We start from the raw sequence: 114,210 nt of genomic DNA, 5'->3' as shown, positions 1-114,210 counted from the left end.
GCGGCCGCGACGAGTTCGCGCGCCGTGCCGCGGCCGACCTGGGCACCGAACGTGAGCCACGCGCCGAACGACAGTGCGGACAGTTGCAGGCCGGACGAGCCGAGGCGGCGGTACTGCATGGACGGACTCCAGGTGGGAACGATCGCAGTGTAAGCCCGGGGTCGAGCCCGATTGCCGCAGGCGGCTCGCTCCAGCGTCCGGCCGCCCGTACAATGGGCGGGCTGTTTCCTCCGGGGAGTAGCCCACCCGCGCAACGCGCGGGGACATGCATCAACACGCTTGGCCGGCAGGCCGTGGTGCATGGGGGATCGCCAGTCGATCCGGGGCAAGACCGAAGGCGACCATCGTGCGAATGACCCAGGGTGCCCAGGCACCGGGGCCGGGCCGCGCGGCGGTCGCTTTCCGACTGCCCGCCCGGCTCCCCGATCGTCCAATGCCCCAGTTGCAGTCACTGCTGCCCGATACCCTTCCCCTTGCCGCCGCACTCGTGTCCACCGGCACGGTCGCGTTGGCCGAGATCGGCGACAAGACCCAGTTGCTCGCCCTGCTGCTGGCCGCGCGGTTCCGCCGGCCATGGCCGATCATCGCCGGCATCCTCGTCGCCACCCTCCTCAACCATGCATTGGCGGCCTGGGTGGGGGCGCTGGCCGCCGACTGGCTGCGTCCGGAAGTCCTGCGCTGGGTCGTGGCCGCGAGCTTCCTGGCTGTGGCGGTGTGGACGCTGAAGCCCGATTCGCTCGACGATGAACCAGGGCTGCCCGGGCGGGGCGCCTTCATCGCCACCACCATCGCGTTCTTCATCGCCGAGATCGGCGACAAGACCCAGGTCGCCACCGTCCTGCTCGCGGCGCGGTACGAGCCGTTGTGGGAGGTCATTGCCGGTACCACCGTGGGGATGCTGTTGGCCAACGTGCCGGTGGTGCTTCTCGGCAGCCGCTTCGCCGACCGGCTGCCGCTGAAGGCCGCCCGCTATGTCGCGGCGACGGTGTTCGCCGTGCTGGCCGGCTGGGTGGCCCTGCGCGGATTCGGCTGAGGGCCTTGGGCCTGACGCCCGTCGAGGGGCCACGCTATGCTGCGGCCGGACGCAGGGGAGGTCATGGAAAGCCGAAGCGCAAGGGAGATCCTGGCCGCCGTGCTGGCTCGACCCGACGAGGTCATGCTCGAGGTCGGTGCGGGCGGCGAGCTGCTGGTTGCACGCCTGCGCGTGGTCATCGCCGCGCTGTTGCTGGTGCTTCCGCTTGCCAACGCGGTCAGCGGCGGCACGGTTCGCGAGACCCTGATCGGGCTGGGCGGCGCGGTGTTCGTCAATGTCTTCGCACAGGTCTGGCTGCAGCTGGCCCGGCGCCGGCGTCGCTATCGCTGGCTGTCGTTTGCTACGGTCGCGTTCGATGTCACCGCGACCACCGCCGTGCTCATCGTGCTGGCGTTTGCCCACCTGCCGGCCGCGCTCAACAGCATGGTGGTGTGGGGGTGCTACCTCCTGGCGATCGTCCTGACCGCCCTGCGCGGCGACGGTCGCACGACCTTGTTCGCCGGTGCGCTGGCCGTACTCCAGTACGGCGCGATCATCGCCGCTGTGTTCGCCTTCGCCGACTCGCCCGAGCACTTGCTGTCCAGCGACTACGGGGCGGTGACCCCGGGCCCGCAGGTACAGCGGGTGATGCTGCTGGTGATCGCGACGATGATCACGGCAACCGTGGTCTACCGGATGCAGCGGTTGGTCGAGATGTCCGGCACGGATGGCCTGACGCGCCTGCCGAACCGGACCTGGCTGCTGCATCGCATGCCGCGGCTGTTGGAGGTAGCCAGCGAGGAGGACGGCAGCCTCAGCCTGGCGCTGATCGACCTGGACCACTTCAGCCGCATCAATGACGAGGCCGGCCACCATGCCGGCGACCGGGCGATCCGCCATGTGGTCGAAGTCCTCAAGGGCATGACCGAGCGCAACGAGCGACTGGTGCGCCTGGGGGGCGAGGAATTCGTACTGGTGATGCCGCAGCCGCTGGGCACCGCCTGGGAGCGCGTCGATGCGATCCGGCGCGTGCTGGGCCAGCGCCCGTTCGATCCCGAGCGCGGCAACCTCGAGCCCCTGCGGTTGACCTTCAGCGCCGGCGTGGCCGCGAGCCCGCACGACGGCCACGACCTCTCGACCCTGCTGCGCCGGGCCGACCGCCGCCTGAAGATGGCCAAGCGCGAGGGGCGCAACCGGGTGATCGCCCGCGACGGCTGAGCGCCACAGCGAGGTACCTGAACCGGCGGATTGTTGCCCGCCCCTGCCCGCCTGCCCTACGCTGCGCGGTCGAGCACGGCAATGGCCGCAGGGGAAGTGGATGGAAGGTCTGTCACGGGTCGCCTTCGGCCTGTTTGGTCTCGCGGTGCTGGTCGGCATCGCCTGGTTGTTCTCCAACCACAAGAAGGCGGTCGACTGGCGGCTGGTGCTGACCGGCATCGTCCTGCAGATCGGATTCGCCGCGCTGGTGCTGCTGGTGCCAGGCGGCCGCGACGTGTTCGACGCGCTCGGCAACGGCTTCGTGAAGCTGCTCGGGTTCGTCAATGCCGGCTCGGAGTTCATCTTCGGCAGCCTGATGAACGTCGAGACCTACGGCTTCATCTTCGCCTTCCAGGTGTTGCCGACCATCATCTTCTTCGCCTCGCTGATGAGCGTGCTGTACCACCTGGGGGTGATGCAGGCGGTGGTGCGCGCGATGGCGTGGGCGATCACCAAGGTCATGCGGGTCTCCGGTGCGGAGACCACCAGCGTCTGCGCCAGCGTCTTCATCGGCCAGACCGAAGCCCCGCTGACGGTGCGGCCGTACATCTCGAAGATGACCGAGTCCGAGCTGATCACGATGATGATCGGCGGCATGGCGCACATCGCCGGCGGCGTGCTTGCGGCCTACGTCGGCATGCTCGGCGGCGGCGACCCGGTGGCGCAGGCGTTCTACGCCAAGCACCTGCTGGCGGCGTCGATCATGGCGGCGCCGGCGACGATGGTCGTCGCCAAGCTGCTGATCCCCGAAACCGGCACGCCGCTGACGCGCGGCACGGTCAAGATGGAGGTCGAGAAGACCACCAGCAACGTCATCGACGCGGCCGCGGCCGGCGCGGGTGACGGCCTGCGGCTCGCCCTGAACATCGGCGCGATGCTGCTGGCGTTCATCGCCCTGATCGCCCTGATCAACTGGCCGCTGACCTGGATCGGCGAGGTGACCGGCTTGTCGGCCGCGCTCGGCAAGCCGACCGACATGGCCACCCTGCTGGGTTACGTGCTGTCGCCGGTCGCCTGGCTGATCGGCGTACCGTGGCAGGACGCCAATGTCGTCGGTGGCCTGATCGGCGAGAAGATCGTGCTCAACGAATTCGTGGCCTACCTGCACCTGGCCGAGATCGTGAACGGGCAGAACCCCGGCGTGGTGTTGACCGACCAGGGCCGCCTGATCGCCACCTACGCGCTGTGCGGCTTCGCCAACTTCAGTTCGATCGCGATCCAGATCGGCGGCATCGGCGGGCTCGCGCCCGACCGCCGCCAGGACCTCGCCCGCTTCGGCCTGCGGGCCGTGCTCGGCGGCACCATCGCGACCCTGATGACCGCGACGATCGCCGGCGTGCTGACCGGCCTCGGCGGCTGACCGGGACACGCCGATGAGCGCCGTGGTCGTGATCGGCTCGTTCAACGTCGACCACGTGTGGTCGTTGCCGGTGTTGCCACGCGCCGGCGAGACGCTCCAGGGCGAGTACCGCACCGGCCCCGGCGGCAAGGGCTTCAACCAGGCCACCGCCGCCGCACGCGCGGGGGCCGTGACCGCCTTCGTCTGCGCGCTCGGCGCCGATGCCGGCGGACAACTGGCCCGCGCACTGGCGAGCGTCGACGGCATCGTCCTGCGCGACGCCGCCAGCACGCATCCCACCGGCACCGCCGGCATCTATGTCGACCGGGAAGGACGCAACAGCATCGTCATCGGTGCCGGCGCCAACGCGGCCATGACACCCGCCCACGTTCGGGCGCAGGGTGACGTGTTCGCCGATGCGCGGGTGGTGTTGGCGCAGCTGGAATCGCCGGTCGACGCCGTGCTTGCCGGTTTCGACCTGGCCCGCGACGAAGGCGTGCCGACGTTGCTCAACCCCGCACCGGCCGATGCCGATCTGCCGGCCGGCCTCCTGGCCCAGTGCGATGTCCTGACGCCCAACGAATCCGAATTCTCCGCCCAGCTCGCCCGCCACTGCGGCGAGCCGGTAGAACCCGGGGCGGTGGCGGGAATGGCCGACGCCGAACTGCATCGGCTGTGCCGCCGGCTGCTGCCGCACGGCACGGTGGTGGTGACCCTCGGCGCGCGTGGTTGCCTGGTGTCGCATGCCGACGGGATGCTTCGCGGCGACGACGCGGCGTTCTATCGCGTGCCCGCGGTGCCAGCCGACGCCATCGATACCACCGGCGCCGGCGATGCCTTCAACGGGGCGCTGGCGGCTGCATGGGCGACACACCCGGCGGCGCCATTCCACGTCCACGTCGGCTTTGCCAGCCTCTATGCCGCGCGGGCCTGCGAAAGCGCCGGCGCGGCGACGGCCATGCCGCACCTCGCCGATCTGTAACTATCTCGCGGCGTCGGACTGTGAGCTCGGGTTCGTAAATGGGACTGATTCCCATTACCATGCCCCGCTCGCGTTTCCCCGGATCCCTTATGTCCCGCACCCTCCTCGTCTCGGCCCTCCTGCTCGCGGCCAGCCCGGCCGTCCTCGCCCAGGACGCAACCGACCTCGATCGCGTGGTCGTCTCGGCCAGCACCAGCCGAATCCCCAACTCCGAGGCGGCGCTGCCCAACACGATCACGGTGATCGACGAGGCGGAGCTGCAGCAACAGCTGGCCGTAACCCAGGACCTGTCGCAGGTGCTCGCGAACCTCATCCCGGCATTCGCGCCCTCGCGCCAGAAAATGACGAGTGCCGGCGAGTCGGTGCGCGGGCGGCAGCCGCTCTACATGGTCGACGGCGTGCCGCAGTCGACCCCACTGCGCGACGGCTCGCGCGACGCGCACACCATCGACCCGGCGATGATCGAGCGCATCGAGGTGATCCACGGGGCCAACGCCCTGCAAGGCATCGGCGCATCGGGCGGCATCATCAACATCATCACCAAGCGGGCGCCCCGCGAGGATGGCGCGCGCTTCCATGAGGTCACCATCGGCGCGAACACCGCGATGCCCCGCGAGGACGACGGCGCCGGCTATCGCGCTTCGTACCTCTTCGGCACCGCGCAGGGTGCACTCGACTTCGTGGGTGGCCTCTCCTACGCGCAGGAAGGCCTGTACTACGATGCCGACGGCAATCCGATCGCGCCCGAGCCGGTGCAGGGCGACCTGATGGACGCCAATAGCCGCAATCTGTTCGCGAAGGCGGGCTGGGCGATCGACGACCAGCGGCGGCTCCAGCTGACCGCCAGCCATTATCGGCTGGAAGGCGAAGGCCACTACGCCGTGGTCGACGGCGACTACCGGCTCGGCGTTCCGGCCACCGCCACGCGCGGTGACCAGCCCTTGGAGCCTCCGCGTAACGACTCCCGCTCGGCCAGCCTGGACTACCGCGACCACGACCTCGCGGGCGGCCAGTTCCAAGGCCAGCTGTTCTGGACCCGTTTCGAAGGCCGTTACGGCAGCAACGCCTATGTCGACTTCTTCAACACCGGGAGCGACGAGGTCTGGTACGACCAGTCGCAGATCAATGCCGAGAAGCTCGGTGGCAAGTTCACCTGGACGCGCGGATACATCGCCGACCTGCCGCTCCGGCTGACGCTGGGGCTGGACCTCATCCGCGACACCACCGAACAACGCCAGCTGGCCAGCGACCTGGGCTGGGTGCCGCCGACCACGTACCAGAGCCTCTCGCCGCTGCTGCAGGCCGAGTACCGCCTCGGCCCGCTGCTGTTCACCGGTGGCGTCCGCCACGAGCGGGCCAAACTCGAGGTCGACGACTTCGTGACCCTGCCGCAGTACGGCGCGCAGTCGGTGCAGGGCGGCAGCCCCGACTTCAGCGAAACCCTGCCCAACTTCGGCGTGGTCTGGGAAGCCACCGCCGCGCTGAGCTTCTACGCCTCGTACGCGGAGGGCTACAGCGTCGCCGACATCGGCCGGGTGCTGCGCGCGGTCGACGAACCCGGCCAGAGCGTCGACACCCTGGTGTCGCTGACGCCTGTGATCGCCGACAACCGCGAGGTTGGCCTCGACTACGACGATGGCCGCTGGCTGGTCCACCTGGCGGCCTATCGTTCGGATTCCGACTTCGGGTCGCGGCTTGCATTCAACACCGCCACCGGCAGTTACGAGGTCAAGCGCGAGGCGACGGAGATCGAGGGCTTCGAGGGCAGCGTCGGCTTCCGGGTCAACGATGCCGCGCGCGTCGGCCTGGCCTACGCGCAGGCCGACGGCCACTACGACAGCAACGCCGACGGCGTCCTCGACAGCGACCTGCCCGGCGCCAACATCTCGCCGGACCGGATGACCGCCTACTGGCAGCACCAGTGGCTGCCGGGCCTGTCCACTCGTGTGCAGGCCAGCCATTCGGAGGACCGCGCGTTCGAGACCCGCGGCGTCGTCGACAGCCGGTTCGAGGGCTACACCACCTTCGACCTGCAGGCCAACGTCGGCCTTCCGGTGGGCACGCTGGCAGTGGGCATCGAGAACGTGTTGGACCGCCAGTACATCCACTACAGCTCGCAGATCCGCCCAAGCGACGAGGACTACTTCGCCGGCCGCGGCCGGGTGTTCAGCGCGAGCTGGTCGCACCGCTTCTGAGCGTCCGATGCAGACCCGCGCCAGCCTTCCGGTGACCCCCGCCAGCCCCGCCCCCGCCCCTGCGGCGAAGGCGGTCGCGGTGCGGCACAGGCTGCGCGCGATGCTCTCGTGGCTGCATCTGTGGGTCGGCCTGCTGGCGGGCACCGTGTTCGCGCTGGTGGGGCTGTCGGGCAGCGTGCTGGTCCTCCATGACGACATGCTGCAATGGCAGCACCCGCAGCTTGCCGGGCACGAACCGCGGGCCGACGGCGCCGTGTTGGCGCGCATCTTCGATCAGTGGTCGCCCGAAGGCCTCGGCAGCGTCCACCTGCCCGAACCCGACGGCGTGCCGACGTGGCAGGGCTACTTCGGCGATGGCCGGCGCGGCTACTTCGATCCGGCCACCGGCGACCTGCTGCTGATGCGCAGCACCGACGACGACTGGCTCTTGTGGCTGCACGACTTCCATATCGAACTGCTAGGCGGCGCGCTGGGCAAGGAGTTGCTCGGCATCGTCGGCTGGATCGCGGTCGGGCTGCTGCTGACCGGGCTGTACCTGTGGTGGCCCAAGGCCGGGCGGCTGCTCGCGCAACTCAGGATGCACCGCGGCCCGCCGGTGCGCCGCTGGCTGACCTGGCACCGCAGCAGCGGGGTGCTGTTGTTGCCGCTACTGTTGCTGGCCACGCTGACCGGCGTCGGCATGATCTACCACGCCGGGTTCCGCGCGGTGCTGACCGGCGCGTTCGGTGGTGATGCCATGCCCACGCCGCCCGAACTCGCGCTGGACGCCGACCGCCCGATCGACTGGTCGCGCGTGCTCGCGCTGGCGGGAACCGCCCTGCCCGATGCGCGCCTGACCCGCACCGGCGCCCCCGAGCCCGGATCCGACGTGGTGTCGTTCCGTGCGCGCAACGCCGGCGAATGGCATCCCAACGGCCGAAGCCTGGTCCATGTGAACCGCGCCGGCACGCGCGTGCTGGCGGTGCACGACGCCACCGGCCAGCGCCCCGGCGCCCGCATGACCGAGGCGATCTACCCGCTGCACATCGGTTCCGTCGGCGGGCCCGCCTACCGATGGGCGACCGTAGCCGCCGGCCTGTTGCCGGCCTTCCTGCTGGTGACCGGTTTCCTGTTCTGGCGCCGGCGCCGGGGCAAGCGCTGATACATCCCGGGCCGGTAAACTGCGCGGATGCGGATCGGTCCCCACACCATTGAGCCCGCGGTGGTCCTCGCGCCGATGGCGGGCGTCACCGACAAGCCCTTCCGGGTGCTGTGCAAGCGCCTAGGCGCCGGTCTGTGCGTGTCGGAGATGACCACGTCCGACCCGCGCTTCTGGGGCACCGCCAAGTCGCGCCACCGGATGGACCACGCCGGCGAGCCGGCGCCGGTCAGCGTGCAGATCGCCGGGACCGTCCCGCAAGTCATGGCCGACGCCGCCCGCCACAACGTCGACAACGGCGCGCAGATCATCGACATCAACATGGGCTGCCCGGCCAAGAAGGTCTGCAACGCCTGGGCAGGCTCGGCGCTGATGCGCGAACCGGCGCTGGTCGCCGACATCCTCGATGCCGTGGTCAACGCGGTCGACGTGCCGGTGACGCTGAAGATCCGCACCGGCTGGGCCGCCGGCCACCGCAACGCGCTGGAGATCGCCCGGATTGCCGAGGCGGCCGGCATCGCCGCGCTCGCGGTGCATGGCCGCACGCGCGACCAGCAATACAAAGGCCTGGCCGAGTACGACACGATCGCCGAGGTCAAGGCGGCACTGTCGATCCCGGTGATGGCCAACGGCGATGTCGACTCCCCGCGCAAGGCCCGCGAGGTACTGGATTACACCGGCTGCGACGCGGTGCTGGTCGGCCGCGCCGCGCAGGGACGGCCGTGGATCTTCCGGGAGATCGCCCATTACCTCGACACCGGCACCGGACTACCGGAGCCGTCGCTGGCCGAGGTCCGCGACATCCTGCTCGGCCACCTGCGCCACCTGCACGATTTCTACGGCGAACCGTCCGGTGTGCGCATCGCCCGCAAGCATCTGGGCTGGTACGCCAGGGACCGCCCCGAGAACGCCGCGTTCCGCGCGGTGGTCAACCGCGCCGAGACCGCCGACGCACAATTGCGCCTGACCGCCGACTACTTCGATGCCCTCGTCGCGGGCGTCGCCCCCGACCTGCCCGTTGCCGCCTGAGCGGCGCCGTGGAACCGACATGACCGACTCCTGCACCGCTACCGACTTCCCCTACCTGCACGGCTTCTCGCCGACCGAGCAGGCGCGCCTGATGAAGCAGGCGCGGCTCGCCGAATCCACGATCTTCCGCAACATCGACTACGCCGGCGCGACCCGCCTGCTCGAGGTCGGCAGCGGCGTGGGTGCCCAGACCGAGATCCTGCTGCGCCGCTTCCCCGACCTGCACGTGACCTGCGTCGATCTCAACACCGCGCAGGTCGCCGCCGCCCGCCAGAACCTCGGCAGCCGGCCGTGGCTGGACGGCCGCTACGCACTGCACGAGGCCGATGCGACCGACCTGCCGTTCGAGCCACGCAGCTTCGACGCCGCCTTCCTGTGCTGGGTACTCGAGCATGTGCCGGCGCCGGCGCGTGCGCTCAGCGAAGTCCGCCGGGTGCTGCAGCCCGGTTCGGTCGTGTACGTCACCGAGGTCATGAATGCCTCGTTCCTGCTCGACCCGTACTCGCCCAACACCTGGCGCTACTGGATGGCGTTCAACGACTTCCAGATCGACAGTGGCGGTGACCCGTTCGTCGGCGCCAAGCTCGGCAACCTGCTGCTGGCCGGTGGCTTCCACGACGTCACCACCGAAGTGAAGACCTTCCACTTCGACAACCGCGAGCCGGCGCGCCGCAAGACCATGATCGCCTTCTGGGAGGAGCTGTTGCTCTCGGCGGCCGACCAGCTGGTCGCGGCTGGCAAGGTCACCCCCGAAGTGGTCGAGGGCGTGCGCGCGGAGATGCGCCAAGTGCAGAACGACCCGAACGCGGTGTTCTTCTTCTCGTTCGTGCAGGCACGCGCCGTCGTCTACTGATCGGCCCGGACGGTGGACTGCGGCTCGGTGTCGCCGGCCGGCCTGGCCGGTTCGAGCATCCCGTTCGGGGTCCAGATGCGCTGCCACATCGCCGACAGCCGCCGGCTCGCCTGCCACGGCCACTGCAACTGGCGCGGCGGCACCTCGCGCCAGCCCGCGCCGTCATCGCGGGCGACCACGAAGCGGAACGAATAGTCCGGTTCCGACCCCATCCGCAGGTCGCTCAGCACCAGCTCGCCATCGCGCCGCTCGGCCTTCATGAAGCCGCGGTTGAACCAGGTCAGCCGCTGCACCGCCGGATACTCGTACACGGCCGCGAGCGCCTTCACGTCGGTCCGGTACTCGCGGAAGTGCATCGCCCCCCGGTCGGCGACCAGTGAGCGCTCGCCCTCGACGAAGCCCTCCGGCGTCATCGCCACGACCCGCCAGAGCAGGATGTTGAACGGGGTCGGCACCGAGAAGCGCGGCGCGTCCGCCAGGTTCATCGCCGCCAGCGAATCCGCCGCCACCCGCTCGACCTGCCACTTGGCCACCTGCGAGGCGCCCAGGTACATCGTGCTGAGCACGAGCCCGCCGACCAGCACCTGCTGGCTGATCCGCCGCTCGCCGGCGATCGCCGCCACCCCAACGCCTACCAGCAGCCACACCGTGTACAGCGGGTCGATGATGAACACGCTGGACCACATCGCCGGCCGTGCCGCGAACGGCCACAGCAGTTGCGTGCCGTAGACAGTGAAGGCATCCAGCAGCGGGTGGGTCAGCAGCGCCAGCTGGATCGCCCAGAACCACCGGCGCGGCGCCTGCGCCACCCGCCCGCCACGGCTCCGGCACCAGGTCCATATCGCCCACGCGACGAACGGCAGCACCAACAGCGAGTGGCTGACGCCGCGGTGCCAGGTCATGCGCTCGACCGGGTTGTCGGTCAGCAGGCTGATCGGCAGCACGTCGAGGTCGGGCAGCGTGCCCAGCGCCGCGCCCGCCAGCAGCGCTGCGCGGCGGTGCCCGGCCGGCGCGATGGCGGCGGCGACCGCGCCACCGAGCAGGATCTGGGTGATGGAGTCCATCGGCGAATGCTACGTCGCCTGGACAGCCGCGGCACCTTAACCGCAGGCATACCCCCGAGCGGGCACAATGCGCGGTGCGGGCGGACTCTGTATGATTCGCGCCCATCCTTTTATCCGAATGCAAGGATATAGCGCCGATGTCGAGCTACCTCTTCACCTCCGAGTCCGTGTCCGAAGGGCACCCGGACAAGATCGCCGACCAGATCTCCGATGCCGTGCTCGACGCGATCCTGACCCAGGACAAGCGCGCCCGCGTAGCCTGCGAGACCATGGTCAAGACCGGCGTGGCGATCGTCGCCGGCGAGATCACCACCAGCGCCTGGATCGACCTGGAGGCGCTGACGCGCAAGGTGATCCTCGACATCGGGTATGACTCCAGCGACGTCGGCTTCGACGGCGCGACCTGCGGCGTGCTCAACCTCATCGGCAAGCAGAGCCCGCACATCGCGCAGGGCGTGGACCGCCGCAAGCCCGAGGAGATGGGCGCTGGCGACCAGGGCCTGATGTTCGGCTACGCCACCAACGAGACCGAAAGCTACATGCCGGCCGCGATCCACCTTTCGCACCGGCTGGTCGAGCAGCAGGCCAGGATCCGCAAGAAGCGCAACTCGCCGCTGCCGTGGCTGCGCCCGGACGCCAAGAGCCAGGTGACTCTGCGCTACGAGGGTGGCAAGGCAACCGCCATCGACGCGGTGGTGCTGTCGACCCAGCACGCCCCGGGCATCAAGCAGAAGGACCTGATCGAGGCGGTGCGCGAGGAGATCCTCAAGCCCGTGCTGCCGGCCAAGTGGCTGCACAAGGGCACCAAGTTCCACATCAACCCGACCGGCAAGTTCGAGATCGGCGGCCCGGTGGGCGACTGCGGCCTGACCGGCCGCAAGATCATCGTCGACACCTACGGTGGCTGGGCCCGCCACGGCGGTGGTGCGTTCTCCGGCAAGGATCCGTCCAAGGTTGACCGCTCGGCCGCCTACGCCGCGCGCTACGTCGCCAAGAACGTGGTTGCCGCCGGCCTGGCCGACCGTTGCGAAGTGCAGGTCAGCTACGCCATCGGCGTCGCCGAGCCGACCTCGATCTCCGTCACCACGTTCGGCACCGGTCGCATCCCCGACGAGCAGATCGAGAAGCTGATCCGCAAGCACTTCGACCTGCGCCCGTACGGCATCATCAAGATGCTCGACCTGGTGCACCCGGTGTACCAGTCGACCGCCGCGTACGGCCACTTCGGCCGCAAGCCGAAGGAGCTGAGCTACACCGACTCGGCCGGCGTCACCCACAACGCGACCGCATTCTCGTGGGAGAGGACGGACCGCGCCGAAGAGCTGCGCAAGGCCGCCAAGCTGAAGTAAGGCGCCACACGGCCCTCCTCGTCCGGGGAGGGCCGCGATAGAATCCCATCCCTGTCCCGCCGAGGGGCGCTGCGACCGCGACGCTGAAGAGCGCGGCCAGGCTCGGCGGGGTCCACCCAGAACGGCGCCCGGTTGCTTTCAACCGCCCCACCGCAACGGACCGGGGCCATGACCGGAGCTTCATCCATGAACGCTGTAACCAAGACCTTTTCGATGGATGGCGACTACAAGATCGCCGACATCTCGCTGGCCGACTACGGCCGCAAGGAAATCGACATCGCCGAGCACGAGATGCCTGGCCTGATGTCGATCCGCCGCAAGTACGCGTCCGAGGCCCCGCTCAAGGGCGTGCGCGTGACCGGCTCGCTGCACATGACCATCCAGACCGCGGTCCTGATCGAGACGCTCAAGGACATCGGCGGCGACGTGCGCTGGGCATCGTGCAATATCTTCTCGACCCAGGACCACGCCGCCGCGGCCATCGCCGCCACCGGCACCCCGGTGTTCGCCTGGAAGGGCGAGACGCTGGAGGAGTACTGGGACTGCACCCTGGAGGCGCTGAGCTTCCCCGATGGCAACGGCGGCTACCTCGGACCGCAGCTGGTGGTCGACGACGGTGGCGACGTGACCCTGTTGATCCACAAGGGCTATGAGCTCGAACAGGGCGACGAGTCCTGGGTCAACAGCGCCTCGGGCAGCCACGAGGAGCAGGTCATCAAGAACCTGCTCAAGCGCGTGCACACCGAGCGCCGCGGTTTCTGGACCACCGTCGTGCGTGACTGGAAGGGTGTCTCCGAGGAGACCACCACCGGCGTCCACCGCCTGTACCAGCTCGCCGAGCAGGGCAAGCTGCTGATCCCGGCGATCAACGTCAACGACTCGGTCACCAAGTCCAAGTTCGACAACCTGTACGGCTGCCGCGAGTCGCTGGCCGACGGCCTCAAGCGTGCGATGGATGTGATGCTCGCCGGCAAGGTCGTGGTGGTGTGTGGCTACGGCGACGTCGGCAAGGGCTGCGCGGCGTCGATGCGTGCCTACGGCGCGCGCGTAGTGGTCACCGAGATCGACCCGATCTGCGCGCTGCAGGCGGCGATGGAAGGCTTCGAGGTCAACACCATCGAAAGCACCCTGGGCCGCGGCGACATCTATGTCACCACCACCGGCAACAAGGACATCATCACCGTGCAGCACATGCAGGCGATGAAGGACCAGGCCATCGTCTGCAACATCGGCCACTTCGACAACGAGATCCAGGTCGATGCGCTGTACGCCCTGAAGGACGTGGCCCGGACCAACATCAAGCCGCAGGTCGACAAGTTCACCTTCGCCAACGGCAACTCGATCTTCCTGCTCGCCGAAGGCCGACTGGTCAACCTGGGTTGCGCGACCGGCCATCCCAGCTTCGTGATGTCGAACTCGTTCGCCAACCAGACGCTCGCCCAGATCGACCTGTGGGCCAACAAGGAGAGCTACGGCAAGCAGGTGTACCTGCTGCCGAAGCGGCTCGACGAGGAAGTTGCGCGCCTGCACCTGGAGAAGATCGGCGTGAAGCTCACCACGCTGACCGACGAGCAGGCGAAGTACCTCGGCGTCGCGGTCGAGGGGCCGTACAAGCCGGACCACTACCGCTACTGAGTCGGCGGAACAGGGATCCATGGAAACGGGCGCTTCGGCGCCCGTTTTTGTTTGCGCCAGTCATGTGGTCGCCGACCCATTTCCATTCATCCCGATGAAGCGATATATTGCGTCGATCCAATCGTCGGCGCCCGCCCATGGTCCCCATCAGCTTCGAGTTCTATCCGCCCAAGACCGAGGAGCAGCGTTCGCAGCTGGACCGCACCGCGGCGCGGCTGCGCGACCACGCGCCCGACTACGTCAGCGTGACCTTCGGCGCCGGCGGCTCCACCCTCAGCCACACGCCCGAGTCGATCCAGCGCCTGCGTGGCCAGCACGGCTACGACGCGGCGCCACACATCACGTGCATGGGCGGCTCGAGGGAGGAGATCCGCGGCCTGCTGAAGCTCTACCGCGCGCTCGGCGCCAAGCGCCTGGTGACGCTGCGGGGCGACCTGCCGTCGGGCATGGTCAGCCCGGGCGACCTGCGCTACGCGAGCGAGCTGGTCGAGTTCATCCGCGCCGAAACCGGTGACCACTTCCACATCGAAGTGGCCGCCTACCCCGAGATGCACCCGCAGGCGCGCGACTCGCGTGCCGACCTGGAGCACTTCGTCCGCAAGGTGCGCGCGGGCGCCAACGGGGCGATCACCCAGTACTTCTACAACGCCGATGCGTACTTCCGCTTTGTCGACGACATCCGCGCGGCCGGTGTCGAAATCCCGGTCGTGCCGGGGATCATGCCGATCTCGAACTTCAGCCAGATCCGGCGGTTTTCGGACATGTGCGGCGCCGAGATCCCGCGCTGGATCGCCCAACGCATGCAGTCCTATGGCGACGATTCCACCAGCGTCCGTGAGTTCGGCGCGGAAGTGGTCGCCCAGCTGTGCCGCCGGCTGGTGGATGGCGGCGCGCCGGCGCTGCACTTCTACACGTTGAACCTGGCGAAACCGACGCTGAACGTACTGTCCCGGTTGGGTTGAGTTCAGCGCGGGTTGGCAAGCGGTTCAGCCCGCAAGCCCTTCTGCCACAAGGCGTTGACGATACCCGGCGGAGCATGGCGGTCACCCCCGCAGTGCCCCGCCGCCATGAACAGACTCCCCTTCAGTGCCCTGGCCGCCGCCGTGCTGGCCGCCTCGGCGATGCCGTGCAACGCGCCGGCGCAGAGTGCCGGCATCCAGCGCTGCCTGGCGCCGGATGGAACAGCGATCTACACCGACAAGGCCTGCGCCGCGTTTGGCGCGGAAGCGGCGCCGATGTCGGGCGAGCTGGTCAACCGCCTGGTGTTCGATGGTGGTTCCGCGGACAGCGACAGCTCGTCCCTGATCGCACCCAATGGTCCACGCCCAGCGGTCACCGCACGCCGCTCGGCGGCCAGCGGCTGCGCCCGTTCGCCCACCCAGCTGGCAATGGACCTGCACGGCTCGTGGGGGCTGGGCGATGTCAACCGTATCGCCGAGAGCTACCACTGGGTGGGCCTCGGGAATGACCAGGCCCAGTCGGTCATGGAACGTCTCGGGCGTCTCTCCGACCAGATGCTCTGGGATACCAGGTTCTTCGACGCCCGCATCGGCGGCGGCCTCTACGCCGACGCCTCCGGCAGCGTGGCCGACGGCAGTGTCGGCATCATGCAACTGGTGTTCGAACAGGGCGGCAGCCAGCGGGTCCAGGACCTGAAAGTCCAGCGCTACCAGGGTTGCTATTTCGTCCGGTTCTGAGTGCGCCAAAACGCGACCTGTCCCCGCAAAACCGACAGAGTCCCTTTCACCCGGCCTTCACACCGGGGTAGGCTCCGGGGATGACCCGCATCTTCCTGTCCCTGCTGCTGGCGACATTGCTGGCACCTCCCGCCCTGCTGACGGCATCTCCGGCGTCGGCGCAGACCCGCGCGTGCGTCCAACCGGACGGCACTCCTGTCTACACCGACCGGGCCTGCGCCAGCGTCGGCGCGGTGGAGCGACCCGCCTCTTCCACCCTGCCCGGCAACCGGCGGGTCTACCGCGGCGGCTGCGCGCGGAACCTGCAGGACCTCATGTTCGAGATGTCGACGGCGATCGATGCGCGCGATGCCAACCGGTTGGCCAACGTCTACCACTGGGCGGGCATGTCGGGTCGCAACGGGTATTCGACGATGGACCGCCTCGACGAAGTGGTCCGGCGTCCACTGGTGGACATCGTGCCGGTGCTGCCGGCGCGCGCGGAGTCGTGGAGCGGCGTGCAGCTGGCCCATGCCGCGATCCCCTCGGCGGACGGCCGGACTTCGACTGCACCGCCGGCAATCGACACTGCCGCGGCCGAGGTAGCCACGCTGCCGCCTGATCCGCTGGACTACCACGCGCCGCCGGCGCGGCCGGTCGCCCTCCGGCTGGTGCAGACCCTCGAGGATGGCACCACGCCGGCCGAGACCGTGTTCCAGTTGCACGAGCATTTCGGCTGCCTCTGGATCCGGGGCTGAGCACTCCGCGGCGGGCTGCGGGCACAATGACCCGACCTCCCGCGGAAGACCGGCATGCAGTACCCCGAATGGATCTGGCACAACGGCGCGATCAAGCGCTGGGAAGAAGCAACGACCCACGTGATGGCGCACGCGCTCCATTACGGCTCGTCGGTGTTCGAAGGCATCCGTTGTTACGAGACTCCGTCCGGCCCGGCGATCTTCCGTCTGACCGACCACAACACCCGGCTCTACGCCTCGGCGCGGATCTATGAAATGCCGATGCCCTACGGGCTGGACGAGATCAACGCGGCCTGCCGCGAGGTGGTCCGCCGCAATGGCCTGACCCGCGCCTACCTGCGCCCGTTCGCGTTCCGCGGCCTCGGGGGTTTCGGGCTGTCGGCCGATACGCCGGTCGAAATGTCGGTGGGCGCGTGGTTCATGGGCCCCTACCTCGGGCCGGGGGCGCTGGAAACCGGCATCGACGCCTGCGTGTCCAGCTGGCAGCGGTTTGCCCCCAACACCATCCCGGCCGGTGCAAAGGCCGGCGGCAACTACCTGTCGGGCCAGCTCGTCGCCCGCGAGGCGCGCCGGCTGGGCTTTGGCGAAGGCATCGCGCTGGCCTCGACGGGACTGTTGTCGGAAGGCGCCGGCGAAAACCTGTTCCTCGTCTTCAACGGCACCCTGCACACGACGCCGGTGAGCGCCGCGCTCCTCAACGGCATCACCCGCGACTCGCTCATCCGGCTGGCGCGCGACGCCGGCATCGAGGTGGTCGAGCGGGACCTGCCGCGCGAATACCTGTACCTGTGCGACGAGCTGTTCATGTGCGGCACCGCGGCCGAGATCACCCCGATCCGTTCGGTCGATGGTCGACAGGTCGGCGCCGGCAAGCCCGGCCCGGTGACGCGCCGGCTGCAGGAATTGTTCTTCGGATTGTTCGACGGTTCCACGCCCGACCGCCATCGCTGGTTGGAACCGCTGGACGCCTGAGCGTGCGCGGGCCGGCTCAGCCACCGGCTCCCGCGCGGTCGAAGGTCAAGGTCGCAACCACCCCCCGTACCTCGCCAGGCCGGACCCGCACGTCCCAGCCGTAGAGGTCGCACAGCCGACGCACGATCGACAGTCCGATGCCGCCGCCCTGGGTATGCCCCGCGTGGGTGCCGCGATAACCACGCTGGAACAGCTGGGCGGCATCCTCCTCGCTCAGGCCGGGGCCCGAGTCGACCACCTCCACCGCGCGCGGCAGCAGTCGCACCACCACCTCGCCTTCGAGCGTGTACTTGACCGCGTTGCCGATCAGGTTGCCGAGCGCGACCGCCACCGCGGCTTCGGGCGCGTCCACGACCAGGCCGCGCTCGCCCTCCATCCGCAGCTCGAGCGACTTGCCGACGACCTGGGTGCGGTGCACGTCGAGCAGCTGCTCGGCGATCTTCGCCACGTCCGTGGCGCCGTGGCCACGCTCGTTGCGTGACAGTAGCAGCAACGCGCTGATCAGGTCGGTGCACTGCTGCTCGGCGCGCTGGATGCGATGCACGCGGGCACGGGTCTTGTCGTCGATGTCCGGGCGCGACAGCAGCAGCTCTGCCGCGCCCTTGATCACCGACAGCGGCGTGCGCAATTCGTGGCTGACGTCGGCATTGAACTCGCGGTCGCGCTGCACCACTTCGGTCAGCCGCGCGGCATAGTCGTCCAGCGCCTCGGCCAGCTGGCCGACCTCATCGTCGGGAAAATGCGCCGCCAGCGACTCCGGCTCGGAACTTCGCCCCGACTGCTTGAGCCGCAGCGCCAGTTCCGACACCGGACTCATCACGCGTGACGCGGCCCACCAGCCGACCAGCAGCGACAGCAGGGTGAACAGGAACACCGAGCCGTAGATGGCCCGGTTGAACTGCTGCTCGGCGCGCACCGTCTGCGTCATGTCGTAGGCCAGGTAGAACCAGGCCTCGGGGGTCTTGCGCACCGCGAGCTTGTAGGCGAACTCCTCGCCGGTCTCGGGATCCACGCCGGTCATGCCGACGATCCCATCAGACAACCCGTACCACTCGGGACGGTTCACCCTGACCGAGTCGAACTTGTCGGGCGTGTAGACGAACGCACGGATCTGATCGACTGGAAACTCGGGGTTGGCAGGGTCGAGTTCGAACTGGCGCGCCGCCTCGGAGATGTTGCGATTCATCATCTCCTCGACCAGCTGGTTCTCGACTCGGCTGCGGGTCCAGTTGGTCGCCCACGCGAACAACGCCGTCAGGCCGAAGCCCAGCAGCACGAACGCGAGAATGATGCGGCTGCGCAGCTGCCGCCGGTAGCGCTTCCCCCGACGGGCCGACGGCGTCGCGCCCTCGGCTGCCTCAGGTTCCGCCATCGAGCTCGGCGATCCGGTAACCGATGCCATGGCGGGTCTGGATCAGGTTGGTCTCGAACGGCTTGTCGACCACGGCGCGCAGGCCATGGATGTGCACGCGCAGCGAGTCGGAGTCGGGCAATTCCTCGCCCCAGACCCGGGTTTCCAGCTCCTGCCGGGTGACCACCGCCGGCGACGCTTCCATCAGCGCCTGCAGGATCTTCAGCGCGGTCGGGTTGAGCTGCAGCAGCTTGCCCTGCCGGCGCACCTCCAGTGTGTCGAGGTTGTATTCGAGGTCGGCGGCGTTGAGCACGCGGGTCTGCACCCCGCGGCCGCGGCGCGACAGCGCGTTGAGCCGGACCTCCACCTCCTGCAGCGCGAACGGCTTGATCAGGTAGTCGTCGGCGCCCGACTCGAAGCCCGCCAGCTTGTTGTCCAGGCTGTCACGTGCGGTCAGCATGAGCACCGGGGTCTGCTTGCGCGCCTCGTTGCGCAGCTTCCGGCAGACCTCCAGGCCGTCGAGCCCGGGCAGGTTGAGGTCGAGGACGATCGCATCGAAGTCATGGACGACCGCCAGGTGCAGGCCGGTGATGCCGTCGGCGGCGAAATCGACGGTGTGGCCGCGGTCTTCGAGGAAGTCGCCCAGATTGGCGGCAATGTCCTGGTTGTCTTCAATGACGAGAATGCGCATCGTGCCTTCCGGTTCGTTGCCCGGCCGGCCGGGAGCGGTCGATCGGGCATGGGTGTGAGGGGCGCAACGTCGACGATCCAACGGATTCTGCCAGAGCGCGCGCCGCAGCAGCATGCCCCGGCGCCGCGTGATGGAACCGTCGGCAATGCAACACGCGCGATAAAAAACCCAGGCGCGGAGCCACCGCGCCTGGGTCAAAGGGTGTTGCCCCGATACCGCGACCTGCGGGCTTCCCGGTTTGGGTGGCTGTGCCATCGACACCGGTGACGGGCAAAGCTGCGGTTTGGAGAAGGCTACCCCCGGGGCGATTAAAGGGCCGTTAAGCGGCGTCGACCCGCCCCCGGATGGTGGCACATTGCATGCAAAATCAATTACTTGTCTTTCGCAGCTGCACGCTTGGACATCCGTCGCCGGTGGCGTTCGGCCACGTACTCCACGATCGCGCCGGCCACGTCCACACCGGTCGCGTCCTCGATCCCCTCCAGTCCCGGCGACGCGTTGACCTCCAGCACCAGCGGCCCCCGGTTGGAGCGGATCAGGTCGACGCCCGCAACCCCCAGGCCCAGCACGCGCGCGGCACGGATGGCGGCATCCTGCTCCGCCAGGGTCGCCTTGGCGCCACGGGCGCTTCCGCCACGATGCAGGTTGGAGCGGAAGTCACCCTTGGGGGCTTGGCGTTTCATCGCTGCAACCACCTTGCCGCCCACGACGAAACAACGCAGGTCGGCGCCCTTGGCCTCGGGGATGAATTCCTGCACCAGGAACTGCGCATACAGCCCCCGCAGGGCCTCGATGACGCCCTTCGACGCCGACAGCTTCTCGGTCAGCATCACCCCGGCGCCCTGGGTGCCCTCGTTGAGCTTGATGACATGCGGTGGCGGGCCGAGCATCGACAGCAGGTCAGCGGTGTCGTCCGGGTTGTCGCCAAAGACCGTGGCCGGCATGCCGATCCCCTGCGCGGCCAGCAACTGGTGGCTGCGCAGCTTGTCGCGTGCGCGCAGGATCGCGTCGGAGGAGTTGGGAGTGAAGCTGCCCATCAGCTCGAACTGGCGCAGCACCGCGGTGCCGTAGCGCGTAACCGAGGCGCCGATGCGTGGGATGACCGCGTGGTAGCCGGAGATCGACTGCCCCTTGTAGTGCATCGCGAACCCGTCGCTGGCGATGCGCATGTAGCAGCGCAGCGGGTCCAGCGTACGGACCGTGTGGCCCTGCTCGCGGGCCGCCTCGACCAGGCGCCGGGTGGAGTACAGCTTGGTGTTGCGCGACAGGATCGCGAGCTTCATGGGTGCGGCCGGGCAGGGTCGGGGGAAACAACGTGGAGGCGCACCGGAGGTCCGGCGCGGCCGTGCAGGAACGAGCGTGCCGGATCGACCGTGAAGGCTTTCACCATCGCGGTGCGGCCCAGCAGCATCGGGAACGCCATGCCGTGGCGCCGGGTCAGGTTGATGTCGATCTCGCGCTCGACCCCGGCCACGCGCAACGTGGTACGGATGAAGACCCTCAGGGTGCCGTGCCCGCCCGAGTCGACCACGGTGCGCTCGTCGACCACCGGCGCCGTGCACTCGATCGCCTCCCCTGCATGCGCCGGGGTCAGCCGGAATCCCACCCACGGGGCGCCGCGCTCGCTGAAGCGCCACTGGTCATCCACGTGCAGCGCCGAGCTGCGCGCCCCGCTGTCGATCTTGGCGCGGATCGCCCCCACGCCCAGCGTGGGCAGCGCCACCCACTCGCGCCAGCCCAGCACGACTTTCGATGGCATCGACATCTGTCGCCTCCGCGGCGGGCTGGGACCGGCGGTGCCGGGGGCCGGAACGAAAACGGCGACCCCGTCCTGAGAGCGGGGCCGCCGTGGAATTTGGAGCGGGTGATGGGAATCGAACCCACGCTATCAGCTTGGGAAGCTGAAGTTCTACCATTGAACTACACCCGCATGGGCGGAAGTCTACAGCCAGCGGGGGCGCGACAGGAAGCACCCGCCGGCGATCGCGCGCCGGCGGGTAGCGGCCCTCAGAACCGGCTGCCGACGGTCGCGAACACCGTCGCGTGGTGTCCGCCGGTCTGGTTGACCGTGAGGCTGCTGCCAAGGTTGGCGTCCAGGCCGAACAGCTGCGTGCGCGCGCCGAACATCAGGCTGCCGTAGTTGTCGTCGAACGCCACGCCGGGCACCGCGTAATCGGTCGTGCCGGGCATCGACTGCAGCCGCGCGAACGCCTGCTCCGGATAGTCCTCGAGCTCCCGGTCGACGGTCAGGCGCGCGTAAGGCTGGAAGTGGCCGCCGTCGTAACGCACCTGCCAACCGGCGCTCGCGATCATCGAGTCGAAGGTCTGCTCCGGATAAGCCAGCGAGGTAGACAGTGCCGGTTCGCTCTCGGCAAACCCGTCGATGTCGATCTGCTGGGCCAGCACGCCGATCACCGGGCCGTGGCGGACGGCGCCGTCGCCGAACTCCCAGCCGGCGTTGAGGCCGACGCTCATGTTGTCGCCGTCGACGTCGGCGTGGTGCACGCGGGTCGCCTGGCCGAGGTTGGCGTTGCGCTCGATGTCGAAGCCCAGCTGGCTGAAGCTGGCCTGCGCGTTGATCCAGCCGCCCGCCTCGGACATCCATGCCAGGTACGCGCCGACGCTCGCCTCGCTCTGGTCGAAACTGCCGCCACGGTTGCCCCAGTCATGCTGCTGCTGGCCGTAGCCACCGAATGCACCGAAGGTCAGCGCGCCACGGCGCCAGTCGACGCCGACGGTCAGCGCCGGGCCGGCACCGTCGTACACGCGGCCGTGGTCGTAGCGCTGGAAGTCGCCGCGCACGTCGGCCCACCAGCGCGCGCCCTCGCCCCCGGCCGGCACCGCCAGCTGCGCGGCGACGCGGTCCGCCCGCGCGCGGCCGGTCATCGCCGCCGAGTTCGGCAGGACCGCCACCTGGCGTGGCGCTTCCAGCACCGACACCGCGTAGTCGGCAATCACCTCGTGCGCGCCACCGGAGGGGTGCACGCCGTCGGCGAACGCGTAGCTGGTGGTGGCGCCGGGGGTGACATAGGTGTTGGGGTTGCACGTCAGCGACTGCGAGGTGATCTGCGGCTGGCACGCGGTGCCGGTGATGTTGCTGAAACCGAACGCCGCCGGATCGGCCGCGACTTCCTGGAACAGATGGAAGGTGTCCAGCGGGATCACCCGCAGTCCGGCTTGGGCGAAAGCATCGAACAATGCGTCGTTATAGGCGGCCGACAGCTGGGTGCCGGCCGCCTGCGCCGCCGGGCCTTGCGCACGGAAGCCGGGGGTCAGGCCGATGTCGGGGATGGTCGGCACCAGCACGTACTGCGCGCCGGCCGCCTGCAGCGTGCCGACCGCGGTGACCTCGGCCGCCACCGCGGCGCCGATCACCGGCGCCGGGTTGCCACCGGCCGCGGCCGTCGCGACCGCCGCAAACACATCGTTGTTGCCGCCCCAGACCGTGTAAAGCGCGTTCGGGTCGGCGACACCGCCGGTCGCGGCCAGGTAGTTGGCCACCTGGGTCGTCATGGACGGCACCGGCAGCGTGAAGCCGGGCGCCAGCGTCGCCGAGCTGTCCTCGCCGGCGCGCGCGCCACCGACCGCGTAATTGCTACCGCCCTGGTTGTCGGAGGCGGCGCCGGTGCCGTAGAAGTCGGCCAGGTATTCAGACCAGACCAGCCACGGGTTGGTGGTGAACCGACCCAGGATCGCCGCCTGCGGACCGGCCACCTGCACCAGCGCCGGCCGGAAGTGCCCCGAATCGGTCAGGCTGTCGCCGAAGAACACCGTCTGCGAATACGGCGAATCGTTGGCTGCCGGGCTGACCTGGGCGAAAGCCGGTGCGGCCGCCAGTGCAAGGGCGACGGCGAGTAGGGTGCGGGCTGGTTTCATCGGGGTGCTCCTGCGGTGGCGGCAAGCCGGCGCGACATGCGCCGGCGAATGGCCTGCATCCAATCACGGCCCCGGGCGCCCGACAAGCGCCGTCGGTCCTGCCGGGCGTGGCCTATCCCGCACGGCGCAGGCTGGACCACCACCCCGCTGGCCCGCGCGCACCGGTCGCGGGACAATGCGCGGATGGACATCACCCTCAATGGCGAACCCCGCACCTTCCCGACCCCGCTGACCGTCACCGCCCTGCTCGTGGCCGAGCACTTGGCCGAGCGCCGGGTCGCGGTGGAGGTCAACGGCGCGATCGTCCCCCGCAGCCGCCACGGGGAGCACGCGCTGGCCGATGGCGACCGGGTCGAGATCGTGCACGCGCTCGGCGGTGGCTGAGCCGCGGTGCGATAATCCCCGGATGACCAACGCTCCCAACGATTCCCTCGTCATCGCGGGCAAGACCTACGCCTCGCGCCTGCTCACCGGCACCGGCAAGTTCAGGGACCTGGACGAAACCCGCCGCGCCACCGAGGCCGCCGGCGCGGAGATCGTCACCGTCGCGATCCGCCGCAGCAACATCGGCCAGAACCCCGGCGAGCCGAACCTGCTCGACGTGCTGCCGCCGGACCGGTTCACCATCCTGCCCAACACCGCCGGCTGCTACACCGCCGACGACGCCGTGCGCACGTGCCGGCTCGCGCGCGAACTGCTGGACGGCCACAACCTGGTCAAGCTCGAGGTACTCGGCGACCAGCGCACGCTGTACCCCGATGTGGTGCAGACCCTGGCAGCCGCCGAGACCCTGGTGGCCGACGGCTTCGACGTGATGGTCTACACCTCCGACGACCCGCTGCTGGCCAGGCGGCTGGAGGAGATCGGCTGCGTCGCGGTGATGCCGCTGGCCGCGCCGATCGGCTCCGGGCTGGGCATCCAGAACAAGTGGAACCTGATCGAGATCGTCGAGAACGCCAAGGTGCCGATCATCGTCGACGCCGGCGTCGGCACCGCCTCCGACGCGGCCATCGCGATGGAGCTGGGCTGCGACGGGGTGCTGATGAACACCGCGATCGCCGGCGCGAAGGACCCGGTCCTGATGGCGCACGCGATGAAGCTGGCGGTCGAGGCCGGCCGCGCCGCCTTCCGTGCAGGCCGCATCCCGCGCAAGCGCTTCGCCAGCGCGTCCAGCCCGGTGGACGGCCTGATCGGCTGATGGGCGACAGCGAACACCCGTCCGGCAGGACCGCTCCGCCCAAGCCGTTCACCGTCACCCAGGGCCACCGCCAGGTGCGCAGCTTCGTGCTGCGCCAGGGCCGGTTCACCCCGGCGCAGCAGCGCGCATTCGACCAGCAATGGGCGCGCTACGGCATCGACTACGAGGGCCAGCCGCGCGATTACGACGCGATCTTCGGCCGCAGTGTGCCGCGCGTGCTGGAGATCGGGTTCGGCAACGGCGAGGCGCTGCGCTTCGCCGCGCAGCACGACAAGGCGCGCGACCTGATCGGTATCGAGGTGCACGCCCCCGGCGTCGGCCGTCTGCTCAACGCACTGGCCGCCGACGACGCCGCCAACGTGCGGGTCTACCACCACGACGCGGTCGAGGTGCTCGACAACGAGGTCGCCGACGCCAGCCTCGACGAGGTCCGCATCTACTTCCCGGATCCATGGCACAAGAAGCGGCACAACAAGCGCCGGCTGGTCCAGCCCGCGTTCGCCGCGCTGCTGGTGCGCAAGCTCGCGCCCGGCGGGCGCTTGCACCTCGCCACCGATTGGCAGGACTATGCCGAGCAGATGTGGGATGTGCTCGACGCAACCGCAGGCATCGCAAACCGCGCCGGTCCGCGCGGTTCGGTACCGCGGCCGGAATGGCGCCCGCAGACGCATTTCGAGACGCGCGGCCAGAAACTGGGCCACGGTGTCTGGGACCTGCTGTACGACAAGCCGTCCGCGACCGCTCCCCAGGAGTCGCCGACCCAAGACGAGTAGCCGACCCCGGGCATGGAAACCGCGCTGACGCTCACCACCGACATGAAGCTCGTCCTCGGGCTGGTGGGCTTCACGATGGTGATGTTCCTGTTCGAGCGCATCCGCGCCGACGTGGTCGCGCTGGTCGTGCTGGTGCTGCTGGGCCTCTCGGGGCTGGTCGCACCGGAGGAGATCTTCAACGGCTTCTCCTCAAACGCGGTCATGAGCATCATCGCGACGATGATCCTGGGCGCCGGGCTGGACCGCACCGGCGCGCTCAACCGCCTGGCCGGCTGGCTGCTGCGGCGCGCCCACGGGGTCGAGCAGCGATTGCTGCTGCTGACCGGCGCGATCGCGGGCATCAACTCGTCGGTGATGCAGAACCCGTCGGTGATGGCGCTGTACCTGCCGGTGGCCTCGCGGTTGTCCTCGCGCACGGGGCTCACCCTGCCGCGGCTGCTGCTGCCGCTGGCCACCGCGATCGTGATGGGCAGTTCGCTGACCATGGTCGGCAACTCGCCGCTGATCATGCTCAACGACCTGTTGCTGCAGGCCAACAGCAACCTGCCCTCGGGCGCGGCCACCATCGAGCCGCTGAAGATGTTCGCGCCGCTGCCGATCGGCGCCGCGCTGCTGGCGACCTCGCTGCTGTACTTCCGTTTCTTCGGCAACCGCCGGCTGCACGAGGAGGAAGGCAAGGGTGTCACCCCGGCGCGAACCCAGAGTTACTTCGCCAACGCCTACGGCATCGACGGCGACGTCTACGAGCTGACCGTGACCGCCGACAGCCCGCTGGTAGGGATGTCGCTGGGCGAGGCCGAGGCGCTGCACAACGCGCCCCTGATCCTCGCGCTCAAGACCAAGGAGGAGGCGCGGCTGTCGCCACCGGCGGACGCCCGGATCTGGGTCGGCAGCGTGATCGGCGCCATGGGCTCGCGCCGCCAGGTCGGCGATTTCGCGCAGAACCAGATGCTCCGCCTGAGCACGCGGCTGCGGAACTTCGGCGACCTGTTCAACCCGAGCCGCGCCGGCATCTCCGAGGCGGTGATCCCGGCCACCTCGAAGTTCATCGGCAAGACCGGGCGCGACCTCCAGTTGCGCAAGCAACTCGGGTTGAGCCTGCTGGCGGTCAACCGCGACAAGACGGTCATGCGCGAGAACGTGCGCGACGTGCCCCTGCGCGCCGGCGACATGCTGGTACTGCACAGCATCTGGACCGACCTGGCCGACGCGGCCAAGGGCAAGGACCTGGTGGTGGTCACCGACTACCCCAAGGGCGAGCAGCGCCCGCACAAGCTCAAGCTGGCGCTGGGCATCTTCGGCGTGGCGATGCTGCTTGCGCTGTCGTCGCGGCTGCCGGTGTCGATCGCGCTGATGACCGGCGTTGCCGGCATGCTGATCGCCGGCGTCATCCACATCGACGAGGCGTACTCGGCGATCAACTGGAAGACCGTGTTCCTGATGGCCTGCCTGATCCCGCTGGGCTGGGCGATGGACTCCAGCGGCGCGGCGGCCTGGGTGGCCGGCCACACGATCGAACAGATGCCGGGTGCCACCCCGCGCTGGCTGCTGCAACTCGCACTGGGTTTGCTGACCACCGCGTTTTCGCTGGTGATCAGCCATGTCGGCGCGGCGATCGTCATGGTGCCGCTGGCGATCAACATCGCCCTCGCCGCAGGCGGCAACCCGACCGCCTTCGCATTGGTGGTCGCACTGTCAGCGTCCAACAACTTCATGACCGCGTCGAACCCGGTCATCTCGATGATCACCGGGCCGGCGGGCTACACCGGCAAGGAGCTGTGGAAGGTGGGTGCGCCGCTGTCGCTGGCCTACGCGCTGATCGCGGTGCTGATGGTGAACCTGTTGTTCTGAGGCTCAGGCCAGCCAGACCGCACCGTCGCGGATCTCCACCGCCACCGGCCGCAGCGACTCGCCCCGGCACGGACCGCCGACGCATTCGCCGCCCTGCAGTTCGAAACTGGCGCCGTGGGCCGCGCACACCAGCAGCCCCTCGCGACTCTTTAGGAACTGCCCCGGCGCCCAGTCGAGCCGTCGGCCCGCATGCGGGCACACGTTCATCCAGGCGCGCACGCGGTCGCCGTCGCGATAGATCACGATCGATTCGGTGTCGCCATCGACCGTGGCCTCGGTCTCGCCGAAGCCGCCATCGGCCAGTTGGTCGAGCGTGACCAGCGGGCCGCCACTCACGACGGGATGCCCGTCTTCACGACCCTGTCACACTTCCCATGCTGGGTTTTTAACGAAGTTCTCACAATCCCCGCCCTGCCACCGCCGATACTGGGTCGTCCGGCGTTGCGCCGCATTGTGTCACGACCGTATCGATGATCAGTTCCAGCTTCCGTTTCGACAGCCACCAGTTCCAGTCCCGCATGCGCTCGGCGTTCGAGCCGCGCAAACCGCGCCATCGCGCCCTGCGTTTCGTGCTGGGGGTGATCGGCTTGGGCCTGCTGGCCCTGCTGGTGATGTTCTCGGTGGCGCTGGGTGCGGCGATGCTGGTCGGGGGGCTGCTGTTCAAGGCCTGGCGCGGTCGCGGCAAGCTGGACAAGCGGCCGGGCGGTCGACGGGTGGTGGATGCCGAGTACCGCATCGTCGGCAAGCCGGTCCTGACGCGCTGAGGCGCTGTCCTACGTGGCCGCGCGTGGCGGCCAATCAACCGACATGAAACCCATGACCGACGTGATCGCGGCGACGCCGCCGACGCGCCTGCGGATCCGTTCCGCAGCGGGCGACACCTTCCCGGTCCGGCGCATCTACTGCGTCGGCCGCAACTTCGCCGACCACGCCCGTGAGATGGGCGCCGCGGCGCCTGCCTCCAGGGCGGAGCGCGGCCACCCGGTGTTCTTCTGCAAGCCGGCGGACGCGGTCGTGCTGGACGGCGTGGTGCCCTACCCGCGCGGCACCGGGGAGCTGCACCACGAGGTGGAACTGGTGGTTGCCCTGGGCGCCGATGCGCCGGCAGGCCTGGTCGACCGCGACGCGGCCGGTGCGATGGTGCACGGCTACGCGATCGGGCTCGACCTCACCCGGCGCGACCTGCAGTCGGCCGCCAAGGCCAAGGGCCTGCCCTGGGATATCGGCAAGGCGTTCGACCATTCCGCGCCGGTCAGCGAGCTGGTTCCCGTCGCCGAGGTCGGTGACCTCTCCAGCCGCACGCTGACCCTGCGGGTCAACGACGAGGTGCGCCAGCACGGCGCGCTGTCCGACCTGATCTGGGATGTCCCGGACATCCTCCACGAGCTCTCGCGCCTGTTCGCCCTGAAGGCGGGCGACCTGGTGTTCATGGGCACCCCAGCCGGGGTTGGGCCGCTGCAGCCCGGCGACGCCTACGTCGCCAGCCTGGACGGCGTGGTGGAACTGCACGGGCGGGTGGCGGCGGCCGACAGCGGGTTATAGTCGCGCCGTTATCCATCGAGGGGATCGGCATGAGCCTGGTCAGCGAGTTCAAAGCGTTCATCAACCGTGGCAACGTCCTCGACCTGGCGGTCGCGGTGGTCATCGGCGCCGCGTTCGGCAAGATCGTCACCGCACTGGTCGACGGCATCATCATGCCGGTCGTCGGCATGGCGATGGGCGGGGTGGATTTCTCCCAGCTGTTCGTCGCGCTGGACGGGAATGATTACGCCACCCTGGCCGCCGCGCAGGAAGCCGCTGCCCCGGTGATCACCTATGGCGCCTTCATCCAGACGATCATCGACTTCCTGTTGATCGCCTTCGTGATCTTCATGGTCATCAAGGCCTACAACCGGATGAACCCGCCGGCCGAAGCCGCGCCGGCCGCCCCCGCCGAGGAAGTCCTGCTGCTGCGCGAGATCCGCGATTCGCTCAAGCGTCCCGGGCTCTGACCGCCGAACTGCCAAGCGCGGCAAACGCCGCGTGACTTGAGGCACCCCAAGCCGAAGCCGCGAGTTGTTACGCTCGTGGCTTCGTTCTTTTTGGGCCTGGGCCCTGCAGGAGACCTGATGCGCGCGATATCGACCGTGCTTGGAACCAAGGTACTGGGAACCGGCCTGGCCGCCTCCCTGCTGCTGGCCCTGTCGGCGCCGGCCGGCGCGCAGACCCGGATCCCGGAGCAGGCCGTCGACACCGCGACGCAACTGCGCGAGACCGCCCTGGCCAGCGACCTGGGCTACCGCATCACCGAATCACTGACGACAGAGGTCGGCCCACGACTGGCCGGCAGCGAGGCCGACGCGCGCGCGGTCGAATGGGCCAAGGCGAAGTTCGAGGCGCTGGGCTACGACAAGGTGTGGCTGGAACCGGTCACCTTCCCCAAGTGGGTGCGCCGCAGCGAGAGTGGCCAGGTGGTCGGGCGCCATGCCCAGCCGCTGACCCTGACCGCGCTGGGCGGCAGCCCCGGCGGCACCGTCGAGGCAGAGGTCGTACGCTTCGCCGACCTGGCCGCGTTGCAGGCTGCACCCGCAGGGTCGCTTGCGGGCAAGATCGCCTTCATCGATTACCGGATGGAGCGCGCCCGCGACGGCAGTGGCTATGGCCCGGGCTCGCGCGTACGCAGTGGCGGCCCGTCGGCGGCAATCCGGGCGGGCGCCGCCGGCTACCTGATGCGTTCGGCAGGCACCGATTCGCACCGCAATCCGCACACCGGCATCACCCGCTTCGACGACGGCCTGGAACCGATTCCGGCGGCCGCGCTGTCGGTCCCCGACGCCGACCAGCTCACCCGCCTGCTGGCGCTTGGCAAGCCGGTGACGGTGCGCATGGCGCTGGACTGCGGCTGGGATGGCGAGGCGACCAGCCACAACGTCATCGGCGAGATCACCGGCAGCAGCAGGCCCCAGGAGGTCGTGCTGATCGGCGGCCACCTGGACTCGTGGGACCTGGGTACCGGCGCCGTGGACGATGGTGCCGGCGTCGGCCTGACCATGGCCGCGGGCAAGCTGATCGGCGACCTGCCGACCGCGCCCGCTCGCACGATCCGCGTGGTCGCCTTCGCCAATGAGGAACAGGGCCTGTGGGGCGGCAAGGCGTACGCGGAGAAGTACGCCGAAGAGGTTCGCCGGCACCAGATCGCCGCCGAGAGCGACTTCGGCGCCGGCCGCATCTACGCCATCAGCACCGGCGCACCGGAGTACGCCCAGGACGCCGTGAAGCAGATCGCCGAGGTGCTAGCACCGCTGGGCATCGAGTACGCCGGCGACGCGGGCGGCCCGGGACCGGACATCAGCCCGTTCGCCGCGCAGGGCCTGGCCTGGGCCCGACTGGCGCAGGACGGCAGCGACTACTTCGACCTGCACCACACCCCGGACGACACCTTCGACAAGATCGACCCGGCGGCGCTGGCGCAGAACGTCGCCGCCTATGCGGTGTTCGCCTACCTGGCCGCTTCAGCGGAAGGCGACTTCGGCAGCGGCGTGCAGGCCGACGGAGCGACCGACGGCAAGTAAGCTGTGGGCATGTCGCAGCGTTATGACGATTTCGGGAGCATCGCCACCGACCCCGTGACCGGGGTCTACCGGCTGGGCGCCAACGGGCCCAACCTGGCCACGGCGCTGGCCGCGGCCGGTGCCACCAAGCGGCGGGTGGCGCTGCTGCACATCGACATCGACATGTTCCGTTCGATCAACGCGAACATGGGCGAGGACATCGGCGACCAGGCCCTGGCGGCGGTCGCCCAGCGTTTGCGCAAGGCGATCCCCTCGGATGCATGGCTGTGGCGGCTCAACAGCGACGAGTTCATCGCCGGGCTGGGCTACCGAGACAACGAGCTCGACGGCGCCGGCCTGGCCGAGCGCCTGCGCGACGCGCTCGAGATCCCGTTGTCGATCCCGCCCTACACCCTGCCGATGACGATCTCGATCGGCATCGCGGTCTACCCCGACCACGCGCACGACGCCGCCAGCCTGCTGGCCAAGGCCGAGCAGGCGCTGCGTCGGGTCAAGGAGGAAGGCCTCGACGCAGTCGGCCACTATTCCAGCCGTCCTGCCCGCCCGCCCACCGGCGACGGCTTTGCCGGACGGCTGGTGGAGGCGCTGGACAAGGACGAGTTCCGGCTCGTTTACCAGCCGTTGGTGAGCGCCAGCGATGGCGGCCTGACCGGCTTCGGCGCGCTGCTGCGCTGGCAGACCGACACCGGACTGCTGCGGCCGAACCGCTTCATGGACATCGTCGAGCGCGTCGGCCTGTCGGCGCGGCTGGGCGAGTGGGTCACCGAGACAGCGGTCCGGCAACTGGCCGACTGGCGCGCGCAGGGTCTCGACTACCTCGGCATGTCGGTCCACCTGGCCGGCTCGATGCTGGCCCAGGGCGACTGCACCGACCGGATCGGCGAGCTGCTGCACCGCCACGGCGTACCGGGCAGCGCGATGGAGTTCGAGATCTCCGAGAACGTGCTGGCACTCGACGCGCGCCAGGTGTTCGACACGCTCAAGGGCCTGCAGGCCCTGGGCGCGACCCTGACCGTGCAGGATTTCGGCCTCGGCGGGCTGAGCTTCGCCGCATTGGCGCAGTACCCGCTGGACCGGCTGAAGATCGACCGCAGCTTCATCCGCAACGTCGCCAGCGATACGCGCAGCGCCGCCATCGTGCGCGGCATCATCGCGATGGGCCACCGGCTGGGCATGAAGGTCACCGCCAAGGGCGTCGAGAACGAGGGCGAGCTCGGGTTCCTGCGCCGCAACCACTGCGACTTCTTCCAAGGCTACATTTTCAGCGAGCCCTTGCCGGCCGACCAGCTCGACGAACTGGTGCGCAAGCGGTTCCTGCTGCCCAGCGCGTTCGCCGCGACCCGCCCGGAGCGCACCCTGCTGCTGCTCGACGACGAGGAGAACGTGCTGCGCTCGCTGGTCCGCCTGTTCCGCCGCGACGGCTACACCATCCTGACCGCCAACAGCGTGCGCCAGGCGTTCGACCTGCTGGCCAGCAACACGGTGCAGGTCATCGTCTCCGACCAGCGCATGCCGGACATGAGCGGCACCGAATTCCTCGGCCGCGTGCGCGACCTGCACCCGGACACCATCCGCATGGTGCTCTCCGGCTATACCGACGTGGCCACCATCACCGAGGCGATCAACCGAGGTGCGATCTACCGGTTCCTGACCAAGCCGTGGAACGACGAGGAACTGCGCGAGCACATCCACGCCGCGTTCCGCGCCTACGAGCGGCGCGCGGCCGGCGAGCCGGCGTACTAGCCTTCGGGCGTTGCGGCCGGCGCGTCGGATCCGCCGACGGACGCCGGCTGACGCACCGGCAGCACCATCCGGAACGTGGTGCCTGCGCCCACCCGGCTGGACACCTCGATGCGGCCATGGTGCTTGGCCACGATGCTGTAGCAGATCGCCAGCCCCAGGCCGGTGCCACGGCCGATCGGCTTGGTGGTGAAGAACGGATCGAAGATCTTCTGCAGCGCCTCCTCCGGGATGCCGCAGCCGCTGTCGGAAATCGTGATCCAGGCTTCGTCGTCCTCGCTGCCGGTCGCCAGGCTGATCGTGCCGCGCTCGCCGATGGCCTGGCCGGCGTTGATCAGCAGGTTCATCAGCACCTGGTTGATCTCGGAGGCGTGGCATTCGACCAGCGGCAGCGTGCCGTAGTGCTTCTCGATCCGGACCTTGTACTTGAGGTCGTTCCAGACGATGTTGAGGGTCGACTCCAGCCCGCGCTCCAGGTCGGACGGCCGCATCGGCTCGTCGCGCCCGACCCGCGAGAAGTCCTTCAGGTCCTGCACGATCTTGGTGACCCGCTCGATGCCCTCGCGCGACTCCGCCAGCAGTTGTGGCAGGTCGCCGGAGATGAAATCGAAATCGAGCCGCTCGCGCATGCCGCGGATCGTCTCGCGGGCGGATGCGGGGTCGTCGGCAGCCAGCGCATTGGCGTAGCCCTCGATCAATGCCATCAGCGCGGCGGTGTACTCCTGCAGCGTGCCGAGGTTGGAGTGGACGTAGCCGATGGGGTTGTTGATCTCGTGGGCGACGCCGGCGGCGAGCTGGCCGATCGAGGCCATCTTCTCGGACTGCAGCAACTGCTCCTGCGCACCGGCAAGGCGCCGGTAGGTGCGTTGCAACTCGTCGTGGCGCTGCTGCAGCTCGCCCTCGCGCACCGAACGGGCGGAGACGTCGCTGAAGGTCGCAAAGCGGCGGTCGGCCCGGCCTTCCGGGCCGCTGTAGAGCTTGACCTCGAGCACCATCGACGGGTCGTCGATCGCGACCTCGGCGGTCCACTGGCCGTCGCGCCGCGCGGCCTGCCAGGCGGCGTCGGTGGTGGTCAGCGCCAGCAGGCGTTCGGGGGTGGCGGACGGGTCCAGCCGCAAGGCGAGTGAGCGTGCGGCGTCGTTGGCGTGGATCACGCGGCCGTCGCCGTCGACCAGCGCCACCGCGGTGTCGAGGGCGGCCAGCGCCCAGGGCAGGTCGATCATCCAGTCGCCGTCAGGCGCGGTTGTTCCGGGTTGTTCGCTCATCCCACTCCGAGGCAGCGCACCTGCGGACGTGCGCCCGATTGCCCACCGGCATCGTACACGCCCGTCGATTCGACGCGGCCCAGGTGGCGGAGGGCCCAATTCACCTCACGGCGGCGGCGGGCCAGCAGGATCGAATTGGCACGGTTGAGCTCGCTCAGCGCGCTGACCCGGGCCGGGTCGTTACCGCGCAACGGCTGCGATTCGACCAGCCGCAGCGCGCGCAGCTTGGCCTGGGTGGAATCCAGCAGCGCATCGACGTCGTGCGAGAGCAGCGCCTGGCGTTCGGCCTGCAGGGCCTGCTCGAGCGTGTCGAGCGGGTCGGCCGCCGGGGCCGTCACCGGCTGTGCGACCGAGGGGTTCACTGGCCCAGCTCGCTCTCGAGCGCCAGCATGCGGGTGGCGATCTGCTGCGGGTCGATCCGGTAGCTGCCATCGGCCAAGGCGGCACGGACCTCGTTGACGCGGGCCAGGTCGATGCCGGGTGCGCCGAGTTCACGCTGCATGGCCTGCAGACCCTCAGCCTCGCCGGTCAGGCGGACGCTGTCGGCCGGCGGCCGCGCGGCCACCGGGGCGGAACGCTCCTCGCCCGCACGCACGGCGGTGGCGGCGGTCGATGCCAGCTCTGCGGGGCGCACGGGCGGGCCTGCGCCGTCGATCTTGGTCGTCATGGAAATGCTCCTGGTGGCTCGGTCAGACCCGGTAACGGCGCCCCGGGGACGAACTTTAGCCGCCTCAACGCATGACCTCGACCACGCCAGCCCCTACCACCCGGCCGCGGACGATGCGGCGCGATTGCAGGTTTTCAACCGATATGGCCCCGCCCCGGGCGGCCCGCCCCAGCGCGCGCCCCGCCACCCGGACCTCGATGCCGCCGGCCCGCGAGACCAGCACGACCGGGTCGCCGCGGCGCAGCATCGGGCCTTCGACCACGTCGTCGGCAGTCGGCGCGGCACCAGGGGCAAGGCTGCGGTTGGCGGTCTGGCCGACCAGCGCCGCCGCATCGGCGAAGCCGTCACCGGCGCCGGCCATGTCGCGCCGGCGCATGGCCAGCATGTCGGCGGTGATGGTCTCGCCGGCCTGCACCGGCCCGGTCACCACCAGCACCTGCTCCACATCACGCACCTGCACCGGCACGTAGAGCTGCCAGCCCGGCTGGTCCGGGCAGCGGACGTGCACCACCCGGGCGCTGGTCGGCACGGCCTGCAACGGCGACGAGCACGCGGCCATCCTGAGGTTGGGGTCGACCGACGCTTCCGCGTTTGCGGCGGTGCCGCCGACCGCGGCGATGGCCGCGGCCCGGATCGCCGCGGGCGGGGTGACCGGTCCCGCCGCCGACACGGGCCCGCTGTACAGGGCCAGGACGAGCAGGCTGACCGCGAGCACGGGCAGGACCAGCAATGGCAGGAACAACTGCCGCACGGTGGACTCCGGAGAGGGATACGCCGGGACACAGGCAAGCAGCGTGCCGCGCCCACGGTGCGACCGCCCCGCCCTCCGCCACCGGGATCCGCCGCTCAAGAACCACCAGGCACGGCCGACAACCTCGCCATGAGCCGTGACCTGCTGGACCGCATCGACCAACGTACCCGCCTGGCCGGCCACAACCGGCTGGCGCTGCTGCTGTTCCGACTGGGCACGCGTCAGCTTTTTGGCGTGAACGTGTTCAAGGTGCAGGAGGTCATCCCGCGGCCGCCGCTGTTCACCCTGCCGCAGCTTCCCTCCGCGTTTGCCGGTGCCGCCGACGTGCGCGGCCGGACCGTGGCGGTGCTCGACCTGGCTCGTGCGATCGGGCACGCCCATGACGGCGCCGAGCCCAGCTACCTGGTCGTCACCGAGTTCAACCGCACGGTGCAGGGCTTCCTGGTGTCCGGAGTGGAGCGCATCGTCAATATCGCGGTCGAGGACATCCAGCCGCCGCCGGACCTGGGCGGCGACGCCCATTACCTGACCGGCGTCACCCGCCACCAGGGCGAGCTGATCCAGCTGGTGGACGTTGAAAGCGTGTTGGCCGAGTCGGCCCCGCGTGCCAGCGATGCCACCGGCATCAGCGCGCTGCCGCACACCCCCGGGGTGCCGCATGAAGTACTGGTGGTCGACGACTCCCGCGTCGCCCGCAACCAGATCCGGCAGGTGCTGGAGCAGCTCGGCCTGGGTGCCACGCTGCTCTCGGACGGCCGCCAGGCGCTGGAGCACCTGCAGCAGATGGCCGAGGGCGGCCGTTCGCCGGGCGACCGCTACGCGATGGTCATCTCCGACATCGAAATGCCGGCGATGGACGGCTACACGCTGACGACGGAAATCCGGCGCAGCCCGGCCCTGCGCGGCCTTTACGTGCTGCTGCACACCTCCCTGTCGGGCGTGTTCAACCACGCCATGGTGGAGCGCGTCGGCGCCGACGACTTCGTGCCCAAGTACTCCGAGCACGAGCTGGCGCAACGCATTGGGGTGCGGATGACGGCGCTGCAGCGCGCGGCCTAGCGCCTCGCCCGGGGCCGCGCGGTCCGCTCGAAACCACGTCGTGGCACGGCGCTTGCCTGATCCCGGGTGAACCAGACCCGGAGGGCGCCCATGCCTTCGCTCGATTCATCGTTCCTTGGCATCCACGGCACTGCGCTGGCCCTGCGCGAGCAGCGGCTGCAATTGCTTGCCGGCAACATCGCCAATGCCGATACGCCCGGCTTCAAGGCGCAGGACCTGGACTTCCAGACCGCGCTGCGCGCCGCATTGCAGCCGGCCGGCCCCGGTGACGCCATCGACACCGCGGTGGCCGCGTCGCAGTACGCGCCCGCCTCCCTCCAGCCCAGCCTGGACGGCAACACCGTCGACGGCGAGCGCGCCAAGGCCGCGTTCGCGCAGGCGTCGCTGGAGTACCGCGCGTCACTGTCGTTCGTCGAGGCCAAGGTGCGCGGGATGTTGACCGCGATCACCGGGCAGTAGGAGGCGGACCGATGAGCACGCTCCCGATCTTCGACGTCGCCGGCTCGGCGATGAACGCCCAGTCGGTGCGCCTGAGCACCGTCGCCAGCAACCTGGCCAACGCCGACACCGTGTCGGGCAGCCCCGACGCCGTGTACCAACCCAAGCATCCGGTGTTCACCGCCCAGGCGGTTTCGGGCGACCCGGCGCTGTCGGGCGTGCGGGTCACCGAGGTGGTCGACAGCACCGCCGCGCCGATCAAGCGCTACGAGCCCGGCCACCCGTTGGCCGATGGCGACGGCTACGTCTACGCGCCCGACATCGACCCGGTCGCGCAGATGGTCGACCTGATCTCCGCCTCGCGCAGCTACCAGGCCAACGTGGAGGTGTTCAACACCGCCAAGGAACTGGCCACCGCGACCCTGAACATGGGCAAGTGAGCCCGACCGCGATGAAGGACACCACGCCATGAGCACCATCCCCGGCACCAGCCTGGAGAACCCGTGGGGCTCGCTGGGCCTCGCTTCGCAGGCACCCGCACGCGACACCTCGCTCGGCCAGGCCGACTTCCTTCGGCTCATGACCGAGCAGCTCAAGAACCAGGACCCGCTCAAGCCGCTGCAGAACGCCGAGTTCCTCGGCCAGCTCGCGCAGTTCTCGACCGTGCAGGGCATCGACAAGATGCAGGGCGCGCTGTCGTCGGTGGCCTCGGTGATGGAGTCCGACCAGACTTTGCGCGCCGCCGCGCTGGTTGGCCGCGAAGCGCTGATCGAAACCGACACGGTCGAGCTGGCCGCCGGTGCCGGGGTACGCGGCGAGATCGCCGCCACCCGCGCGGGCACCCTCCAGGTCGAGATCGTCGATGCCTCCGGCGCCACCGTGCGCCGCACGACCGTGCAGGCCGATGCCGCCGGCGGCGTGGCGTGGGAGTGGGACGGCCGCGATGACAACGGCGACCCCGCGGCTGCCGGCCGTTACAGCATCCGCGCGACCTCCGGCGGTGGCGAGGACACCGAGTCGCTCGCGGTCGGCGTCGCCGCCCGCATCGACAGCGTCTCGATCGAACCGCAGGGCCTGGTGCTCAACCTCGCCGGCCTCGGCAGCCATCCGCTCGGCGCGATCCGCCGGATCGGCTGACACCCATTCCCGCCATCCGGACGCGGCCAGGCCGCACCCACCACCACCCGATTCGCCCGACTGGAGCACCCGCATGAGTTTTCGCATCTCGCTCAGTGGCATGAACGCGGCTACCGCCGACCTCAACGTCACCTCCAACAACATCGCCAACGCCAACACCACCGGCTTCAAGCAGTCGCGTGCCGAGTTCGGCGACGTGTTCCCGGTGTCGGCCTACGGCTTGTCCAGGAACGCCATTGGCGCCGGCGTCCGGCTCAACCAGGTCGCCCAGCAGTTCAACCAGGGCAACGTCGAATTCAGCGGCAAGGCGCTCGACCTGGCGATCAGCGGCAAGGGTTTCTTCACCCTGTCGAACCAGGGCGCGACGGTGTACTCGCGCGCCGGCAACTTCGGCGCCGACCGCGACGGCTTCGTCGTCAATCCGTCCGGCCACCGCCTGCAGGTCTACATGCCCAACGCCTCGGGCGTGGGTTTCGACACCGGCCGCCTGAGCGACCTGCAGCTGGCCACCGGCGACGCGGCGCCGCGCGCGACCGGCGAGGTGCATGTCGGCAGCAACCTGCCCGCCGACGCCGCCCCGCCGGTCATCGCGCCGTTCGATCCGAACGACCCGACCAGCTACAACCACACCACCTCGCTGACCGTGTACGACTCGCTCGGTGCCTCGCACACGCAGCAGCTGCACTTCGTCAAGACCGCCAACCCGAACGAGTGGCAGGTGCATGCGTCCATCGACGGCACCGCGGTCGGTGCGCCGGCGACGCTGCAGTACTCCGACACCGGCGAGCTGCAGGTGCCGGCCAACGGCCTGGTCGCCCTGCCCGCCCATGACCCGGGCAACGGCGCCGCGCCGCTCGTGGTCGGCCTCGACCTCGGCGGCTCGACCCAGTACGGCGAATCGTTCAACGTCTCCGAGCTCGTCCAGGACGGCCACGCGACCGGCCGGCTGACCGGCATCGAGGTCTCGGCCACCGGCGTGGTCACCGCGCAGTACACCAACGGCGTGTCCACCGCGCTCGGCCAGGTGGCGATGACCAGCTTCAGCAACCCGCAGGGCCTGCAGCCGCTTGGCGACAACGGCTGGGCCGAGACCTTCGAATCCGGCCAGCCGCTGCGCGGCGCCGCCGGCACGTCCGACCTGGGAATGATCCAGGGCGGCGCGCTGGAAGCGTCCAACGTCGACCTGACCGAGCAGCTGGTGAACATGATCACCGCGCAGCGCAACTTCCAGGCCAACGCGCAGATGATCTCGACCCAGGACCAGATCACCCAGACGGTGATCAACATCCGCTGAGGCCGGTGACGTTGTAGGAGCGACGTAAGTCGCGACCCGGATATCGCCCAGGCCCGGCGGGTCGCGACTGACGTCGCTCCTACAACCGGGCACCGCCTCCACCCAGCCGGAGCGAACCCCATGATCGATCGAGCCCTCTACGTTGCGATGACCGGCGCCAGCGCCACACTGAAGGCGCAGGCGTCGGTGTCGCACAACCTCGCCAACGCCAACACGGTCGGCTTCCAGGCCACGCTCAGCGGCACCGTCGCCGCGCCGGTGCAGGGCGAGGGTTTCGACTCCCGCGTGGCCGCGAGCCATCGCACGCTCGGCGTCAGCGCGGCGCCGGGCGCGATCAACCAGACCGGCAACGCCACCGACATTGCATTGCACCAGGACCGATGGCTCGCGGTGCAGGCGCCGGATGGCGGCGTGGCATACACCCGCGCCGGCAACCTGCAACTGACCGCCAACGGCCTGCTGACCACTGCCAGCGGCCTGCCGGTGCTCGACCAGGGCGGCGCGCCGGTGGCGGTGCCACCCAACGAGTCGATGCTGATCGGCGGCGACGGCACGATCTCGGTCGTCCCGCTCGGCCAGCCGCCGTCCACCCTCGCCGAGGCCGGCCGCCTGCAGGTGGTCGAGGCCCGCACCGACCAGCTGGTCCGTGGCGACGACGGTCTGATGCGGATGCCCGCCGGCGCCGACCCCGCGCCGCCCGCCGCCGGCAACGTCCTGACCGCCGGCGCGCTGGAATCCAGCAACGTCGACGCGACGTCGATGCTGGTTTCGATGATCCAGCTCTCCCGCCAGTTCGAGATGCAGGTACGGGTCTTGCAGAGCGGTGACGAGAGCGCCCGTGCCAGCAATTCCCTGCTGTCTTCGCGCTGACTTTTTGACTGACACCGGAGGTACCCCGCCATGACCCAGGCTCTGTGGATCGCCAAGACCGGCCTCGATGCGCAGCAGACGCGCATGGCGGTCATCTCCAACAACCTCGCCAACACCAACACCACCGGCTTCAAGCGCGACCGCGCCAGCTTCGAGGACCTGCTGTACCAGACCGTCCGCCAGCCCGGCGGCGCGTCCAGCGAGCAGACCCAGCTGCCGTCCGGCCTGTCGACCGGTACCGGCGTGCGCGTCGCCGCGACCGCCAAGCAGTTCACCCAGGGCAACCTGTCGCAGACTGGCAACGCGCTGGACGTGGCGATCAACGGCCGCGGCTTCTTCGAGGTGCTGATGCCCGACGGCAGCCCCGCCTATACGCGTGACGGCAGCTTCCAGATCAACGCCAACGGCGAGCTCGTCACCAACTCCGGTTACCCGGTGCAGCCGGGCCTGCAGTTCCCCGAGGGTGCGCAGAGCGTGACCATCGCCGCCGACGGCACCGTCAGCGTGCAGGTGGCCGGCGAGCCCGAGGCGGTGCAGGTCGGCGCACTGACCCTGGCCGACTTCGTCAATCCCGCTGGCCTGCAGGCCAAGGGCGGCAACCTCTTCGTGGAAACCGGCGCCAGCGGCCCGGCCCAGGTCGGCGGTCCCGGCACCGGCGGCATCGGCCTGCTGGCGCAGGGCTCGCTGGAGTCGTCCAACGTCAACACGGTGGAAGAGCTCGTGTCGATGATCGAGACCCAGCGCGCCTACGAGACCAACGCCAAGGCGATCTCCACGGTCGACCAGATGCTCGGCTTCCTCAACCAGAACCTGTGACCATGACGCGCCTGATCCTCGCCGCCCTGCTGCTTCCCCTCGCCGGCTGCGCCAGCATCGTCGGCGACGTCCGGCCCTTCGAACCCATGACGCCAGCCGCGGGCGCGGCAGTCGGCGCGCCGGCGGCGGCGGTCACGACGGCCACTGGCGCCGTCGCCGCGATGCCGGCAAGCGGCTCGATCTACGCCGCCAGCGGCGCCGGCCAGAGCCGCGGCCTGAGCCTGTTCGAGGACAACAAGGCCCGCTATCCCGGCGACCTGCTGACCATCGTGCTGGTCGAGTCGACGTCGGCGCGCTCGGTCGCGCAGACCTCGGTCACGAAGGACTCGGGCATGAGCCTGGGCGCCCCGGTCATCGCCGGCGTGCCGGTCACCTACAAGGGCCAGTCGATCCTGCAGGCCGAGGTCGAAGCCGGCCGCGACTTCGCCGGCGCCGGCAACTCCACCCAGAGCAACCGGCTGGACGGCGAGATCACCGTCACCGTCGTGGAGCAGCTGGGCAACGGCAACCTGCTGGTGGCCGGCGAGAAACGCATGCGCCTGAACCAGGGCGACGAGCTGGTGCAGGTTCAAGGAATCGTGCGCAGCGCCGATATCGGTCCCGACAACCGCATCACCTCCGACCGCGTCGGCAATGCCCGGATCGTCTATGGCGGTCGCGGCACGCTGGCGCGCTCCAACGCGATGGGCTGGCTTGGCCGGTTCTTCAACTCCGCCGCCTTCCCTTACTGACAGCACGCCGAGACCCACTCCATGCGCCTGCTCATCGCCCTCCTCATCCCGCTCGGCCTGGCGCTCGCCAGCCCACCGGCCGCGGCCGAACGCATCAAGGACCTGGCCCAGGTGGCCGGCGTCCGCGGCAACCCGCTGGTCGGCTACGGCCTGGTGGTCGGCCTGGACGGTAGCGGCGACCGCACCAGCCAGACGCCGTTCACCGTGCAGAGCCTGAAGACCATGCTCGACCAGCTCGGCGTCAGCATCCCGCCGGGGGTCAACCCGCAGCTCAAGAACGTCGCGGCCGTTGCGATCCACGCCGAACTGCCGCCGCACGCCAAGCCCGGGCAGACCATCGACATCACCGTCAGCTCGATCGGCAACGCCGGTTCGCTGCGCGGTGGCAGCCTGCTGATGGCGCCGCTGAAGGGTGCCGACGGCCAGGTCTACGCGATCGCGCAGGGCAGCCTGATGGTCAGTGGCTTCGGCGCGTCCGGCCGGGACGGTTCGCGGATCTCGGTCAACGCGCCCAATTCCGGCACCATCCCCAACGGCGCGGTGGTCGAGCGTGCGGTGCCGGGGGCGGCGCCGGGCGGTTCGGTCACGCTGAACCTGCACGAGTTCGACTTCACCACCGCCGCGCGCATCGTCTCGGCGATCGACGCGGCGTTCGGCCCCGGCCGCGCGCACGCGGTGGACGGCGTCACCATCGAGGTCGCGCCGCCGGCCGGCGACCGCATCGCGTTCCTGTCGCGGCTGGAAAGCCTGGAGATCAACCCGGGCACGGCGCCGTCCAAGGTCATCGTCAATGCCCGCACCGGCACGGTGGTGATGGGCGGCGAGGTCAGCGTGCTGCCGGCCGCGGTCTCGCACGGCTCTCTGACCGTCTCGGTGGTCGAAGGCAGCCAGATCAGCCAGCCCGCGCCGTTCGGCAACGGTGCCACGGTGGTCGCGCCGCAGTCGTCGATCGAGGTCACCGAGTCCGGCAACCGGATGTTCGTGCTGCAGGGCGCATCGCTGCAGGCCATCGTGCAGGCGGTCAACGCCGTCGGCGCCGCGCCGGGCGACATCGTCGCGATCCTGGAAGCGCTCAAGCGCGCCGGTGCCCTGCGCGCCGAGCTCGAGGTGATCTGAGCCACGTCCATGCACCTGCAATCCGCCACCGCGATGCCACTCGACGCAGCCGGGCCCTCACGGGAGCGGCTGCGCGAGGCTGCGCGCGAGCTGGAGACGCAGTTCGCACAGATGATGCTCAAGTCGATGCGCAGCACGAGCTTCGGCGACCCGATGCTGGGCGACAACACGACCTATCGCGAGATGCATGACCAGCAGCTCGCCAAGGAGCTGGCGAAGGGCCAGGGGCTCGGACTGTCACCGATGATCGTGCGCCAGCTCGAGCGCGACCAGGGCGGCGGCACGGTCGAGGCGACGTTCAACAGCGTGCCCGGCGGCCTGCCGCTCACCCGCGAACTGCCGATGGCGATGCCGCTGTCCGCCTCGCCGCAAACCATGACCGGATTGCCGTCGGCGGGCGCTGGCGGGCTCACGCTGGCGCCGACCCGCAGCGGCGTCTCGCTCGGCGCATTCGCACCGCTACCGGCACCGGCCGTCGCACCGCCGGTAGACCATGGCGCGTACGACAGGCCCGCCGACCCGAGCGCCAGGCTCGATTCCAGCAGTCCCGAGGCGTTCGTAAGGTCGATCTGGCCGCATGCGCAGCGCACGGCCGCCGAGCTCGGTGTGCCGGCGAAGGCGCTGGTCGCGCAGGCCGCGCTCGAGACCGGCTGGGGCCGGCGCCTGGTCGGCGGCGACGGTTCGCACAACCTGTTCGGCATCAAGGCCACCGGCTGGAACGGAGCGAAGGTCGCGTCGGCCACGCACGAGTTCATCGGCGGCGTACGGCGGAACCAGCGTGACGATTTCCGCGCGTACGGGTCGATCCACGAAAGCTTCCAGGACTACGCCCGGCTGATGCGCAAGCAGCGCTACTCCGGTGCGCTGGCCGCCGGTGACGACACCCGCGGATTCGCCAGTGCGCTGCAACGCGCCGGCTACGCGACCGACCCGTCGTACGCGGCCAAGATCACCGCGATCGCCAATGGTCCGACGCTCGAACGTGCGCTGTCTGGCCTCGACACCGGCCGCGACCAGGCCGTCGCCCGCGCCGCGCCTGCACGCGATACCCCCACATCCGCCTACGCCGCCGCAACCGGCGCCAAACCGCGAGGCTGACCATGAGCGGCATGCTGTCCACCGGTAGTTCCGCCCTGCTCGCCTTCCAGCGCGCGCTCGCCACCGTCGGCAACAACGTCGCCAATGCCGCGACGCCCGGCTACAGCCGCCAGCGGGTCGAGATGGAGTCGCGCCCGGGCGAGACGCTCGGCGCCGGCACCGTCGGCGGCGGCGTCAACGTCGCCCGCCTGCAGCGGCTGGCGGACGGTCTCGTGTTCGCGCGCCAGGTCGACAGCAGCGGCGAACTCGGCCGCCTGCAGCAGCTCTCGTCGCTCTCCTCGCGCGTCGACAGCCTGATGTCGGACTCCGCCACCAGCCTGGGCGCGCCGTGGTCCGCGTTCTTCGCCGCCGCCGAGGGCGTGGTGGCAGAACCGACCTCCACGTCCGCGCGGAGCCAGCTGCTCGCCTCGGGCGAACAGCTCGCCGCGCGCTGGCGATCGATGGATGCGCAGATGGCGACCATCGGTGACGAGGTCGACGTGCGCATCGAGTCGCAGGTGGCCGCCGCCAACAAGTACGCCAGCGAGATCGCTTCGCTCAACCAGCAGATCGTGGCCGCCGGTGGCAATGCCACGCCCGGCCTGCTCGACCAGCGCGCGGCGCGGATCGAGAAGCTCGCCGCGCTGGTCGGCGCCGAAACGGTCGAGCAGGACAACGGCGCGGTCAATGTGTTCACCGGCGGTGGCCAGGCCATGGTGCTCGGCAACAAGGCGATGGCGCTGTCGACCGCGCCCGACCCGTTCCGCCCCGATCGCCTGCAGCTGGCGCTCGACAGCCCCAATGGCGCGGTGCCGCTGCCGGCGTCCGCGGTGAGCGGCGAGATCGGCGGCCTGCTCGAGTTCCGCGGCCGCGTGCTCGACCCGATGCGGGCCGAGCTTGGCCGGGTGGCGGTCGCCTTCGCCGACAGCTTCAACCAGGCCCAGCGCGCCGGCGTGGATTACAACGGCGCCCCGGGCAGCGACATGTTCGCGTTGCCGGCACCGCGGGTCGACCGGCACGCGGCCAACACCGGCAGCGCCACCCTGCAGGCGGGCATCGGCGATGTCGGCGCGCTCAAGGGCCACGACCTGGTGCTGCGCTTTGAAGGCGGCAGCTGGAGCGCGACCCGCGCCGGCAGCAGCGAGTCCGTGCCGATGACCGGCAGCGGCACCGCGGCCGACCCGCTGGTGGTCGACGGTGTCGAGCTGGTGGTCGGCGGCACGCCGGCCAACGGCGACCGCTTCTCGCTGCGCCCCACCTCAGGCGCAGCAGGCGGGTTGCAGGTGGTGCTCGACGATCCGCTCGGCGTCGCCGCGGCCCGTCCGCTGCAGGCCAGCGTCGACCCCGCCAACGTCGGCAACGCGACCGGCGGCGCGGCCCGCATCACCGACGCTGCGACGTTCGCCGGTTTCGCCGGCGCCACGGTCGAGTTCATCGATTCGACCCAGTACACCGTCGACGGCGCTGGCCCGTTCGCCTGGACCGCCGGTACGCCGGTGGCCGGCGATGGCTGGTCGCTCGCACTGGACGGCACGCCGGCCGCGGGCGACCGCTTCAGCCTCGCGCGCACGCCACCGCGCTCGTCCGACAACGGCAACGCGCGCGGCCTGGCGGCAATCGACACGCAGGGCGTGCTCGACGGCGGCAGCGTCGGTCTCACGGCCGGACTGTCGCAACTCACCGGCCGCGCCGGCAGCGAGGCACGCCACGCCGGTCTCAGCCTGGAAGCTCAGGACGCGATCCACGCCCAGGTGATCGCCGAGCGCGAGTCGGTGTCGGGCGTGAACCTCGACGAGGAAGCCGCCGACCTGCTGCGTTACCAGCAGGCTTACCAGGCCGCTGCGCAGATCATCAAGACCGCCGACGACATGTTCCAGACCCTGCTCGGCGCGGTGCGCTGAGGCCGAACCCGGAGCACCGCATGAGACTTTCCACCGCGCAGATCCACAACCAGGGCCTGCAGGGCATGTTGCAGAAGCAGCAGGCCATGGCGAAAACCCAGCAGCAGATGACCACCGGCAGCAAGCTGGTCACCGCCGCCGACGACCCTGCCGCGTTCTCCAACGCGCAACGGCTCGATCATGCCGTGTCCTCGCTAGAGCAGTTCGACAAGAGCAGCGCCCACCTGGAGCGCCGGCTGGGCCTGCAGGAGAACGCGCTGGCGGACGCCGGCGACCAGCTGGTCCGCGCGCGGGAGCTGGTGATCCGCGCCAACACACCCACGCTGTCGGGCCAGGACCGCCGGCTGATCGCGATCGAGATGCGCCAGTTGCGTGCCGAAATGATCGCGATCGGCAACCGCGGCGACGGCGCCGGCCGCGCCCTGTTCGCGGGCACGCGCGACGGCGTGGTGCCGTTTGCCGACAACGGCGGCACCGTGACCTATGCCGGCGACGCCGGCCGCAATGACGTCGACGTCGCACCCGACCTAGCGGTCGCCGACACCGATCCGGGCAGCGCGCTGTTCCTCCGCGTGCCCACTGGTGACGGCATCGTGCGCGGCAGCGCCGGCGCATCCAACACCGGCACGGTGCTGCTGGCCTCGGCCAGCGTGACCGACCACGCCAGCTGGAACGGCGCTGGCGTCACCGTCGAATTCACCGGAAGCGACCAGTACCGCGTGCTCGATGCAGGCGGTGCCGAGATCGGCACCGGCCAATGGCAGAGCGGCCAGACCATCACCGCCGGCGGCGTGCAGATGGAACTGCGCGGCGAGCCGGTGGCCGGCGACCGCTTCACGGTCGAGCGCGCCAGCGAACGCGACATCTTCGCCACCCTCGACGGCCTGGCCGACGCACTGGAAGCCCCCGACGGCAGCCCCGCGGACAACGCACGCCGCACCAACCTATTGACCGCGGGACTTGGCGACCTGGCCACCGCGCAGGAGCACCTGCTGGCGGCACGCGCGGACACCGGCGCACGTCTGTCCACGCTCGACCACGCCGCCGAGAGCCGCAGCGCCACCGCACTCGCACTGGAAAGCACGCTGTCGGACCTGCGTGACACCGACTACGCCGAGGCGGCCAGCCGCTTCGCGATGCAGCTCACCGCCCTGCAGGCCGCGCAGCAGGTGACGGTGCGCATCCAGGGCCTGTCGCTGTTCAACCGCCTGTAACAGAAAAAAGTGCGAAAGCGCTAAAGCTTGACAAGACACCGCCGATACCTTTCTCAGCAGCGGACAGGACCGGATCACGGCAAGCCCCTGCGACGCCACCCGGCGCGAAACGCCGGACTTCCGAATCCAGGAGACCTTCAAATGTCTGTCATCAATACCAACGTGATGTCGCTCAACGCGCAGCGCAACCTGAGCACCAACAGCGCCGACCTCGGCACCACCATCCAGCGCCTGTCCTCGGGCCTGCGCATCAACAGCGCGAAGGACGACGCCGCCGGCCTCGCGATCTCGCAGCGCTTCACCACGCAGATCCGCGGCATGGACCAGGCGGCCCGCAACGCCAACGACGGCATCTCGCTGGCACAGACCGCCGAAGGCGCGCTGGGCGAGATCGGCAACAACCTGCAGCGCATCCGTGAGCTGGCCGTGCAGTCGCGCAACGCGACCAACTCGGCCGATGACCGCCAGGCGCTGCAGAAGGAAGTCGACCAGCTGAAGTCCGAGATCGGCCGCGTCGCCGAGACCACCAACTTCAACGGCACCAAGCTGCTGGACGGCAGCTTCACCGCGCAGTCGTTCCAAGTGGGCGCCAACCAGGGCGAGACGATCGACATCGCCAACATCGCCAATGCCAGTGCCAACGCACTGGGCACGTGGGTAAAGGCTGATGCTACCTACACTCAGACCACTGATGCTCCGGCTGTTACCGACTCTGATGTAGTTGCATCGATCGACATCAACGGCGTGACAATTGCCACGGCGGCTGGTGCAGGCAATGCAACCGCGGCCAATCTCCAGACTGCTTTCAACGCTGCCAAGGCACTCCCGGAGAATGAGGCTGCGCTTGCCAACGTGTCCATGGCTGCTGACGGCACGATCACTTCGACCGACCAGACCCTGCGACTGGCCAACATCTCGAACATGACCGGCATCACGGCTGGCACCACCACTGGCACGCCCAACGCCACGCAGACCGGCTTCGCCGATCTCGACATCTCCACCGTCGAAGGTGCCGACAACGCCATGCTTGCGATGGACGGTGCACTGAAGGCCGTCAACGACGCCCGCGCTGACCTGGGTGCTATCCAGAACCGCTTCTCCTCGGTCGTGACCAACCTGCAGACCGGTTCGGAGAACCTGTCGGCCGCCCGCAGCCGGATCATGGACGCCGACTACGCCAAGGAGACCGCCAACCTGTCGCGCACGCAGATCCTGCAGCAGGCCGGTACCGCGATGCTGGCGCAGGCCAACCAGTCGTCGCAGAGCGTGCTCAGCCTGCTGCGCTGATCGACCGCAGTACCACGGGAGATCCTCGTCTCTCCGGAACCGGCCAGTGGCACTGCCCTGGCCGGTTTTTTGTTGCCTGGCCGCCGGTTTGCCGGCGCGGCGGCACTAAAGCCCCACCTCGCGCGGCCGTTACCAATAGCAAGGCAAGGCGCGGCGCCAACCGGCGTCAACAACCCGGCGGAACGGTTCTTGCCACGGCATTCCGGATCGTTCCTTCCAGCATCCGCGCCAACCCGTCCACCCGCTCCAGGAGGCAGCAGTGGCATCGTTCTCAAGCCCAGGCATCGGTTCCGGCCTCGACGTGCACAAGATGGTGACCCAGCTGGTCGCCGCCGAGCGCGCGCCGTCGGACAACCGCATCGACCGCTTCGAGTCGACCACCCAGTCGCAGATCTCCGCGTTCGGCAAGATCAACAGCGCGCTGTCGGGGCTGCGCGATGCGCTGGCCAAGTTCGAGGGCGAAAGCGCGTCGCCCGGTCGCAAGGTCAGCGTCGCCGAGGGGGCCGGCTTCACCGCCACTGCCGGCGCCAGGGCCTCGCTCGGCCAGTACGACGTCACCGTCGAGCGCCTGGCCAGCACCCACAAGCTGCAGTCCGCTCCGCTCGCGTCCGACGCACAGCTTGGCCACGGCACGCTGACCATCAGCGTCGGCGACGGCGACCCCGTCTCGGTTTCCATCGCCGAGGGTGAAGGCTCGCTCGCCGATGTCCGAGATGCCATCAACAAGCAGGCCGGTGCCCACGGCGTCAGCGCGACCCTCGTGCGCGGCGACGCGGGCGACGTGCTCGTGCTGTCCTCCACCACCACCGGCACCGAAGGGCGCCTGCAGGTCACCGCCGACGGCGGTGACGGGGGCCTGTCCGCGCTGGCCACCTCCGGCGGCACGATGACGGTGGTCGATCCCGGCAACGACGCGCTGGTGACGGTCGACGGCATCAGCCGCACCAGCAGCACCAACCGCATCGACGACCTCATCGACGGGGTCACCCTCGACCTGACCAAAGCCGCGCCCGGCGAGGCGTCCAGCCTCGAGCTGAAGTCCGACCCGAGCACGCTCAAGGCCGGCCTGCTGGGCTTGATCAGCGCGTACAACACCGCGCTGTCGCAGTTGCGTACCCAGAGCGCTGCCGGCAGCGAAGACGTACCCGGCGCCGCACTCAGCGGTGACGCCGCCCCGCGTGGCATCACCCAGTCGCTGCGCGGCTTCGTCAGCCAGAACTATGCCGAGCTGGCCGCGCTGGGCTTCGAGACAAAGGTCGACGGCTCGCTCAGCCTGGACGGCGCCACCTTCGACAAGGCGGTTGCGGAGGATCCGCAGGCGGTCCAGCGCCTGCTCGGCGACGAGGGCTCACTGCGCGGGCCGCTGGCCGGCGCGCTCAAGTCCTGGCTCGGCGACGACGGCATGATCAGCGACCGCACCGAAGCGCTGCAATCGCGCATGAAGCGTCTCGAAAGCGACCGCCTCGCGCTCGACCGCCGCATGGAAAAGGTCGAGGCCAACTACCTGCGGCAGTTCACCGCACTCGACGCGATGGTCGCGCAGATGAGCTCGGTCAGTTCCTTCCTATCCCAGCAGCTCGCCACGCTGCCGTCCTACTCGCAGAGCTCCTGACATGCATAGCGCCCGCGCCCTCGCCAACCAGTACCGTCAGACCGGCGCCAGCAGCGCCATCCTCGACGCAAGCCCGCACCAGCTGGTCACGCTGATGCTCGGTGGCGCGCGCGAGCGCGTGCAGCTGGCGATGGCCTGCCTGCAGCGCGGCGACCTCGCCCGCAAGGCACAGGCGATCAGCTCGGCCAGCGGCATCATCGGCGGGCTCAACAGCACCCTCGACATGAAGGCCGGCGGCGAGATCGCCGAGGGCCTGCACGCGTTGTACGACTACTTCCAGCGCCGCCTGCTGGAGGCCAACGGCAACAACGATGCCGCGCCGCTGGCCGAGGTCGACGAACTGCTCGGCGACATCGAGCAGGCCTGGCGCGCGATCGACCCGGCGGCGCCCGCGCCGGTGGACGGCACCCAATGATCCCGGCGCTGCCGATCGCACGCGTGCGCGCCGCGCTCGATGCCGGCGAGTTCGACCGCGCCTCGGCGCTGCTCAAGGAGCACGAGCGCGAGGTCCGCGCGGCAATCGCCACCGAGCCACCGGATTCGCGCAGCCGCGACACCTGGCTGGCCCTGCTGCACGCCCAGCGCGAGCTGGTCGAACACCTGCAGGCCGCACGCTCCAATGCGGGCTCCGCCCTGCAACGCCTGCGCGAGAGCCACCGCGGCGCGGCCGCCTACAAGGCCACCGGCCGGTGAACGCCGACAGCGCCCGGCACGAGGTCTTCGGCGACTCGCTCGCCTGCGAGGAGGTCCGCCCGGCCGCGTTCATTCCCGGAGCGCTGTCACCCGCCGCGGCACGCACCGCCTGCCTGCGTGGCGAAAGCCTGTTGCGCTCGCTGGCGGTGGTCGAGGACAGCCGCGGCGACGAGACCGACGAGCACGGCGTGTCCGACGTGGTCCTGCACCGCATCGAGGCCAAGCTCGACCTGCTGACCGCGCTGGTGGCCAGCCGCTTCGCCGAGCACTTCGACCCGCGGCGTCCGCTGCGTTGGTCATCGCTGGGCGCGTGCCTGGAAGTCGACGACGCGGTCGCGCCCGGCACCGGCGGCGCGCTGCGCGTTCAGCCGTCGGACTGGTTGCCCGAAACCCTGCTGCTGCCGGCGACGGTGGTCGCGAGCGTCGCCCATGGCCGCGGCCAGCAACTGTGGCTGCGCTTCGGCCCGCTGACCCCGGCGCTGGAGTCGGCGCTGGCACGGCACCTGTTCCGCGTGCACCGCCGCGCCATCGCCGAAAGCCGCCGGGTGCGGTAGGCGGGGTGTCGCCAGCAGGCATCCCGTAGGAGCGACGTAAGTCGCGACCCACTGACCACGCCATTGCATCGCGGACAACGCGAATCCCTACTCGCGCTGCCACCCCACCCCCCACTCCCGGGCATTCACCCGAGCCGATTGCCAGCGGGTCGCGACTTACGCCGCTCCTACGTCCGCTCCTACAAAAGCGCGGGGCGCTCGGCTAAGGTGACCGGGCGCATATTCCAAACAGGGACACCCTCCACGTGCGGGTACTGATCTGCGACGACCACACCCTGATCCGTGCGGGCCTGCGCCGGCTGATCGAGTCGTTCGACGGCATCGAGGTGGTGGCCGAGGCCGCAGGCGCGGACGAGGCGGTGATCCGCGCCGGCGAGGCGCTGCCCGACGTCGTCCTGCTCGACCTGTCGATGCCCGGCCGCAACGGCTTCGAGGCCATGGCCGAACTACACCGCACCTGCCCCGGCTGCGCGGTGGTGATCATGTCCATGCACGACGACGCCAGCCACGTGCGCGAGGCGCTCGCGCGCGGCGCCAAGGGCTTCGTGGTGAAGGAGGCGGCGCCGGCCGAGCTGGAAATCGCTTTACGCGCGGCCTTCGCCGGGCGCACCTTCCTGAGCCCGCAGGTCTCGGCGCCGCAACTGGCCACCACGCGTGCGCAGGCCAACGGCCAGGGCGGCGTGCATGCCCTGCCGCCGCGCCAGCGCGAGATCCTCGCGGCCATCGGGGCCGGCCACAGCACCAAGCAGATCGCCGCCGACCTGGGCATCAGCGTCAAGACGGTGGAAACCCATCGTGCCCGCCTGATGGACGCGCTGGGCTGCCGCAACGCGGTCGAACTGCTGCGTACCGCGATGCGGATCCGGGGCGATCTGTAGGCGGCGGGGCCAATCCGGACCTGCGTCGCATTCCTTGAACGCCGTTTTTGCCGGCGAACGTGACCGGCGTGCCGGAAAGACGGCGCCTGTGTAAGGAAATCCCCTACCCGGCTCGGGGAAACCCCGGGCGATGACGGGTTCACCCCGATGCGATCGCCGTCGCCCCTCCTGCACGATTCATGCCGCAGCCGGTTTCGAACCGGCGGGGGAACGGGATCGGAATGGAAGGGGATCTGAAGTGAAGACCAGCGTCAGGGCGCAGCTTGCGCAGGGGGTCAATCTCACGCCGCAGTTGCTGCAGTCGATCCGGCTGCTGCAGCTGACCGCGCCGCAGCTCGAACTGGAGCTGCGGCAGGCACTGGACCGCAACCCGATGCTCGAGACCGAGGACGATGACGAGGTCGGCGAGACCGATGCCGTCGACGGCACGGCCGAAGCCGAGCTCGAGGCCGCCGCGTGGGACGAGTTGCCCGACCCGGCCTACCTGTCCGGCGGGGGCGTGATGGGTGCCGACGACGACGCCTGCGCCCGCATCGCCGCCGGCGAGTCCAGCGATTGGCGCGTGCGGTTGCTGCAGGAACTGGCCTACGACTGGACCGCCGACGCGCTGCGCATCGCGCAGTGGTGGCTGGACCGTTGCGACGAGCTGGGCATGCTGGAGGGCGAGCCGGTGGCGCTGGCGCGCGAGGGGGCCGCCGCGCTGGGGAGCACCGCCGAAGCACTGGAAGCCGTCCGGCAGCGCCTGCTGCAGGGCACCTGGGCCGGGGTCGCCGCCGCAAGCGCGGCCGAATGCCTGCTCGCTCAGCTGGCCGCGCACCCGGCAAGCCCGGAACGCGCACTGGCCGAGCGCATGGTGGCCGAGCAGATCCACGCGCTGGCCGCGCACGACACCGCCACCCTCGCCCGCGTGTTGCAGGCCGACGTCGACGCCGTGGCCGCCGCCACCGCGCTGGTGCTGTCCCTGCGGCCGTCGGCGGTCGAACCGCCCGCGGCCGAGCACGAAGGCCATGTCATTCCCGACGTCACCGTCCGCTTCCTCGGTGGCCAGTGGCGCGTGGCGCTCAACGGCCGGGCCACCCCGCGCATCCGCATCGCCGCCCACTGCGAACAGGCACTGGCCCACGCGCCGGGCGACCAGAGCGTGTTGCGCGGGTTGCTCGACGAGGCGCGCTGGCTGGTCCGCGGCGTCGCCATGCGCAACGACACCCTGCTGCGCACCGTGCAGGTGCTGGTGGAGCGCCAGCGTGGCTTCCTGGAGCGCGGCGAGGAGGCGATCGCACCGCTGACCCTGCGCGAAGTCGCCGACGCGATCGGCATGCACGAGTCCACCGTGTCGCGCATCACCAGCGGCAAGTACATCCAGACCCCGCGCGGCACGTTCGAGCTCAAGCGGCTGTTCGCCGTGCGGCTGGAGGGCGCGGAGGTCTCCGGCGCGGCGGTCAGGGCGATGGTCAAGCGCCTGATCGACGCAGAGCCGCCCCACGCACCGCTGGCCGACGACGTGATCGCCGGCCTGCTCGCCCGCCGCGGCGTCCGCATCGCGCGGCGCACGGTGGCAAAGTACCGGGACCAGCTGTCGATCCCGTCCGCGCGCCAGCGCTGCAAGCCGGCCCTCGCGGCCTGATCCGGAGACACCCATGAGCACCGTGAGACTGTTGCTGGTCGACGACCACGAAGGCTTCATCAACGCGGCGATGCGCCACCTGCGCCGGATCGACTGGCTCGACATCGTCGGCTCGGCCGGCAACGGCATCGAGGCGATCGCCCAGTGCGAGGCGCTGCGTCCCGACGCGGTGCTGATGGACCTGGCGATGCCGGAAATGGGCGGGCTGCAGGCCACGCGCCTGATCAAGGCGCAGGACAACCCGCCCTACATCGTCATCGCCAGCCACTTCGACGACGCCGAACACCGCGAGCACGCCCTGCGTGCCGGCGCGGACGCATTCGTCAGCAAGCTGTCCTACATCCACGACGTGGTCCCGCTGCTGGAGGCGCTCGTCGCCAGCCGCACGGCGACCGACCAGGCGTAAGCGGCGATGAGCGAATCCCGCATCCTCGTCGTCGAGCGCGACATGGACCGCGCCGAGCACGTGGCGACGCTGCTGGAGTTCATGGACTTCACCCCGCGCATCGTCACCGAGGCCTCGGACGTCGACCTGAAGAAGGCGCGCGCCAGCGACTGGGTGGCCGTTGTGGTGGGCGACGTCGGCGATGGCACCGATTGGCAGGCCTTCGTCGACTGGCTCGGCGCGCAGCCGCTGCACCCGCCGTTGCTGGTGCTGCCGGGCCACGCGCCCGACGCTGCCTGGCGCGCGGGCCTGCATCCCGAGACCCAGTGGCCGCTGGACTACCCGCTGCGCCGGGTGCAGTTGCAGGAAGCCCTGCGCCGCGCCAGCCTGAAGCGCATCGACGAGGACGAGCGCCGCGAGCAGTCCGCCGGTGGCGGTCCTACCGGCCGCAGCCCAGCCGTGCTCGAGCTCTCGCGCATGATCGACCAGGTGGCGCCGTTCGATACCACCGTGCTGATCCTCGGCGAGTCCGGGACCGGCAAGGAGGTCGCCGCACGCGCGGTCCACCAGCGCTCCAGGCGTGCGAACAAGCCGTTCGTGGCGATCAACTGCGGCGCGATCCCGCCGGACCTGCTCGAGAGCGAACTGTTCGGCCACGAGAAGGGCGCCTTCACCGGCGCGCTGACCCAGCGCAAGGGCCGCTTCGAGATGGCCGAGGGCGGCACCCTGCTGCTCGACGAGATCGGCGACATGCCGATGCCGATGCAGGTCAAGCTGCTGCGCGTGCTGCAGGAACGCACGTTCGAGCGCGTCGGCGGCACCACCCTGATCCACTGCGACGTGCGCGTGGTCGCCGCGACGCACCGCAACCTCGAGGCGCACATCCACGAGGGCAAGTTCCGCGAGGACCTGTTCTACCGCCTCAACGTGTTCCCGATCGAGATGCCGCCGCTGCGCGAGCGCGTCACCGACCTGCCCGACCTGATCGCCGCCATCACCCGGCAGCTGGCCGACAGCGGCCGCGGGCGGGTCAGCCTGGCCGCCAGCGCGGTCGCCGCCCTGGCCCATTACGACTGGCCGGGCAACGTGCGCGAGCTGAGCAACCTGCTGGAGCGGCTGGCCGTGCTGCACCCGTCCGGCAACGTGCGTGCGGCCGACCTGCCGGCGCGCTACCGCGCCGCGATGCCGGAAGGCCTCGAAGACGAGCTGCCGGCCGCCGCCCCGATGACGGAGCCGCGCGTGGCCGACCCGGCCGCGTATTCGCCGACCGCCACCCTGCCCGCCGAAGGCCTGGACCTGCGCAGCCACATCGCCGAGATCGAGCTGGAGCTGATCCGCGCCGCGCTGCAGCAGGCCGACGGCGTCGTTGCGCACGCCGCGCCGCTGCTGGGCCTGCGCCGCACCACCCTGGTCGAGAAGCTGCGCAAGTACGGCATCGAGCGGGACTGAGACGCCGGCACCCGGGCGCGCCGGCGGCGCGACGGGTTCCCGGCGCATCCGTGGCACGCGGCTTGCTTATGAACAGGCAGACCCGCTGAACGCGCAAGCCACGCAATGACCGACGCGATTTCATCGATCCTTTCCCAGATCCGCGCCCACGAGATGCGCGCGCGCGGCCCGCTGGCCGACGCGCCCGCCGGCACCGCGATCAACCCGCAGGCCCTGCGCCCGGATGGCGTCGGCCGCGCGACCGGCGTCCAGGCGCCGGGCTTCAGCCAGACCCTCAACAACGCGCTCGACAACGTCAGCAGGGTGCAGCACGAGTCGGCCGAACTGCAGAAGGCCTTCGAAATGGGCGACCCGCGCGCCGACCTGGCGCGGGTGATGGTGGCGATGCAGCAGTCGTCGGTCGCGTTCAAGGCGACCGCCGAGGTGCGCAACCGGCTGGTGCAGTCCTACCAGGACGTCATGAACATGCCGATCTGACGGCCGCGCCCGCCAGACCTCCGTCGTTCCCACGGAATGACCTGCCGCACCCTTTGAGACCGTACCGATGAGCGTCATCGAACTGCCCAAGAACGCCGCCAGCAACCTGCGCAACCTCGGCCCGCTGCAGGACATCCCCGCGGTGCGCCAGCTCGGCCTGTTCGCGCTGGTCGCGGCGGTGATCGCGCTCGGGCTGTGGCTGTTCTTCTGGACCCAGAAGCCGGACTACGTGCCGGTGTTCGCCGGCCTGGACGCACGCTCCACCGCCGAGGCGTCCGACCTGCTGCGCACCGCCCAGATCCCCTACCGGATCGATTCGGGCAGCGGCGCGCTGTCGGTGGAGTCCGACCAGATCGGCAAGGCGCGGCTGGCGCTGGCGGCCGCGGGGTTGCCGGCCGCCGAGGGTGGCGGCTTCGAGATGCTGCAGGGCGACCAGGGCTTCGGCACCAGCCAGTTCGTCGAAAACGCGCGCTACCAGCACGCGCTGGAAACCGAACTGGCCCGCACCATCGCCAACCTGCGTCCGGTGCGCGAGGCGCGCGTGCACCTGGCGCTGCCCAAGCCGAGCGCGTTCACCCGCCAGAAGGAGCCCGCCAGTGCATCGGTGGTGCTGCACCTGCGCAGCGGCAGCGTGCTCGAGCCGGGCCAGGTCGCGGCAATCGAGCACCTGGTCGCCTCCAGCGTGCCGCAGATGCCGTCCGACAACGTCACCGTGGTCGACCAGTTCGGCCGCATGCTGTCCAACGACAACCCCGACAGCGAGTCGGCGCTGACCGCGCAGCGCTTCGAGCAGCAGCGCCGCGCCGAGGCGGTCTATGTACAGCGCATCCAGGAATTGCTGGAACCGCTGGCCGGCCCGGGTCGGGTGAGTGCGCAGGTCAGCATCGACATGAATTTCGCCGAGACCGAGCAGGCCAGCGAGACCTACGGTCCCGACCCTGCGATGATCCGCAGCGAGCAGGTCTCCGAGTCCGGCGACCTGGCGGCACTGGCCGGGCCGCAGGGTGTTCCGGGCAGTGCCAGCAACAACCCCGACACCGCCACGGCCGCCGCCGCTGCCGCCGCACCTGCCGCCGCGGGTAGCGGCGGCACCGGCGCGCGCACGGCAGTACGCAACTACGAAATCGACCGCACGCTGACCCATACCCGCCAGGGGCCGGGCCAGATCACCCGCGTCACCGCAGCGGTGCTGGTCGACAACGTCCCGCAGCCGGGCGCCGACGGCAAGACCACCCAGCGCGCGCTCACCGACACCGAGCTGGCGAGGATCGAGACGCTGGTGCAGCAGGCGATCGGCTACAACGCCACCCGCGGCGACATGGTGTCGGTGGTCAACGCGCCGTTCGCCCGTGGCGATGCGCTGGACGCGCCGGAAGCCCCGCCGTTCTGGCAGCACCCGCGTGCACGCGAATTGCTGCGCATCGGCCTGGGCGGGCTGGCGGTGCTGGTGCTGATCCTCACCGTGCTGCGCCCGGCCTTCCGCCAGTTGCTGGCGCCCAAGGTGCCGCATACGGCGACGGTCACCGTGCTGCCCGAGGACGAGGAGATCCCGGTGACGCTGTCGGCCCCGGCCGAGAAGCCGCGCCCGCAACCGCGCGTCACGGCCGAGGCGGCGCTGAACTTCGACGAGAAACTGCAGGTCGCCAAGACGGCGGTCAGCAACGACCCCAAGCGGGTCGCCAACGTGGTGCGCAACTGGGTGGAATCCGATGGCTGATCCGAACCAGCAGGCGACCAGCCGCAAGCTCGACGCCCTCAGCGGCACCCAGCGCGCGGCGGTGGTGCTGCTCTCGCTGGGCGAGAGCCAAGCCGCCGAGGTGCTCAAGCACATGAGCGCGAAGGAAGTGCAGAAGCTCGGCCTGGCGATGACCTCGGTGGGCGGCATCTCGCATGACTCCGTCGCCCAGGTGTTCGACGACTTCGTCGACGTGCTGGCCCAGCCCGGCGCGCTCGGCTCGGCCGACGACTACATCCGCGCGGTGCTGACCCAGGCGCTCGGCGAGGAGCGCGCCAGCAGCCTGATCGACCGCATCCTGGCCGGCCGCAACACCTCCGGGCTGGACACGCTGAAGTGGATGGAGCCGCGCGCGATCGCCGACCTGGTCCGCAACGAGCACCCGCAGATAATCGCCATCGTCCTGTCGCACCTGGACCCCGACCAGGCCGCCGACGTCATCAAGGTGCTGCCCGAGCGCGTCCGCCCGGACGTGCTGGTGCGCATCGCCACGCTCGACGGGATCCCGCCCAACGCGCTCAACGAACTCAACGACGTCATGGCGCGGCAGTTCTCCGGCAGCCAGAACATCAAGTCGTCGTCGGTCGGCGGCATCAAGGTCGCGGCCAACATCCTCAACTTCATGGACTCCGGCCAGGACGAGGTGATCCTGGGCAGCATCGGCGAGATCGACGACGCGCTCGGCACCCGCATCCGCGACCTGATGTTCGTGTTCGACAACCTTGCCGAGATCGACGACCGCGCGATCCAGACCGTGCTGCGCGACATTCCGTCCGACAAGCTGGCGGTCGCGCTGCGCGGCGCCGACCCGCGGGTGCGCGAGAAGATCACCACCAACATGTCGCAGCGCGCGGCCGAGATCCTGCTGGAGGACATGGAGGCGCGCGGCCCGGTGCGGCTGGCCGAGGTCGAGGCCGCCCAGAAGGAGATCCTCGCCACGGTCCGCAAGATGGCCGATGACGGCACCATCCAACTCGCCGCCAAGGCCGAGGCGTTCGTATGAGCGAGACGGCCCTGCACGCGCGCTTCGCCGACGCGGACGCATCGGGCGCGGTGCGCTGGACCGCTCCGGGACTGGCCTACGTCGAGCCGGAACCGCTGCCGCCACCACCGAGCGTGGAAGACCTGCAGGCGCTCGAACGCGCCGCGCATGACGAAGGCTACGCGGCCGGTCACGCCGAAGGCCTGGCCGCCGGCCAGGTCGAGGTGCGCCGGCAACTCGCCCGCATCGAAGGCATCCTCGACGGTTTCACGCGCCCGCTGGCCCGCCTCGACGGTGAAGTGGCGGACGCACTCGGCGACCTGGCGGTGCGCATCGCCGGCGCCCTGCTCGGCCGCAGCTACGTTGCCGACCCCACCCTGCTGGCCGACCTGGTGCGCGAGGCGCTCGACGCCGTCGGCACCAGCTCGCGCGAGGTCGAACTGCGCCTGCATCCCGACGACCTGGGCGTGCTCGCGCCGCACCTGGCCGGCCTCAGCGGCGTGCGCCTGACCGCCGACTCCGCGCTGGCCCGCGGCGAACTGCGACTGCACAGCGAGAGCATGCGCATCGACGGCACCCTCGCCGCGCGGTTGCAGGCCTGCCTGGATGCCTTCGTCAACACACCGGTGACGGAGCCGCGCACATGACCACCGTCGCCGCCGAACACTGGGAAGAAGCCCGCAACCTGCGACTGGCGGCACGGCTGGCCGCATCCGGTGCGCAGCCGCCGTCGCTCGGGCTGGCCCGCGAGGGCGTGCTCCGCCGCGCCGTCGGCCTGACGCTGGAGGCATCGGGCTGCTCGGCGCCGCTGGGCTCGCGCTGCCGGGTCGAGACCGCCGGTGGCCACTGGGTCGATGCCGAGGTGGTCGGCTTCTCCGGCGACCGCACCTTCCTGATGCCCACCGCCGACCTGGCAGGCCTGCTGCCCAACGCGCGCGTGGTGACCACCCGCCGCGAGGGTGAAGTGGCGGTCGGCGAAGGCCTGCTGGGCCGCGTGATCGACAGCGACGGCGTCCCGCTGGATGGCCGCGGGCCGATCCGGCCGGAAAGCTGGGTCGGGCTGGGCGGCGTGGCGATCAACCCGCTGACCCGCGAACCGATCACCCGTTCGCTCGATGTCGGCGTGCGCGCGATCAACGCCTTGCTGCCGATCGGCCGCGGCCAGCGCATCGGGCTGTTCGCCGGTTCCGGCGTCGGCAAGTCGACGCTGCTGGGCATGATGACCCGCTACACCGCCGCCGACGTCATCGTGGTCGGCCTGATCGGCGAACGCGGCCGCGAGGTGCGTGACTTCGTCGAAAGCACGCTGGGCGAGGAAGGCCTGCGGCGCTCGGTCGTCGTCGCCACCCCCGCCGACCGCCCGCCGCTGGCCCGCCTGCACGGCGCGTTGCGCGCGACCGCGATCGCCGAGTGGTACCGCGACCAGGGCCTGCACGTGCTCTTGCTGATGGACTCGCTGACCCGTTTCGCGCATGCGCAACGCGAGATCGGCCTGTCGGTCGGCGAGCCGCCGACTACCCGCGGCTACCCGCCGAGCGTGTTCGCCAAGCTGCCGCAGCTGGTGGAGCGTGCCGGCAACGGCGCCGACGGCCGCGGCTCGATCACCGCCTTCTACACCGTGCTGACCGAAGGCGACGACCAGCAGGAACCCATCGCCGACGCTGCCCGCGCGATCCTCGACGGCCACATCGTGCTGACCCGCCGTATCGCCGACGCCGGCCAGTACCCGGCCATCGACGTCGAGGTCTCGGTCAGCCGCGTGATGCAGGAGATCACCGACGCCCCGTGGCGCGAGCGAATCCGCAAGCTCAAGCGGCTGATGGCCGCCTACAACGCCCAGCGCGACCTGATCGCCATCGGCGCCTACCAGCGCGGTAGCGACCCGGTGGTCGACGAGGCACTGGCGCGCTGGCCGAAGATCCTCGAGTTCCTGGGCCAGGACGTAACCGAGGCCTCCGACGTGGAGGCCAGCCGCGCCGCGCTGGCACGCCTGCTCGACGACACCCGCGAGCCCGCGCCCGCCACCCACGCCACCACCCACGCCCAGGAGCCTGCACGATGACGCGATCGCAACGGCTCGACCCGCTGCTGCGGGTCAAGCAGCAACGCCAGGACGATGTTGCCCGCGAGGTCGCCGAGCGCGACCGCACCCTGGCCGAGCAGGAGCAGCGGCTGGATGCGCTGCGTCGCTACGCCGCCGAGTATTCCGCGCCCGCCGCCACCATCACCAACCCGGCGCTGCTGGCCAACCGCCTCGCCTTCCGCGAGCGGCTGGACGCGGCGGTCGCGCAGCAGAGCCGCGTGGTCGACGACACCCGCCAGCACTGCGACGTCGAGCGTGCACGCCTGATGCTGGCCAGCCGGGAGACCCACGTGCTGGAAAAGCTGTCGGCCAGTTATCGCGCCGAGGAGTCCCGCGTGGCCGAGCAGCGCGTGCAGCGTGAGCTGGACGACCTGGGCGCGCGCCGTGTGCGAAACGGGGCGGGCGGTGGCGACGGCGAGGTGCCGGCGTGATCGCGTCGGCCCTTTCCACACCGGCCTCCGGTTCCGCCACGGGTGCGGCGCGCAAGGGCGCGGCCGATGCCGGAGCATCCGGCGAGGACCGCTTCGAGCAACTGATGAATCCTGCGCGCAGCGACGGGTCGCGGGCCGACGTCGGACCGCGCGCCGCCGAACCCCGCGGCGCCTCGGCACGCGCCTCGTCACGGCCCGACGCGCCGGCTTCCGCTCGTGATGACGGCATCGATGCCGAAGCGACGGAGGCAACAGAGCGGACCGTCGACGGGACCGCGGAAGCCGCACTCCCCGACCAGCTGTTCGCCATGATCGGTGGCTGGCGCGACGCCGCAGTGCCCGCGCCCGGCTCCGCAGCGCCACCGACCGGGCCTGGCCACGGCGCAACCGGACTGCTGGCACCGGCAACGCCCTCGCTGTTGCTACCAGGCATGGTCGACGGCGCCGCGGCGGCGACACCACTGGATGACGCGGCCATTCCCGCGCCCCCCACCACCGCCACCGCATCCGGTGCGGCCACGGGCCCGGTACCGGGCCTCGCGATGCCGACGCTGCCCGCGGCAAACACAGCAGTGGCCGGGGCCGCTGCGGAAGCCGTCGACTTCGCGGCAATGCTCGAGCCTTCGCTGGACACCGCCACGCCCGACGCGCTTCCCGACTTCGAACCGGGTGAGCGCACGTTGCCGCCGGGCGCCGCCGCGCCGGGGACCACGACCACCCGTGCCGCCACCGCCATCAGCCAGCCCGCGCTCGCATTCCCCGCCGACCCCGACGCCGGCTTCGACGACGCCTTCGGCGCACGCATCGGCTGGCTCGCCGAGCAGCGCATCGGCCGCGCCGAGATCCGCCTGAACCCCGAAACCCTCGGCACCATCGACGTGCGCCTGCAGATCGACGGCAACCGCGTCACTGCCGAGTTCCACTCCGCCAGCGCCGACGTCCGCCAGGCACTGGAAAGCAGCGTCGGCCGCCTGCGCGACATGCTCGACCAGCACGGCCTGCAGCTGGCCCACAGCAACGTCGGCCACGGTGGCAACAAGGCGGCGCGCGACAGCCAGGGCAACGCGGACCGCGGCAGCGACACCGCACGCGGCCCGGGCGAAGGCAACGACCCGATCGAGCGCCCGGCCCGGTTCACCCACACCCGCGGACTGCTGGACGAGTACGCCTGAGCCTCCGGCCCGCTGTAGGAGCGGCTTCAGCCGCGATCGAATGCCCCGGTATCAGACACCGCCCGCCGATCGCGGCTGAAGCCGCTCCTACATGGGCCGGGGCATTGCGCACGCGGCCGCGTCGACAAGCGGTCACCGGTCCGTTCATCTCCGCGTCAATTCCCCGGCAGGGGTCCGGTCCGCGTCGCGGCACACCCCTTGCACGGAGCTGGGCACCCACCGATGGAGTGTCCGCGTGCCTGCCCAGAGTTCCACCGCCCCTGCCGCAAGCGGCAGCAAGCTGCCCTGGATCATCGTCGTCGTCCTGCTGCTGGCGATCGCCGGCGGGGGTGCCTGGTGGTTCATGCAGACCCGCGCGGCGCCTGCCGCGGCGGGCACCACGACGACACCAGCCAAGCCGGCGCGCCCCCCGGCCAGCTACTACGCGCTGGAGCCGGCGTTCGTGGTCAACCTGGCCGACACCGACGCGGTCCGGTACCTGCAGGCGGACGTGCAGATCATGACCCGCGACGCGGCCACCGCCGCCGCGCTCGAAGTGCACACCCCGGCAATCCGTAACCGCCTGCTGCTGCTGTTCGGCCAGCAGACCGCCGCCCAGCTGGTGCAGCGCAGCGGCAAGGAACGCCTGCAGGAAAAGGCCCGCGCCGAAGTGGTCGCGGTGCTGCGCGCCGAGTCCGCCGCCAGCAAGGTCGAGGCCGTGCTGTTCACCAGCCTGGTCACCCAGTAACGCATCCGGATACGACCCCATGAGCAGCGACCTGCTGTCACAAGACGAAATCGACGCCCTGCTGCATGGCGTCGACAGCGGCGCGGTCGACACCGAGGACGCCCCGCCGGCGCCCGGCGAGGCCCGCAGCTACGACTTCGCCAGCCAGGACCGGATCGTTCGCGGCCGGCTGCCGACGCTGGAGATGATCAACGAGCGCTTTGCGCGCACCTGGCGCATCGGCCTGTTCAACCTGCTGCGACGCTCTGCCGACCTGTCGGTGCGTGGGGTCGACCTGATGCGATTCGGCGAGTACATGCACTCGCTCCAGGTGCCCAACAACCTCAACATGGTGAAGATGAAGCCGCTGCGCGGCACCGCGCTGGTGGTGTACGAGCCGCGGCTGGTGTTCACCGTGGTCGACAACTTCTTCGGCGGCAACGGGAAGTACCACACCCGCATCGAGGGGCGCGAGTTCACCGCCACCGAGATGCGCGTCATCCAGTTGCTGCTCAAGCAGACCTTCGCCGACCTGGTCGAGGCGTGGGCGCCAGTGATGCCGGTGGAGTTCGAGTACCTCAACTCCGAGGTCAACCCGCACTTCGCCAACATCATCAGTCCGCGCGAGTACATCGTCGTCAGCCGCTTCCACGTGGAGCTCGAGGGCGGCGGTGGCGAGTTCCACGTCTCGCTGCCGTACTCGATGCTCGAGCCGATCCGCGAGCAGCTCGACGCCGGTGTGCAGAGCGACCGGGTCGAGCGCGACGAGGGCTGGACGCGTGCGATGCGCACCCAGCTGCAGGACGCCGAGGTCGAGCTGGCCTGCGCGCTGACGCAGCGCCAGATCAGCCTGCGCGAGTTGTGCCGGCTCAAGGTCGGCGACGTCATCCCGATCGACCTGCCGCAGACCGTGCAGCTGCAGGTCGAGCAGATGCCGCTGTTCTCCGGCGAGTTCGGCAGCCACAACGGCCGCAACGCGATCAAGGTCACCTCCGTCCACGCCGCCCGCTCCGTCCCCTCCCTTGCCAGCCTGACAACGCCATGAACGCACACGACTCCGCCCTTGCCGACCCGGCCCGCGCCTCGTTCGAGACGCTGACCGCCGATGCCTCCACCGGCGTCGACCTCAACCTCGACGTGATCCTCGACGTATCGGTATCGCTGTCACTGGAGGTCGGCCGCACGCGCATCCCGATCCGCAACCTGCTGCAGCTCAACCAGGGTTCCGTGGTCGAGCTGGAGCGCGGCGCCGGCGAACCGCTCGACGTGTTCGTCAACGGCACGCTGATCGCGCAGGGCGAGGTGGTCGTGGTCAACGACCGCTTCGGTGTGCGCCTGACCGACGTGGTCAGCCCGGCCGAGCGGATCAAGCGGCTGCGATGAACCCCTCGCCGATCTCCAGCGACGTGTCGGTCGCGGCGCAGACCTGGCCGCTGGCCGCGACCAGCGGCGTGGCGCGGGTCGAACCGTTGCCGCCCGCATCGGAGGCCGCTGCGTCCGCAACGTCGGCGCCTGGCACCGCCGATACGCCGGCGGCGAGCATCAATGACGCGACCGTCGCAACCACCGGCGCTGCCGCGGCGCCGGTGCCCTCGCCCGCCACTACGCGCACCGCCGCCACCGCGTTCGCCGAAGGGCAGCCGGTCGCCACGACCACCACCGCCTCCACCACCGTCGCGCCGTCGTTCGGCGAGCCGCAGAGCGGCGCCGGCATGGTCGGCACCACGGTGGTCACGCTGCTGCTGGTGATCGGTTTCATCCTGTTGTTGGCCTGGCTCGCCAAGCGGGTCCCCGGCCTGGGCGGCGCCAGCAACCCGGCACTGAAGGTCGTGGGCTCGCTGGCACTCGGGCCGCGCGAGCGGGTGGTGGTCGTGGCCGTCGGCGAGACCCAGCTGCTGCTGGCCACCGGCCCCGGCGGCACGCGCACCCTGCACACCCTCGAGCAGCCGCTGCCGATGCCCGCCAACGGCCCGTCGCCGTTCGCACAGGTGCTCGCGCAGCAGTTCGGAAAGAAGCCCGCATGAGCACGCCCCGACAGATCGTCGCCATCAAGGGCCGCCGCAGCGGCGCCGGCCTGGCGGCCCGCTTGATGCGCATCGGCGCCGTGCTGGCGATGGTGCTGGCGTTCGCCGGCTTCGTCGCACCGGCCGACGCGCAGACCGCCCCAGCGGCCGCGCAGGCCCAGGCGCAGATGCAGCCCGCTGCCGCCCCGGCCGCCAGCACGCCGTTGCCGTCGGTCAACGTCGGCAACATCGGCGGCGAGCCGGTCAGCATGCCGCTGCAGGTGCTGCTGCTGATGACGGCTATCACGCTGTTGCCGGCGGCGCTGCTGGGGCTGACCGCGTTCACCCGCATCATCATCGTGCTGGGCCTGCTGCGGCAGGCACTCGGCACCGGCCAGACCCCCAGCAACCAGGTGCTGCTTGCACTGGCGCTGTTCCTGACGGCGATGGTGATGATGCCGGTGTTCGACCAGGCCTGGGTGAGCGCGATCTCGCCCTACCTCAACGACCAGATGGAGTTCCGCCAGGCCTGGACCGCCGCGCTGGAGCCCTTCCGCGGCTTCATGCTCGGCCAGATCCGCGAGAACGACCTGATGACCTTCGCCGGCCTGTCGGGCACGGGGCCGTACGCCTCGCCGCAGGACGTGCCGTTCGGCGTGCTGGCCGCTTCGTTCCTTACCAGCGAGCTCAAGACCGCGTTCGAGATCGCGTTCCTGATCTACATCCCGTTCGTGATCATCGACCTGGTGGTCGCCAGCGTGCTGATGTCGATGGGCATGATGATGCTGTCGCCGATGATGATCTCGGCGCCGTTCAAGATCCTGCTGTTCGTGCTGGTCGACGGCTGGGTGCTGGTGGTCGGCTCGCTCGCCGCCAGCTTCAACCTCTGAGCGCGCGACGATGACGCCCGAAGTCGCCCTCACCGAAATCGGCCGCGGCCTGCAGATGGCGCTGCTGCTCGGCGCGCCGCCGCTGCTGGCGGTGCTGGTCATCGGCGTGATGGTCGGCGTGATCCAGGCCGCCACCCAGATCAACGAGCAGACGATCGCCTTCGTGGCCAAGGCCATCGCGCTGGTGGCGGTGCTGGCGCTGACCGGTCACTTCCTGCTCGGCCGGCTGGTGTCGTTCACCATCGACCTGTTCCAGCGCATCCCGCACCTGATCGGCTGATCCGCGCTCGATGGACCCGGTCACCGCCACCACCGTCGACGGGCTCAACCTGTTCGGCATGCTCGCCGCGGTGCTATGGCACCTGCTACGCATCGGCGCCGCGCTGCAGGTGCTGCCGATGGTGGGTGGACGCGGCATGCCGGTGCAGGCGCGCCTGATCCTGGCACTGGCGCTGTCCGCGGCGATGTCGACGGTACTGCCCGAACCGCCCCCGGCCGCGGTCAACGCCGCCACCGTGCTCAACGTGGTCCGCGAGTTCGCGGTCGGCATCGCGCTGGGGCTGGTGCTGCGGCTGGCTTTCGAGGCCGGGCAATTCGCCGGCGAGCTGATCAGCCAGGGCATGGGCCTGTCGTTCGCGACCATGGCCGACCCGCTCAGCGGCGCATCGTCGAACGTGCTGTCGCAGTGGTTCTTCCTGGTGTTCGGGCTGCTGTTCTTCACCCTCGACGGCCACCTGGCGCTGGTCAACCTGCTGGTCGACAGCTACCGGGCACTTCCGATCGGCACGCCACTGGCCGACCTGGGCGATTTCCTCGCCGCGCTGCCGGCGTTCTTCGGCACCTGCCTGCGCGTCGGCCTGCTGCTGGCGCTGCCGGTGATGATGGCACTGCTGGCGTCCAACCTGGCGTTCGGCGTGCTGTCGCGCGCGGCCGCCTCGCTCAATCCGATCCAGATCGGCCTGCCGGTCGCGTTGCTGGTCGGCCTGGTCCTGCTGAGCCTGCTGGCACGGGAACTGCAGGGGCCGGTGCAGCGGCTGTTCGAGGATGCCTTCCTCGCCGCCCGCGCACTGACCCCGTAGCAACCGCAGAGCAAGGCCGGCGAGCAGATGGCGAGCGAAGACAAGGACGACCGCACCGAACAACCTACCGAGAAACGCCTGCGCGAAGCCCGCGAAAAGGGCGACGTCCCGCGCTCGCGCGAACTCGGCAACGTGGCGGTGCTCGGCACCGCGACCATCGCCCTGATGATGACCGCCTCCTCGCTCGGTGCGTCCGGCCAGGGCTGGCTGCGCGATGCATTGATCCTCGACCCGGCCCTGCTTGGCCACCCCGACCGGCTGCTCGCCCACAGCGCGCGGCTGGCCGGTGGCCTGGTACTGCCGGTGCTGCCGATGCTGGCCGCCGCCCTGCTCGCCTGCCTGATCAGCCCGGCGCTGCTGGGCGGCCTGCGGTTCTCGGGCAAGGCACTGCAGCCCGACATCAAGCGGCTCAATCCGATGACCGGCCTCGGCCGCATCTACGGCAAGGAGAGCCTGGCCGAACTACTGCGTTCGCTCGCGCGCGTCGGGCTGGTACTCGGCGTCGGCGGCGCCATGGTCTACCGCGCCTTCCACAAGCTGCTGGCGATCCCCGGCATGTCGCTGGAGGAGGCCATCGCCACCGGCCTGGACACCGCGCTGTGGGCGCTGCTGGCGATGGTCGGCTCGCTCGCGTTGTTGGCCGCGATCGACGTGCCGTGGCAGCACTATCGGCACCGCAGCAAGCTGAAGATGACCAAGCAGGAGATCCGCGACGAGTTCAAGGAGATGGAGGGCAACCCGGAGGTCAAGGCCAAGGTCCGCCAGATCGCGCAGCAGATGTCGCAGCGCCGGATGATGGAGGCGGTGCCGACCGCCGACGTGGTCGTGACCAACCCGACCCACTACGCGGTCGCGCTCAAGTACGACGCCGGCAACATGCGCGCCCCGCGGGTGGTGGCCAAGGGCGTCGACGAGATGGCGCTGGCGATCCGCGACGTGGCCGGCAAGCACCGGGTCGCGGTACTGGAGGCGCCGCCGCTGGCACGCGCCTTGTATCGGCAGGCGCAGGTCGACCAGGAAATCCCGGTGAAACTCTACGCTGCCGTCGCACAGGTGCTGTCCTACGTGTACCAGCTCAGGCACTGGCACCCGTCCCACGGGCCGATGCCGGTGCTGGCCCAGGTCGACGTCGGCGCCGACGGTGCGCCGGACACGGCGGCCGGGCCTGCCAACGGTGACGGGGAGCCGACGCGATGAGCACCGGGAGCCGGCTTTCCGGCATCGCCGCCGCGATCCGCAACGGCGCCGCCGCGCCGATCATCGTGCTGGCGATGCTGGCGATGGTGGTGGTGCCGCTGTCGCCGCTGATGCTGGACGCGCTGTTCACCATCAACATCGCGCTGTCGCTGGTGGTGATGATGGCGGTGGTCTACGTCAAGCGGCCGCTCGAGTTCTCCGTGTTCCCCAGCGTGCTGCTGATGGTCACGCTGCTGAGGCTGGGCCTGAACGTCGCCTCCACCCGCGTGGTGCTGCTGCACGGCCACGAAGGCCCCGCCGCGGCCGGCCACGTGATCGAGTCGTTCGCGCAGTTCGTGATCGGGGGCAGCTACGCGGTCGGCCTGATCGTCTTCGCGATCCTGACCATCGTGAACTTCGTGGTGGTGACCAAGGGTTCGGGGCGCATCTCGGAAGTCTCGGCCCGCTTCATCCTCGACGCGTTGCCCGGCAAGCAGATGGCGATCGACGCCGACCTCAATGCCGGCCTGCTGTCGCGCGAGGACGCCCGCGCGCGCCGCGAGGAAGTGCGCGAGGAGGCCGACTTCTACGGCTCGATGGACGGTGCCAGCAAGTTCGTCCGTGGCGACGCCATCGCCGGCCTGCTGATCCTGGTGATCAACCTGGTCGGCGGCATCCTGATCGGCCTGCTGCAGCACGACATGGCCTTCGGCGACTCGGCCCAGACCTACACGCTGCTCGCGATCGGCGACGGCCTGGTGGCGCAGCTGCCGGCACTGCTGATCTCCACGGCCGCGGCAATGCTGGTCACCCGCGCGACCCGCGAGCAGGACATGGGCCCGGCGGTACGCAAGCAGGTGTTCGGGCAGAAGCGCGCACTGATCGTCGCCGCGTTGTTGATGGGGCTCGTCGGCATCGTGCCGGGCATGCCCAACCTGCCGTTCCTGGTGCTGGCCGCGGTGCTCGGCTATGCGGCGTGGCGGCTGCACAAGCGCGGCGCGACCGATGCGCGGGTCGAGGACGAGGCCGCCGAGCTGGCGTCCGCGCCGACCACCGCCGAACTGAGCTGGGACGAGGTGCGCCCGGTCGAGCCGCTCGGGCTGGAGGTCGGATACAAGCTGATCGCGCTGGTCGACAAGAGCCAGGGCGGCGAACTGCTGGCGCGCCTGAAAGGCGTGCGCCGCAAGCTGACCCAGGACCTGGGCTTCCTGATCCCGGCCGTGCACGTGCGCGACAACCTGGAGCTGGCGCCCGGCCAGTACCGCATCCTCGTCCACGGCGTGCCGGTGGCGACCGGCGAGCTGCATGCCGACCGTGAGCTCGCCCTCGATCCAGGCCGGGTGTTCGGCCCACTGGAAGGCATCCCCGGCAAGGACCCGGCGTTCGGGCTGGACGCGGTCTGGATCCAGAAGAGCCAGCACGCGCACGCCGAGTCGCTGGGCTACACCGTGGTCGACGCCGCCACCGTGGTGGCCACCCACCTGTCCCACGTGGTGCGCGAGCGCGCCGCCGAACTGCTCGGCCACGAGGAGGCGCAGCAGCTGCTCAACAGTGTCGGCAAGGCGGCGCCCAAGCTCGTCGAGGAATTGACGCCCAAGCTGCTGCCGCTGTCGGTGGTGGTGCGCGTGCTGCAGTCGCTCTTGGTGGAGAAGGTGCCGCTGCGGCAGATGCGGCAGATCGTCGAGGCGATGCTGGAGCACGGCGCCCACACCCAGGACCCGGCCACGCTGACCGCCGCGGTCCGCACCGCGCTGGGCCGCTTCATCGTGCAGGAGCTCAACGGGCTCAACCCGGAACTGCCCGTCTACACCCTGGCGCCAGCGCTGGAACGGGTATTGCAGGACTCGGTCAACGGCCAGGGGGCCGCGTTGGAACCCGGACTTGCCGAGCGGCTGCACCAGAACCTCAGCGAGTGCGTGACCCAGCAGGAAGGCCGCGGCGAACCCGCGGTGCTGCTGGTCCCGGCGGGCATCCGCGCAACCATCGCGCGGCTGGTCCGCCACAGCGTCCCCGCGCTGTCGGTGCTGGCCTACACGGAAGTGCCGGAAGACAAACGGTTGCGCCTGGTCGGCGCGATCGGCTGAACACAACGAGGCACCGCCACGGCGGTGCAGGACGCAACGAGAACGGCACACGCCGGAGTGGTCAGGGGTAGTTGATGAGAATCAAGCGATTCATTGCCAGCGACATGCGCACCGCGCTGCGGATGGTCCGCGACGAACAAGGCCCGGATGCGGTGATCCTCTCCAACCGTCCGTGTCCGGAAGGGGTGGAGGTGGTCTCGGCCACCGACTACGACGAGGCGCTTGTGCACCAGGCCCTTCGTGCGGCGACGCCGCGGATCTCGCCGACCACCGCCAATGCCGCGCCGGCAGCCGCCGCCGAACCCGCCGCGGTGCCTTCCGCCGCGGTGCCTTCCGCCGCGCGCGCCGCGGCCTCCACGGCCCCCGCCCCTTCGGTCCGCGAAACGCTCGCCACCCGTGCCCGCGCGGTGTTCAAGATCGGCGACACGGTCCGTCCGGCCTCCAACGAACCGACCCTGGCCGAGCTCACCTCCGGCGCCTCGCACGGCGACACCGCGCGCAACGATGCCACTGTGGCCGAGGCCGGCCAGAGCCGCTTCGACGCGATGATGGCCGCGCTCGGCGCGGTGCCGGCCAACGTCGCCGACGCCGAACCCGCCAACGACGTGGTCAGCCTGTCGCCCGCCGCGCTTGCGCCGGCCGCACAGATGCCGGCCACCCCGGTTTCCCCGCCTGCGCCGCCGCGGCAGCACCCGTCGCCGGAGGCTGCGGAGGCCGCCGCTGCGCCGCAGGTCCATGTCACGCCCGCCCCGAAGCTCGAGCTGAGCCTGGAGCCGTTGCCCGAGCCGGCGCCCGAAGCAGAACCCGCGCACCCGTCAGCCACCGCCGAGGCGATCGAACTGTCGCTCGCACCGGTCGCCGAACTGGACGACAGCACCGACGCAGTCGCGCGGCACGACGAGGCCGCCGAGGCCGCCGCGACCGACCGCCACCTCCACGCCGTCCCGCGCTGGGACGCCGATCCCGCCGTCGCCGCGATGCGCGAGGAACTGGCCACCATGCGCCACTTGATCGAGCGCGAGATGGGGCAGTTCGCGGTTGAGCGACTGCGCGGCTCGCCGGCGCGCGCCGCGGCATTCGACACCCTGCTGGGCTACGGCTGCGACGAAACGCTGGCGCAGACCCTGGCAGCGAAGATCGACCCGGCGCTGGACCCGGCGCGGGTGCATGCCCCGATGCTGGCCGAGCTGGCGCGGATGCTGACCATCAGCCGCGAGGAGCCTATCGACGACGGTGGCGTGATCGCCCTGGTCGGCCCGACCGGTGCCGGCAAGACCACCACCGCGGCCAAGCTCGCCGCCCGCTTTGCCGCCCGCCACAGGGCCCGCGACGTGGCGCTGGTGACCACCGACTTCGAGCGCGTCGGCGCCTGCGAGCAGCTGCACGCCCACGGCCGCCGCCTCGGCATCACCGTCTGCGAGGCCAACGGCCCCGAGGCGCTGCAGCAGACCCTGGACCAGTTGCAGGACTACCCGCTGGTGGTGGTCGATACCGCCGGCTATGGCGCCCGCGACCGCGCCCTGCTCGGCCAGATCACCTGGCTGCGCGCCACCCGCAACGTGCGCAGCCTGCTGGTGCTGCCGGCCAATGGCCACCCGCACGACATGAACGAGGTGGTCCGCCGGTACCGCATGGCCACGCCCGAGGGCGTGGTGCTGACCAAGCTCGACGAGACCGGCCGCCTCGGCGCCGCGCTGTCGACCGTGATCCGCAACGGCCTGAGCCTGGCCTACACCACCGCCGGACAGCAGGTCGCGACCGACCTCGCCCACGCCGACGCCTCCCGCCTCGTGCTGCAACTGGAGAAATTGCGCCGTGCTGCCGATAACCCCCTTGCCACCGAGGACCGTCATGCCGTCGCCTGACCACAATCCCGCTTTCCCGGCGACGCAGCCCGGCGCTGCGCCGGAGTCCGTGCGCCCCGCTCCCGTCAGAGTGATCGCGGTCGCCAGCGGCAAGGGCGGCGTCGGCAAGACCAACGTCTCGGTCAACCTCGCGCTGTCGCTGCAGAACGCCGGCCAGCGCACCCTGCTGCTGGACACCGACCTGGGCCTGGCCAACGTCGACGTGATGCTCGGGCTGTCGCCCCGCTTCACCCTGGCCGATGTGCTGGCCGGTCGCTGCGAGCTGCGCGACACATTGCTTGAAGGCCCCGGCGGGATGTGGATCGTCCCGGCCGCTTCCGGCAAGCGCCACATGACCGAGCTGCTGCCGCAGCAGCACGTCGGCCTGGTGCACGCCTTCAGCCAGCTGGACGTGCCGATCGACACCATGGTGGTCGACAACGCGGCCGGCATCGCAGACGGCGTGCTGACCTTCTGCCAGGCGGCGCAGGACGTGATCGTGGTGGTCTGCGACGAGCCGGCCTCGGTCACCGATGCCTACGCGCTGATCAAGGTGCTCAGCCGCGACCGCGGCGTCAGCCGGGTGCAGATCCTCGCCAACCAGGTGCAGCACGCGGCCGAGGGGCGCCAGCTGTTCGACAAGCTGCAGCGCGTCACCTCCAAGTTCCTCGACGTGACCCTCAACTACCTGGGCGCGATCCCGCGCGACGAATGGCTGCGCCGCGCAGTGCAGCGGCAGGAAGCGGTGGTCGACGCGTTCCCGTCGGCACCCGCCTCGGCCGCGTTCCGCGACATCGCCCGGCGTGCCGGCCAGTGGCAGAGCCCGCCGGGCCCGCGCGGCCACGTCGAGTTCTTCATGGAGCGCCTGATCGCGCAACCGTCCCGGAGTGCCGCCGCATGAGCACCGCCGCAGCCGCCTACCGCGCCCACCAGCCCAGCGACACCGCGCTCATCGTCGAGCGCCACGGCGAGCTGGTGCGCCGCATCGCCCACCACCTCGCCGCGCGCCTGCCGGCGAGCGTCGAGGTCGACGACCTGATCCAGGCCGGCATGCTTGGCCTGATCGACGCCGGTCGCAATTTCCAGGCCGACCAGGGCGCGGCGTTCGAGACCTACGCCAGCATCCGCATCCGCGGCGCGATGATCGACGAGATCCGCCGTGGCGACTGGGTGCCGCGCTCGGTCCATCGCAAGTACCGCGACGTGGTCGCCGCCACCCGCGGTGTCGAGCAGGACACCGGCCGTGCCGCCTCCGCGCAGGAGGTCGCCGCCCGGCTCGAGGTATCGCTCGACGAGTACCACCGCATGCTGGAGGACGCCGCGCGCGGCCAGCTGATCAGCCTGGATGCGCACCTGGAGGAGCACGACGGCGAGCCGCGGCTGGCGTCCACCGCCAACGCGACCCCGGCGCGCGAGTTCGAGCACTCCGCGTTCCGCGAAGCCCTCGGCGGCGCCATCGGCGACCTGCCCGAACGCGAGCAGCTGGTGCTGTCGCTGTACTACGAGCAGGAGCTCAACCTGCGCGAGATCGGCGCGGTGCTGTCGATCAGCGAGTCGCGGGTCTGCCAGATCCACGGCCAGGCGATGTTGCGCCTGCGCGCGCGCCTGGGCGACTGGCGCGAGGAAGCCCAGCTCGACCAGGACGTCTGACTGCGCCGCTGCCCCCCATTCCCGAACACCCGCACGAGCCTGACCCATGGAAAAGAACATCAAGATCCTCATCGTCGACGACTTCTCGACCATGCGCCGCATCGTCAAGAACCTGCTCAACGACCTGGGCTTCTTCAACACCACCGAGGCCGACGACGGCACCAGCGCGCTGGTCGAGCTGCGCAAAGGTCCGTTCGACCTGGTGATCACCGACTGGAACATGCCCGGCATGCCCGGCATCGACCTGCTCAAGGCGATCCGCGCCGACGCCACCCTGGCCAAGACCCCGGTGCTGATGGTGACGGCCGAGGCCAAGCGCGAGCAGATCATCGAGGCCGCCCAGGCTGGCGTGAACGGCTACGTGATCAAGCCGTTCACCGCGGCCACGCTGGGCGACAAGCTCGGCAAGATCTGGGAGCGGCTGGAGAGCGCGGCGTGAGCACCGATGCCGGTTCGCCGGCCACGGCCATCCCCGTGCAGGACCGCCAGCTGATCACGCGGCGCCTGCATGCGGCGCTGTGGGCGCTCGAGCACGACGACCATGCCGGCTGGCGGGCCAACGTGGACGAGCTGATCCAGTGGCGCACGCAGCCGTTCGTGCAGGGCCTGGCGCGGATCGCGCGCGAGCTGGAACTGGCGCTCGGCGGCCCCGCCGAACACACCGGCCACGGCTCGCTGCCGGACGCCTGCGCCCGCCTGGAGCACGTGGTGACCCTCACCGAGACCGCCAGCATGCGCACCCTGGACCTGATCCAGGAATGCTCGGGCCTGCTTGGCAAGCTGCAGGAAGGGCACGCCACCCAGGTCGACGCCATTGCCGGCATCCGCGAGCGGCTGTCGGAAATGACCGCCGCGCAGGGGTACCAGGACCTCACCGGGCAGATCATCCTGCGCGTGGTCGAGCTGGTGCGCGCCGTGCAGGAAGGCCTCGGCGACGTCACCGGCCCGAGCGAGCCGCTGCACCTGTCCAATCGCGGCAATGGCCCGTCGATCGCCGGACTGGACGCCGCCCCGGCGACCCAGGACGACGCCAACGAATTGCTGTCCTCGCTGGGACTCTGACGCCCATGCGCCGCCGCACCCATTCCTGTAGGAGCGACGTCAGTCGCGACCCGCGAACCATTGAGGTACGCCGCGACACCGCGACGATCGCGGGGGCGGCCATCGTGCGCGTCCTGGATTGGCGCCGTCCATCCGGTTGTCAGTGGTTCGCGACTGACGTCGCTCCTACGGCGGCAGGGGGCAGGCCATGAATGCTGCATTTGAAGACGACACCGGCAACGATATCTGCGCGGACTTCCTGATCGAGGCGCGCGAGATCCTCGACCAGCTGGGCGAGCAGATGGTCGCGCTGGAGCGCAGCCCGGCCGACCGCGAATGCCTCAATGCGGTGTTCCGCGGCTTCCACACCATCAAGGGCGGTGCCGGCTTCCTCGACTTCCCGCCGATGGTGGCGATCTGCCATGCGGTCGAGGACCGCCTCAATGCCGCCCGCAGCGGCGAGGTGCCGCTCGACGCCGAGGCCTTCGACGGTGCCCAGCAGTCGCTCGACCTGCTGGTGGACCTGCTCGATTGCGTCGCCGCCGGCGAAGTGCTGATGCCGGCGCCGCAGGGCCTGCTCGACGCCCTGCGTGCCGGTGCATCGGCGACCGCGACGGCACAGGCGGACGCCAGCGGCCCGGCTGCCGGCGGTGACGACATCGACGATCTCGACTTCGAAGCGCTGCTGGACAGCCTGCACGGCAACGGCGGCATTCCCGGCATCCAGGCTGATGGCGCGCCGGGGACGTCGGCCGTATCCGATTCCCCGACCGCGGGCAGCCCACCGGCGGTGCCACTACCGGCACCCGCTGCACCCGCCGCGCCGCGCAAGCCCGCCGCCGCCGCGCACCAGGAAGACCCGACGGTCCGCGTGGACGTGCGCCGGCTGGACGCGATGGTCAACCTGGTCGGCGAGCTCGTGCTCGCGCGCAACCGGCTCAAGACGATCCGCCCGCGCCTGCGCGACGACGAACTCGACCGCGCGGTGACCACGCTGGACGCGGCCACCTCGCGGCTGCAGTCGGCGGTGATGATGGCGCGCATGCAGCCGGTCGGCCGCGTGTTCTCGCGGTTCCCCAAGCTCGCACGCGACGTCGCCCGCCAGTTGCAGAAGAAGGTCGAGCTGGAGGTCATCGGCGCGGAGACCGAGCTGGACCGCAACCTCGTCGAGGCCTTGTCGGACCCGCTGGTGCACCTGGTCCGTAACGCGATAGACCACGGCATCGAAAGCCCCGACGACCGCCTGGCCGCCGGCAAGCCCGCGCAGGGCCAGGTGGTGCTGAGCGCGCAGCAGGAAGGCGACCACGTCGCCATCGAGGTGCGCGACGACGGTGCGGGCATCGACCCCGACCGGATCCGCGACAGCGCCGTGCGCAAGGGCCTGATAGAACCCGAGGCCGCGGCACGGCTCACTCCCGACGAGTGCCTGCAGCTGGTCTTCATGGCCGGCTTCTCCACCCGCGCGGAGGTCAGCGACCTGTCAGGGCGCGGCGTCGGCATGGACGTGGTGCAGTCGAAGATCCGCGAACTGTCGGGCGAGGTGCAGATCCAGTCCGAACCCGGTCGCGGCAGCCGCTTCCAGATCCGCGTCCCGCTGACGCTGGCGATCCTGCCGACCCTGCTGGTCGAACTGGCCGGCGACGTCTACGCGCTGCCGCTGGTGCGCGTGGTCGAAGTGCTGTCGCACGAGCGCGGCGCGGCGATGCAGGTCGACGGCCAGACCGTGCTGGACCTGCGCGAGCAGCCGGTGCCACTGCTGTCGCTGCGGCGGTGGCTCGGCGTACCCGAGACGACGTTGGCCGACTCCACCGCCGTGGTGCTGCAGTCCGGCGAGCAGCGATTCTGCCTGTCGGTCGACAGCGTGCGCGGGCGCGAGGAAGTGGTGATCAAGGCCTTGCCTCGGACGCTGCGCGGGCTGGCCGGCTACGCCGGCGCCAGCCTGATCGGCGACGGCCGCATGGCGCTGATCCTCGACGTCGACGCGCTGTACCGCACCGGCGTGCGCGGGGGTCGCTGAGCGATGGCGACCTCAAGAATCCGGCCCACGAACCGATAACGCGGACAATGGACAGGCTCAGCATCATCGGCACCGTACTGGCGATTGGCGCCCTGCTGGGCGGCAGCGTGCTCAAGGGCGCGGGGCTGTCCGGCCTCTGGTCGCCGGCGGCCTTCGTGATCGTGGTGCTCGGCACCATCGCGGCGATCCTGGTGCAGACGCCGATGGACACCTTCAAGCGTGCCCTGCGCATCGTGCGCTGGGTATTCCAGCCGCCGATGCAGGACCGCACCGCGATCATCTCGCGCATCGTCGAGTGGAGCGGCACCGCCCGCCGCCAGGGCCTGCTCGGGCTGGAGGCGGAGGTGCAGGCGCTGGAGGATCCGTTCCTGCGCAAGGGCCTGCAGATGGTGGTCGACGGCGTCGAGCCCGAGGCGATCCGGCAGATGCTGGAGATCGAGCTGCACGGCCAGTCCGACCGCGACGTCGCCGCCGCCAAGGTGTTCGAGGGGATGGGCATCTACGCGCCGACGCTGGGCATCATCGGCGCGGTGCTGGGCCTGATGGCGGTCATGAAGAACCTCGCCGACCCGAGCCAGCTCGGCCACGGCATCGCCGCCGCGTTCACCGCGACGATCTACGGCATCGGCCTGGCCAACCTGGCGCTGCTGCCGATCGCGAGCAAGCTCAAGGGCCTGATCGGCCACCAGGCGCAGGAGCGCGAGATGATCGTCGAGGGGCTGATCGCGATCGCCCAGGGCGAGAACCCGCGCAACATCGAGGCGCGGCTCAACGGCTTCGTCCACTGAGGCGCCGCGCATGGGTCGCCGCCATCGCCACGAGGAGCACCAGAACCACGAGGCCTGGGCGATCCCGTACGCCGACCTGATGACGCTCCTGTTGGCCTTCTTCGTGGTCATGTACGCGATCTCCTCGCTCAACGAGGGCAAGTACCGCGTGCTGGCCGATTCGCTGTCGTCGGCCTTTGGCGGCGCGCCGCGCACCATCTCGCCGATCCAGCTTGGCCAGACCCAGCTGCGCGGTTCCTCGTTCGACCGTCCGTCGATGCAGACGCCCGATTCCAAGGCCGGGCCATCGGCCGCGACCCCGATCAACTCGCCGCGCATGCTGCAGGTGCTCGACATGCCGACCTTCGGGCAGACGGCCCGCGCCACGGCCGCCGCGATGCAGGCGGCCGAGGGACCGCAGAGCCGGCGCGCCGAGCAGCTGCAGTCGATCGGAAAGCGCATCCAGGAAGCGCTGTCGGACCTGGTTCGCCGCAAGCTGGTGACGGTGCGTCGCAGCGAGACCTTCCTGGAGGTCGAGATCCAGAGCGACATCCTGTTCGCCAGCGGCGTCGCGGTACCCAGCGCGGTGGCAACCGAAACCGTGCGCCGGCTGGCCGGCGTGCTGCGCGACGAGCCCAACGCCGTGCGCGTGGAGGGCTATACCGACGACCAGCCGATCCGCACCGTGCAGTTCCCGTCCAACTGGGAGCTGTCGGCAGCGCGCGCCGGCAGCGTCGTGCACGAGCTGATCGGCGCCGGTGTCGGCCCCGAGCGGCTGGCCGTGGTCGGTTTCGGCGAGCACCAGCCGGTTGCCGACAACGCCACCGCCGAGGGTCGCAACGCCAACCGCCGCGTGCTGCTGGTGATCCTCGCCGCGCCGCAGGGCCCCGATGCCGTCACCGAGCGGATGCCGCCGGTGATGGCCGATGCCAGCGACGTGCAACCGCTTTTCCCGCTGCCCGACGCCGCGGCCGGCGGCAGCGCCCTGGGAGCCCCCTGACATGCAGACCTGGGCCATCGCCAACCAGAAAGGCGGCGTCGGCAAGACCACCACCTCGCTATGCCTGGCGCGCGGCCTCGCCGCCGATGGCGCCCGCGTGGTGCTGATCGACCTCGACCCGCATGCCTCGCTGACCCGCGCGTTCGCGGTGCCGACCGACCCGCCGCCGGCGGGTAGCCACGACCTGTTCAACACGGGTGGCGCCGCCGAGCTGCGCTCGCTCGCACGCGGCACCGCCATCGACAACCTGTTGCTGGTCGCCGCGCAGCCGGCGCTGGCGACGCTGGAGCGCCGGGGCGCGACCCAGGCCGGGCTCGGCCTGTCGATCGGCCGCGCGCTGCATGCCGCCCGCGCCAACTTCGACTACGCCGTGCTCGACTGCCCGCCCACGCTGGGCCTGTTGATGGTCAATGCCCTGGCGGCGGCGGACCGGCTGGTGGTGCCGACCCAGACCGATCCGCTCGCCCTGCACGGCCTGGCCGACATGCTGCGCACCGCCGACATGGTCGAGCGCTCGCGCCGGCGGCCGTTGCCGCGGCACGTGCTGCCGACGCTGTATGACCGCCGTACCCGTTCGGGCGTGCAGAGCCTGGACCGGCTGCACGAGCTGTACGAGGGCCGGGTCTGGCCGAAGGCGATCCCGATGGACACTCGGCTGCGCGACCCCGCCACGCTGACCGCGGCCGAGCTGCCCACCGGGCGCGGCGCCGACGCCTACCGCTCCGCACTCAACTGGCTGCTTGCCGCGATGCCGCGGCAGCAGGAGGCCGCATGACCACCCTGGCGGTCGATGCCTACCTGGACGAGTTGCTGTGCGACGTCGCCGATGTCGCGGCCCTGCCTGCGATGCCCGGCATCGCGATGACCGCGCCGGCTGCGGCACACCCCGCGCCCGGGCCCGCAGTGGTCGCCGCGCCCGTCGTTGCAGAGCAGCCCCCACCTGCGTCCGCCGCGCGACAGGCCCCGGCAGACATGCCGCGGCACACCTCGCCCGATGCGTCCGCCACGGTACCCCACCGGCTGGCGCGACCTTCGGGTTCCGGCCGCTGGCTGCGCCTGGGCATCGGCCGTGACCACTACGCATTCGAACTGCTCCGCGTGCAGGAGGTGGTCCGCGTGGCACCGATCGTCGCGATGCGCAACGCCCCGCCGGCCGTGCTCGGCGTGATGAACCTGCGCGGGCGCATCGTCCCGGTGTTCGACCTGGGCCGCTGGCTCGGCAGCGCCGACGTGGTCGAAAGCGAGCAGTCGCGCATCGTCGTTGTCGAACGCGACGACGAGCTGATCGGCGTACTGGTGACCGCGGTCGAGGACGTTGCCACGCTGGCGCGCGAGCACATCGAGCCGCCGCTGTCGGGCAGCGATGCCGGCGCGATCCTCGGGATCGCCCGGATCGGCCGCAGTCCGGTCGTGCTGCTGGATGCGAACGCGCTGTTCGCGTAAGCCGCCCGAACGGGGCGTTCCCCTCAAGTCCGCCACAACACCGCCGTTAATCCTCACGACATCCCGCCGCCCGACGCCCGCCACCATGACCCAACTGTCGCTGCAACCCGACCTCGGCATCGAGCACGTCGCCGAACTGCAGGCCACGCTGCTGCCGCACCTCGAGGACGACGCGCCGGTGCAGCTGGCCGGCGACCAGGTACGGCGCGTGCACGCGGCCGGGCTGCAGCTGCTGCACGCCTTCGTGCGCGACCGCGCCGCGGCGGGCCGCAGCACCATCGTCACCCTCGCCTCGCCGACCCTGGCCGACGCCGCGCGTTCGCTCGCGCTCGCCGCCAGCCTCGGCGTAGATACACCCTCCGGAGACCCCGCGTGAGCGCCAACCTACTGATCGTCGACGACTCCACCTCCATGCGGCAGATGGTCGCGTTCGCACTGTCATCGGGCGGCTTCAACGTGCGCGAGGCCGAAGACGGCCAGGCCGCGCTCGACATCGCCCGCACCGCGTCGTTCGACGCGGTCGTCACCGACGTCAACATGCCGCGGATGGACGGAATCGAGCTCATCCGCCAGCTGCGCCAGCTGCCCAACTACAAGTTCACGCCGCTGCTGATGCTCACCACCGAGTCCGGCGGCGACAAGAAGATGGAAGGCAAGGCCGCGGGCGCAACCGGCTGGCTGGTCAAGCCGTTCGACCCCGACCAGCTGCTCGCCACGGTCCGCAAGGTCCTGGGCTGAGGGAGCCCGGCGCCATGGACATCACCCAGTTCCACGCCGCGTTCTTCGAGGAGAGCCGCGAAGGCCTCGACGCGATGGAGTCCGGCCTGCTGGGACTGGAGGCCGGTGGCGCCAGCGCCGACGTCGTCAACGTCATCTTCCGCGCCGCGCACTCGATCAAGGGTGGCGCGGCGACGTTCGGCTTTGGCCGGGTCACCGACCTGACCCACCTGCTGGAAACCCTGCTCGACCAGGCCCGCAGCGGCCAGCGCGTGCTGGACGGCAGCGCCGTGGGCGTGCTTCTGGAAGCGGTCGACGTGCTGCGTGGCCTGCTCGCCGCCGCCGAACAGGGCGACGGCGACGGTGACGGCGCGATCGACCACGCGGCCCTCGCGCATGCGCGCGCCGGGCTGGACCGGATCCTCGCCGGCGCGTCGCCGGAAACGGTGGACGGCGCCGCGGGCGGTTCCGACGCATCAATGACGGCCGGCGGCCCGGACCACTGGCGCATCGGCTTCCGCCCGGAGCCGTCGCTGTTCATGAGCGGCAACGACCCGCTGCGGATCCTGCGCGAGCTCGAAAGCCTCGGAGAGCTCGGCGCGACCTGCCTGGACGACCGCCTGCCACCGTTTTCCGAACTCGACCCGTTCGAGGCCCACCTGGCGTGGGACCTCATGCTGCCCGGCAGCGTCGCCCGCGGTGCGATCGACGAGGCGTTCGCCTGGGTCGAGGACCAGTGCGAGCTGACCATCGACGCGGTCCAGCCGGAGGCGGCCGCTGCTGCACCGGATGCCGACGATGCGGCCGCGGCTACCGCGCCCGCCCTCGGCGCGGACGCCGCGGACGTGCCCGCGCGCCGCGCCAGCGACGCCGAGACCTCGATCCGCGTGGCCGTCGCCAAGGTCGACGCCCTGATCAACCTGGTCGGCGAACTCGTGATCACCCAGGCAATGCTGCGCCAGCAGTCCAGTGGGCTGGACCCGAACACACATGAAGCGCTGCTGGGCGGCCTGGAGCAGCTGGACCGCAACACCCGCGACCTGCAGGAAGCGATCATGGGCGTGCGCATGCTGCCGGTGGAGTTCGCCTTCAGCCGGTTCCCGCGTATGGTGCGCGACCTCGCAACCCGGCTCGACAAGAAGGTAAGGCTGAAGACGAGGGGCGAGGCGACCGAGCTGGACAAGGGCGTGATCGAGAAGATCGTCGACCCGCTGGTGCACCTGATGCGCAACGCGATCGACCACGGCCTGGAAATGCCGGCCGAACGCGTCGCCGCGGGCAAGGACGAGACCGGCACCATCAGCATGAGCGCGGCCCACCAGGGCGGGCACATCATCATCGAGGTCGGCGACGACGGTAAGGGCCTGGATCGCGAGCGCATCCTGCGCAAGGCGGCCGAGCGCAACCTGCCGGTGCCGGCCGACCCCACCGACGCCCAGGTCTGGGACCTGGTGTTCCACCCCGGCTTCTCCACCGCCGACGCGTTGACCGACCTGTCGGGCCGCGGCGTCGGCATGGACGTGGTCAAGAGCAACATCGTCGCGCTCGGTGGCCAGGTCGAGATCCGCAGCGAGAAGGGCGTCGGCACCACCGTGTCGATCCGCCTGCCGCTGACGCTGGCGATCCTCGACGGCATGTCGGTGGCGGTCGGCGACGAGGTCTTCATCCTGCCACTGAACATGGTGATCGAATCGCTGCAGCCCGGCCCGGGCGAGATCCGCACGATCGCCAATGACACCCGCGTGCTGAAGGTGCGCGAGGACTACCTGCCTCTCGTCAACCTGCGCGAGCAGTACCGCCTGCCCCACCCGGCTGGCGCTGGCGCCGCCGCCAACGCCGCGACCCCGGCGCCGATCGCGGTGGTGGTGGAAAGCGACGGCCGCAAGCTGGCGCTGGAGGTCGACGAGCTGCTCGGCCAGCAGCAAGTGGTGGTCAAGAACATCGAGGCCAACTACCGCCGCATCGCCGGTGTGTCGGGCGCGACCATCCTCGGCGACGGCCGGGTCGCGCTGATCGTCGACGCCGGCGGACTGGCGCAGTCCAATCCCCTCCCGTCGGCCGCCTGAGCGCCGCCGGACCGCAACCAAGGACCCACCATGAGCAGCTTCCGCCCCGACTCGATGACCCGCCAGCCCACACCGGGCCTGGACGGCGACGGTGCCAGCAACGAGTTCCTGACCTTCGCCCTGGGCGAGGAGGAATACGGCGTCGACATCCTCAAGGTGCAGGAGATCCGCGGCTACGACGCGGTGACCCGCTTGCCCGACGCACCGGAGTACATCAAGGGCGTGATCAACCTGCGCGGCGTGATCGTGCCGGTGATCGACATGCGGCTGAAGTTCCGCCTGGCCGCCGACTACAACCCGCTCACGGTGATGATCGTGCTGAACGTCGCCGACCGCGTGGTCGGCATCGTGGTCGACAGCGTGTCGGACGTGGTGCGCCTGTCCGCCGAGCAGATCCGCGAGGTGCCCGAGCTGGGCGCGACCATCGACCGCCAGTTCCTGACCGGAATCGGTACCCTCGACGAGCGGATGCTGATCCTGCTCGACATCGAGCGGTTGATGGGCAGCAGCGAGATGGGCCTGGTGGCCGAGGCGCTGGCGGCCTGACCGCACGATCCACGAAACGAAAAACGCGCCCCGGAAGGCGCGTTTTTTTTTGTCGCAACGCAAGGCCGCCGGTTGCCCGGCGGCATCGTGCCCTTACAGCGCGAAGTCGAGGCGCACCTTGCCGCGACCGCCGCCCGGAGCGAACGACCACTTCTTGACCGCGGCCACCGCCGAGCGCTCGAACACGCGGGCCGGCTGGGCGTTGACGACCGAGACGCTCTCGACCTTGCCGGCGGCGTCGACCGAGAACTCGACCTCGACGAAGCCCTGGGTACCGGCGCGGACGGCTTCGGCCGGGTACTCGGGCTCGACCCGCTTGATCGGCTTGAGGTCGGGGGAGGCGAAGGCGGGGGCGACGAATGCCACGGCCAGCGCGGCGACGAAGAACGAACGCAACATGGGGATGACTCCTTGAAGGGAACTGCCTGGGGGTTGCCCCTTCCATCGGCCGCGAATGCGGGAACTTGTGCGAGCCGCGGCAGAACTGTGACGAGCACCACGCTTGCCGAATGCCTCCCGTTCAGGCGCAACACGCCGCCGGGTGTTCCGCCCCGGTCCGCCGCCTCGCCGCAACCTAAAGTTTCGCCGGCGCAGGCCGATGGTCGGGTAGTCGACCCAGCCAGCGGTCACCATTGCCGAGGTTTCCATGTCACACCGCGCACCCCCTTCCCTGCTCGACCAGGCGCTTGCGCCAGCCACCCGCCTGATGGCGCGGTTGCGCTTCGGGCAGAAGGCCATGGTGATCGGCGCCGCCTTCACGGTGACGTGCGTCGTGCTGGGCGGCATGGTCATCGTCAACGCCGCGACCCAGTTGTCCGATGCGCGCCTGCAACGCGAGACGGTCGCCCCCATCGCGCGCCTGCACCGCTCGATGCAGTCGATGCACCTGTTCCGGCAGCTGATGGTGCGCAAGGGTGCCGGTGACGACGTGGCGGACGCCGAAATCGAGACGGCCCATTCCGCGGCGTCGTCGGACCTGGCCACTGCCAAGCAGTGGGCGCTGGCCAACCTGCCGCCGTCGGATGCCCTGGCCGCCTCGTTCGACGAGGCCGAGACTGCCTGGCAGGCCGCCAAGGGTGAGCATCCCGACGTGGCCAGTGCCGCCGCAGCGCGCGACCTGGCCGCGTCCGAACTGCGCGAGGTCATCGGGCTGATGGCCGACGTCTCGGGCCTGTCGCGCGCCAACGCATCCGGCACGCTCTACACCAGCAGCGTCGCCACCGAGTGGCTGCCGACGCTGGCCGAATACACCTCGCAACAGGCCGCCATCTCGATGGTCGTGCTCGGCGCCGGCAGCATCTGGGTGGATGACCGCACAACGCTGGCGATTACCCGCAACATGCAGGACTTCCTGCGAAAGCGCGCGACGCTGGACGTCGCCAACGCCGCGCTGGCAATGCCGGAGCTTGAGGCCAAGGTCGGCCAGCGCCTGCAGACCGCGTTGGCTGCGGTGGACAAGCAGACCGCCTATATCCAGGAGCACATCCTCGACGCGCCGATGCCGGAGAAACCCGTCAGTGCGATGGCCGCGCGCGAGGAAGCCACCCGCGTGGCACTGACCGCGGCCCTGATCGGCGCCAACAACGGTCTTTCGGACGCGATCACCGCCGAGATCAACGCGCTGCAGTTGCGGCTGTGGCTGATCACCCTGTTCACGCTCGCCACGCTGCTGATTGCCGCCTACCTGTTCCTGGGCTTCATCCGCGGCACCCGGTTGTCGCTGCAGCACATCCGTCGCGTGGCCGAGTCGGTCGGCGCCGGCGAGTTCCCCGAGCGCGTGCGGGTGGACGGCAAGGACGAACTGGCCGACATCGCCGCCAGCCTGGATAACGCGGTGTCCAACCTGCGTCGGTTCGCCGATGCCCAGCGGTCGCTGTTCAATGCACACCAGGCCGGCGACGTCGACGAGCGCCTCGACGGCGCCGCGTTCCCCGGCTCGTTCGGCACCATGGCCGAAGAGATCAACACCCTCGTCGGCTCGCACATCGAGCTGCAGAACCGGGTGGTGGCGATCGTCGATGCGTATGGCCGCGGCGACCTGTCCGAGGACATCGAGCGGCTGCCCGGGCAGAAGGCGCGCGTCACCGAGGCGGTGGACGAGGTCAAGGCCCGCATGCTTGCGGTCAACAGCGAGATCAAGACGCTGGTCGACGCCGCCGTGGCCGGCGACTTCAGCCGCCGTGGCGAGGCCGCGCGCTTCGAGTTCGTGTACCGCGAGATGATCGACGGCCTCAACGCCCTGATGGAAAGCGCAGACCACGGCATCGACGAGGTCGGCCAGCTGCTCGGCGCGGTCGCCGACGGCGACCTCAGCCGCAGCGCCGACGCCAACCTGCCCGGCCAGTTCGGGGAGCTCGCGCGCAACGCCAACGGCGCGATCCGCCAGCTGGCAGTGGTGGTCGGCCGCATCCGCGACGGCAGCGATGCGATCAGCGCCGCCGCCGGCGAGATCACCGCCGGCAACAACGACCTGTCGCAGCGCACCGAACAGCAGGCCGCGTCGCTGGAGGAAACCGCCTCGTCGATGGAAGAGCTGACGTCCACCGTCAAGCAGACCGCCGACAACGCGCGACAGGCCAACCAGCTGGCGATCGGGGCTGCCGACGTCGCCGAACAGGGTGGCAAGGTCGTCGGTCAGGTCGTGCATACCATGAGCGCGATCAACGATTCCTCGCGCAAGATCAACGACATCATCGGCGTGATCGACGGCATCGCGTTCCAGACCAACATCCTCGCGCTCAATGCTGCGGTCGAGGCCGCGCGCGCCGGCGAACAGGGCCGCGGCTTCGCGGTGGTCGCCTCGGAGGTGCGTAGCCTCGCCCAGCGCTCGGCCAACGCCGCCAAGGAGATCAAGCAGTTGATCACCGATTCGGTCGGCAAGGTCGAGGAAGGCACGGCGCTGGTCGACCGCGCCGGCAAGACCATGGACGAGATCGTCGGCAGCGTGAAGCGCGTGACCGACATCATCGCCGACATCTCGGCCGCCTCGCAGGAGCAGAGCAGCGGGATCGAGCAGGTCAACCAGGCGATCCTGCAGATGGACGAGGGCACCCAGCAGAACGCCGCACTGGTCGAGGAGGCCTCGGCCGCCGCGCGCAGCCTTGAGCAGCAGTCCGGCCAGCTGGTCCAGGCGGTCGCCGCGTTCCGCCTCGCCGCCGACGAGGAGCACCTGCAACCGGCGACGATCGTGCGGGTGGCCCAACCGGTCGCCGCTCCGGCCCCGGCACCCGTGCCGACCACCCCGGCCGCGCGTGCCGCCGCCCCGGTACGCCCGGTCCGCCGCGCAAGCGTCAGGCCGGCCACGGCTGACCAGGACTGGCAGGAGTTCTGACCGCCGCGCCAGGCCACAACTTGAAGCAACGGCGAGGCCGCGTCCCAGGACGCGGCCTTCGTCGTCATGCGGCGGCGCGGCGGCGCGGCGAGTGGATGCGAACGGGCATCACAGTGCCGCGAATCGCCGCGAGGAAGGACAACAGTTGACCCGGGTCGCGCCGATATCACGGTCGAGACGAAGCGCGACAACCGTGGCGTCGTCGGTTCCGCACGCACCGCCCGACCCTACTCCGGAGAGATCCCGTGATCCGCTTCATGCAGAACCATCCCGTCCGCACCCGCCTGCTTGCCGGCTTCGGCATCCTGCTCGCATTGCTGGCCGTCCTCGGCGGCGCCGCGCTGCTCAAGATGGCGGAGGTCCAGGACCAGCTGGACGACATCGCGCTCGACAACAACGCCAAGACCACACAGACCGAGATCATGTTCGACCGCACCGGCCAGGTCGCGGTGCTGATTCGCAACATCGCGCTGATGGACGACCCGGCCTATGCGACCGAGCAGATGCAGGTGCTCGCCGGTTATCGCGACGACTACAAGGCCGCCCGGGCGGCGCTGGACAAGCTGCCGGCCGGTGCCCGCGGGCTTGAGCAGCGCGCGCGCATCGACGCCGCACGCGACGCGGCGATGCCGCTGAACGACGAGGTCCTGCGGCTCGCTTCGCTGAAGCTCGACGACGAGGCCAAGACGGTGCTGCTGGAGCAGGCCGCCCCGGCCGTCGATGCCTGGCAGGACGCGCTGCGGGAGAACCTGATCGTCCAGGCCGAGGCGAACGAGGCCGCGTACGCGGCGGCACTGGCAAGCTACCGGCAAGGCCGGGTGCTGCTGATCGTCATCGCGCTTGTTGCACTGGGCGTCGGCATCCTGCTTGCCTTCACCATCACCTCCAGCCTGGTCAAACCGCTGGGTGAAGCGACCCGGCTGGCGCGCGAGATCGCCGCCGGCAATCTCAATGGCCGGGTGCAGGTGGACGGCCGCGACGAGGTCGCCGCGCTGCTGGGCTCGATGCGCGAGATGCAGCAGGGGCTGCAGCGCTTTGCCGACGCCCAGGGCGAAATGGCGCGCGAGCACGAGGCCGGGACGATTGACCATCGCATCGACGCCAGCCGGTTCAACGGTGCCTACGCGCAGATGGCCGAGCAGATCAACACGCTGGTCGGCGCCCACATCGCGGTGAAGATGCGGGTGATCGACATCGTCGCCGAGTACGCCCGCGGCGACCTGTCGCGGGACATGGACAAGCTGCCCGGCCAGAAGGCTCGCGTCACCGACGCGGTCGAGTCGGTCAAGGCATCGATGCAGGCGGTCAACGGCGAGATCAAGGCACTGGTCGACGCCGCCGTCGCCGGTGACTTCAGCCGCCGTGGCGACGCCGCGCGCTTTGAGTTTGTCTACCGCGAGATGGTCGAGGACCTCAACGCGCTGATGGAGAGCGCGGACCGCGGCCTGAGCGACGTCGGCCGCCTGCTGAATGCGGTGGCCGAGGGCGACCTCGGCCAGCGCGCCGACGATTCGCTGCCGGGCCAGTTCGGCCGCCTCGCCGGCGATGCGAACCGCACCGTCGCCACCCTGGCCGGCATCGTCGCCCAGATCCGCGCGGGCAGCGACGCGATCAGTTCGGCCGCAGGCGAGATCGCCGCCGGCAACAACGACCTGTCGCAGCGTACCGAGCAGCAGGCCGCATCGCTGGAGGAAACCGCCTCGTCGATGGAGGAGCTGACCTCCACCGTCAAGCAGACCGCAGACAACGCGCGGCAGGCCAGCGAGCTGGCCACCGGCGCGGCCGACAACGCGGTGCGCGGCGGCGGCGTGGCCGGCCAGATGGTGCAGACGATGGGAGCGATCAACGAATCCTCGCGCCGCATCGTCGACATCATCAGCGTGATCGACGGCATCGCATTCCAGACCAACATCCTCGCGCTTAACGCCGCGGTCGAGGCCGCCCGTGCCGGCGAGCAGGGTCGCGGCTTCGCGGTGGTCGCCTCGGAAGTGCGCAGCCTTGCCCAGCGCTCGGCCAACGCCGCCAAGGAGATCAAGCAGCTGATCGCCGACTCGGTCGAGAAGGTCGAGGACGGGACCGCGCTGGTCAACCGCGCCGGCGAGATGATGGGAGAAATTGTCGGCAGCGTGAAGCAGTTGAGCGACGTGATCGCCGACATCTCGGCCGCTTCGCAGGAGCAGAGCGCCGGCATCGAGCAGATCAACCAGGCGGTGCTGCAGATGGACGAGGGCACCCAGCAGAACGCCGCGCTGGTGGAGGAGGCCTCGGCCGCCGCGCGCAGCCTCGAGCAGCAGTCCGGGCACCTGGTGCAGACGGTGGCCGCGTTCCGCCTGACCGCCGAGGACGGCGTGCAGACGACCCCGATCGCCATCACCCGGGTTGCCGAGCCGGCGCCGCCCGTCGTGGCGTCCGCGTCGGCGTCAAGGCACGCGCCGGCCCGGCGCCCGGCGGCGCGGCCGGCCGCACCGGCCGCCACCCGCGCCTCGCGCAGCAAGACCGCGGCCAATGGGCAGGACCAGCACTGGCAGGAGTTCTGATCCGGGCCGATGCAAACCACGGGGCGCGCCTTCGACGGCGCGCCCTTTTTGTTGGCGGGCCCGCCGCGATCGCCGCCCTCAAGCCCGGCCCATCGCCGCCGATATACAGGTGACCGGCAAGGTCGCGCGCCAGGGCATCGGCGCGCGCCCCCGGGTAACCGCCCAAGGACCCCACATGGCGCAACCGCTGACGCCCGGAAAGAGATTTGCCGAACATGCGGGCGCGCCGTGGAGCCGGATCGGAGACGACCTGCCGCACGACCCCGGGCTCGGCGGCGAGGAGTTCGTCGACCTGCTGTCGCTGGCGGCCTCGCTGTTCGACGCCCCGATCGCGACACTGGCGATCGGGCTGGGGGCAGAGGCGCGGCTGGTCGCCCGACGTGGCATCGACGCCGCCGATGCCGACACCAGCCTGCTGTTGCGCGAAGCCGGACCGTCGGTGCGGGTGGTCAATGACACCCACGCGGACCCGCTACATCAGGAGGACCCCCTCGTAACCGGCCCCGCGGGGATCCGCTTCGTGCTGACGCTGCCGGTCAACGGCGCGGATGGGCATGGGCTGGGCGTGCTCGCGGTCGCCGATACCGTCGCACGCGACCGCCTGCCGCCGGCCAGTGAACCGCTGCTGGGCCAGCTCGCACGGCTGGCCGCGCGACTGCTGGAGCGCCACCAGCTGCAGCGCCGCAACCGCATTGCCGCGCAGATCATGCAGGCCGATTTCAGCGCGGTTGTGGTAATCGACGCCAGCGGCGGCGTGGTGTTCGTCAACCACGCGGCCGAAACGCTGTTCGGTGGCCGCGCGCGCGGCATGCGCGGCATGCCGGTGGAGATGCTGTTCCCGCCGCACCTGCAGGCCGACCCCGATCTCGCGCACGCCTGGCTGCACGGCCGCGCGCAGGACACGGTCGAGCGCATGAACCTGCACATCCAGACCAGTGGCCAGCTGCATACGGTGGAAGCGGCGCGTTGTGCGTGGCAGCTCACCCGTGGCGAGGGCGTGGCGCTGGTGCTGCGCGACATCACCGAGCACCTGCGCCAGCGCGACCAGCTGCTGCGGGTGGCGCTATACGATCCGTTGACCGGCCTGCCCAACCGCACGGCACTGCTCGACATGCTTGCCGCGGAACTATCGGCCGGCAGCGATGTCGGCCTGGCGCTGGTCGGGCTGGACAACTTCAAGGCGGTCAACGACACCCTCGGCCACGGCACCGGTGACGCGGTACTGCAGGCCACGGCCGAGCGCCTGCAGGCGGCGTTGCCCGAAGGCGCCATGCTCGCGCGCTTCGGTGGCGACGAGTTCGCCGTGCTCTGCCCCGGCGCCGACGCGGCGGAGCTGGACACCCGGCTGGCCGGCGTGCTGCTGCAGATCTCCGAACCCGGCGAGTTCGACGGCCATGCCGTGCACTTGGACGCGAGTATCGGCATCGCGATCGCGCAGGCGGACGAGGCCTGTGGCCCAAGCGAACTGATCGCCCGCGCAGACCTTGCGCTCTACAAAGCCAAGGCCGCTGGCGGCCGCCGCTGTTGCTGGTTCGATGCCGGCATGCGGCAGGAGATCAACAATCGCCGGATGCTCGACCTGGAGCTGCGCCGCGCGCACGCGCAGGGCGAGTTCGAGGTGCACTACCAGCCTCAGATCGACCTCGACACCGGCCGCACCTTCGGCGCCGAGGCGCTGTTGCGGTGGCGCCACCCCGAGCGTGGCCTGCTGCTGCCGGTCGACTTCATCGACGCGCTGGCGGCCAGCCCGGTTGCGGCGGACGTCGGCCGCTGGATCATCCGCCAGGCCTGCCACGACGCCACCCGCTGGCCCCGGATCGACGGCGAACAGCTCGCCATCAGCATCAACCTGTTCCCGGTGCAGGTGAACAACGGCCAGCTGCAGCGCGAGGTCGACCAAGCGCTGGAAGACAGTGGCCTGCCCGCCGAGCGGCTGGAACTGGAGATCACCGAGATCATCGCGCTCGACCCCGGCGACGCGGCGGCGCAGTCGCTGGCTGGCCTGCGCAAGCGCGGCGTACGGCTGTCGTTCGACGACTTCGGAACCGGCTATGCCTCGCTGTCGCTGCTGCAGCGGCTGCCGGTGGACCGGGTGAAGATCGACCGCTCGTTCGTGCGCGACATGCTGGCCAACCTCAGCGACGCGGCCATCATCAAGTCGATCCTGCTTATCTCCTCCAACCTGGAGTTGCAGGTGACCGCCGAGGGCGTTGAGAACCATGCCCAGGCCGACCTGCTGCGCGGCCTGGGTTGCCATGGCGCGCAGGGCTTCCTGTACGCGCCAGCGCTTGCGGCCGATGCCTTCGGCGACTGGCTCGAGGCCCGCGTCGCCGGCGATGCGGCAAAGCCGACGGGAGCGGGCCGTGAGTGACGCCGCCGTCTCCCGCGCACGTCAGGTCGACGACGTCGGCGTCCGCGACTTCGATTTCGATGAGCGCGACTTCCAGCGGGTGTCGCGGCTGATCCACGCCCGCGCCGGCATCCACCTGAGCGCGCACAAGCGCGACATGGTCTACAGCCGCCTGGCGCGGCGCGTGCGCGCGCTCGGGCTGGAACGCTTCTGCGATTACCTCGATGCGCTGGAGGGCGATGACGGCCCCGAGTGGGAGGCGTTCACCAACGCGCTGACGACCAACCTCACCTCGTTCTTCCGCGAGGCGCATCACTTCGACGAGCTGGTCCGCCACCTGCGCGCGGCGCCGGCCGGGCCGGTCACCCTATGGTGCGCAGCCGCGTCGACCGGCGAGGAGCCGTACTCGATTGCGATCGCCGCATGCGAGGCGTACGACACGCCCACGCCGCCGGTGCGGATCCTCGCCACCGACATCGACACCAACGTGGTGCGCACCGCCGCGGCCGGGGTGTACCCGCTGGAGCGCATCGCAGCGGTATCCGAGCAGCGCCAGCGCGCGTTCTTCCAGCGCGGCAGTGGGCCCAACGCCGGCATGTGCCGGGTCAAGCCGGCGCTGCGCTCGCTGGTGACCTTCCGCCCGCTCAACCTGCTGGACGCCGACTACCGCCTGCGCGGGGGTTTCCAGGCGGTGTTCTGCCGCAACGTCATGATCTACTTCGACAAGCCGACCCAGTACGCGGTGCTGGCGCGGATGGCGCCGCTGCTGGCGCCGGGCGGACTGCTGTTCGCCGGCCACTCCGAGAGCTTCGCCCACGCGCAGGACATCGTCGTACCCTGCGGCCGCACGGTGTACCGCGCCGCGCCGCGCAGCGGGACACGCGCGTGAACGCGGTCGCCCCTGTCGTCGAGGCCGCCGGCGCCCGCTACTACGACCGCACCCTGCAGACCGAGGCGATCAAGCTGCTTCCGGCCGACTACGTCGCGACTGGTGACGCGGTCGCGCTGGTCACCCTTCTCGGATCGTGCGTGGCCGCCTGCCTGTACGACCCGGTGGTGAAGGTCGGAGGAATGAACCACTTCATGTTGCCCGGCGAGGACGGCAAGAGCGTGTGCGCGCGTTACGGCGCGCACGCGATGGAGTTGCTGATCAACGACCTGCTCAAGCGCGGCGCGCGACGCCAGCACTTGCTGGCCAAGGTGTTCGGCGGCGGCAACGTGCTGAGCGGCTTCCACGTCGACCCGATCGGGACGCGCAACGCGCGCTTCGTGCTGGAGTACCTGGCGGCCGAACGCATCCCGGTGATGGCGCAGGACCTGGGTGACATCCACCCGCGCAAGGTCTGTTTCTTTGTCCAGACCGGCCGGACCCTGGTCAAGCGCCTGCCGGCGACGCGCGACGACGAGATCGCACGCGCCGAGCGCGCCTACCTGGGCAGCCTGCAGCGCGCGCCGGTCGCCGGCAGCGTCGAGCTGTTCTGACCGGTGGTGGTGGCCATGGAGGCACGGCATTCCCGGCCGGTGCGGGTGCTCGTCATCGACGACTCCGCGCTGGTGCGCAAGCTGATGACCGGGCTGCTGTCGTCCGACCCCCGGATCGAGGTGGTCGGCAGCGCCGCGGACCCCTTCATCGCACGCCAGAAGATCAAGCAGTTGGCGCCCGACGTGCTGACACTCGATGTCGAGATGCCGCGCATGGACGGGCTCACGTTCCTGCAGAACCTCATGCGCCTGCGGCCGATGCCTGTGGTCATGGTGTCGTCGCTGACCGAACGCGGCGCCCAGGTCACCCTGGATGCACTGGCGTTGGGCGCGGTCGACTTCGTGGCCAAGCCCCGCATCGACGTCGCCCGCGGCCTGACCGGGCACGCCGAACTGTTGTGCGCCAAGGTGCGCGACGCCGCCGGCGCACAGGTCAACCGGCTGGTCCCCGGCCATACGCCCGCGCCACGGCCGGGGCCGATCGGCTACCGCACCACCGAACGCCTGTTCGCGATCGGCGCTTCCACCGGCGGCACCGAAGCGATCCGCCTGGTGCTGGCGGGGATGCCGGCCGATGCACCGGCCACGGTCATTGCACAACACATCCCCGCTGCCTTCAGCGGTCCGTTCGCCCAGCGCCTGGACCGCCACAGCCGGATGACGGTGCGTGAAGCCAGCGATGGCGAACAACTGCTGGCCGGCCATGCCTACGTCGCCCCCGGCGGCCGCCACCTGCGGGTACGCCGCAGCGGTGCGCGCTGGTATTGCGAGCTGGGTGACGAGGACGCGGTGCGCGGCCACCGGCCCAGCGTCGACGTGTTGTTCGAATCGGTGGCCCGCCATGCCGGCGCCAATGCGGCGGCCGTGCTGCTGACCGGCATGGGCGACGACGGCGCGCGCGGACTGCTCGCGCTGCGCGAGGTCGGCGCAGCGACCCTGGCGCAGGACCGCGCCAGCAGCGTGATCTGGGGCATGCCCGGCGCCGCGGTGGCATTGGGCGCGGCGCAAAGGCAGGTGCCGCTCGAGCAGGTCGCCGAGGCATTGCTGGAAGTCCCGGCGCGCGAATCGGTAGTTCGCTAGACGCGACACCGGTCGCGAAATGGCCGCTTGGCGACTCAAGCAACCGCCGCCTCCGCCGATACCGGGAGAGACCACCCCGAGAGAGCTCTGATGGACTCCCGCGCAATGATCCGACTGGCAGCACCATTGGTGCTCACCGCCGTCCTGCTGTGTGCCGAACTGATCGGCTGGCCTGCCGCCGTGCGCCTCGGCGCGCTGGTGGCGATGACCGCCGCTTGGCTTGGCTTCGCCTGGTTCACTCTCCGTCCTGGCCAAGCCACGGCCGCGATGCGCGAACAGAGCCGGCTGCTCGAGGAGTTGCGCACCTTCGTCGGTTCCGAGGTCAACGGTTCGCGCACCGAGATCGAGCGCACCCGCGAGCTGATCCGCGAGGCGGTCGCCAAGCTCGGCAGCAGTTTCGACGCGGTCAACCGCAAGTCGCGCGAACAGGGCGAGGTGGTCGCCCGGATCATCGACCGCACTGGCAGCGACAACGGCGCCGGCGTGGACATCCAGCAGTTCGCGTTGCAGGCCAGCCAGAAGATGGAGCAACTGGTCGAGGCGCTCGAAGCCGTCGCCGGCCAGAGCGGCACCACCGTCACCCACATCGACGCGATGGCCGAGCACCTGGACGGCATCTTCGCGCTGCTGGAGGACGTCAAGTCGATCGCCGACCAGACCAACCTGCTGGCCCTCAACGCGGCGATCGAGGCCGCGCGCGCCGGCGAGGCCGGCCGCGGGTTCGCGGTCGTCGCCGACGAGGTACGCAACCTGTCGGAGCGTTCGACCGCCTTCAACGAGCAGATCCGCAAGCTCGCCCACAGCTCCAAGGACGCGATCGCCAAGGTGCGCGACACCGTCACCACCATGGCCTCGCGCGACCTCGACCGCTCGCGCGGTGCGCGCCAGGAGGCGGCGGCCATGCTGGAGCGCGTCGACGGCATCAACCGCGGGCTGGGCAATGGCATGCGCGAGATCGCCGAATGCGGCCGCGCGATCGACGGTTCGGTCGCCGAGGCCGTCCGCTCGCTGCAGTTCGAGGACATCGCCACCCAGGCACTTGGCGCGGCCAACCTGCACCTGGAGCGCCTGAGCGCGATCAACACCGAAGCGACGACCCTGCACGAGCTGCTGCACCGCGACCACCACGACGACGAGGTGCAGGCGGCGCTGAAGCGGCTCGTCCAGCGCATCGGCCAGATGCGTGGCGAGTGGGAACGCCCGCCGCACAAGCCGGTGATGCAGCAGTCGATGGATGCGGGCAGCGTCGAACTGTTCTGATCGCACCCGGCCGGAGATTCCAACCGCTCCCCGCCCCGTGGCGGGGAGCGGCGTTTCCGGGGGCCGATTCATGCGCTTTTGCTTTCCCGGTTTTCGCCGGGGCACACTGGCCCCATGCCAATCACCCAGTCGTTGATGTTGATGGTCCTGGTCGCCATGGGCTCGGCGCTGGTGGGCGCGGCGATCTGTTACGAGCTGCTGTGCCGACGGACCGTGCGGGGCAACGAAGGCACCGTACGGCGCCAGCGCGCCGAGCTGCAGGCGCTCACCCGCCGCATCATCACCCTGCAGGAAGACGAGCGAAGCGCGCTGTCGCGCGAGTTGCACGACGACATCGGCCAGGCCATCACCGCGATCAAGCTGTGCGCCCAGGCAGTGGATGACGAGGACGACGATCGTCGTGCCGCGACCGTCGCCGAGATCTCGCAGATCGCCGACCAGACGGTCATGAAGCTGCGCAACCTGTCGCTGCTGCTGCGGCCGCCGCAGCTCGACGCCCTCGGGCTGGAGGCCGCGTTGCGCTGGCAGTCCGGCGCGCTGTTCCGCGGCAAGGCGCCGGAGCTCGTGCTGTCGCTGCAGCCGCTGCCCCGGCGGCCGGCGCCCGAGGTCGAACTGGCGTGTTTCCGGATCGCCCAGGAAGCGCTGACCAACGTGCTGCGCCACGCCGGGGCGACCCGCGTCGAAGTCACCCTGGCGATGGATGGCACGCCGATCGACGGGCGACGCGCGGCCATCGACGGCGCGGCGGGCGAAGACGTGCTGGAGCTGCTGGTGGAGGACGACGGCACCGGTTTCGATCCGCGTCGCAGCCACGGGCTCGGCCTGGTGACCATGCGTGAGCGTGCCGAACAACTTGGCGGCAAGTTGGAGGTGCGACACGGTGCGCGGAGTGGCACCTGCGTGTGCGCCCGGTTGCCGATGGATCCGGCACCCGCAGCCGCCTGATTCCCGTTTTTTCCGCTATGGCCTAGCCGGCCGGTTCCACCAGGCTGCCAGCAACACCGCCGTCGCCGCAGCCACGTTGAGGCTTTCCACGGCGCCGGTCCCGGGAATCGACACCCGCCGGTCGCACCGCGCGGCCAGGCCGCGGTCCATGCCCTCGCCTTCGGCGCCGAGCACGTACACGAGACGATCAGTTGGCGGCATCGCGAACACGTTGTCGCCACCCTCGACCACCGTCGCCACGGTGGCGAAGCCGGCCTCACCCAACTGCGCCAGCGACGTTGCGTCATCGTCCAGCCGCACCATCGGCACCGCTTCCGCACCGCCCTCGGCAACCCGTGCCGCGGCACCTGACAGCGCAAGGTTCGACGCATGCGGGAGCAGGATTGCGGCCACCCCGAAGTGCGCGGCCGAGCGAAGGATGGCGCCGAGGTTGTGCGGATTGCCAACGCCATCCAGCCAGATCGCGCACTGCGGGCCGGCCGGCAGCGCGGCCAGCCAGGCATCAAGGGCCACCGGCGGTTCGCGCTGCAGGTCGGCCACGACCCCTTCGTGGTGCGCGCTGGCGGCCAGCTTGCGCAGATCGTCCTCGCCGACCACGCGGTAGCCGACCCGGTTGGCGACGCACCACTTCAGCAGCGGCTGCAATGCCGGGATACGCGCTTCGGCCAGGTACAGCTTGCGCAGCGCCTCGGGGCGTCGCGCAAAAGCCGCCCGCACCGCGTTCAGCCCGTACAGGCGCAGCTCGCGCGGCGCCTCCTCGTCCGCCGGCGGGCGTCGCGTACCGCGGAAGCGGCCGTAGGGGTCAGCCGCCATGGGGCTTCAGCCTCATCGGCTCAGCGACCATCGGTCGGGTCGGGGGCGCGAGTGGGGTCCGGCAGCACCGGCTCCAGGCCATCCTGCTTGCGCTCCCAGAACTTCGCATTGCGGATGCCGAGCGCCTCCGGATCGAAGGTGAATGCGGTGGTTCCCGCCTTCTTCTGCGCCTCGTAGTCCCGAAGCGCCTTCAGGGCCGGCTTCTGCAGGATCAGGATCGCGACCAGGTTGAGCCATGCCATCAGGCCGACACCGATGTCGCCCAGGGTCCAGGCCATCCCGGCACTGCGCACCGCACCGAACGTCACCGCCGCCAGCAACGCGATGCGCAGCACGAACACCAGCCACGGCCGGTGCACCTTGCGGTTGATGTAGGTGACGTTGGTCTCGGCCATGTAGTAGTAGGCGACGATGGTGGTGAAGGCGAAGAACAGCAGCGCTAGCGCCACGAAGCCGGCGCCGTACCCTGGAAGCACCGACTCGACTGCGCTCTGGGCGAACCCTGGCCCCGCGGCGATCCCGGGCAGCGCCTCCACCAGCATCCCGCCGCCGGCGCCGACCACGTTGTACATGCCGGTGGAGAGGATCATGAAGGCGGTCGCGCTGCATACCAGCAGCGTGTCGACATAGACCGAGAACGCCTGCACGTAGCCCTGCTGCGCAGGATGTTCGACTTCCGCCGCGGCCGCGGCGTGCGGGCCGGTGCCCTGCCCCGCCTCGTTGGAATAGATGCCGCGCTTGACGCCCCACTCCACCGCCAGGCCCAACATCGCGCCGAAGCCGGCGTGCATGCCGAACGCGCTCTCGAACACCAGCGTGAACATCGCCGGCACCCGCTCGATGTTGAGGAACATGATCACCAGCGCGACCAGCATGTAGGCCAGTGCCATGAAGGGCACCACCAGCTCGGCGAACTTCGCGATCCGCTTGACGCCGCCGAAGATGATGAAGCCCAGCGCGACCACCACCACCGCCGCGGTGACCGCCGGCGGCAGCCCGAACGCGTTGGTCATGCCCTCCGCGATGCCGTTGGCCTGCACGCCCGGCAGCAGGAAGCCGGTGGCGATGATGGTGACCGCAGCGAAGATCCACGCGTACCAGCGCTGGCCCATCGCCTTCTCGATGTAATAGGCCGGGCCGCCGCGGAAGCGCCCCTGGTCGTCCTTTTCCTTGTAGATCTGCGCCAGGGTCGATTCGACGTAGGCGGTCGATGCTCCGAGGAAGGCCATCACCCACATCCAGAACACCGCGCCGGGGCCGCCGAATGCGATCGCGGTGGCGACGCCGGCGATGTTGCCGATGCCCACCCGTCCCGACAGCGACATCGCCAATGCCTGGAACGAGGACACGCCCGCCGCGGAGGACTTGTTGGTGAGCATGAGCCGGATCATTTCCGGCACGCCGCGCACCTGCATGAAGCGCGTGCGGATCGAGAAGTACAGGCCGGCGCCGAGGCACAGCACGATCAGCGCGCGGCTCCAGATGATGCCGTTGAGGGAGTTGATCAGGTCTTCCACGTGGCGGTGATCCTTGGGGCGGACAAGCTCCGCACCTTAACCGGATTTGGCGGCGGACCGCAGCCCGCCGCCACCGCCTTACGCGTGGCCGCCCACTTCGGGGGTTTCGGCCTCGAGCCGGTCCAGCTCGTTGCCCACCGCATGCGGGGAGCGGGTGAACCGCGCCAGCAGCACGTAGAACGCCGGGACCACGAACAGCGACAGCAGGGTCGAGAACGCGACACCGGAGATCACCACCACACCGATGGTCCCGCGACTGGCCGAGCCCGGGCCACCGGCGAGCACCAGCGGCAGGGCGCCGAACGCGGTCGCGACCGAGGTCATCAGGATCGGCCGCAAGCGCACGCCGGCCGACTCGACGATCGCCTGGTGGATGTCGCGGCCCTCGTCGCGCAGCTGGTTGGCGAACTCGACGATCAGGATGCCGTTCTTGGCGGCCAGTCCGACCAGCATGACGATGCCGATCTGGCTGAACAGGTTGAGCGTGCCGCCCGTTGCCGCCAGCCCCACCAGTGCGCCGAACACTGCCAGCGGCACCGTCAGCATGATGATGAACGGGTGCACGAAGCTCTCGAACTGCGCCGCCAGCACCAGGAACACCACCAGCAGCGCCAGGGTGAAGGTGAGCAGCACCGCGCCACCGGCCTTCTGGAACTCGCGAGACTCGCCCTTCCAGTCCAGCTGGGCGTACTCGGGCAACTGCTCGCGGGCGGTGGTCTCGAGGAACTCCAATGCCTCGCCCATGCTGTAACCCGGCGTCAGGCCCGCGGTAATCGTGATCGCGCGCAGCCGGTTGAAGCGGTTGAGGCTGCCCGCCTCGGCCAGCTCGGTCAGGGTGACCAGGTTGGACAGCGGCACCAGTTCGCCGCTGCCGGCGCGGACGCGGATCGCGGCGAGATCGGCGGGGTCGGCGCGGTCGCCGCGCTCGGCCTGCACGATCACGTCGTACTCCTCGCCGTCCTGCACGAACGTGGTCACCCGGCGGCTGCCCATCATGGTCTCCAGCGCCTGGCCGATGCTCGACACGCTGACGCCGAGGTCGGCGGCGCGCTGGCGGTCGATCTCCACCCGCATCTGCGGGCGGGTCTCCTTGTAGTCGGAGTCGACCGAGAAAAAGCCGGGGTTGGCTTCCATGCGCTCCATCATGATGTCGCGCCAGCCGGCGATCTCGGCGTACTCCGGGCCGCCGAGCACGATCTGGATCGGCTGCCCGCGGCCGCCGACCAGGCCGCCACCCACGCGCGGCTGGGCACGGACGCCCGGCAGCGCGGACAGCTCGCGACGCAGCTCCTCGGCCACCTCGGCGGTACTGCGCTCGCGCTGGTCCCAGTCCTGCAGGAAGACGATCACGTTGCCGGTGTGCATTTCCTCGCTGGCGCCCCAGCCGCCGGGCACGCGGGTGTTGTAGCGGCGGATCGCGGTGCCCTCACCGGTGTTGTCGGCGAAGATCTGTTCGACCTGGCGCATCTGCCCGACCGTGTAATCGAAGCCCGCGCCCTCCGGCCCGGTCACCGAGACGAAGAAGGACCCGCGGTCTTCGGCCGGGGCCAGCTCGGACGGGACGAAGCGGATCAGGCCGTAGCTCAGCGCGAGCGCGCCCAGCATCACCGCCGCCAGCAGCCAGCGCTTGCCGACGTTGCGTTGCAGCCAACGCCGGTAGCCGCCGGACAGCGCCTCCAACCGGCGGTTGATCCACAGATTGAAGCGGTTCGACGTTTCCTCGTTGTGCGGCCGGACCAGCTTGGACGACATCATCGGCGTCAGGGTCAGCGCGACGAAGGCCGACAGCGCGACCGCCCCGGCCAGTGCGACCGACAGCTCGCGGAACAGTCGGCCGGTGTTGCCTTCCATGAAGCCCACGGGCAGGAACACCGCCACCAGCACGGTGGTAGTGGCGATGACCGCAAACGCGACCTGCTTGGTCCCGCGCGATGCCGCCACCAGCCGCGGCTCGCCGAGGTCGGCGCGGCGCTGGATGTTCTCCAGCACCACGATCGCGTCGTCCACCACCAGGCCGATCGCCAGCACCAGCGCGAGCAGGGTCAGCAGGTTGATCGAGTAGCCAAACAGGTACAGCGGGATGAACGCCGCGACCAGGCACACCGGCACCGTCACTGCCGGGATCAGCGCGGCGCGGAAGCTGCCCAGGAACGCCCAGATCACGATCAGCACCAGCGCCATCGCCTCGGCCAGCGTCCAGTACACGCGCTTGATCGAGGCGTCGATGAAGACGGTGTCGTCGTAGGCGACGAAGATGTTGGTGCCTTCCGGCAGGGTCTTCTGGATCTCCTCGGCCTGCGCGCGCGCGGCCTTCACCACGTCCAGCGCGTTGGCGGTGGACGTCTTGACGATGCCCAGGCCGACGTTGGTCTCGCCGTTGCTGCGGTAGTACGCGCGGCGCTCGGCCGAGGCCAGCTCGACCCGGGCGATGTCGCCGATGCGCACCACGTAGCCGTCGGCACCTTCGGTCACCGGGATCTGGGCGAACTGCGCCGGCTCCTGGTACTGGCGCGCCACGCGCAGGGTGAAGTCGCGGTCGGCCGACTCGATCCGACCGGCCGGCAGCTCCACGTTCTCCGCGCGCAGGGCGGATTCGATGTCGCCCGGAGTGATGCCGCGCGCGGCCATCGCCGCGCTGTCGAGCCAGATCCGCATCGCGTACCGCTGGCGGCCGCCGATGCGCACCTGCGCGACGCCGTCGAGGCTGGACAGGCGATCGACGATGTAGCGCTCGGCGTAGTCGGACAGCTGCAGCGTGTCCATCGTGGCCGAGCTCATGTTGAGCCACACCACGGTGTCGGAATCGCTGTCGGCCTTCTCCACCTCGGGCGCGTCGGCCTCGTCGGGCAGGCGGTCGGCGACACCGCTGATGGCGTCGCGTACGTCGTTGGCGGCGGCTTCGATGTCACGTTCGAGGGTGAACTCCAGGGTCACGGCCGAGCGCCCGTTGACGCTACGCGACTGAATGGTCTCGATGCCCTCGATGCCCGACAACGCGCTCTCCAGCACCTGGGTCACGCGGGTTTCCACCACGGCGGCGGACGCGCCGGGGTAGTTGACGTCGACCGACACGATCGGTGGGTCGATCGCGGGCAGCTCGCGCAGGGTCAGCCGCGAGAATGCCATCACGCCCAGCACCATCAGCAGCAGGCTCACCACGGTGGCGAACACCGGGCGGCGGATCGAGAGCTCGGAAATACCCATGCTCAGCCCGCCGGATCCGCGGCGGCTTCGGACGGTTCGCCCGGCGCTTTGGCGGGGGCTTCGGGTGCCGGGTCGTCGGCCGCACCGTCACTCGCCTCGGCATCGGGTGCGGCTCCCGCAGGCGCGCTTTCGATCTTCATGCCCGGACGCAGCTTGCCGGTGCCGTCGACCACGATCCGCTCACCGCTGGCGAGGCCGGACAGGACCTCGGCCAGGCCGTCGCGCCGGGCGCCAATTTCCACGTTGACGCGCTCGACGGTCTCGTCGGCGGTTACCCGGTAGACGAACGAGCTGTTGCCGACCTGCACCACCGCGATCTCCGGCACCAGCAGGGCCTCGCGCTCGGGCCGGATCAGGGTGACCTGCATCAGCATGCCCGGGCGCAACAGGCCGTCCGGGTTAGGGAAGTCGCCGCGTACGGTGACCGCGCGGGTGGCCGGGTCGATCCTGGAGGCGACCGTCGCGACGGTGCCGGTGAACTCGCGTCCCGGGTAGGCCGCACTGGTCGCGGTGAGCGGGCGGCCCGCGGCGACCTGCGCCAGGGCAGTCTCAGGCACCGGGAAGTCGACGTGCACGCGCGCGAGGTCGTCGAGGGTCGCTATCGCGGTGCCGGGCGTCACCAGCGTGCCGGGGCTGACCTGGCGCAGGCCGAGCACGCCGGCGAACGGTGCGCGGATCACGCGGTCGCCGAGCTGGGCACGGATCTGCGCGACCCGCGCGTTGGCGGCATCCCGGGTGGCGCGCTGGGTGTCCAGCGTCGCGCGGGCGATGAGTTGCTGCTCGGCGAGATCGGCCTGGCGGCGGTACAGCCGGTCGGCCTCGTTGGCGGTGGCCTGCGCCTCGGCCAGGGCGGCGTGCTGCTGTCGGCCGCTGAGGGTAACCAGCGGCGCCCCGGCCGCGACCACGTCGCCACTGGCGAAGTGCACCTTCTCCACCGTCTCGCTGACCTTGGCGGTGACCGTCACCGACTCGCGTGCCTGGACCGTCCCCAGCGCGCGCAGCGTGTCGTTCCACGCCTGCGTCCGGACCACATCGGTGGTGACCGTCTCGGCAGCGGCGGCGCCGCGTTCGGGCGCAGGGTCGCTGCAACCGGCCAGGGCGAGCGTCATCGCGAGGGCGCAGGCCGCGCCGAGTCGGGTTTTCAGTTGCATGCAGGTGGGATCACGTCGGGGACCGGTGAGTCTAGTCGTCGATGGATAACGGGGGCGTGGGCCGGAGGTTGACAGCAGAAGCGGCAAACCCGATCCGGCAAAGTTTCACCAATGGAATGCCGGCGTTGCGCCACCCGGCACGCCGACGGGCGGGCGCTGTGGCAGGCTGGGCCGACCTCCCCCAAGGACGCTCCCATGCTTCACGACAGCATCGTCGACACCATCGGCCGCACCCCCGTGGTGCGCCTGCACCGGCTCACTCCCGATCACGTCACGCTCTACGCGAAGGTCGAGTCGTTCAACCCGGGCGGCTCGGTCAAGGACCGGCTGGCGCTGGCGATCATCCTCGACGCCGAGGCCCGCGGCGCGCTCAAGCCCGGCGACACCGTCGTCGAGGCGACCAGCGGCAACACCGGCGTGGCGCTGGCCATGGTCTGCGCGGCCCGCGGCTACCGGTTCGTCGCGGTGATGACCGAGACCTTCTCGATCGAGCGCCGCAAGCTGATGCGGGCCTACGGCGCCAAGGTCATCCTGACCGCCGCCGCCGAGCGCGGCACCGGCATGGTCCGCAAGGCCGAGGAACTGGCCGCCCGGCACGGCTGGTTCCTGGCCCGGCAGTTCCAGAACCCGGCCAACCCGGCCTACCACCGCAACACCACCGGCGCCGAGATCCTGCAGGACTTCGCCGGCCGGCGGCTCGACCATTTCGTCAGCGGCTGGGGGACCGGCGGCACCCTCACCGGGGTCGGCGAAATGCTCAAGCTCGCGCGTCCGGACGTCAGGATCACCGCCTGCGAGCCTGCGGGTGCCTCACTGCTCGCCGGCAAGGAGTGGCAGCCCCACAAGATCCAGGGCTGGACCCCCGACTTCGTGCCCGAGGTGCTCAACCGCGACACCGCCGACGCGGTGCTGCCGGTCGACGACGTGCTGGCCCGCGATACGGCGCGGCGCCTGGCTACCGAGGAAGGCATCTTCGTCGGCATTTCCGCCGGCGCGACCGTTGCCGCCGCGCTCGAGGTGGCCAAGGACGCCGATGCCGGCGCGGTGATCCTGGCCATGTTGCCCGACACCGGTGAGCGCTACCTCAGCACCTTCCTGCTGGAAGGCGTGAACGAGGGTTCCGACGACGAGTGGCTGGCCGGGCTGCCCTAGGCGTCTGCCCGCCTGCGCAATCCACGACCACCCGCGGAACGGCCGTCGCCCGTAGGAGCGACGTCAGTCGCGACCCGGCGACGGCTTGGAACCGTGTACATGTCGCGACTCACGTCGCTCCTACGGGAACAGGGCACCGGGCGTGCGCCGCGCCACAAAAAAAAACGCCGGCGCGAAGCCGGCGTTTTCTCATTCTGAAGCGGGTCGGAGGAGGCTTACGCCTTCCACTGCCCCAGTGCCGCCAGGCCGTTGTCGCGCGCCCGCGCGAACACGGTCTCCTGCGCCTTTCCGACGTTGCCGACCAGGTCCTGCGACCACAGCTTCAGCGCCGCCGACTGCATCGCGCGACCGTAGGAGAAGCTCAGCGGCCACGGGTTCGGGCCCATGCGGTTCATCGCGTCAAGGTGCGCGGTGGCGTCCTGGTCGGACTGGCCGCCGGACAGGAACACGATCCCCGGGAGGGTGGCCGGCACGGTCGACTTGAGGCACTGCAAGGTCGCCGCGGCGACTTCCTCGACGCTGGCCTTCTCGCCGCTGGTGGTGCCCGGCAGGACCATCGAGGCCTTCAGGATGGTGCCCTCGAGCATCACGTTCTGCTCGTACAGCGAGGCGAACAGCGAGCGCAGGGTGACCTCGGTGACCTGGTAGCACTCGTCGATGTCGTGGCCGCCGTCCATGATCACTTCCGGCTCGACCATCGGCACCAGGCCCTGCTCCTGGCAGAGCGCCGCATAGCGGGCCAGCGCGTGGGCGTTCGCGTCGATGCAGCTGCCCGACGGGATCGTCTCGCCGATGTTGATCACCGCGCGCCACTTGGCGAAGCGGGCACCCAGCTTGTAGTACTCCTCCAGCCGCGCGCGCAGGCCGTCGAGGCCTTCGGTCACCACCTCACCCGGGAAGCCGGCCAGGGCATGGGTGCCCTTGTCGACCTTGATGCCCGGGATGATGCCGTTGTCGGTCATGACCTTGGTGAACGGCACGCCGTCACGGGTCGACTGGCGCAGGGTCTCATCGAACAGGATCGCGCCGGAAATGTGCTCACCCAGCCGTGGGGTGGTCAGCAGCAGCTCCCGGTAGGCGCGACGGTTCTCCTCCGTGCACTCGATGCCGACGCCGTCGAAACGCTTCTTGATGGTGGCGTTGGACTCGTCGATCGCGATGATGCCCTTGCCCGGGGCGACCATGGCCTGGGCGGTTTCGGCAAGCTGTTCGATGCTCATTCGTGGACGTCCTGCAGGGAGCGGTGGGAAACCCGGGAGTATAGCCCCCGGGTCTCCGTCCCGCCCGCCGGGCCGCGGTCAGCGGCGCGGGCTGCTGCCCGTGTCGATCGCCACCTGCGGAGCCGGCTCGTAGCGGATATCGACGCGCGGACTGTGGATCGGCGACGCGCCGATGATTCGGTCACGCTCGCGCTCGGCGACGCGACGGCTGCGCTGCTGGTCGCCCCAGCTGGCCGCGACCAGCGCGTGGATATCGACCTGGCAGTGCTCGCGCAGCGCTTCGGGCGCGAGCGGGTCGCCGCCCTGGAACCCGAGCGTCGCCACCGTATAGGTGGTGCCGGCCACATCGACGCCGGGCCTGGGCTCGAACTGCCAGTGGCTGAGCGCATTCGCACCAGCCTGCGCGAACGCACCCCAGTAGCCGGGTACCGGCTCGACGTCGCCGGTGGCGCTGTTCCAGCTGCCGAGCAGGCTGAAATCGGACGTCGTGCCGTCGTTGTTGATGGCGTAGCCCATCGCCAGGCACACGTTGTCGCCGCGATCGGCGAACTCGGCCGGGTAGCCGAGCGGGGCATTGGAGGTGAGCTGGATCCACTGCGTTGCGATCTCGTCCTCACCGGCGACGCGTACGTCTTCGCCTGCGTATGCGGTTCCGATCCCGAGACACAGGGCAATGGCCGATAGAGCGATCGTGCGGGAGACTTCCATGCGAGCTTCTCCTCGGCAGGGGAGGACTGCCGTCGGGACAAACCTAACCCGCGAGTAACCCATTGACAAATCCGGGAACTCGTGAATCTTGGCCGCTACAGCTCGCCCAGTCCCTCGGCCTCGCCCTGGCGGCCGACCTGCAACAGGCGCAGCACATTGGTGGCGCCGTGCTGTTCCATGTGATCGCCGCTGGTGAAGATCACCCGCTCGCCCGCAGCCAGCCGGTCGGCGTCGAACAACTGCCGGATCGCGTTGCGCACCGCATCACGGGTGGCGAGGCCGCGGCTGTCGAAGGCTACCGGGACGACGCTGCGCATCAGCGCCATCTGCCGGCGCGCCCCTTCGTGCCGCGACAGCCCGAACACCGGCGCCGGCGAGCGGAAGCGCGACAGGAAGCGCGCGGTACCGCCGGACTCGGTCATCGCCACGATCGCGCGCACCCCGATGTGCTCGGACAGGAACATCGCGGCCATCGCGATCGCCTGGTCGGCGCGCTGGAGGTTGCGGGGCGCCTTCTCGAAGTCGGTGTCGTGGTCGAACTGGCGCTCGGCGCCCAGACAGATGCGCGCCATGGCCTCGACCGCGCGGACCGGGTAGCGCCCGGCCGCGGACTCGGCCGACAGCATGACCGCGTCGGTGCCGTCGATCACGGCGTTGGCCACGTCGAGTACCTCGGCACGCGTGGGGATCGGGCTCTCGACCATCGACTGCAGCATCTGGGTCGCGGTGATCACCACCCGACCGCGGGCGAGCGACTCGCGGATGATTTTCTTCTGCAGGCCCGGCAGCTCGGCATCGCCGATTTCCACCCCGAGGTCGCCACGGGCGACCATCACCACGTCGCTGGCCTCGACGATCTCGACCAAGTTCTCGATCGCCTCGGCACGCTCGATCTTCGAGACCAGCGCGGCGTCGCTGCCGGCCTCGCGGGCTATCCGCCGTGCCTCGTCCATGTCGGCGGCAGTGCGGCAGAACGACACGGCGATGAAGTCGGCGCCCAGTTCGGCGGCCACCTTGATCAGCTCCCGGTCGCGTTCGGTCAGCGCGCCCAGCGACAGGCCACCGCCCTGCTTGTTGAGGCCCTTGCGGTCCGACAGCTCGCCGTCGTTGAGCACCCGGGTCGAGATGCGCTCGCCCTCGACCGACTCGACCTGCAACTGGACCATGCCGTCGTCGAGCAGCAGCACGTCGCCGGGCGCGACGTCACCTGGCAGACCGAGGTAGCTCACGCCGACCTCGCTGGCCGACCCCGGTCCGGCCGATGCGGAGGCGACCAGGTCGAAGCGCTCGCCTGCCTTGAGCTGGACCTTGCCATCGGCGAAGCGCTCGACCCGGATCTTCGGCCCCGGCAGGTCGGCAAGGATGCCGACCTCGCGCCCGACGCGGTGGCCGGCCTCGCGTACCGCCTCGGCCCGCGCGATCTGCGAGGCCGGGTCGCCGTGCGAGAAGTTCAGGCGGACCACGTCGACCCCGGCACGCAGGAGCGCGTCGAGCACGCCAGGCGCGTCGGTGGCCGGGCCGAGGGTGGCGAGGATCTTGGTGCGTCGCAGGGTCATCGGCATGGCGGAGTTCGCGGGTTTCAGCGAAGCTAGCACAGCCATTGCGCCCTACGGATTGCATACGAATGCAGGAGTCCGCGCCCCACTCGACCGCACAGCCGCCGCGGCTGCAAACGGCCCGGTTGTGCCTTCGCGGCTTCGTCGAATCCGATTTCGAAGGCCTTTACGCGCTGCACTCCAACCCTCGGGCGATGCGCTACTGGAGCTTCCCGGCCTGGACCGATGCCAGCCAGGCGCAGGGCTACTTCGTTTCGGCGCTGCAGGGGCGTGATCCCGGACGCATGCTGTGCTGGGCCATAACCTTGCGCGGCGCTGACGCCCTCATCGGAACCGCCACGCTGGCGTCGATCGACCGCGGCCAGGGGCGCGCGGAGATCGGCTATGCGCTGCATCCGGACCGGTGGGGCCAGGGGCTCGCACAGGAGGCCGTGCACGCCGTGCTGGGCCACGCGTTTGACGGACTTGGGCTGCGCCGGGTGGAAGCCGACATCGACCCGCGCAACGCGGCGTCGTGTCGGCTGGCCGAGCGGATGGGCTTCATCCGCGAAGGCCTGCTGCGCGAGCGCTGGTGCGTTGCCGGTGAGGTCACCGACAGCGCGATCTACGGAGTGCTGGCCGGCGACTGGCGCGCGCGGCAGGGAACCTAGGAGTGGATCACCCCCGCGCAGCGAGTGCGGCGACGGCCGGCAACTCCTTGCCCTCGAGGAACTCCAGGAACGCGCCGCCCCCGGTGGAGATGTAGGACACGCCATCCTCGATGCCGTACTTGTCGACGGCCGCCAGGGTGTCGCCGCCACCGGCGATCGAGAAGGCATTGCTCGCCGCGATGGCGCGCGCCAGTGCCTCGGTGCCCTTGCCGAACGCATCGAACTCGAATACCCCGACCGGCCCGTTCCAGACGACGGTCCCCGCTTCGGCGATCATCGCGGCGTAGCGCGCCGCGGTATCGGGGCCGATGTCGAGGATCATGTCGTCGGCGCCAACGGCATCGACCGGCTTGACCGTTGCCGGCGCATCGGCGGCAAATGCCGGGGCGACGACGACGTCGGTCGGCACCGGGATCTCCGCCCCACGCGCCTTGGCGTTGGCCATGATCTCCCGCGCCGTCTCGACCAGGTCGGCCTCCACCAGCGATTTGCCGACACCGTGGCCGAGCGCGGCGATGAAGGTGTTGGCGATGCCACCGCCGACGATCAGCTGGTCGACCTTGGACACCAGCGACGACAGCAGCTCAAGCTTGGTGCTGACCTTGGAGCCGGCGACGATGGCCAGCAGCGGCCGCGCCGGCTCGTCGAGCGCCTTGCCCAGCGCATCCAGTTCGGCCATCAGCAGCGGCCCGCCGGCGGCAACGGCCGCGTGGCGGATCACGCCGTGGGTGGACGCCTGCGCGCGGTGGGCGGTACCGAAAGCGTCCATGACGAACACGTCGCACAGTGCGGCGTAAGCCTTCGCCAGCGCCTCATCGTCCTTCTTCTCGCCGACGTTGACCCGGCAGTTCTCCAGCAACACAAGCTGGCCCGGTTCGACCGGCACGCCGCCGACCCAGTCGCGCACCAGCGGCACCTCGATGCCGAGCAACTCGGACAGCCGCGCCGCCACCGGCGCCAGCGAGTCCTCCGGACGCCACTCGCCTTCGGTCGGACGGCCGCGGTGCGACATCACCATCACCGCCGCGCCCTTTTCCAGCGCCAGCTTGAGCGTCGGCAGGGCCGCGGTGATGCGCTGCTCCGAGGTGATCCGGCCGTTTGCGTCGATCGGCACGTTCAGGTCCTCGCGGATGAGGACGCGCTTGCCGGAGAGGTCGAGGTCGGTCATGCGGAGGATGGTCATGGTCGCTTCCGTGAGGTGGGTGCGCGTCGGGAATGGACGGCGGTCAGCCGCCTATTGTCGGCGGGGGGGCATGGTGGGGCAAACCGGGGTGCACTCGTGGTGTGTTGTGGCGAGATGGTGTTCGCGGGGGCGGGGGCGGGGGCGCGGTGTTGCCGCAAGTCGCTCCCCGATACTCGCTTGGTTGCGACAACACCGCGCCCCCGCCTTCGGATTCATCGCGACCGGAAGAGCAAGAGCAGACGCGTCGCCCGTGTTGGGGGCAGTGCCGAAGCCTCAAGCACTGCCCTCGCTTGTTTTCACAAGCGCCCGTGTTCTTCCCAGGCGGCTGCCGGGTGGCCTGGACACCAAGCGAGTATCGGGGAGCGACTGTCCAGGCCACCCGGCAGCCGCCCCTCCGATCCATCCGCCCTTATGTCTGACCGGCCTAAACACCACAACATTTAGTGTTGACAAGCTACGGCAACCCGATATGTTGTGCATCGTCGGTGTCGCCCTCGCAGGCGGCTGAAAAGGGAAGCCGGTCCAGACCCCGTGTCGACTCCGGCGCTGCCCCGCAGCGGTAGTGGAAACGAACCTCGCCATTGCACTGGGGCCCAAGCCCCGGGAAGCGGCGAGCAGTAGGAGGACGGCCCGCCGTCCGCGTCCAGAGCCCGAAGACCTGCCGACAGCCGCGCGAAGCACACCGCGCGGTGACCGGCCAGGGAGTCTTCGGGGGAAGACGGTCGGTGTCGTGCGCTGGCCATCGGGCCGCTGCCGCCCGTCCGGACCGGCCACGACACCCCGTCGATCCGAACCACTCCAGCCCTCGGGGGCTTGGCCGCTCCGGTGCGCCGTCCGGCGCCGGCGCTGCGTGCCTCCGTGCGTCGCCCTCGAGGGAAGGGTGGCGAACCGTGCGCCATGCACCGGAGTCCACCCATGAGCACCGCCCCCGACACCGCGACCGAACCCGTCGTGCCCGATACCGTCGTCCGCGTAGCCGCCACCCCGCCCGCCTCTCCCGCCCTCATCCTCACCCCACCCGCCGCCACGCTCGGGATGGGCGTGACCAAGCGCAACGGCGCGCACGAGCCGGTCGACCTCAACAAGATCGTCCGTGCGATCGGCCGCTGCTGCGAAGGCCTGCACGCCGTCGACCCGATGCGCGTCGCCACACGCACCATCTCGGGCCTGTATGACGGGGCCACGACCCGGGAGCTCGACGAACTGTCGATCCGCACCGCCGCACTGCTGACCGCCGAGGAACCCGAATACGGCCGCCTTGCCGCGCGCTTGCTGGCCGGCGTGATCGAAAAGGAAGTCGCCGCGATCGACATCAACGCGTTCTCGCAGTCGGTCCAGCGCGGGCACGAGCTCGGGCTGATCAACGCCCGCCTGGTCGGCTTCGTCCAGGCCAATGCGCGCAAGCTCAATGACGCGATCGACGACAGCCTCAACCATCGCTTCGATTACTTCGGCATCCGCACCCTGTACGACCGCTACTTGCTGCGCCACCCGACAGCGCGCACGGTGATCGAAACCCCGCAGCAGTTCTTCCTGCGTGTCGCCTGTGCGCTCAGCGAGGACGTGCCGGAGGCGTTGGCGCTGTACCGGCGGATGGCGCAGCTGGACTACCTCCCGTCGTCGCCGACGCTGTTCAACGCCGGCACCACGCATGAGCAGTTGTCGTCGTGCTTCCTGCTCGACTCGCCCGAGGATTCGCTGGAGGGCATCTACCAGCGCTACACGGATGTCGCGAAGCTGAGCAAGTTCAGCGGCGGCATCGGCCTGAGCTACACCCGCATCCGCTCGCGCGGCTCGCTGATCCGTTCGACCAATGGGTTGAGCAACGGCATCGTGCCGTGGCTGAAGACGCTCGATGCCTCGGTTGCGGCGGTTAACCAGGGCGGCAAGCGCAAGGGCGCGGCATGCGTGTACCTGGAGCCGTGGCATGCCGATGTCGAGGAGTTCCTGGAACTGCGCGACAACACCGGAGACGACGCCCGGCGCACCCATAATCTCAACCTCGCCAACTGGATCCCCGACGAGTTCATGCGCCGGGTCGAGGCAGACGCGATGTGGTCGTTGTTCGACCCGGCCACGCTGATGAAAGCCGGGGCACCGCAGCTGACCGATCTGTTCGGTGACGCCTTCGACCGCGCCTACGCCGCCGCCGAGGCCGCCGGGCTCGCCCACAAGCAGGTCAAGGCGCGCGAGCTGTACGGCCGGATGATCCGCACGCTGGCGCAGACCGGCAACGGCTGGATGAACTTCAAGGACAAGTGCAACCGCGCCTGCAACCAGACCGCAAAGGCCGGCAACGTCGTGCACCTGTCGAACCTGTGCACCGAGATCCTGGAGGTCACCTCGCAGGACGAAACCGCGGTGTGCAACCTCGGTTCGATCAACCTGGGCCACCACGTCGAGGTGTTCGCCGATGGCCCACTGCACGGTGAGGCGGGTCGCTTCGATTTCGAACGGTTGGCCGACACGGTTCGTCTCGCGGTGCGCCAGCTGGATCGCGTGATCGACCTGAATTTCTACCCGATCGAGACCGCGCGCCGCGCCAACCTCAAGTGGCGGCCGGTCGGGCTCGGCGCGATGGGGTTGCAGGACGTGTTCTTCAAGCTGCGCTTGCCGTTCGATTCCGAACCCGCGCGGGCACTGTCGAAGAAGATCGCCGAGGAAATCTATTTCCACGCGCTGTCGGCGTCCAACGAGCTGGCGCTCGAGCACGGTGGCCACCCCGCCTTCGCCGATACCCGCGCCGCGAACGGCGAACTCCAGTTCGAAGCCTGGGATGTGCAGCCCGACGATCCCGGGCGCTGGGCCGAGCTGCGTGCGCGTATCGGCAAGCATGGCCTGCGCAACTCACTGCTGGTCGCGATCGCGCCGACCGCGACGATCGCTTCGATCGCCGGTTGCTACGAGTGCATAGAGCCGCAGGTGTCGAACCTGTTCAAGCGCGAGACGCTGTCCGGCGACTTCATCGTGGTCAACCGCTACCTGGTCGAAGAGCTGAAGACGCTCGGCCTGTGGACGCCTGAGCTGCGCGACGCGATCAAGCGCGCGGACGGCTCGATCCAAGGCATCGACGCGATCCCCGAATCATTGCGGCAGGTCTACCGCACCGCCTGGGAACTGCCCATGCGCTCGTTGATCGACATGGCCGCCGACCGTGGCGCCTTTATCGACCAGAGCCAGTCGCTCAACCTGTTCATCGAGAACCCGAACATCGGGCAACTGTCGTCGATGTACATGTACGCGTGGAAGAAAGGCCTGAAGACGACGTACTACCTGCGTTCGCGCCCGGCGACGCGGATCGCCAAGGCGACCGTCGGGGCCGCTGCGGTGGGTGCTCCGCCGGTGGATGAGGCGATTGCCTGCTCACTGGAGAACCCGGAGAGCTGCGAAGCCTGTCAGTAACGCCCCGCTCTTGTAGGAGCGGCTTCGGCCGCGATCGGGAACCGGCGCGGGGCGAACCATTCCAGATCGCGGCTGAAGCCGCTCCTACATCCGCACACGCCCGCGTCGTCCAACCAATCCCAAGGATCCACCATGTCCACCCACCTGCTCGACCCCGGCTTCGACCTCACCCTGCGGCCCATGCGCTACCCGCGCTTCTACGACATGTACCGCGACGCGATCCGCAACACGTGGACGGTCGAAGAAGTCGACTTCTCGCTCGACGTCAACGACCTGCGCGACAAGCTCGGCCCGGCGGAGCGGCACCTGGTCGAACGGCTGGTGGCATTCTTCGCCACCGGCGACTCGATCGTCGCCAACAACCTGGTGCTCAACCTCTACCAGCACATCAACGCTCCCGAGGCGCGCATGTACCTGTCGCGTCAGCTGTACGAGGAAGCCTTGCACGTGCAGTTCTACCTGACCCTGCTCGACACCTACCTGCCGGATCCAGTAGAGCGCGCGAGGGCCTTCGACGCGGTCGAGAACATCCCGTCCATCCGCGCCAAGGCGGAGTTCTGCTTCAGGTGGATCGATTCCATCCAGGGCCTCACGCGCATCGAGACCCGTGAGGCACGCCGCCAGTTCCTGCTCAACCTGGTCTGCTTCGCCTGCTGCATCGAAGGGCTGTTCTTCTTCGCCGCGTTCGCCTACGTCTATTACCTGCGCTCGCGTGGGCTGCTGCATGGCCTGGCGTCGGGCACCAACTGGGTGTTCCGCGACGAGAGCTGCCACATGGCCTTTGCGTTCGAAGTGATCGACACCGTTCGCAAGGAAGAACCGGGCCTGTTCGACAGCACGTTCCAGGAAGACGTCGTGCGCATGCTCGGCGAAGCGGTCGACTGCGAAATGCGCTTTGCCGAGGACGTGCTGTCCGGGGGCGTTGCCGGATTGTCGCTCAAGGACATGCGCCAGTACCTGGAGTACTGCGCCGACCAGCGCCTGGGCCAGCTTGGATTGCCGCGGCATTTCGGCGCGACCAACCCGTTCGGCTTCATGGACCTGCAGGACGTGCAGGAGGTGACCAACTTCTTCGAGCGTCGGGTGTCGGCCTACCAGGTGGGCGTGTCGGGTGAGGTCGAGTTCGACGCGGCCTTCTGAGCCACGCGCGGCGAGGTCCACGCGAATGCTGGTGCCTGTGCCGGCGGCGCGAAACCTGCACCCGCCGCCGCCCTCCGTACAGGCCTGGCCACCGGCTGGAAACAAAAGGCCCCGCACATGGCGGGGCCTCCGGTTCCGGGCGCGGCGCGGCGACTTACTTCGCCGCGATCACCTTGGCCATCTCCAGGCACTTGTTGGAGTAGCCCCACTCGTTGTCGTACCAGCTGACCAACTTGACGAAGCTGTCGTCGAGCGCGATGCCTGCCTCGGCATCGAACACCGACGTGCGGGTCTCGCCGCGGAAATCGGTGGCGACCACCTTGTCCTCGGTGTAGCCCAGCACGCCCTTCAGCGCGCCCTCGGACTGCGCCTTCATCTCCGCGCAGATCTCCTCGTAGGTCGCCGGCTTCTCGAGCTCGACCGTCAGGTCGACCACCGAGACGTCGCTGGTCGGCACGCGGAAGCTCATGCCGGTCAGCTTCTTGTTGAGCTCGGGGATGACCTTGCCAACG

General features: G+C 70.1%; 107 protein-coding genes, 1 tRNA gene, 1 pseudogene and 2 riboswitches (2 of these 111 cut by a window edge). Of the genes and pseudogenes, 86 read left to right on the top strand and 23 right to left on the bottom strand.

All coding sequences use genetic code 11. The features are described from left to right. A protein-coding gene (locus KOD61_RS03625; protein WP_215219698.1) for an aldo/keto reductase crosses the window boundary here: on the bottom strand, window positions 1-119 show its 5' portion. Its footprint begins 850 nt before the window's first position; only the first 119 of its 969 coding nucleotides appear in the window; the start codon lies at window positions 117-119; its stop codon lies off the left edge, out of view. A gap of 314 nt (window positions 120-433) precedes the next feature. Here KOD61_RS03625 and KOD61_RS03620 point away from each other — a divergent pair, with 314 nt between their 5' ends. From KOD61_RS03620 to KOD61_RS03585, 8 genes are all read left to right on the top strand, one after another. Beyond that, entirely contained in the window at window positions 434-1,033 is a 600-nt protein-coding gene (locus tag KOD61_RS03620) for a TMEM165/GDT1 family protein (protein ID WP_215219697.1), read from the top strand. A 63-nt stretch (window positions 1,034-1,096) separates the two neighbouring features. After that, a complete protein-coding gene (locus KOD61_RS03615) occupies window positions 1,097-2,230 on the top strand; it encodes a GGDEF domain-containing protein (RefSeq protein ID WP_215219696.1) in 1,134 nt (377 codons plus the stop codon). Window positions 2,231-2,330: 100 nt separating this feature from the next. Beyond that, window positions 2,331-3,629: a NupC/NupG family nucleoside CNT transporter gene (locus KOD61_RS03610; RefSeq protein ID WP_215219695.1), complete on the top strand. Its 1,299-nt coding sequence runs from the start codon at window positions 2,331-2,333 to the stop codon at window positions 3,627-3,629. A gap of 13 nt (window positions 3,630-3,642) precedes the next feature. Then, the gene (locus KOD61_RS03605; RefSeq protein WP_215219694.1) at window positions 3,643-4,590 is read left to right on the top strand and encodes a ribokinase; all 948 of its coding nucleotides are present in this window, start codon (window positions 3,643-3,645) and stop codon (window positions 4,588-4,590) included. Between the two features lie 89 nt (window positions 4,591-4,679). Beyond that, a complete protein-coding gene (locus KOD61_RS03600) occupies window positions 4,680-6,785 on the top strand; it encodes a TonB-dependent receptor (protein WP_215219693.1) in 2,106 nt (701 codons plus the stop codon). A gap of 7 nt (window positions 6,786-6,792) precedes the next feature. Beyond that, window positions 6,793-7,926, top strand: a complete 1,134-nt coding sequence (locus tag KOD61_RS03595; protein ID WP_215219692.1) for a PepSY-associated TM helix domain-containing protein — start codon at window positions 6,793-6,795, stop codon at window positions 7,924-7,926. A 27-nt stretch (window positions 7,927-7,953) separates the two neighbouring features. Further along, on the top strand, window positions 7,954-8,952 hold the full coding sequence (gene dusB / locus KOD61_RS03590; RefSeq protein WP_215219691.1) for a tRNA dihydrouridine synthase DusB: 999 nt from the start codon (window positions 7,954-7,956) through the stop codon (window positions 8,950-8,952). 19 nt (window positions 8,953-8,971) lie between these two features. Further along, a complete protein-coding gene (locus tag KOD61_RS03585; RefSeq protein ID WP_215219690.1) occupies window positions 8,972-9,805 on the top strand; it encodes a class I SAM-dependent methyltransferase in 834 nt (277 codons plus the stop codon). On the opposite strand, the gene KOD61_RS03580 is transcribed toward KOD61_RS03585, so the two are convergent. Then, window positions 9,799-10,869, bottom strand: a complete 1,071-nt coding sequence (locus KOD61_RS03580) for a metal-dependent hydrolase (RefSeq protein WP_215219689.1) — start codon at window positions 10,867-10,869, stop codon at window positions 9,799-9,801. The genes KOD61_RS03585 and KOD61_RS03580 overlap by 7 nt on opposite strands. Before the next feature lie 137 nt (window positions 10,870-11,006). Here KOD61_RS03580 and metK point away from each other — a divergent pair, with 137 nt between their 5' ends. From metK to KOD61_RS03550, 6 genes are all read left to right on the top strand, one after another. Then, on the top strand, window positions 11,007-12,218 hold the full coding sequence (gene metK, locus KOD61_RS03575; RefSeq protein WP_215219688.1) for a methionine adenosyltransferase: 1,212 nt from the start codon (window positions 11,007-11,009) through the stop codon (window positions 12,216-12,218). Window positions 12,219-12,273: 55 nt separating this feature from the next. Continuing rightward, a riboswitch (S-adenosyl-L-homocysteine riboswitch) is annotated at window positions 12,274-12,355 on the top strand. Between the two features lie 49 nt (window positions 12,356-12,404). Next, window positions 12,405-13,853 (top strand): adenosylhomocysteinase, encoded by a 1,449-nt coding sequence (gene ahcY, locus KOD61_RS03570; protein ID WP_215219687.1) that lies wholly within the window; start codon window positions 12,405-12,407, stop codon window positions 13,851-13,853. 137 nt (window positions 13,854-13,990) lie between these two features. Continuing rightward, complete coding sequence (gene metF, locus KOD61_RS03565) at window positions 13,991-14,815, top strand: methylenetetrahydrofolate reductase [NAD(P)H] (protein WP_215219686.1); 825 nt, start codon at window positions 13,991-13,993, stop codon at window positions 14,813-14,815. 105 nt (window positions 14,816-14,920) lie between these two features. Then, window positions 14,921-15,550, top strand: coding sequence for a hypothetical protein (locus tag KOD61_RS03560; RefSeq protein ID WP_215219685.1), 630 nt, complete (start codon window positions 14,921-14,923; stop codon window positions 15,548-15,550). Window positions 15,551-15,630: 80 nt separating this feature from the next. Next, window positions 15,631-16,287 (top strand): DUF4124 domain-containing protein, encoded by a 657-nt coding sequence (locus KOD61_RS03555; protein ID WP_215219684.1) that lies wholly within the window; start codon window positions 15,631-15,633, stop codon window positions 16,285-16,287. Window positions 16,288-16,341: 54 nt separating this feature from the next. After that, window positions 16,342-17,259, top strand: coding sequence for a branched-chain amino acid transaminase (locus KOD61_RS03550; protein ID WP_215219683.1), 918 nt, complete (start codon window positions 16,342-16,344; stop codon window positions 17,257-17,259). Window positions 17,260-17,275: 16 nt separating this feature from the next. Here KOD61_RS03550 and KOD61_RS03545 read toward each other — a convergent pair whose 3' ends face one another. From KOD61_RS03545 to KOD61_RS03520, 6 genes are all read right to left on the bottom strand, one after another. Further along, window positions 17,276-18,631, bottom strand: a complete 1,356-nt coding sequence (locus tag KOD61_RS03545; protein ID WP_251370644.1) for a sensor histidine kinase — start codon at window positions 18,629-18,631, stop codon at window positions 17,276-17,278. Then, on the bottom strand, window positions 18,618-19,301 hold the full coding sequence (locus tag KOD61_RS03540) for a response regulator transcription factor (RefSeq protein ID WP_215219681.1): 684 nt from the start codon (window positions 19,299-19,301) through the stop codon (window positions 18,618-18,620). The genes KOD61_RS03545 and KOD61_RS03540 overlap by 14 nt, the downstream gene beginning before the upstream one ends. A 371-nt stretch (window positions 19,302-19,672) precedes the next feature. Next, window positions 19,673-20,584, bottom strand: coding sequence for a 30S ribosomal protein S6--L-glutamate ligase (gene rimK / locus KOD61_RS03535; RefSeq protein WP_215219680.1), 912 nt, complete (start codon window positions 20,582-20,584; stop codon window positions 19,673-19,675). Further along, entirely contained in the window at window positions 20,581-21,066 is a 486-nt protein-coding gene (locus KOD61_RS03530; RefSeq protein WP_251370643.1) for an ATP-dependent zinc protease family protein, read from the bottom strand. Before KOD61_RS03530 ends, rimK begins: the two co-directional genes overlap by 4 nt. 91 nt (window positions 21,067-21,157) lie before the next feature. Then, window positions 21,158-21,231 (bottom strand) — tRNA-Gly (locus KOD61_RS03525). Window positions 21,232-21,308: 77 nt separating this feature from the next. Further along, window positions 21,309-23,177, bottom strand: a complete 1,869-nt coding sequence (locus tag KOD61_RS03520) for an autotransporter domain-containing protein (RefSeq protein ID WP_215219679.1) — start codon at window positions 23,175-23,177, stop codon at window positions 21,309-21,311. A 183-nt stretch (window positions 23,178-23,360) separates the two neighbouring features. On the opposite strand from KOD61_RS03520, the gene thiS reads away from it, so the two are divergent. Genes thiS through KOD61_RS03500 form a run of 4 tightly spaced genes read left to right on the top strand, consistent with a single transcriptional unit; the run spans window position 23,361 to window position 26,999 of the window. After that, entirely contained in the window at window positions 23,361-23,561 is a 201-nt protein-coding gene (thiS, locus tag KOD61_RS03515; RefSeq protein ID WP_215219678.1) for a sulfur carrier protein ThiS, read from the top strand. 22 nt (window positions 23,562-23,583) lie between these two features. Continuing rightward, the gene (locus KOD61_RS03510; protein WP_215219677.1) at window positions 23,584-24,375 is read left to right on the top strand and encodes a thiazole synthase; all 792 of its coding nucleotides are present in this window, start codon (window positions 23,584-23,586) and stop codon (window positions 24,373-24,375) included. Beyond that, the gene (trmB, locus tag KOD61_RS03505) at window positions 24,375-25,148 is read left to right on the top strand and encodes a tRNA (guanosine(46)-N7)-methyltransferase TrmB (protein WP_215219676.1); all 774 of its coding nucleotides are present in this window, start codon (window positions 24,375-24,377) and stop codon (window positions 25,146-25,148) included. The genes KOD61_RS03510 and trmB overlap by 1 nt, the downstream gene beginning before the upstream one ends. A 12-nt stretch (window positions 25,149-25,160) precedes the next feature. Further along, complete coding sequence (locus tag KOD61_RS03500) at window positions 25,161-26,999, top strand: SLC13 family permease (RefSeq protein WP_215219675.1); 1,839 nt, start codon at window positions 25,161-25,163, stop codon at window positions 26,997-26,999. 3 nt (window positions 27,000-27,002) lie between these two features. On the opposite strand, the gene KOD61_RS03495 is transcribed toward KOD61_RS03500, so the two are convergent. Beyond that, a complete protein-coding gene (locus tag KOD61_RS03495; RefSeq protein WP_215219674.1) occupies window positions 27,003-27,335 on the bottom strand; it encodes a Rieske (2Fe-2S) protein in 333 nt (110 codons plus the stop codon). A gap of 134 nt (window positions 27,336-27,469) precedes the next feature. Here KOD61_RS03495 and KOD61_RS03490 point away from each other — a divergent pair, with 134 nt between their 5' ends. The 5 genes from KOD61_RS03490 to KOD61_RS03470 all read left to right on the top strand — a co-directional run bounded on the left by KOD61_RS03490 (window position 27,470) and on the right by KOD61_RS03470 (window position 32,293). Further along, window positions 27,470-27,763 (top strand): hypothetical protein, encoded by a 294-nt coding sequence (locus tag KOD61_RS03490; RefSeq protein ID WP_251370642.1) that lies wholly within the window; start codon window positions 27,470-27,472, stop codon window positions 27,761-27,763. Window positions 27,764-27,815: 52 nt separating this feature from the next. Continuing rightward, entirely contained in the window at window positions 27,816-28,541 is a 726-nt protein-coding gene (locus KOD61_RS03485) for a fumarylacetoacetate hydrolase family protein (protein WP_215220268.1), read from the top strand. 29 nt (window positions 28,542-28,570) lie between these two features. After that, window positions 28,571-28,990, top strand: coding sequence for a large conductance mechanosensitive channel protein MscL (gene mscL / locus KOD61_RS03480; RefSeq protein ID WP_215219673.1), 420 nt, complete (start codon window positions 28,571-28,573; stop codon window positions 28,988-28,990). Between the two features lie 117 nt (window positions 28,991-29,107). After that, the gene (locus KOD61_RS03475) at window positions 29,108-30,550 is read left to right on the top strand and encodes a M28 family peptidase (protein WP_215219672.1); all 1,443 of its coding nucleotides are present in this window, start codon (window positions 29,108-29,110) and stop codon (window positions 30,548-30,550) included. Window positions 30,551-30,559: 9 nt separating this feature from the next. Next, window positions 30,560-32,293: an EAL domain-containing protein gene (locus KOD61_RS03470; protein ID WP_215219671.1), complete on the top strand. Its 1,734-nt coding sequence runs from the start codon at window positions 30,560-30,562 to the stop codon at window positions 32,291-32,293. Here the strand turns inward: KOD61_RS03470 and KOD61_RS03465 are convergent. The 4 genes from KOD61_RS03465 to flgA all read right to left on the bottom strand — a co-directional run bounded on the left by KOD61_RS03465 (window position 32,290) and on the right by flgA (window position 34,973). Beyond that, window positions 32,290-33,555 carry an ATP-binding protein gene (locus KOD61_RS03465; RefSeq protein WP_215219670.1) on the bottom strand — a complete coding sequence of 422 codons (1,266 nt, stop codon included), beginning with the start codon at window positions 33,553-33,555 and terminating at the stop codon, window positions 32,290-32,292. The two genes, KOD61_RS03470 and KOD61_RS03465, sit on opposite strands and share 4 nt — an antisense overlap. Further along, on the bottom strand, window positions 33,552-33,893 hold the full coding sequence (locus KOD61_RS03460; protein ID WP_215220267.1) for a flagellar protein FlgN: 342 nt from the start codon (window positions 33,891-33,893) through the stop codon (window positions 33,552-33,554). The genes KOD61_RS03465 and KOD61_RS03460 overlap by 4 nt, the downstream gene beginning before the upstream one ends. 20 nt (window positions 33,894-33,913) lie before the next feature. Beyond that, window positions 33,914-34,222, bottom strand: a complete 309-nt coding sequence (gene flgM, locus KOD61_RS03455) for a flagellar biosynthesis anti-sigma factor FlgM (RefSeq protein WP_215219669.1) — start codon at window positions 34,220-34,222, stop codon at window positions 33,914-33,916. 64 nt (window positions 34,223-34,286) lie between these two features. Then, window positions 34,287-34,973: a flagellar basal body P-ring formation chaperone FlgA gene (flgA, locus tag KOD61_RS03450; protein ID WP_251370641.1), complete on the bottom strand. Its 687-nt coding sequence runs from the start codon at window positions 34,971-34,973 to the stop codon at window positions 34,287-34,289. A 129-nt stretch (window positions 34,974-35,102) separates the two neighbouring features. On the opposite strand from flgA, the gene KOD61_RS03445 reads away from it, so the two are divergent. From KOD61_RS03445 to KOD61_RS03200, 51 genes and pseudogenes are all read left to right on the top strand, one after another. Further along, window positions 35,103-36,032, top strand: coding sequence for a chemotaxis protein (locus KOD61_RS03445; protein WP_215219668.1), 930 nt, complete (start codon window positions 35,103-35,105; stop codon window positions 36,030-36,032). Between the two features lie 90 nt (window positions 36,033-36,122). Continuing rightward, a complete protein-coding gene (gene flgB, locus KOD61_RS03440) occupies window positions 36,123-36,491 on the top strand; it encodes a flagellar basal body rod protein FlgB (RefSeq protein WP_215219667.1) in 369 nt (122 codons plus the stop codon). An 11-nt stretch (window positions 36,492-36,502) separates the two neighbouring features. Next, window positions 36,503-36,910, top strand: a complete 408-nt coding sequence (gene flgC, locus KOD61_RS03435) for a flagellar basal body rod protein FlgC (RefSeq protein WP_215219666.1) — start codon at window positions 36,503-36,505, stop codon at window positions 36,908-36,910. Window positions 36,911-36,938: 28 nt separating this feature from the next. Further along, window positions 36,939-37,607 carry a flagellar hook assembly protein FlgD gene (locus tag KOD61_RS03430; RefSeq protein ID WP_215219665.1) on the top strand — a complete coding sequence of 223 codons (669 nt, stop codon included), beginning with the start codon at window positions 36,939-36,941 and terminating at the stop codon, window positions 37,605-37,607. Between the two features lie 73 nt (window positions 37,608-37,680). Beyond that, complete coding sequence (gene flgE / locus KOD61_RS03425; protein ID WP_215219664.1) at window positions 37,681-38,901, top strand: flagellar hook protein FlgE; 1,221 nt, start codon at window positions 37,681-37,683, stop codon at window positions 38,899-38,901. A gap of 123 nt (window positions 38,902-39,024) precedes the next feature. Beyond that, window positions 39,025-39,771 carry a flagellar basal body rod protein FlgF gene (locus KOD61_RS03420; protein WP_215220265.1) on the top strand — a complete coding sequence of 249 codons (747 nt, stop codon included), beginning with the start codon at window positions 39,025-39,027 and terminating at the stop codon, window positions 39,769-39,771. A gap of 30 nt (window positions 39,772-39,801) precedes the next feature. Next, entirely contained in the window at window positions 39,802-40,587 is a 786-nt protein-coding gene (gene flgG / locus KOD61_RS03415; RefSeq protein WP_036207477.1) for a flagellar basal-body rod protein FlgG, read from the top strand. Window positions 40,588-40,589: 2 nt separating this feature from the next. Continuing rightward, window positions 40,590-41,318: a flagellar basal body L-ring protein FlgH gene (flgH, locus tag KOD61_RS03410; RefSeq protein WP_215219663.1), complete on the top strand. Its 729-nt coding sequence runs from the start codon at window positions 40,590-40,592 to the stop codon at window positions 41,316-41,318. 21 nt (window positions 41,319-41,339) lie between these two features. Then, window positions 41,340-42,434: a flagellar basal body P-ring protein FlgI gene (locus KOD61_RS03405; protein WP_215219662.1), complete on the top strand. Its 1,095-nt coding sequence runs from the start codon at window positions 41,340-41,342 to the stop codon at window positions 42,432-42,434. A 99-nt stretch (window positions 42,435-42,533) separates the two neighbouring features. Next, a pseudogene (flgJ, locus tag KOD61_RS03400) lies at window positions 42,534-43,532 on the top strand (flagellar assembly peptidoglycan hydrolase FlgJ); the annotation flags it as partial. Between the two features lie 2 nt (window positions 43,533-43,534). Further along, on the top strand, window positions 43,535-45,412 hold the full coding sequence (flgK, locus tag KOD61_RS03395; RefSeq protein ID WP_215219660.1) for a flagellar hook-associated protein FlgK: 1,878 nt from the start codon (window positions 43,535-43,537) through the stop codon (window positions 45,410-45,412). A 20-nt stretch (window positions 45,413-45,432) separates the two neighbouring features. Continuing rightward, on the top strand, window positions 45,433-46,626 hold the full coding sequence (gene flgL, locus KOD61_RS03390) for a flagellar hook-associated protein FlgL (protein WP_215219659.1): 1,194 nt from the start codon (window positions 45,433-45,435) through the stop codon (window positions 46,624-46,626). A gap of 141 nt (window positions 46,627-46,767) precedes the next feature. Further along, window positions 46,768-47,913, top strand: a complete 1,146-nt coding sequence (locus tag KOD61_RS03385) for a flagellin (protein ID WP_215219658.1) — start codon at window positions 46,768-46,770, stop codon at window positions 47,911-47,913. A gap of 259 nt (window positions 47,914-48,172) precedes the next feature. After that, a complete protein-coding gene (fliD, locus tag KOD61_RS03380; RefSeq protein ID WP_215219657.1) occupies window positions 48,173-49,525 on the top strand; it encodes a flagellar filament capping protein FliD in 1,353 nt (450 codons plus the stop codon). A 1-nt stretch (window position 49,526) separates the two neighbouring features. Beyond that, window positions 49,527-49,940, top strand: coding sequence for a flagellar export chaperone FliS (gene fliS, locus KOD61_RS03375; RefSeq protein WP_215219656.1), 414 nt, complete (start codon window positions 49,527-49,529; stop codon window positions 49,938-49,940). Further along, window positions 49,937-50,218, top strand: a complete 282-nt coding sequence (locus tag KOD61_RS12980) for a hypothetical protein (protein ID WP_251370640.1) — start codon at window positions 49,937-49,939, stop codon at window positions 50,216-50,218. Before fliS ends, KOD61_RS12980 begins: the two co-directional genes overlap by 4 nt. Then, the gene (locus KOD61_RS12975; protein WP_251370639.1) at window positions 50,215-50,772 is read left to right on the top strand and encodes a PilZ domain-containing protein; all 558 of its coding nucleotides are present in this window, start codon (window positions 50,215-50,217) and stop codon (window positions 50,770-50,772) included. Before KOD61_RS12980 ends, KOD61_RS12975 begins: the two co-directional genes overlap by 4 nt. A gap of 245 nt (window positions 50,773-51,017) precedes the next feature. Further along, window positions 51,018-51,650 (top strand): response regulator transcription factor, encoded by a 633-nt coding sequence (locus KOD61_RS03365; protein WP_215219654.1) that lies wholly within the window; start codon window positions 51,018-51,020, stop codon window positions 51,648-51,650. 238 nt (window positions 51,651-51,888) lie between these two features. Continuing rightward, window positions 51,889-53,274 (top strand): RNA polymerase factor sigma-54, encoded by a 1,386-nt coding sequence (gene rpoN / locus KOD61_RS03360; protein ID WP_215219653.1) that lies wholly within the window; start codon window positions 51,889-51,891, stop codon window positions 53,272-53,274. A 13-nt stretch (window positions 53,275-53,287) separates the two neighbouring features. Further along, complete coding sequence (locus KOD61_RS03355; protein ID WP_215219652.1) at window positions 53,288-53,680, top strand: response regulator; 393 nt, start codon at window positions 53,288-53,290, stop codon at window positions 53,678-53,680. 6 nt (window positions 53,681-53,686) lie between these two features. Continuing rightward, entirely contained in the window at window positions 53,687-55,108 is a 1,422-nt protein-coding gene (locus KOD61_RS03350; protein WP_215219651.1) for a sigma-54 dependent transcriptional regulator, read from the top strand. Between the two features lie 105 nt (window positions 55,109-55,213). Continuing rightward, window positions 55,214-55,585, top strand: coding sequence for a flagellar hook-basal body complex protein FliE (fliE, locus tag KOD61_RS03345; protein ID WP_215219650.1), 372 nt, complete (start codon window positions 55,214-55,216; stop codon window positions 55,583-55,585). Window positions 55,586-55,652: 67 nt separating this feature from the next. Further along, window positions 55,653-57,302, top strand: coding sequence for a flagellar basal-body MS-ring/collar protein FliF (gene fliF, locus KOD61_RS03340; RefSeq protein ID WP_215219649.1), 1,650 nt, complete (start codon window positions 55,653-55,655; stop codon window positions 57,300-57,302). Next, window positions 57,295-58,323, top strand: a complete 1,029-nt coding sequence (fliG, locus tag KOD61_RS03335) for a flagellar motor switch protein FliG (protein WP_215219648.1) — start codon at window positions 57,295-57,297, stop codon at window positions 58,321-58,323. The genes fliF and fliG overlap by 8 nt, the downstream gene beginning before the upstream one ends. After that, complete coding sequence (locus KOD61_RS03330; RefSeq protein ID WP_215219647.1) at window positions 58,320-58,949, top strand: FliH/SctL family protein; 630 nt, start codon at window positions 58,320-58,322, stop codon at window positions 58,947-58,949. Before fliG ends, KOD61_RS03330 begins: the two co-directional genes overlap by 4 nt. Beyond that, a complete protein-coding gene (fliI, locus tag KOD61_RS03325; protein ID WP_215219646.1) occupies window positions 58,946-60,364 on the top strand; it encodes a flagellar protein export ATPase FliI in 1,419 nt (472 codons plus the stop codon). Before KOD61_RS03330 ends, fliI begins: the two co-directional genes overlap by 4 nt. Then, a complete protein-coding gene (fliJ, locus tag KOD61_RS03320; RefSeq protein WP_215219645.1) occupies window positions 60,361-60,816 on the top strand; it encodes a flagellar export protein FliJ in 456 nt (151 codons plus the stop codon). Before fliI ends, fliJ begins: the two co-directional genes overlap by 4 nt. After that, on the top strand, window positions 60,813-61,988 hold the full coding sequence (locus tag KOD61_RS03315) for a flagellar hook-length control protein FliK (protein ID WP_215219644.1): 1,176 nt from the start codon (window positions 60,813-60,815) through the stop codon (window positions 61,986-61,988). Before fliJ ends, KOD61_RS03315 begins: the two co-directional genes overlap by 4 nt. A gap of 235 nt (window positions 61,989-62,223) precedes the next feature. Then, window positions 62,224-62,715 (top strand): flagellar basal body-associated FliL family protein, encoded by a 492-nt coding sequence (locus tag KOD61_RS03310; RefSeq protein ID WP_215219643.1) that lies wholly within the window; start codon window positions 62,224-62,226, stop codon window positions 62,713-62,715. Between the two features lie 19 nt (window positions 62,716-62,734). Continuing rightward, complete coding sequence (gene fliM, locus KOD61_RS03305) at window positions 62,735-63,739, top strand: flagellar motor switch protein FliM (protein WP_215219642.1); 1,005 nt, start codon at window positions 62,735-62,737, stop codon at window positions 63,737-63,739. After that, entirely contained in the window at window positions 63,736-64,077 is a 342-nt protein-coding gene (fliN, locus tag KOD61_RS03300) for a flagellar motor switch protein FliN (RefSeq protein WP_215219641.1), read from the top strand. The genes fliM and fliN overlap by 4 nt, the downstream gene beginning before the upstream one ends. Next, window positions 64,074-64,718, top strand: coding sequence for a flagellar biosynthetic protein FliO (gene fliO, locus KOD61_RS03295; protein ID WP_215219640.1), 645 nt, complete (start codon window positions 64,074-64,076; stop codon window positions 64,716-64,718). Before fliN ends, fliO begins: the two co-directional genes overlap by 4 nt. A gap of 89 nt (window positions 64,719-64,807) precedes the next feature. Then, the gene (gene fliP / locus KOD61_RS03290; protein ID WP_251370684.1) at window positions 64,808-65,587 is read left to right on the top strand and encodes a flagellar type III secretion system pore protein FliP; all 780 of its coding nucleotides are present in this window, start codon (window positions 64,808-64,810) and stop codon (window positions 65,585-65,587) included. Between the two features lie 10 nt (window positions 65,588-65,597). Further along, a complete protein-coding gene (locus KOD61_RS03285; protein WP_215219639.1) occupies window positions 65,598-65,867 on the top strand; it encodes a flagellar biosynthetic protein FliQ in 270 nt (89 codons plus the stop codon). A 10-nt stretch (window positions 65,868-65,877) separates the two neighbouring features. After that, the gene (gene fliR, locus KOD61_RS03280) at window positions 65,878-66,666 is read left to right on the top strand and encodes a flagellar biosynthetic protein FliR (RefSeq protein WP_215219638.1); all 789 of its coding nucleotides are present in this window, start codon (window positions 65,878-65,880) and stop codon (window positions 66,664-66,666) included. A 27-nt stretch (window positions 66,667-66,693) separates the two neighbouring features. Then, window positions 66,694-67,863 carry a flagellar biosynthesis protein FlhB gene (flhB, locus tag KOD61_RS03275; protein ID WP_215219637.1) on the top strand — a complete coding sequence of 390 codons (1,170 nt, stop codon included), beginning with the start codon at window positions 66,694-66,696 and terminating at the stop codon, window positions 67,861-67,863. Beyond that, a complete protein-coding gene (gene flhA / locus KOD61_RS03270; RefSeq protein WP_215219636.1) occupies window positions 67,860-69,926 on the top strand; it encodes a flagellar biosynthesis protein FlhA in 2,067 nt (688 codons plus the stop codon). The genes flhB and flhA overlap by 4 nt, the downstream gene beginning before the upstream one ends. 74 nt (window positions 69,927-70,000) lie before the next feature. After that, entirely contained in the window at window positions 70,001-71,791 is a 1,791-nt protein-coding gene (locus tag KOD61_RS03265; RefSeq protein ID WP_215219635.1) for a flagellar biosynthesis protein FlhF, read from the top strand. Beyond that, window positions 71,778-72,671, top strand: coding sequence for a MinD/ParA family protein (locus KOD61_RS03260; RefSeq protein WP_215219634.1), 894 nt, complete (start codon window positions 71,778-71,780; stop codon window positions 72,669-72,671). The genes KOD61_RS03265 and KOD61_RS03260 overlap by 14 nt, the downstream gene beginning before the upstream one ends. Then, complete coding sequence (locus KOD61_RS03255; protein WP_215219633.1) at window positions 72,668-73,420, top strand: RNA polymerase sigma factor FliA; 753 nt, start codon at window positions 72,668-72,670, stop codon at window positions 73,418-73,420. Before KOD61_RS03260 ends, KOD61_RS03255 begins: the two co-directional genes overlap by 4 nt. A 46-nt stretch (window positions 73,421-73,466) precedes the next feature. Next, a complete protein-coding gene (cheY, locus tag KOD61_RS03250) occupies window positions 73,467-73,859 on the top strand; it encodes a chemotaxis response regulator CheY (RefSeq protein ID WP_215219632.1) in 393 nt (130 codons plus the stop codon). Beyond that, window positions 73,856-74,482, top strand: a complete 627-nt coding sequence (locus tag KOD61_RS03245) for a protein phosphatase CheZ (RefSeq protein WP_251370638.1) — start codon at window positions 73,856-73,858, stop codon at window positions 74,480-74,482. Before cheY ends, KOD61_RS03245 begins: the two co-directional genes overlap by 4 nt. A 187-nt stretch (window positions 74,483-74,669) precedes the next feature. Next, a complete protein-coding gene (locus KOD61_RS03240; protein WP_215219631.1) occupies window positions 74,670-76,478 on the top strand; it encodes a chemotaxis protein CheA in 1,809 nt (602 codons plus the stop codon). 47 nt (window positions 76,479-76,525) lie between these two features. Beyond that, window positions 76,526-77,266 carry a flagellar motor protein gene (locus KOD61_RS03235; RefSeq protein WP_215219630.1) on the top strand — a complete coding sequence of 247 codons (741 nt, stop codon included), beginning with the start codon at window positions 76,526-76,528 and terminating at the stop codon, window positions 77,264-77,266. A gap of 10 nt (window positions 77,267-77,276) precedes the next feature. Next, the gene (motD, locus tag KOD61_RS03230) at window positions 77,277-78,245 is read left to right on the top strand and encodes a flagellar motor protein MotD (RefSeq protein WP_215219629.1); all 969 of its coding nucleotides are present in this window, start codon (window positions 77,277-77,279) and stop codon (window positions 78,243-78,245) included. A 1-nt stretch (window position 78,246) separates the two neighbouring features. After that, complete coding sequence (locus tag KOD61_RS03225) at window positions 78,247-79,020, top strand: ParA family protein (RefSeq protein ID WP_215219628.1); 774 nt, start codon at window positions 78,247-78,249, stop codon at window positions 79,018-79,020. Next, window positions 79,017-79,688, top strand: a complete 672-nt coding sequence (locus tag KOD61_RS03220; protein WP_215219627.1) for a chemotaxis protein CheW — start codon at window positions 79,017-79,019, stop codon at window positions 79,686-79,688. Before KOD61_RS03225 ends, KOD61_RS03220 begins: the two co-directional genes overlap by 4 nt. 85 nt (window positions 79,689-79,773) lie before the next feature. After that, window positions 79,774-80,064 carry an STAS domain-containing protein gene (locus KOD61_RS03215; RefSeq protein ID WP_215219626.1) on the top strand — a complete coding sequence of 97 codons (291 nt, stop codon included), beginning with the start codon at window positions 79,774-79,776 and terminating at the stop codon, window positions 80,062-80,064. Then, window positions 80,061-80,426: a response regulator gene (locus KOD61_RS03210; protein ID WP_215219625.1), complete on the top strand. Its 366-nt coding sequence runs from the start codon at window positions 80,061-80,063 to the stop codon at window positions 80,424-80,426. The genes KOD61_RS03215 and KOD61_RS03210 overlap by 4 nt, the downstream gene beginning before the upstream one ends. A 14-nt stretch (window positions 80,427-80,440) precedes the next feature. After that, window positions 80,441-82,471 (top strand): chemotaxis protein CheA, encoded by a 2,031-nt coding sequence (locus KOD61_RS03205; RefSeq protein ID WP_215219624.1) that lies wholly within the window; start codon window positions 80,441-80,443, stop codon window positions 82,469-82,471. 54 nt (window positions 82,472-82,525) lie between these two features. Then, a complete protein-coding gene (locus KOD61_RS03200; RefSeq protein ID WP_215220262.1) occupies window positions 82,526-83,017 on the top strand; it encodes a chemotaxis protein CheW in 492 nt (163 codons plus the stop codon). 93 nt (window positions 83,018-83,110) lie between these two features. Here the strand turns inward: KOD61_RS03200 and KOD61_RS03195 are convergent, their stop codons facing one another. Beyond that, complete coding sequence (locus KOD61_RS03195; protein WP_215219623.1) at window positions 83,111-83,416, bottom strand: energy transducer TonB; 306 nt, start codon at window positions 83,414-83,416, stop codon at window positions 83,111-83,113. A 247-nt stretch (window positions 83,417-83,663) separates the two neighbouring features. Between KOD61_RS03195 and KOD61_RS13080 the strand changes: the two genes are divergently transcribed. The 8 genes from KOD61_RS13080 (at window position 83,664) to KOD61_RS03155 (ending at window position 96,002) form a co-directional block, all read left to right on the top strand. After that, the gene (locus KOD61_RS13080; RefSeq protein WP_215219622.1) at window positions 83,664-86,348 is read left to right on the top strand and encodes a methyl-accepting chemotaxis protein; all 2,685 of its coding nucleotides are present in this window, start codon (window positions 83,664-83,666) and stop codon (window positions 86,346-86,348) included. A 257-nt stretch (window positions 86,349-86,605) separates the two neighbouring features. After that, window positions 86,606-88,885, top strand: coding sequence for a methyl-accepting chemotaxis protein (locus tag KOD61_RS13075; protein WP_215219621.1), 2,280 nt, complete (start codon window positions 86,606-86,608; stop codon window positions 88,883-88,885). 175 nt (window positions 88,886-89,060) lie between these two features. Next, window positions 89,061-91,256 (top strand): putative bifunctional diguanylate cyclase/phosphodiesterase, encoded by a 2,196-nt coding sequence (locus KOD61_RS03180; protein ID WP_215219620.1) that lies wholly within the window; start codon window positions 89,061-89,063, stop codon window positions 91,254-91,256. Next, window positions 91,249-92,124, top strand: coding sequence for a CheR family methyltransferase (locus tag KOD61_RS03175; protein WP_251370637.1), 876 nt, complete (start codon window positions 91,249-91,251; stop codon window positions 92,122-92,124). Before KOD61_RS03180 ends, KOD61_RS03175 begins: the two co-directional genes overlap by 8 nt. Beyond that, window positions 92,121-92,717 (top strand): chemoreceptor glutamine deamidase CheD, encoded by a 597-nt coding sequence (cheD, locus tag KOD61_RS03170; RefSeq protein WP_215219618.1) that lies wholly within the window; start codon window positions 92,121-92,123, stop codon window positions 92,715-92,717. The genes KOD61_RS03175 and cheD overlap by 4 nt, the downstream gene beginning before the upstream one ends. A 15-nt stretch (window positions 92,718-92,732) precedes the next feature. Further along, window positions 92,733-93,797, top strand: coding sequence for a protein-glutamate methylesterase/protein-glutamine glutaminase (locus tag KOD61_RS03165; RefSeq protein ID WP_215219617.1), 1,065 nt, complete (start codon window positions 92,733-92,735; stop codon window positions 93,795-93,797). A gap of 90 nt (window positions 93,798-93,887) precedes the next feature. Beyond that, window positions 93,888-95,057, top strand: coding sequence for a methyl-accepting chemotaxis protein (locus KOD61_RS03160; RefSeq protein ID WP_215219616.1), 1,170 nt, complete (start codon window positions 93,888-93,890; stop codon window positions 95,055-95,057). A 114-nt stretch (window positions 95,058-95,171) separates the two neighbouring features. Continuing rightward, window positions 95,172-96,002 (top strand): sensor histidine kinase, encoded by an 831-nt coding sequence (locus KOD61_RS03155; RefSeq protein ID WP_215219615.1) that lies wholly within the window; start codon window positions 95,172-95,174, stop codon window positions 96,000-96,002. A gap of 15 nt (window positions 96,003-96,017) precedes the next feature. On the opposite strand, the gene KOD61_RS03150 is transcribed toward KOD61_RS03155, so the two are convergent. From KOD61_RS03150 to KOD61_RS03135, 4 genes are all read right to left on the bottom strand, one after another. Beyond that, window positions 96,018-96,815, bottom strand: a complete 798-nt coding sequence (locus KOD61_RS03150) for a TrmH family RNA methyltransferase (RefSeq protein WP_215219614.1) — start codon at window positions 96,813-96,815, stop codon at window positions 96,018-96,020. A gap of 20 nt (window positions 96,816-96,835) precedes the next feature. After that, window positions 96,836-98,332: an alanine/glycine:cation symporter family protein gene (locus KOD61_RS03145; RefSeq protein ID WP_215219613.1), complete on the bottom strand. Its 1,497-nt coding sequence runs from the start codon at window positions 98,330-98,332 to the stop codon at window positions 96,836-96,838. A 78-nt stretch (window positions 98,333-98,410) separates the two neighbouring features. Further along, window positions 98,411-101,536 (bottom strand): efflux RND transporter permease subunit, encoded by a 3,126-nt coding sequence (locus tag KOD61_RS03140; RefSeq protein ID WP_215219612.1) that lies wholly within the window; start codon window positions 101,534-101,536, stop codon window positions 98,411-98,413. A gap of 2 nt (window positions 101,537-101,538) precedes the next feature. Further along, window positions 101,539-102,687 carry an efflux RND transporter periplasmic adaptor subunit gene (locus tag KOD61_RS03135; protein ID WP_407074558.1) on the bottom strand — a complete coding sequence of 383 codons (1,149 nt, stop codon included), beginning with the start codon at window positions 102,685-102,687 and terminating at the stop codon, window positions 101,539-101,541. A 195-nt stretch (window positions 102,688-102,882) separates the two neighbouring features. Here KOD61_RS03135 and cysK point away from each other — a divergent pair, with 195 nt between their 5' ends. Next, a complete protein-coding gene (cysK, locus tag KOD61_RS03130; protein ID WP_215219611.1) occupies window positions 102,883-103,839 on the top strand; it encodes a cysteine synthase A in 957 nt (318 codons plus the stop codon). Between the two features lie 215 nt (window positions 103,840-104,054). On the opposite strand, the gene KOD61_RS03125 is transcribed toward cysK, so the two are convergent. The 3 genes from KOD61_RS03125 to pyk form a co-directional block, all read right to left on the bottom strand. Continuing rightward, entirely contained in the window at window positions 104,055-105,059 is a 1,005-nt protein-coding gene (locus tag KOD61_RS03125) for a class I fructose-bisphosphate aldolase (RefSeq protein WP_215219610.1), read from the bottom strand. A gap of 78 nt (window positions 105,060-105,137) precedes the next feature. Continuing rightward, window positions 105,138-105,767, bottom strand: coding sequence for a hypothetical protein (locus tag KOD61_RS03120; protein ID WP_215219609.1), 630 nt, complete (start codon window positions 105,765-105,767; stop codon window positions 105,138-105,140). Window positions 105,768-105,862: 95 nt separating this feature from the next. Then, window positions 105,863-107,329, bottom strand: a complete 1,467-nt coding sequence (gene pyk / locus KOD61_RS03115) for a pyruvate kinase (protein ID WP_215219608.1) — start codon at window positions 107,327-107,329, stop codon at window positions 105,863-105,865. A 62-nt stretch (window positions 107,330-107,391) separates the two neighbouring features. Here pyk and KOD61_RS03110 point away from each other — a divergent pair, with 62 nt between their 5' ends. Then, a complete protein-coding gene (locus KOD61_RS03110) occupies window positions 107,392-107,973 on the top strand; it encodes a GNAT family N-acetyltransferase (protein ID WP_215219607.1) in 582 nt (193 codons plus the stop codon). A 7-nt stretch (window positions 107,974-107,980) separates the two neighbouring features. On the opposite strand, the gene KOD61_RS03105 is transcribed toward KOD61_RS03110, so the two are convergent. Beyond that, the gene (locus KOD61_RS03105; RefSeq protein ID WP_215219606.1) at window positions 107,981-109,156 is read right to left on the bottom strand and encodes a phosphoglycerate kinase; all 1,176 of its coding nucleotides are present in this window, start codon (window positions 109,154-109,156) and stop codon (window positions 107,981-107,983) included. Window positions 109,157-109,622: 466 nt separating this feature from the next. After that, window positions 109,623-109,837, top strand: a riboswitch (cobalamin riboswitch). A 354-nt stretch (window positions 109,838-110,191) separates the two neighbouring features. On the opposite strand from KOD61_RS03105, the gene KOD61_RS03100 reads away from it, so the two are divergent. Then, complete coding sequence (locus tag KOD61_RS03100; protein WP_215220260.1) at window positions 110,192-112,558, top strand: ribonucleoside-diphosphate reductase subunit alpha; 2,367 nt, start codon at window positions 110,192-110,194, stop codon at window positions 112,556-112,558. 132 nt (window positions 112,559-112,690) lie between these two features. After that, a complete protein-coding gene (locus KOD61_RS03095; RefSeq protein ID WP_215219605.1) occupies window positions 112,691-113,698 on the top strand; it encodes a ribonucleotide-diphosphate reductase subunit beta in 1,008 nt (335 codons plus the stop codon). 154 nt (window positions 113,699-113,852) lie between these two features. Here KOD61_RS03095 and gap read toward each other — a convergent pair whose 3' ends face one another. Next, a protein-coding gene (gap, locus tag KOD61_RS03090; protein WP_215219604.1) for a type I glyceraldehyde-3-phosphate dehydrogenase crosses the window boundary here: on the bottom strand, window positions 113,853-114,210 show its final stretch. It continues 647 nt past the right edge of the window; only the last 358 of its 1,005 coding nucleotides appear in the window; the start codon falls outside the window, past its right edge — the gene reads right to left on this strand; it ends in the stop codon at window positions 113,853-113,855.

The sequence above is a fragment of the Lysobacter luteus genome (assembly GCF_907164845.1).
Classification (GTDB): domain Bacteria; phylum Pseudomonadota; class Gammaproteobacteria; order Xanthomonadales; family Xanthomonadaceae; genus Novilysobacter; species Novilysobacter luteus.
The sequence above is the reverse complement of the archived record's forward strand: the minus strand, read 5'-3'. Positions and strand labels throughout refer to the sequence as shown.

Bases quoted from the DNA above. Each gene is read 5' to 3' on its own strand.
- KOD61_RS03620 (WP_215219697.1), top strand. From the start codon at position 434: ATGCCCCAGTTGCAGTCACTGCTGCCCGATACCCTTCCCCTTGCCGCC.
- KOD61_RS03615 (WP_215219696.1), top strand. From the start codon at position 1,097: ATGGAAAGCCGAAGCGCAAGGGAGATCCTGGCCGCCGTGCTGGCTCGA.
- KOD61_RS03610 (WP_215219695.1), top strand. From the start codon at position 2,331: ATGGAAGGTCTGTCACGGGTCGCCTTCGGCCTGTTTGGTCTCGCGGTG.
- KOD61_RS03605 (WP_215219694.1), top strand. From the start codon at position 3,643: ATGAGCGCCGTGGTCGTGATCGGCTCGTTCAACGTCGACCACGTGTGG.
- KOD61_RS03600 (WP_215219693.1), top strand. From the start codon at position 4,680: ATGTCCCGCACCCTCCTCGTCTCGGCCCTCCTGCTCGCGGCCAGCCCG.
- KOD61_RS03595 (WP_215219692.1), top strand. From the start codon at position 6,793: ATGCAGACCCGCGCCAGCCTTCCGGTGACCCCCGCCAGCCCCGCCCCC.
- dusB (WP_215219691.1), top strand. From the start codon at position 7,954: ATGCGGATCGGTCCCCACACCATTGAGCCCGCGGTGGTCCTCGCGCCG.
- KOD61_RS03585 (WP_215219690.1), top strand. From the start codon at position 8,972: ATGACCGACTCCTGCACCGCTACCGACTTCCCCTACCTGCACGGCTTC.
- KOD61_RS03580 (WP_215219689.1), bottom strand. From the start codon at position 10,869: ATGGACTCCATCACCCAGATCCTGCTCGGTGGCGCGGTCGCCGCCGCC.
- metK (WP_215219688.1), top strand. From the start codon at position 11,007: ATGTCGAGCTACCTCTTCACCTCCGAGTCCGTGTCCGAAGGGCACCCG.
- ahcY (WP_215219687.1), top strand. From the start codon at position 12,405: ATGAACGCTGTAACCAAGACCTTTTCGATGGATGGCGACTACAAGATC.
- metF (WP_215219686.1), top strand. From the start codon at position 13,991: ATGGTCCCCATCAGCTTCGAGTTCTATCCGCCCAAGACCGAGGAGCAG.
- KOD61_RS03560 (WP_215219685.1), top strand. From the start codon at position 14,921: ATGAACAGACTCCCCTTCAGTGCCCTGGCCGCCGCCGTGCTGGCCGCC.
- KOD61_RS03555 (WP_215219684.1), top strand. From the start codon at position 15,631: ATGACCCGCATCTTCCTGTCCCTGCTGCTGGCGACATTGCTGGCACCT.
- KOD61_RS03550 (WP_215219683.1), top strand. From the start codon at position 16,342: ATGCAGTACCCCGAATGGATCTGGCACAACGGCGCGATCAAGCGCTGG.
- KOD61_RS03545 (WP_251370644.1), bottom strand. From the start codon at position 18,631: ATGGCGGAACCTGAGGCAGCCGAGGGCGCGACGCCGTCGGCCCGTCGG.
- KOD61_RS03540 (WP_215219681.1), bottom strand. From the start codon at position 19,301: ATGCGCATTCTCGTCATTGAAGACAACCAGGACATTGCCGCCAATCTG.
- rimK (WP_215219680.1), bottom strand. From the start codon at position 20,584: ATGAAGCTCGCGATCCTGTCGCGCAACACCAAGCTGTACTCCACCCGG.
- KOD61_RS03530 (WP_251370643.1), bottom strand. From the start codon at position 21,066: ATGTCGATGCCATCGAAAGTCGTGCTGGGCTGGCGCGAGTGGGTGGCG.
- KOD61_RS03520 (WP_215219679.1), bottom strand. From the start codon at position 23,177: ATGAAACCAGCCCGCACCCTACTCGCCGTCGCCCTTGCACTGGCGGCC.
- thiS (WP_215219678.1), top strand. From the start codon at position 23,361: ATGGACATCACCCTCAATGGCGAACCCCGCACCTTCCCGACCCCGCTG.
- KOD61_RS03510 (WP_215219677.1), top strand. From the start codon at position 23,584: ATGACCAACGCTCCCAACGATTCCCTCGTCATCGCGGGCAAGACCTAC.
- trmB (WP_215219676.1), top strand. From the start codon at position 24,375: ATGGGCGACAGCGAACACCCGTCCGGCAGGACCGCTCCGCCCAAGCCG.
- KOD61_RS03500 (WP_215219675.1), top strand. From the start codon at position 25,161: ATGGAAACCGCGCTGACGCTCACCACCGACATGAAGCTCGTCCTCGGG.
- KOD61_RS03490 (WP_251370642.1), top strand. From the start codon at position 27,470: ATGATCAGTTCCAGCTTCCGTTTCGACAGCCACCAGTTCCAGTCCCGC.
- KOD61_RS03485 (WP_215220268.1), top strand. From the start codon at position 27,816: ATGACCGACGTGATCGCGGCGACGCCGCCGACGCGCCTGCGGATCCGT.
- mscL (WP_215219673.1), top strand. From the start codon at position 28,571: ATGAGCCTGGTCAGCGAGTTCAAAGCGTTCATCAACCGTGGCAACGTC.
- KOD61_RS03475 (WP_215219672.1), top strand. From the start codon at position 29,108: ATGCGCGCGATATCGACCGTGCTTGGAACCAAGGTACTGGGAACCGGC.
- KOD61_RS03470 (WP_215219671.1), top strand. From the start codon at position 30,560: ATGTCGCAGCGTTATGACGATTTCGGGAGCATCGCCACCGACCCCGTG.
- KOD61_RS03465 (WP_215219670.1), bottom strand. From the start codon at position 33,555: ATGAGCGAACAACCCGGAACAACCGCGCCTGACGGCGACTGGATGATC.
- flgM (WP_215219669.1), bottom strand. From the start codon at position 34,222: ATGACGACCAAGATCGACGGCGCAGGCCCGCCCGTGCGCCCCGCAGAG.
- KOD61_RS03445 (WP_215219668.1), top strand. From the start codon at position 35,103: ATGAGCCGTGACCTGCTGGACCGCATCGACCAACGTACCCGCCTGGCC.
- flgB (WP_215219667.1), top strand. From the start codon at position 36,123: ATGCCTTCGCTCGATTCATCGTTCCTTGGCATCCACGGCACTGCGCTG.
- flgC (WP_215219666.1), top strand. From the start codon at position 36,503: ATGAGCACGCTCCCGATCTTCGACGTCGCCGGCTCGGCGATGAACGCC.
- KOD61_RS03430 (WP_215219665.1), top strand. From the start codon at position 36,939: ATGAGCACCATCCCCGGCACCAGCCTGGAGAACCCGTGGGGCTCGCTG.
- flgE (WP_215219664.1), top strand. From the start codon at position 37,681: ATGAGTTTTCGCATCTCGCTCAGTGGCATGAACGCGGCTACCGCCGAC.
- flgG (WP_036207477.1), top strand. From the start codon at position 39,802: ATGACCCAGGCTCTGTGGATCGCCAAGACCGGCCTCGATGCGCAGCAG.
- flgH (WP_215219663.1), top strand. From the start codon at position 40,590: ATGACGCGCCTGATCCTCGCCGCCCTGCTGCTTCCCCTCGCCGGCTGC.
- KOD61_RS03405 (WP_215219662.1), top strand. From the start codon at position 41,340: ATGCGCCTGCTCATCGCCCTCCTCATCCCGCTCGGCCTGGCGCTCGCC.
- flgK (WP_215219660.1), top strand. From the start codon at position 43,535: ATGAGCGGCATGCTGTCCACCGGTAGTTCCGCCCTGCTCGCCTTCCAG.
- flgL (WP_215219659.1), top strand. From the start codon at position 45,433: ATGAGACTTTCCACCGCGCAGATCCACAACCAGGGCCTGCAGGGCATG.
- KOD61_RS03385 (WP_215219658.1), top strand. From the start codon at position 46,768: ATGTCTGTCATCAATACCAACGTGATGTCGCTCAACGCGCAGCGCAAC.
- fliS (WP_215219656.1), top strand. From the start codon at position 49,527: ATGCATAGCGCCCGCGCCCTCGCCAACCAGTACCGTCAGACCGGCGCC.
- KOD61_RS12980 (WP_251370640.1), top strand. From the start codon at position 49,937: ATGATCCCGGCGCTGCCGATCGCACGCGTGCGCGCCGCGCTCGATGCC.
- KOD61_RS03355 (WP_215219652.1), top strand. From the start codon at position 53,288: ATGAGCACCGTGAGACTGTTGCTGGTCGACGACCACGAAGGCTTCATC.
- KOD61_RS03350 (WP_215219651.1), top strand. From the start codon at position 53,687: ATGAGCGAATCCCGCATCCTCGTCGTCGAGCGCGACATGGACCGCGCC.
- fliE (WP_215219650.1), top strand. From the start codon at position 55,214: ATGACCGACGCGATTTCATCGATCCTTTCCCAGATCCGCGCCCACGAG.
- fliF (WP_215219649.1), top strand. From the start codon at position 55,653: ATGAGCGTCATCGAACTGCCCAAGAACGCCGCCAGCAACCTGCGCAAC.
- fliG (WP_215219648.1), top strand. From the start codon at position 57,295: ATGGCTGATCCGAACCAGCAGGCGACCAGCCGCAAGCTCGACGCCCTC.
- KOD61_RS03330 (WP_215219647.1), top strand. From the start codon at position 58,320: ATGAGCGAGACGGCCCTGCACGCGCGCTTCGCCGACGCGGACGCATCG.
- fliI (WP_215219646.1), top strand. From the start codon at position 58,946: ATGACCACCGTCGCCGCCGAACACTGGGAAGAAGCCCGCAACCTGCGA.
- fliJ (WP_215219645.1), top strand. From the start codon at position 60,361: ATGACGCGATCGCAACGGCTCGACCCGCTGCTGCGGGTCAAGCAGCAA.
- fliM (WP_215219642.1), top strand. From the start codon at position 62,735: ATGAGCAGCGACCTGCTGTCACAAGACGAAATCGACGCCCTGCTGCAT.
- fliN (WP_215219641.1), top strand. From the start codon at position 63,736: ATGAACGCACACGACTCCGCCCTTGCCGACCCGGCCCGCGCCTCGTTC.
- fliO (WP_215219640.1), top strand. From the start codon at position 64,074: ATGAACCCCTCGCCGATCTCCAGCGACGTGTCGGTCGCGGCGCAGACC.
- fliP (WP_251370684.1), top strand. From the start codon at position 64,808: ATGGTGCTGGCGTTCGCCGGCTTCGTCGCACCGGCCGACGCGCAGACC.
- KOD61_RS03285 (WP_215219639.1), top strand. From the start codon at position 65,598: ATGACGCCCGAAGTCGCCCTCACCGAAATCGGCCGCGGCCTGCAGATG.
- fliR (WP_215219638.1), top strand. From the start codon at position 65,878: ATGGACCCGGTCACCGCCACCACCGTCGACGGGCTCAACCTGTTCGGC.
- flhB (WP_215219637.1), top strand. From the start codon at position 66,694: ATGGCGAGCGAAGACAAGGACGACCGCACCGAACAACCTACCGAGAAA.
- flhA (WP_215219636.1), top strand. From the start codon at position 67,860: ATGAGCACCGGGAGCCGGCTTTCCGGCATCGCCGCCGCGATCCGCAAC.
- KOD61_RS03265 (WP_215219635.1), top strand. From the start codon at position 70,001: ATGAGAATCAAGCGATTCATTGCCAGCGACATGCGCACCGCGCTGCGG.
- KOD61_RS03260 (WP_215219634.1), top strand. From the start codon at position 71,778: ATGCCGTCGCCTGACCACAATCCCGCTTTCCCGGCGACGCAGCCCGGC.
- KOD61_RS03255 (WP_215219633.1), top strand. From the start codon at position 72,668: ATGAGCACCGCCGCAGCCGCCTACCGCGCCCACCAGCCCAGCGACACC.
- cheY (WP_215219632.1), top strand. From the start codon at position 73,467: ATGGAAAAGAACATCAAGATCCTCATCGTCGACGACTTCTCGACCATG.
- KOD61_RS03240 (WP_215219631.1), top strand. From the start codon at position 74,670: ATGAATGCTGCATTTGAAGACGACACCGGCAACGATATCTGCGCGGAC.
- KOD61_RS03235 (WP_215219630.1), top strand. From the start codon at position 76,526: ATGGACAGGCTCAGCATCATCGGCACCGTACTGGCGATTGGCGCCCTG.
- motD (WP_215219629.1), top strand. From the start codon at position 77,277: ATGGGTCGCCGCCATCGCCACGAGGAGCACCAGAACCACGAGGCCTGG.
- KOD61_RS03225 (WP_215219628.1), top strand. From the start codon at position 78,247: ATGCAGACCTGGGCCATCGCCAACCAGAAAGGCGGCGTCGGCAAGACC.
- KOD61_RS03220 (WP_215219627.1), top strand. From the start codon at position 79,017: ATGACCACCCTGGCGGTCGATGCCTACCTGGACGAGTTGCTGTGCGAC.
- KOD61_RS03215 (WP_215219626.1), top strand. From the start codon at position 79,774: ATGACCCAACTGTCGCTGCAACCCGACCTCGGCATCGAGCACGTCGCC.
- KOD61_RS03205 (WP_215219624.1), top strand. From the start codon at position 80,441: ATGGACATCACCCAGTTCCACGCCGCGTTCTTCGAGGAGAGCCGCGAA.
- KOD61_RS03200 (WP_215220262.1), top strand. From the start codon at position 82,526: ATGACCCGCCAGCCCACACCGGGCCTGGACGGCGACGGTGCCAGCAAC.
- KOD61_RS03195 (WP_215219623.1), bottom strand. From the start codon at position 83,416: ATGTTGCGTTCGTTCTTCGTCGCCGCGCTGGCCGTGGCATTCGTCGCC.
- KOD61_RS13080 (WP_215219622.1), top strand. From the start codon at position 83,664: ATGTCACACCGCGCACCCCCTTCCCTGCTCGACCAGGCGCTTGCGCCA.
- KOD61_RS13075 (WP_215219621.1), top strand. From the start codon at position 86,606: ATGCAGAACCATCCCGTCCGCACCCGCCTGCTTGCCGGCTTCGGCATC.
- KOD61_RS03180 (WP_215219620.1), top strand. From the start codon at position 89,061: ATGGCGCAACCGCTGACGCCCGGAAAGAGATTTGCCGAACATGCGGGC.
- KOD61_RS03165 (WP_215219617.1), top strand. From the start codon at position 92,733: ATGGAGGCACGGCATTCCCGGCCGGTGCGGGTGCTCGTCATCGACGAC.
- KOD61_RS03160 (WP_215219616.1), top strand. From the start codon at position 93,888: ATGGACTCCCGCGCAATGATCCGACTGGCAGCACCATTGGTGCTCACC.
- KOD61_RS03155 (WP_215219615.1), top strand. From the start codon at position 95,172: ATGCCAATCACCCAGTCGTTGATGTTGATGGTCCTGGTCGCCATGGGC.
- KOD61_RS03150 (WP_215219614.1), bottom strand. From the start codon at position 96,815: ATGGCGGCTGACCCCTACGGCCGCTTCCGCGGTACGCGACGCCCGCCG.
- KOD61_RS03140 (WP_215219612.1), bottom strand. From the start codon at position 101,536: ATGGGTATTTCCGAGCTCTCGATCCGCCGCCCGGTGTTCGCCACCGTG.
- KOD61_RS03135 (WP_407074558.1), bottom strand. From the start codon at position 102,687: ATGCAACTGAAAACCCGACTCGGCGCGGCCTGCGCCCTCGCGATGACG.
- cysK (WP_215219611.1), top strand. From the start codon at position 102,883: ATGCTTCACGACAGCATCGTCGACACCATCGGCCGCACCCCCGTGGTG.
- KOD61_RS03125 (WP_215219610.1), bottom strand. From the start codon at position 105,059: ATGAGCATCGAACAGCTTGCCGAAACCGCCCAGGCCATGGTCGCCCCG.
- KOD61_RS03120 (WP_215219609.1), bottom strand. From the start codon at position 105,767: ATGGAAGTCTCCCGCACGATCGCTCTATCGGCCATTGCCCTGTGTCTC.
- pyk (WP_215219608.1), bottom strand. From the start codon at position 107,329: ATGCCGATGACCCTGCGACGCACCAAGATCCTCGCCACCCTCGGCCCG.
- KOD61_RS03110 (WP_215219607.1), top strand. From the start codon at position 107,392: ATGCAGGAGTCCGCGCCCCACTCGACCGCACAGCCGCCGCGGCTGCAA.
- KOD61_RS03105 (WP_215219606.1), bottom strand. From the start codon at position 109,156: ATGACCATCCTCCGCATGACCGACCTCGACCTCTCCGGCAAGCGCGTC.
- KOD61_RS03100 (WP_215220260.1), top strand. From the start codon at position 110,192: ATGGGCGTGACCAAGCGCAACGGCGCGCACGAGCCGGTCGACCTCAAC.
- KOD61_RS03095 (WP_215219605.1), top strand. From the start codon at position 112,691: ATGTCCACCCACCTGCTCGACCCCGGCTTCGACCTCACCCTGCGGCCC.